Raw genomic sequence first — 115,343 nt, forward strand, 5'->3', positions numbered from 1 at the left:
GTTTTTATAGTGCTCCTGGAGCTGTTTTCCATCTAACTGGAAGAAAAGACCTAATAGATGAGCACTAATGGGATAATTATCCAAATATCCCCTTTAAAAAAAGCCCGAACTCTGTAGTCATTCGAGCCCCTTCACGCACCAAGTTCCAATCTCTAGTAATGATTTTCCCATCAGCTAGAACTGTCCAACGTCGGCGTTTAATATGAAGTGTAACTTTCTGAGTGCGAATAGGAAAATCCTTAATTTCAGCGGATGGCATAAAACCTTTTGATTCTAATTTAGCATTTTCATAACCTGAAGGGGCTATGTTCTTTTCATCGAGATAAATATGAAGTTCGTTGTCTTTTGAGACAACATCCATGATATCAAAATATTCTAATAGCCCTTCGGGCATCAATAAAGTCAGAAGTTTACGTTCAGCGTCTTGTAAAGTATATCTATTTAAAATGCTAAACTAACAATAATTAAATTTACCCCCCAAGAATTCCGTATGATCCTCCTTTAACGCCTTAATGCCACTTATCATTCCCGAAGGTGTCAATGAATATTTTGAATTAAGCCACTTCGCTAAAACAGATAATCGTTTAGATATCTTTTTAGTTGAACGCAACGTTACTCCTGAGGAATATTCTTCCGCTAAATTACTTTCTAAAGGTTTCTACGATCCTATTGAAATACAAGATTTTCCTATTCGTGGACTCGATGTTTATTTAAATATTAAGCGACGTAGGAGGCTTAATACAAACACAAATCAATCTGTTCATCGAAATTGGGAGACTGTAGCTAAAGGAACGCGTATCACAAGTGATTTCGCCGCTTTTTTAAAAGCAATCAGCCGATACCCAAGCACATAGCCTACAGGTTATAGTTTCATTTTATGGTGTAAAAGGCAGAAAGCTACAACGTTACTATCGTGATTCACTGAGTGGATTTCGTAAGTGGTCTGATGAGGTTGATGGGAAACACGGATTAAAATTTCCAGAAAACATAGGTCATAATCTATCAATTGATGAGACTAGTCTATCCCTAGGCGAGCTTTATACAGTAGTGACCAACAAAAATGCTAGAGGTAAAAAGGGAACTATAGTCGCTATTATGAGGTTTTAGAAGACGGAAGTGCAATGGTGGTTGTCAAAGAGTACATAGAAAAACTAATTGAGGTCATCTATCTGATTGACAGCAGCCAGACCGTATTCTGTATTAATAACACCACTATAACAGTAAACTAAACCCATAAATGATAACCGAACTTAATACATAACGTCATGAAAAAGCAAACTAGAAAATACAAGATCGATGAGTATCTATTCAATCTCAATGTATGGCAATACCGTAAGGCGATGCAAATTCTGCCAGACCTTTTAAGTATTTCACTAAATACCTTCCACAATTACCGGAGAATACTGCCGGAAAGCACACAAGATATCCCGTATGAAAAAGTCATTCTGATGGAAAAACTGTTTGACTTTCAACATGGCACGTTAGCCTACCGGCACCCAGAAATTGAAAGTTTAAAAAGTATGCTGATCGATGATTGAACCACTCCCTTTTCTTCAAGCCCACGGTCTTTTCCGTAAACACCCCCACAAAAACTGCGTGGTGGCCTTGGGCTAAGGTATTTTTGCAAGCCGCAAATGCGCGGGGGAAACTCTTTTGCAAAAACACCTTTCTTTATTTCCCTTCTTAAATAAAGTATCCAGAAAGGTAGGATTCCAGCTAGAACCCTATATTCACTATTCTGTAACCTTCTTAAAGACTAAAGAATCCTCGGAGGATTCTTACAACCCCGTTTGCAACGCATACAGGTACAGAATAGGGCTTACTGCCCAATTCCTGCTTGCTCAGGTGATGATATCCGGAGAATCCATAACAAAAATTTTGTCCGCCTATGGGTGTTTTTTTGAATGCTGAAAAATATCAAATTCATTTTGGCTCATCACAAATGTTGTATGCAAAAATAAAAAGTTCTTAATATAAGTAAATTGTTGCTTAGCCTTTGCCCATTATGTTATAAATACAGATTTACTTATTTCAATATTTAGTGCGGTATAAAATCCTCCTTCACAAAACTCCGTGCAATTCATCAATTCTTGGAATAAAACAGTTTTCCAATTGTTGATTCCTGAGTTTTTTAAGTGATAGTGATAGTTTCGTTCTAAACCTGTTTTGACGCCATTGGTTTTGTCCGAATGGTAGTCCTGCTCAATATATACTGCCAGCCCTCCTAAAAAATCATTCACCTGGCGCTTTGCCCGTTTATAAAAATCGACCCTGTTGAGTTGGTAGTTAAGGCTAATCAATAATCCTGAATCTAGGGGGGATGTATCATCAATTTCAAAGTCAATCATCAGTGCGCCTTCTTTCATTGCAACTTTTGCAATTAAAAACTGAACATTATCCGGTAAGTTATCATAATAGGCATGAACAAACCGTTTGCCGGGAATGCTTCCATCAACGGATCTTTTTTTGTTATTGCACTTTTGACAAAGAGGAATAAGATTCGAAGAATAAACTGCGAGGACGGGATAATCCTCCTGGGGCAAATAATGGTCAATGGTATCGCTTCCAACCAAACCACAGCAGGTACAGTCCTGGGTATCTAATAAAATACGAGCTCGCAGTTTTTCCAAACGTTTGCCTTCCGCAACTTGTTTGTAGGCAAGCTGTATCGCATCTCGGAATGAAACATCGAGATGTTCGGCTTTTAGAAAAGTTTGGGTTTGTCCTTTCGATAGTTCGTACTGGTCATATATTTCCTTTACCTGAATTTCTTCATCTAATGTCATGTTGTATTGCTTTCGCTTACCAATGAGCCCCAGCCTTAATTCTTCCACGGCATTCGAAAATATGGGTAAATCAAGTTTAATCATTGAGTTTATTGGCTATTTGTGACATTACATATGACCTTGCTTGCATACTTAAACCTTTATCAAAATGTTTCTCAACGAAAGCCAAGACTTCAGAGAGCGAAGTTTTACCAGGTGGAATAAAAAAGTATTGACCAATCATTTCATCCAAAACATCATGATACTGGGAGATATCAGTAGAAAGTCCAAAGGCTGTTTGGGTAAGAATACCAACATTCTCACCAAAGGTTTCTAGTTTTGGAGGGGAGGCTTTAATTGATTTTCCTTCTCTTCTAACCACAAGCACTTGTCTGGAAATGGTTTCCTGTAACACAACAGGTGAATGAGTTGCCACGATCATAGTGGAGTTTGTACGATCAAGTGTATATCTAATGGCTTTCATTAAAACGGCAAGCATGGGGGGATGTAAATGGGTTTCTGGTTCATCAAAAAGTAAAAGCGAGCGCGGTGCAATGGTTGAGATAATGCTTGACATTGCATGTATGACAAACTTATGCCCGGTACTAAGTTGGTTAAAAAAGTGTTCAAGTTCGGTAGCAGTATTATTTGAATATTTCTCTGCTAATAAATGATTGAGCGTTTGCTCCTGTCTCAAAATTTCAATAACAGGCTGAATTAGCTCAGCATTTCTTGTTTGAGAAATCATTTGTATATTTCTGGAAAATTCTTGGGCAAGTTCCTGATTGGATTTTAAAATTGTCTTTTCAATCCGGTCGGAGATAATATCTTCATCAGCCAACCTTCCAGAAGAATGTGCCCGGGAAGCGATTTGTTCGAAGGAGGATTCCAATTCTTTCACGATATTTCGGGTGCCGCAAAACATGTAGGACCCCAGGCCATGCTTCATTTCATTAATAATTCTTTTTTTATGGTCCAGAGTTAATCCAGGAGTATTGAAAGAATCAAAGGGGCTATACGACAAGAAGATTACCCGTGGGAATCCAACACCCTCTGGTGAGATGGTACCAATTGTATCTTGAAGCGTTTGATCAATTCTATCCTGTGGCATTGAGCTTGCAATTCTAGAGAGCCTGGATAGGATGGTACTTTTACCCGATCCGTTTCTACCAATTAAAACACCTATCCGCTCTGGCAAAATGGATTGATAACCGACTGTAGGATTGCTGAAATCAAACTCAATGGAATGTGTTAAGCCTGGCATATCGAATGAAAGCTTTAAATGCATATCGAACAAGGCCTTGTAATTCCTCTCAATAATGATTTTTCCAAGATCAAAAATATCATCATCCAAATTTCTACCCCTTAAAAGGGAGACCTTAAAACCATCTTCTGCCTCAAAGGTATTTCTGATTTCGACATTATTTACCACATCATTTAATGCATTAAGCACCTTTTTCCGAATGGTAGGTTCTAAATCAGACAAGCGTTGATAATAGTCAAGGTCAGCACCCATTGAACAAAAATCCTCATCCAAATATTCCATAACGCCTTCTTTCAGCAGATCAAACTGATTTTTAGACTGACCACGTTTTAAAATTTTGAGGTGACCAATGAGCTGATCCTTATCGCTACTTGATGAAATTGCTGAATGATAAAGTGTGTATGCGGTGAAAAACCAGTAATCATTCCAATTATTTTTTTCTATGACAAAAACGGATTTTTTACTGGAGCGTTCAAAATATCGTTTGTTTTCAGGGATTACTTCAAACAATGGTAAATTTCGATTGGGCATTTCTTTGAGAGATGAAAATTTAAATTTATGAGCTATTATTGATTGAGACGATAATCAGATAATGTTGAGGAGTAATTTATGAAAAATTTTTAATTCTGAATGGATCTATTATAAAATTTGCTTTCCAGTTGCCATGTCAACTTTGACAATTTCAGGATTCTCTTTTCTTCTTAAAATTAACGTAGCAACTGTCCAGTCTTCACTTTTTGGATTGCCTAGAAACATAGGTTGATTTCCACGATCCGCAAATAACATATACCCACGTTTATCTATTTGCTCTAAAAGCTGCCTAAGGTCATAGGCCATACTAACAGAATCCGGATCCGACATGCCTGTCAAATCCCCGTAATTCCTGATGGTTTCAAGCACATAGGCTATAAAATCCATCTCACTTTGGGTTTCGGATTCATCATAGTCCGTATTGTAACCATATACTCCATTGATGATGTTGTATAAAACTTTACCTGATGTAACCTGGGCAAGGAAGAGTGGTTTTTCGTTTCCACTGATTTCTTCAGATGCATTTTTTAACGTGATTCTTACCCAGTTTTCGTGGTTGGTTTTGAGGTATCGCAAAACCTCCTCATTGTAGGTGTCTTCCAACTCATCAATTTCTTTATGATGATTCCGGCATAACAGCAGCAGGTTTTCATATTGATCGTAGCCAAGCAAACCTTCAACATGCCGTGGGCCAGTCGGTTTTGAACTGATAATGTGACACTCTTCACCAATGTTAAATTCTGCATTATCTTCTTTTTTGGTAACCAATTCTGTTTTGCAGATGGCGCACCTGTTACCGGATTTCCCCCATAATAATTTTCTGGTTTTATCTGAAATTGCCATTCGTTGATTTTAGATGGCTTAAATTACAGAATAATCTTTTATTTCTTTCATACGGAAACTGTGATGCCTCTTTTAGCCGGACCTTTCGTGTTTTTACAAAAATCGGTCTTTTGATAGAAAGTCTAGAAGAATCGTCTTAATTGTAGATATAAACAGACAGGATAGGCCAGGAGATCGTAAGTGACGGGTGCAACATTACGGATGTAAATACGACTATGGGCAAGGTCATTTAACAGAGAAATGTACCTTGGTCCACTTCCCGAATAAATTAATATATTTCTCATAGAGGCTAGTCGATAGGGGTTTGATGTCCGAATTTTTAAACAGATTGATTATATTTACACTATAGCAATTGCAGCAAAAAACGTATTAAAAAAATGGTGAGCGATTCGGTGAGTACCAAATCAAGAACACTCCACATACTGAATAAACCCTCGGGATTCACACTAGGTGTGAATCCCGAGGGTTGAGAACAGAAGCGCAGGGCTGGGTTCGTCCGTAGGAGACTCAGGATAGAGTTTAAGAGAGCCGAGGCTGCTAACCCAGTGGAGTCTAATTTAAAGCCTTAGAAGCAAGAACAACGCCTATTAACAAGGACCACCCCCTATACCGTAATTTCCTTTCTAAACGATCCTTCGACTTGTCATCCTGAGCCTGTTGAAGGGCAGGATGACAATTTGGGAAGGTTGTGGCTGATTAAAGAAGTTAATACATATTGTTCTTATGTTGCAAACGCCGTGTTTAGGTATGCTCGTTACAAGGTTGAATCGTGAGGCTGAGCTAACTTTTTCACTCAGGAAAGCGTTTGGTAGCAGAACTGTGCAAATCCCTGCTGGCCCCAGAAAACCCAATTTAAATAACCTTATAATTGTTTATAGTTGTTGCAAGGCTTGTTTTACCATCTCCTTGTTGGGCTTAGAAATGGGGATTTTTTCTCCAGATAATAAGAGTAAAACACCACCATCTTCCTTTAACCAGCTTTTTACGTATTTAGGGTTTACTAAATGACTTTGGTGCGTTCTTAAAAATCCGTTGGGACGCAGTAAATCTGCATATTCTTTAAGTGATTTAGAAACCAATATTTTTTCATCAGTCGAAAGGAAGAAGTGGGTATACGTATTGTCGGCTTCACAACGTATAATTTCTGATAAAGGAACATACCTTATTTCGGTTTGCATAGGCAAGGCAATTTTGCTGACGTTCGTTTCTGGCTTTTTGAGTTGTTGCAGTAAAAAATCGAGCTGTGAAGTTCGTATTTGTTTGGCGAATTTATGTTCAGCTATAGTTACCGCGTTCATCAACTCTTCTATATCAATAGGTTTTAAAAGATAATCTAAGGCGGCAGATTTTACTGCTTGTACACCATATTGGTCGTAAGCAGTAACAAAAATAACATCGAAATTGCGTGACGGTAGCAGTTTCAGTACATCAAAACCTGTTTTCTCACCCATTTGAATATCTAGAAACACTAAATCCGGCAAATTCCTTTCAATAGCCTTAACGGCATCACTTACATTTTGAGCTGTTGCGATTATAGTTACCTGCGGACAGTGCTTTTCTAATAAAGTCCGTAGGTTTTCTACGTTGGAAATTTCGTCATCTACTAATACTGCTCTGATCATGTTATAGCCAATCGGTTAATTTTAAGCTTATTATAGTTCCATTATTGGTTGGTTGTATAGCTAAGATAAAGCGATTTTCTTTATAAATGCTATTTAATAGTGCTATTCTACTGTTACTTAATTGAAGCCCTAAACCATTATGCTTTTCCCCTACATCAAATCCATTTCCATTATCAGTAACCGTTAATACCAAATCATTTGCTTGTTTAATGAATTTGATTGCGATTTTCCCATCGGCTGCTTTTTGTGATATACCATGCTTCACTGCATTTTCTACAAATGGTTGTAGTAGCATACTTGGTATTTCTACGTTATCTAAGTCTTCGGAGTAGTTAATTTCGTGCGTAAAGCCAAATCGCAATTGCTCCATTTGTAAGTAATCGTCGAGTAAACTTTTTTCTTGTGACAAATTAATCAGTTCTTTATCATCAAGCACATGGCGTGTTAAACGAGCAAATTTAGAAAGGTATTTGTTGGCATTGTCTATTTCGTTCTTGTTCATTAAGTTTTGAATGCCAGCGAGTAAATTAAATAGAAAATGAGGATTTAATTGAGAACGAATAGAGCTAAGTTTGAGCTTTGCCATGTTTTGTTGTTGCTCTTTTTCTGCTAGCTTCTTTTTATTTCTTTTTTTGATGAAGTAAAGAATATTGAGAAAGACTAGCCCAATAGAAAATACCGCAATTAGCGTATAAATTAAAAGCTCTTTTTTTGAGTAGCTCTCTTCATCTAGCGTTAAAGAGAGCGTATATCTGCTTATATATTTCTCTGTTTCTTTTGCTGATATATCGCAATCAAGGCACTTGTTCCAGTTGATTAATGGCTGAATAGTAATTTCATAATCTCCCGATTTTTTGAAAATGCTTTTTTCAACCTTTACATAAGGTAAAGGTGCACCAGCTTTATTAAGATAACCGCCGTATAGCCACGAAGTGGATTCAAATATTGTTTTATCCGTTCTCTTGTCTTTTACGGACATATAATAGAGATAATCAATATCCGTTGCTTCTTTCACAATGGTTAGTTCGTCGTCTTTCTTATTAAAAGTGAGATTTATCTTTTCTTTAGGCTCTAATATATCGTTGTAGTCAACGCCTTTTTCTGTTGCAAAACGCTTTGCTATGACTTCGATTTTTGCTCTCGGAATAGGCTTGCCGTAAAAAACAGATTTCTGTATATCAAGAGGTTTTTCGATGCTGTAGATTAGTATAGTAATAGTTTTTCCTTGTATAGGGAAAATGCCAAGTGTTGTAGTGCTGAGTACTTCGTCTTTGAAGTCGTCATCTTTCCTTACAACATTCTTTAGGTCCTCTTTGTTGATCGATTTATTGATCACAATGGTTTCATTATCGGCTAAAATAGTATATCGAAAATGCTGTACACTTTCCGTCTTTCTAAAATAAATTTGGACACTTATATTGTTTACTTCAGGCAAATAACTAAAAGAAGTATTAGGTTGGTTAGGAAATATTTGGTTATAATAAATGTTTTTAGCTGAGCTATCCACACACATAAGTAGTCTTCCTCCGCCGGGATACGTATGGGAAAAGTTGATGCCTTTTTGTGCATTTACCGCAGACAGGGTGATAATAAAGATGAAAAATGTATAGAAGGTTTTTGTCATGGTGTTGAGTTTAATTTTCATCAAACTTGTCACAATCATAGCAAAGCTGAAACCATAAAATAGCAAAGACAGTGTTTGAAATAGTAAATATAATATTTTGTGCAGTATTTGAATATCAAAACAAGAGAACCCTTTATGGTAATTTACTCCAGCTACGGTATAGAGAAACTTCGGAGGTGGGGCATAGGTCGATCCGGAGGAGGAGCAGGATAGAGTTTAGAGCAGCGAGGTTGCTATAAACCCAGTGGAAGCTAATTTAAAGCCTTACAAGCAAGGATAAAATCTCTTAGCAAGAATCATCCTCTTATCACGTTATCCCTTTCTAAGCAATCCTTTGACTTGTCATCCTGAGCCTGTCGAAGGACAGCATGACAATTTGGAAAGTCTGCACCTGATTTAGCTTTTCTGTGAGCCGCTTTAATTTGTTCTACTGAAAACATTTTTTTTGCTTGTTAAACGATTTGTTGAATTACAAGCAATCATGGTGATAGACGCCGTCAAAATGATTACTGATTTTAGAGTTACTTTTTCCATTGCCTTTTAATTATGATTACAATGCAAAGTTGCAAATGCTAACCCCGCTGTAATTTTAAAAAATCGTTTTTCTTACTTCGATACTTGAATAAGATCATCTGTTAATATAAATTTGTCACACTACGGAGATATTTATAGATATACAAAAAAGTAAAATTATGGATAAGAGAATCACAGAACACGACATACTCGAACAGGAAACCAAACTCTACCAAGCAATCAAAGAAAGCAAAATAACTTTACTTGACGAGTTACTGCACAATGATTTGTTGTTCATCCTCCCTAGCGGTGAGGTAATAACCAAAGCAATCGATCTTAGTACATATCGCGATGGAGCATTAAAGGTTTATGAATTGCTCCCTGAAGTTGAAAATCTGAATATTATCGATGATATGGCAGTCATCACACTAACAATGAGATTGAAAGGGACGTATAACGATTCGCCATTTGAAGCTAATTATCGCTATATAAGGTTCTGGAAAAAATTCGATGATGGAATTAAAGTAGTAGGCGGAAGCGGAACAGCTATTTGATTAGAATAATGTTAATTACAAAAACCGTTTGAAATTTTCAGGGGTGTCTCCAGTAAACTGCTTAAAATCCTTTATAAAATGTGATTATGTCTTTGTTTTGTATTTAAGTGTTCGTGATTCGCTTTGCTTAATTCCTTTTTTATACTTTAGTAGCTAATAAATCGCTTTGGCTAATTTTTGGTGAGAATTGAGTTTTTTCTCAGTTTAAACCTATATTTCGGCAAGCTGAGGTCCGTTAACGATATTTTAGTCTACGATATGAATATTCCAGATAAAAACGATATTTTCCCCATTTCTAATTATAACAAACTGTGTTTTTTGAAAAACATAATTAAAAATCCTAATATTATTGTTGGTGATTATACCTATTATGATGATTTTGAAAACATCGAGAATTTTGAGAAAAATGTAAAATATCATTTTGATTTTATTGGAGACAAGTTAATAATTGGAAAATTTTGCATGATAGCTTCGGATGTGAAATTTATAATGAATGGAGCTAATCACAAAATGGATGGAATTACAGCCTATCCATTTTATATTTTTGGAAAGGATTGGGGTAAATCAGCGCCAAAAAAAGAAGAATTACCTTATAAAGGAGATACTATTATCGAAAATGATGTTTGGATAGGACATAATGTGGTGATTATGCCTGGAGTAAAAATCGGAAACGGAGCAATAATTTCAACAAACTCAACGGTTACTAAAAATGTAGAACCTTACACTATTGTTGGTGGAAATCCAGCAAAAGAAATAAAAAAGAGGTTTTCGGAAGAAAGAATTCAGGAATTATTAGAAATGGAATGGTGGAATTGGGAAATAGAAAAAATAACTGAAAATATTGGATATTTAACCACTAAAATATAATACAAAACATACTATAATAGCAGTTTGGTGAACCAGATGCTGTAAGCTATTTTCCCAAATATAAAAGCGGAGAGAAGTTTTAAATTGAACCTTAACGTTGTGAAAACACAAATTATCAACAAACTGCAACCGCTTATGGGGTGTTTTAAAAAGTTTATACGCACACATACAATATATGGGAACTTGGGGAACAGCTGTTAAAGACAGTGATTACCGTTGCCCGTAATCACTTTTTTTTAAGTTAAAATGAAATCGTACTAAACTTGTATCTCTTCGCATCCGTTCCTTCCATATGTGACAGGATGACAATCCCACCATTCGTTTGGAAAAATATGTTCGGATCTACAGCCATAGCAAATGCATTCTGCTGTTGGATAGTGTTTAATGGTAATGATTTAAACGTTCTGTCATCATAAACAAAATATCCATCCTTATCAATAACGGTCAGCAGGGTAGGGTGTATGGTCTTAACGCCATATAGATTATCAATATTTATTTTACTCTGATTTAGATCTACCCAATAGCGGAATGTTGGCAAAGGCTTAAGGTCTCGCTTTAGTTCCATAAAGTTCCAAATTAAATATAATTTATCTTCTTTTAGCTGGTAGGCATAAGAGCCAAATGCTGTTTTTGGATCCGTAGTCAATTCATTTTGGCGTTTGTCTAACAAGACATTCCACATGCTTTTACCTTGGTGGTCAAGGGACATTATCAGACCTTTACCATAATGCAGTTCATGTTCCTCTGTTATGATAGGGGATCCCGCCTGTTTCTTAGGTCTTATAATATCTAATTGTTCCTCTGCTAGGAGCAGTACACCTCCGGATGGCTTTATGAGTACATCTTTTAAGAAGATGTTCTCTAATACAAAGCCCTCTTTAATGGCTGTTTTTCTGGTTAATATAGCCTGTAACAGCGATTCTTCAAAGATTTCGATGCGATTATGTATTAGTTCTCCCGATGTTCCAATTTCACAATACCATGTCGCTTGGCAGTCTGTATTTTTTTGTTCTAGGGGCCCAAGGATACCCGCGATAATTAATTTTCCAGTCCCGTATTTGTATTTTATTTTGAACGGGTGCATACCCATCCAAATTGATTGGAGATACTTTATAAAGGTCTTTTCCAACAGCTAGTACCTGGTATTGATGTTGTTTTCTCGATATTCTAATATCTTTGAAAAGGTATGTCGTTCCGTTGTTATCAACGACGAGACTATTGTTTGGCCCTCTTTCTGCGGCGTTTTCAAGCGTTAGATCTTTACTCCATAATGGAGATAAGTCAGCACTATTATATACCTTCAAACGTAATTTTTCTTTGCTCTCTTTTTCATAGGTTTTTTCAGTAAGTACAGCTAGTTTACTGCCATCAGGCGAGAAGCTGATCACATAGTTTGGGGCTTTGGATTGGCTGGAGGCACTTTCTGTTTCCAATATTTTTATATCAGTTGCTAGTGTGCCATCGTCTAATACCTGTTGTACATAGCATGAGCTTTCTTGTTTTTCTTTGTTCCAGCCATCCAAAAATATATATACTTTTCCATTGCTTAGTTCTGTGTATTTATGGTATCTCGCATCATTCCATATACCGGTAGTTGCTTCAATATTTTTTGCAAAAAGAAGTTTTAAAGCTGGGGAATATTTCTCGAGAATAATAGTTTTTGTACTTATGGGGCCAGACTCCCGCAATAGGTAGTATCCAGATTCATCATGTCCTAGTACACGCGTCCAATAGGTATTGCTAAATGCGTTTGTATATTCCTCGGTACTGATTACTTGTTGGGAGAATACGAGGGTGCTAAGCATAGTAAACCCTATCGATAGTAGTCTTTTCATTATCTTGATTTTGCCCAAGTATTATATTCGTTTATTACATCAAAGAAATTAAATAAGGTGTAACCTTTAGCCTTCGATTTTATCTTTTCTGCTAACTCAGGATTGTCTTCAACCATGGCCGACATGTTTTTAGAAAAGGAAAGACCTAACATACCATGCTCTATAGGTTTTTTAGGGTCTTTAGCTATTATAGTCTTGCTTTCATATCTTCTTTTATCAAAATCTTGCCAGCTTTCACCACTTTGCTGCTTGATAAAGCCATAATTTTCGGCCGTGGAATACCATAGATAGACACGGATGGCTCCATCTTTAACGACTAGGTTGAAATTAGGCTTTTTAAATAAGCCCCCATTGTAATTAATAGATTCGTAGAGTTTGTCTGCGATTTGGTAACCCTTCAGTTGGTCAGATTTGTATTTCGCGGCAGGTTTTCTATCAGATTTGCTAAGGTAAAATTCAACTGAATTCTGGTTGTTGTTTCCTATACCGCCTATAGCACAGCGTTGTCCAGCTTTTATAAAGCCTTGTACGGTGTCACCCTCCAGCTTGATAATATAACCAGGGTATAACTGACCTACTTGATAGATATCAGAATTCCAATCCACAACGCGGTCTGTTTCCATAGTCTGGGCCAATAAATTTCCAGAAAGTAGTAATGTGGTACATGTGATAAACAGATGTTTCATTTTATAGTTGGTTATTGTTTAATATTTTTCTCACTCTCCATAAAATGCAAGTACATTCATAATGTCTTTTGTATTGATGACTTCTGACGGTATTGGTTAGTGGCATTTAGTGATTTTTTTATCGATATAATATATATGATTATACTATAAAGAAAGTGTGATGCAAAAAAGATGCCAAGGAGCTATGGGTAACAGAATGCATTATTTGTTTTTATAACGTTGATAGTCATTTTTTTTAGTTGTTTTTTTATTGAGATGTATGACCAGGTTTTACATTCTCGAATAAATAGAACCTTAAGCAATCTTTAATCTTTGTATGCTGGAATATCTAGGTCTGATATGTAGATTTTTACCATTTGTATAATGACTATATAACAGCGTGGCTTGCTTATTTGTGCCAACTATAGTTAAGCGGCCTTGTTTTGAGCATGTATGCAAGATAGGTTTCACTCTAATCGTTTGTTGGTCGAAATATATGTTTTGGACGAATGGGAATGCAAGGTTTAATTTACTGACCTTTGCTTTTCAAGAACATGTTGATGAAAGAATATTTTCCTCCTAGGAGGAAGTTTTTAGACTACAATTCCGCTCTGATTCTACTCAGTTGTGTAGGTGTAATCGCTAGATAGGAGGCGATGTGGTGCAGCTTTAGGCGGGAAACAACCGTTGGATATGTTCTCGTAAAATCTAAATAGCGCTGTTTGGCCGTGTCTGCCTTAAGGGTGATTTCACCGAATTCTTTTTCAATGACCCAATGGCGCTCTAAGTAGCTGATGTAAAAATTAGCAATATCGTTATAGGCCATTGTCAAGGCTCTGAAGTCACTAAAGTTGTAGCTTATTAGTTCGGTGTCTTCGAGTGCCTGTATGGAGAAAATACTAGGTTCTTGCGTCAATAGGGCGCTGGTAGATGCTACTAATGAGTTTTCAGCAAAGAACTTCTTAATTATCTTTTCTCCTTTATCATTTTGGTAGCTGTAGGAAAGTAAACCTTTACGGACAAAAGTGATTTTTTTAGGTACCATTCCTTCGTTTAATAGATAATCTCCTTTTTGTAGCTCAGACTTTACCAATAGGGCAGACCATGCCGCTTTTGACTCCTCAGCTAACAATATATACCTGTCTATAAAATCCCAAAATGACGTCATTAGTATAAAGATAATTAAGAATCGGCGAAAATGATTTATTAAATTTATGTTCTCTCAACATATGTAAACGTTTTTAAAAATGACTACGGTTAATTTTGTTTTAACAATTAAAATAAAACAAAATGAGAACATTCTTGCTTACCTTATCTGTAGTACTTATAGGGCTACAGGTATTTTCACAAACAAATACTAATAAAAAAAACATGACAAAGATAACGCATAAAAACCCATCATCAATTTTTGATCCGACCCCATTTGGTTTTGCACATGCGACGAGCGCTACCGGCAATGGGAAATATGTATTTATATCAGGCCAAAGCGGTGGCGAAGATTTAGAGCATAGCCTGTCGCCAGACTTCAGAACGCAAGTTCAATTTACGTTGAAGAACTTGGATACAGTACTTAAAGAATATGATTTAAAGCCGGCTGATGTACTAAAAATCACGGTATTGATTGTCGATCATGATCAAGATAAGCTTAAGATATGGACAGAGGAGATGCATAAGTTGTGGACGAACAATGAATTTCCGGCAAGCACTTTGATTCCTGTTCCGCGTTTAGCGTTGGATGGTATGCTGATAGAAGTCGATGCAACAGCCTTTATGCCCTTATAGTCCGTAAAAGGAGGTTTATACACTTATTATAGCAGACTAGATCCGTTAAGTAAGTCTCTGCGGGAGAAGAATCGAGCTATCTATTTAGAAATTATATAGTAAAGGCCGTCTCTAGAGACGGCCTTTACTATATAATTTTGTGTTCAAATTACTTTTCCCAAACCAAAGCACTTGCTCCTAAGATGGCTGCATCTGCTTCTTCGAGTTCGCTGAAAACTAATTTCACTTTATTTCTAAATAATGGGAAGAGGTTTCTTTCCATATGTAGTTTTGCTGGTTTCAAGATGAAATCGCCCGCCTTAATCACCCCTCCAAAAAGAAGGATAGCTTCTGGCGATGAGAACATCACAAAATTTGCTAGGGCTTCACCTAGTTTTTGTCCTGTATATCTGAATACTTCAATAGCTATAGGGTCACCTTTTAAGGCACATTCATGGACGGTTTTAGAACTGATAGCCTCCTCAGGATATTGGTTCAGCATAGACTCTGGAAATTCAGCTCTCATTTTCTTTGCTGTAATCGTGATTCCTGTTGCCGAAGCGTAGGCCTCTAAGCTTCCTTCGGAACCTGTGCCCCAGTGCTTTCTTCCACCAGGCTTCACGATGGTATGTCCTAACTCGCCAGCAAAACCGTCATGTCCATAGATAAGCTTTCCAGCCGCTACAATTCCGCTTCCTACGCCTGTTCCTAAGGTAATCATGATGAAATCTTTCATGCCTCGTGCTGCTCCGAAAAGCATCTCACCATAAGCTGCAGCATTTGCATCATTTGTAATAGAACATGGTATATTGAATTTAGCCGTTACTAGCTTACTAAAAGGTATGGTCCCTTTCCAAGGAAGGTTAGGAGCGTGCTCTATTGTTCCTGTATAATGATTAGCGTCGGGCGCGCCTACACCGATTCCATCGAAGCTTTTCTCGCCACCGAACATTTCAATCAATGGGTATGCTTTTTCATATAAGGCGTCGATGAACTCTTCGACAGTCTTATAGCTGTCTGTTTTCAAGCTTCCTCTTTCAAGAACTTCGCCGCGATGGTTGACTACTCCGAATTTCGTATTTGTACCACCGATATCGATTCCCAGCGCTACGCGTTTTGATAAATCTATTAATGACATTTCTATTTTTAGTGTTTAAAGTTCTAAAATTTTAAAAATATGATATATTATGGAAGAATAAAATGAAGAAATTCAAATATAAAAATATTCTTTAGATAAAGGTGCAACCTATTTTGTCTTTAACTCAATCTATAAGTTAAAGAAGTTTAATTTAAGCCTCAAGCAATCATTATTTTTCAAAGAGTTGCTGTCTTCATGGTTAAAATCAAGACAATATTCCTGTTGTAAATTCACTGTTTTTCCTGTTTATCGCCTCAAAGAGACCTCTTTTTTGTGATTGAATGCTACAGATGATAAGCTAATATATAAAAATATGGCCATTATGGATTCCCGTAAAGAGCGGGAAAACCATTTGTATAGTTTTGGCAGTACATATTAGTTAATCATCATTTACGTAGCCTTAGGTATGAATAAATACTTTTATTTAATAGAAACGGAACGCTTTGGTCCGGTATCTTACTTTGATCTTCAGCGAGCGAATATTACAGAAGACACGCTTGTTTGGTATGAGGGATTGGAAGATTGGGTAGAAGCTAAAGAATCCCCAGAGTTAGCCATGTTATTTGTGCCTAAGGACACTATGGAAAATAACGAACAGCAGGATAGCCTAGCCGAAGAAGTTAGTCCTACTGCCGTTGTAGAAGAACCTGTAAAGCCCCTTGTAAATCCTCTACAAAAGGAGGCTTTCACGCCTAACGATGGTACTCCAAAACAAGAAGTCAATAGCTATGAAACGACGGAGTCAAAAAGCTTTTTAGCAACCGCATTTAGTTTTGAAGGTAGGATTCGAAGAAGTGAATATTGGTTCTCTCTTTTTATCCTTTTTCTTGCATGGCTTTTGATAACAGCAGTATCCCAAAGTGCGGATGGGGCGATAGCTGGCTTTGTATCGTTGCTTATTTTACCTCTCTTTTGGTTTTCCTTAGCCGTAAATACTAGACGATGCCATGATTTAGGAAATTCAGGATGGTATCAGTTTATCCCGTTTTATGGTTTTTGGATGTGTTTTGCCGATGGTGATGCTTTCACGAATGATTACGGTCCTGACCCAAAAGGAATGAACCGATAATTGATTTTTTAAGATAGCCACACTGATTCATGAAGAGAATTTCATTAATAGCAAACTCTAGTATTCAATATTACAAGTATGAGGTTAATATTGATCTAAATTTCGGTAAGGAGAATCGTTTTTACTATGATCAACCTTTTGATACGAACTATTTCGATTTTATACTTGATCCTGTTTTAAAGGTTAATACCGAGGGAGGTGAGCAATATTATCGTTTGCAAGAGCTTATTGACAAAGATTTTGTAATTAATAAGCGTCTAAAAGAAGAAGCGGACCTAAGCCTTTGTACGGCCGTTACGAATGAGGTATATGAAGAAAGCAATCTTAAGCAGGTGCTGAAGCAATACCAAAACTTGTGGCTTCCTCTTCCATTTTTTAAAGAAAATGCGATTAATAAGGATTTGCTTTTTCCTACAGATTGGGTACGTGTATTTTTCACCTGTGATGATGATTTTACAAAAGCGTCTATTGTTTTCGCTATTGATACATCATTGGCGCGTGGAGAAGACGATCGCACAGGGCCACAGCTGAGTAATAATCCCGATGAGAACGTATTTCGTATACAGTCTGACGAGATTAATTTAAGCAATTTCTTATTTACCCAAGATGGGTCACTGACATGGATTGACAAATACCTTGCAGAAGTATTTTACGGTAAAAATGAGGAAGAGCGTTACAATCACCCCATCAAAAAGTATGTAGCCAAATACATTATGTTGATGAAGTGGCTTGCTAATCAAGTGGAGTCTCCGGAGATACAACTTTTTACAGATAATGTACGTAAAAAAGCAGTCGATTTGGTGATTGATATTGGTAATTCTGCTACCTGTGCCTTATTGTTTGAAAATAGCGATAGCGATAATTTTGAGTTTGATAGCGTTAAAAAGTTGATTATCCAAGATTATACTGATCCACATCAGGAGTATAACAACTCTTTTCCAATGAACTTAGTGTTCAGCGAGTCGAGTTTTGGACATATCAATACAGATAATTACCATAACAACAAGTTTACTGTTCCAAGTTTCGTTCGTATAGGCTTTGAAGCCGAACGATTGATTAACAATGCTAGTACTAATTTAGACTTGGGGTATGAACTTAAGACCTTTAATTCTAGCCCCAAACGGTATTTGTGGGATGATCAATTGAGTGATCGTGAATGGGAGTATCAACCAATAAATTCCAACCGGGTAAAGAAAGTTTACCTCAACGGAATCTCCGAACAGCTTAGTCTACATGGAGACCTATTAAAAGGCAATGATGTTTTTGGTGCCAAATCATTATTTTCTAGAGGCTCTTTGATGAAATTTGTGTTCTTAGAAATGTTGATACACGCACATGTACAGATTAACTCTTACAAATTTAGGGAAGAGCATGGGGACATGACAGTTCCTCGAATTATCAAGAGAATCACGATTTCCTGTCCAACGGGAATGATTCAGCATGAGCAAATTGCACTACGAAAAGCCGCAGAGGAAGCTTGTGCGCTACTGGAGGGATATCAACAGTTTTACTTTGATCAGGAAGAGAATGAAAATTGGTTTAAGAAACCTGAAATTGTACCTAGCATAGGAGATATTTCTAAAAAAATTAGTCAGCAAGAGGATAAAAAGGACTGGATGTACGATGAGGCTACCTGTAGTCAGTTGGTCTTCGTATACAGTTTGTTCGCAAAAAAGCTGAAGGGTAATAATTATGTGATTGAACATTACTTATTTAATAATAAGAATCACCTAAAGATTGCTTCAATTGATATTGGTGCCGGTACTACAGATGTTATTATAAATCAATACGACTTAAAAACAACGAATACGATTCAAGAGGTAACTCCGGTGCCTTTATTTTGGGATAGCTTCAAAGTTGCTGGGGATGATTTGTTGAAAGAGTTGATACAAAAAATCATTATTCGTGGTAATACTGCTGTAGGAGAGGTGAATGATTTTGGAGGACTAGAAAACTATGGTAAAGCCAAGGGAATTAGTGATATTAAAAACCGTATCAATGGTTTTTTTGGTGAAAATTCTAATAATATAGGCTACTTAGCCAAGATGATGCGTAAATCTTTTGTGCATCAAGTTGCTACACCAATCATCCTTAAGTTTTTAGAACAGGCGAATCATACAGCTGTACTTTCGTTAACCTTTGAAGAAATAATAGGGAAGGAATTTGAGAATAAAGAGCTGGTGAAATATTTTGAGAAGTTTTTCGGTTTTAGCTTTTTGGAAATAAAATGGCAAATCTCTGGCAGCCAAGTAAACCAGGTAGTTGGTGCTGTGTTCGAGAGTCTTGTAAAGCAGATTTCTTTAGTTATCAATCAATATGAATGTGATTATGTCGTGCTTTCGGGGAAACCTGCTTCTTTATTAAGTTACGAAGGATTGTTTAAGAAATTTTTGGCAACCTCTCCTAATAATGTTATCAACCTTAATAATTATTGGATAGGCAACTGGTATCCTTTTGCTGACAATATGGGCGTCGTGAATGACCCAAAGACTATTGTTAGTGTTGGTGCTATCGTTGCCTTGATGGCGGGTAAACTTAATAAGATTCAAGATTTTCGATTAAATAGTGCCGTATTGGCAAGAAATCTAAATTCAACAGCCGACTATATTCTTTCTAAAGTAGATAATGTCAAAACTGTTATGCTTACGCCTCAGAATAATGAAGGTAGTATACTCGTGAAGACTATACCCTTTGCTTTTGGATATGCGAAATATACAGCACAAAACTATACCTATTCCGCTCTCTACAAATTTGGCCTGGATATTAAACAAATGGAAGAGGTTTTCAGGATGCGATTTATTGGAAAGGAACCGTCATTTTATGAAGAATTAATTAACAAGGAAAGAGGAGAAATATTAAAACATTTACCCTTAAAAGTGACACTCTCTAGGGATATAGATGAAAGTAAAGAACTATTATCTATTGAGCATATTGAAGATGCCGAAGGGAATGAAAAGCCCTTGAAATTCTTCACGTTACATTATCAAACATTAGATAATGTACAAGGGTACTGGTTAGATACATGTGAGTTTGTTTTATAGCGATAATATGGTGAGCAATTATTCTGAAACTGAGATAAAATCGATTAAGGAATTTATTTCCGATAAGTCTCAATGGATTGAAAAATCTATTCTTTGGGTAGATAAAAATTTAAAGTACGAAGACCGCAATAAGGCTTTACTTACTTTAAAGAATAGTTTAAATACAATTAAAAAAGTAGAAAGTAATATAGGTAACAAACCTGTAATTGCTGTTTTTGGAGCTAGTCAGGTAGGGAAATCGTACTTGATTAAAAACTTGCTGTCAGAAGAAGGGAAGCCTTTTAATATTGAGAATGATGGCAGTTATTTTGATTTTCTAAAAGATATAAATCCTCCAGGAACAGGAGCGGAAAGTACGGGTTTAGTAACTCGTTTTACCATAGATAAGGATCATAAGTTTTCTGATTTTCCAATTAAGGTCAATTTGTTGTCTGTTAAGGATTTACTTCTCGTGTTGTTAGATTCTTTTTTCTTGGATCTAAAGAAGATAACTGCTTTCCCATCTAAGGCTGATTTTGAAAGCCATATTAAGAAGCTAGAGGTTGAAAAACCAGATAGTCAGCAAGACTATATTTCGGAATATGATTTATTGGAAATTAAGGATTATTTTGAGAAGAACCTCTCTCAGCATACTATTCTTTTTGAAGGGCTTTTCGAGTCTCGTTTCTTTGAACGTATTGGTAGCGTGATAGGCAGCTATCGCCCCGAAGATTGGAGCCGTATTTTTTATATACTTTGGAACAAAGAAGTAATACTTACCGAGTTATTTATTCATCTCGTACAAAAGCTTAAACAGGTAGAGTTCTCTAAGATTGGGTACATTAAGTTTAAGAATGTTTTGCGCGAAGGAGGGGCCATTCTTGATGTGAAAAGACTTAGTGAGTTAAGAGAGGAATCGGCTAGTAAGTTAACGATTTTGAAAACCCCTGGAGGACGGGAGATTGAAATTCATGCTCCTGCCTTGACTGCTTTAATTGCGGAGTTGGTTTTTTCAATTCCAGAAAATCTCGTTGAATCAAAACCGTTTTTAGCCTTCAATGATTTGTTGGACTTCCCTGGTGCACGTAGCCGTTTGGCGCTAGATCAGAAGGAGGTATCTGACAAAAATATTGATGGTATGCTACTGCGTGGCAAGGTTTCTTACTTGTTTAATAAGTATTCTTCGGATTTTAATATCAATAACTTACTGTTTTGTACCAATGACAAACAGTTAGAAGTGAACGAGATTTCTTCCTTGCTTTACAATTGGATCGAGAACAATATCGGCGCTACGCCAGAAGAACGTACTAAATCTCTGCAAGGAGCTAGTTTACCTCCTTTGTTTGTTATTTTCACTTTCTTCAATAATCAGATTAAGTTTGATACCACCAATGATATAAAATTCCTTGAGTCTGCAGACAAATTAATGTATAAATGGGATACACGTTTTGAGCGTTTCTTCGAACAAGAGATTGTTACGCAAACCCGAAATTGGCATACCAAATGGACATTAAATCAAGAATTGTTTCAAAATTTCTTTCTGCTTAGGGATTATAAATATTCTAATGATTCTTTTCAAGGCTTTGAGCTCGAAGGAAAAGAAACAGGAGTTAGCCCAGAACGGTCAACCTTTTTAAGCGTGCTAAAGGAGTCTTTTGTAAAGCATGGCTTTGTACAGAAGCACTTTAGCAATGGAGAGCATTCTTGGAATCAAGTGGCATCTTTAAATCAAGATGGTTCGGCTCTTGTTACAGCGTCTTTAACAAAGGTATCCTCCAATCGGACGAAGGTAAATCATAACCTTCAAAAGATTAATGCCTTGATGTTGAAAGTAAAGCAAGAATTAACACATTATATCCATAACGATGATATTTCCGCTATGCGCGAAAGCAAAATGGGAAATGTTAATCAATTTCAGTTGTCTTTTAATAATGCGCTAGTAAAAGACATTACGCTTTTTAATACATTAATGACACGCTTGTCTTTGCATGCTCAGGATGTATATGCGTTGTTGAACGAAAATATGGTGGTCGATACGAGTGCTAAATTACTAGAGGAAACAACGACAGCTTCTATTATGATAACTCAATACCCAGAATTGAAAGATGCAAAATCTAAAGATGAGGTATTGGATATTTTGCAACGCAATCTATGGTTGGCTTCTCATCATGCGGTAATAGATTTCTTAAAACAAAATGGCGTTAAGGTCGAACATCTGCTTATTCAAAATGAGGCTAAATCCACGAAGGCAGAATATTACGTCCATTTGGTCATCGACAATTGGCTAGAAAAGATTAATGATTTTGATCAGTATCAAGATCTTGTAGCCTACGGCTTGAGTCGTAATAATTTGAACTTTGTATTGGATTATTTCAAAGAGATCTTAGAGAAACGTAAGGTAGCAGATAAACTTGTTCGCCTGCTGAATACTGTTATTTCTGAAATTGATGTTAACCACGGGTATGAAGTTTTCTTGGCTGAATCTTTTGCTTTAATCATTAATGAATTGGTGTTCAATTTTGATATCAATTATTTTACGACAGAAGAAAGAGATGAGGCTAGAAATATTACTGCTAGTAATGTCAATCGTTACTATGAGCGTCACTTAGATACTTCTAGTGTGGCTATTTCGTCACTTTTTGATAACGATCGTATCGATATTAGAGCTATTGCCTTGCAAAAATATAATAAATGGATTGAGTTTTTGCGTATTTCTCTGCTTGTCAATGCTGGATATATCAATTATGACGAAGAGGCAAACCGTGAGTTGCAGCATTTGGTACTGCAGTTTTTACCCTTAACCCTTTCTGATGAGGCTCAAAAAGAGACATATCGTTCAACATTAATTCCTAACCTAAGTTCCGATTTAAACTAATACGTTGTTTATGAATAAATTTTATTCCATAGCCACGGATAAGTATGTGCCTTTATCTTATGATAATGCTTATTTATTCAATCAGTATGACCGTATCAGCAATTTTTTAGCTTTTAACGTAGACAAGAAGTATAAAAATATTTTGGGGAAGCCTGTGAAGACCAATTATCAAATTGATTGGTATTCGCCTTTTTCAAATTTGCAACAATTGGAGCAATCAAACTTTAGGCCACAGGGTCTTCAGCAGTATTGGCAACTATATGAAGAGTTGCAAGAGGTTCTCCAACAGATGTCGCAAAGACAAGATTCAAATCTACATAATTGGATTGCTATTATTCAGGATGTTTTTAATCCAGAGAACAATTTGATTTTTACGAATGGTAAGGATATCAGTATTATATGGGGATGGAAGTTCGAAAATAATCAAAACCAAAAGCGTAATATTTTAACAAACGATTTTTCGGCGGTAGAAGAAGTACAGGCTCCTAAAGCGGAAAAACCACCAGTTATCCTTCCGCCTCCTATAATGCCACAAGTGGAGAAACCCGCGGAAGATAAAGACGGAAACGTTAAGATAGACATCTATGTAGACCCTATCGATCCGCTGCTCGAAGATAGGCTTAAAGAGACGGATTCAGCTGCTGTAGCTCACTCACAAAAAAGAGGTTTTTTAGGCTTTTTAAAATATTTTGCAGCCAGATATTGGTGGATATTAGTGGTTTTGCTGGTGTTAATCTGTCTTGTTTTTTTTGTTAAATCTTTATCATTAAACTAATATGGATCGTTTCAATAATACTTTCTTTTATAGAAACTGGGCTTTGTTTTATTTGCTCTTGTTTCTTTTAATAGGTTTGTTGATGTATGCTTTATGGTGGAATCCTAATCGTAAAGTCAGTCTTTTAATGCAGCAATTGGAAAATTGTAAAAACGTAGTACCAGCAGCTACGCCTCCTGCTGCGGCACCTGAAACAGTTCACTGTGATGCTCGTGTAGAATCCGGAGGCCAAGGTACGACGACTACCCAGCACGATTTGGGAAATAAGACAGGAAAGGTAACGTTGCAATTCGATACGGTAAAGATTCCTGATGAGATTAAAGTGTATTATGATGGCCGTATTGTAGCTCAGACTAATGGACTAGTAACGGGAACAGGCATTTTAGAGTGGAATTATACGGCACAGGCTGGAAAACCGGAGTTCTGCGTGGTGGAAGTATCTGCTCCTACGGAAAGCACCGTTTGGGAGTATATTGTCAACTGTCCTGAAGCAAATTAAAAGAGTGAAAGAATATCGCTACCCTGTTTCTTATTACCTAGCTATACTAGGCTTTATACTTTTTAGTCTTGTGTTTTGGTACTTCATTTTGGGTAAGTCATCTGAACCTACTGTTAAAGTTGTGGATTCGCCTCATGCGCAAGCTGGGGCAACGGAACCATCTATTGGTGCGCGTCAAGAGTCATCATTGCTACCTATTACTGCAGATAATATTATTATCGATGAGTCTAGCAAGCGGAAGTTGGTTTCCAACTTGGTAAATATTGCCATTAAGGATACCAGTGCACGGATTGATGAGTTTATTCAAGCGTTTAATACCTCTTTTGATACCAGTCGCTACCATTTACGGTATACAGATACAACGCTAAATTATTTACAAGTGACTGTTCCTGATGTGGAAAGAACACAATTTAAGGAGAGCGTAAAACATGCCGTTAAAAATATGGATTTATTGGTCTGGGATGAGTATTTGTTTACCCGTCAGGTTAGCTTAAATAATAGGGTAGAGGCCTGGCACCAGCAGGAAATAAATATTGATCCTGATCGATATAAAAATCTTGGTGCAGGAGTTACTATTGCCGTAATCGATAATGGGTTTGATTTGAATCACCCGAGCTTAAAGGGTAAATCGGTGGTGCCTTATAATGTGTTTTATGGCAATGCTGATGTCAAGCCAGCTTCCGTCAACCACGGTTCTCATGTAGCTTCTATAGCCTTAGGCAATTCTACGCTAGTTAAAGGTATCTGTGAGAATTGTTCGTTGATGCCTATACAAGTCGAAGATCCAAATGGGTATACGAGCTCCTCATATATTATACGTGGGATTCTTTACGCTATAAAGCATAAAGCAGATGTGATAAATCTTTCCTTGGGATTAGCTTTAGCGGACCAGGAGAACATTCCTTTAGGCCTTCAAGAAGAATTTATAAAAAATGGAGCCAAAGATGAAACGGACTTCTGGAAAGAGCTATTTGCTTATGCTAAAAAAAATAATACGGTCTGCGTTTTAGCGGCCGGAAACAGTAGTATGATGACAGGCTTTGATCCTTTTCAACGATCGGAGTTCACCATAAAAGTCGGTGCTTTAAATAAAGATGGAGCAGTGGCAGACTTCTCTAATTATGGAAGGTATACTACCCTTTTTGCTCCTGGTGTTGGCATACTTGGTGCCAAACCCAACAATCAGTCGGAAGTTTTAGACGGCACAAGTATGGCTGCCCCCGTAGTTGCAGGGTATGTAGCCTTATTAAAAGCTAAATATCCGAAGGCTTCATCGACAGATTTATATAACCTTCTCTTGACTAATACTGTAATAGAAGGCAATCATCGCATATTAAAAAATAAAACATTGAATTAGAATATATGAAACAAGAGAATTTTCTATTTGTAGATGTTATCTCATCTATCTTCCTTTTGGTATTACTGTTATGTAATTTCCTAGGGCTACTTTATATTACTGAAGGTAATATGCTCGTTAGTTTACTGCTTAGTGCATTGGTTGTTATTCTATATTATTTCGTTCTTCGGTTGCTTAAAAGGAATAAAGGGAAGATGGTCAACCAAGGGTATTGGAAAACTCCAGCGACGGCCTTTTTTGCTATTTACATCATCTTTGGACTTGTAAGTTATGGTTTTATGGTGCATTTGGTAAATATTGAAACCAATTGTAAAAAAGCCATTCAAAAAGAAGCTGTCGATAAAATAGATTTGATATATGGCTTAAAAGCACAGTATGAAGGGCGCGCGAAAGATGCTTTGCAGACCTTTGAAGCTCAGTATAAGACTAAATTACAGGCTTACAAAAATCATAAGTCTGCGTCTTTACGTGACGAGCTTAGCCAAGCTCCTTATCTTTTGCCGGAGGCTGTGTTAAACAGTCCTGCGAAAGATATTGATGTAGCGGCTAGCGCCAGTGCTGCGCTTAAAGCATACCAAGTAAAGGTTTCTAATACCCACAAATTGTTGGATAGCGTCATGGTACCTCAAGCGAATTATTATGCTAAGGCTTTTCAAGAGTGGGATCGTTTAAATATTTCAGGCAATTATAATGCTTTAAATAGCTTTGTACAGCAGAGTATAGACCTTATAAATAAGGAAATTAAGACATTGCCTGTCAATAATGAGCCTATAACTGTGGAAGTAAAGACTGGTGAGCTGGCAATATCAAACCCTATTGCTTTGGCGAAAGTCTACAAACCCGATTACATCATTCCTTTCATCATTATTTTGTTGATGCATCTTTTTATTCTAATTCCTTACTTCACCTTTTTTGTACCCGTTTATGCAGAGCCTAAAACCGACGCTATTCCTGGAGAAGTTGTAAAACGTGGTAATACTATTGAAATCTAAATCTTAACCGATTAATCATGGATAAACATAAGAAACAAATTATTCTCGCGAACTGTAATATGGTGCCTGTAGAGGCTTTAGATCAAGCCTTGACAGCAGCGCATATCTCTTTTGATGAATTGAAACAATATAATTTAACAGCTAATAAGTTGAATGAGCTGCAGCTTTTGGATGATCAAAGGAACGGCAAAATTGTTCTTCCTCCACCAATTCCGTTACCTCCACCTATCGGCAATTTAGGAGGAACGAGCAGTGGAGGTGCAATGCCACCGTCTATACCACAGCTAAGGAATGAACAGTCTAGTCAGGTTGAGGAGAATATATTAGAGAAAATCCGCGATCAAGAATGTTCAGCGGAAGATATCAAAAAAGCGCTTACTAACAAGAGAATTGGTTATGCTGATTTAGAAAACATAGGTATTGAAAAGAAGCTTATTCAAGCGTTGAAATTTTATTCTTCAGCTTCTGCGATTACCCTCTTTAAAAAAATTGAAGATCTACCAACGATGGAGTCGGGAAGAACAGATCTTTATATGGTAGGGATGCCCTATTCAGGAAAGTCTACCATACTGGCAAGTCTAATAAAATATGCGAATCAAAAGGGGATACTAATTCATGATAGTTATAATCCCGATGGGAATAAATATTTAGAGACCTTGAAGCGTAATTTAGATTATGGTGTGCTGCCTTTGCGTACAGGTGTAGCAAGTTATAATTACATAGCTACTTCATTGAAAGACGATAACAATACTGGTCATCCTTTTAATATTGTGGAGGTTCCTGGTGAGAATTATGTTAACATTTTTAATCAAGGTTTTGAGAATTCCGAGATTCCACAATTCATAAACTATATAAAGAGTGCCAACAAGAAGATTTTGGTTTTTGTCTTAGATGCACTATCTCATGATAAACGCTTTGAAGAGGAACGATTCTTTGGTGCTTTGGATCAGAGTATTGCCTATTCCAATATCTTGTCCATTTTTAAAGATGCAAAAGTATTGGAGAATACTGATGCTGTCTATTTCGTTGTGAACAAGTTTGACTATATAAAAAATAAAAGGTTCCAACATGACGATCGTCCAGAAGTAGATCTAGCTTTCGATTACATGAATAGTGAGTTTTTAGGCTTATTAGAAAACTGTAAGTCAGCCCGCGATAAATCGCGCAATAAGTTTAAAATTAAAGTGCTACCCTTTTCAATTGGAGATATTGTATATGATAAAATCGTTTCTCGTTTTGCGGAACAGTACCCGGAAGAATTAACAAAGAACTTATTAGAGGATAGTTTCGTCATTAAAGGCGGCGCTTTTTGGAAGAAATTTTTTTAGACATAAATTATGGAAAATATACAGTATAACAATAAAGTACACCTTATAATTGAACGCACATTCAACGGCTTGGATTATGATTTTATTTCTCCAGGACTTAACAAAAATGAATTCGAAAAATTGGAGTTCTCTTTTGATGAAACTAAGCAAGTTGGACAATTTAATAGCGGGTATTGCTATTCTTTAAAACGTACAGCTAAGCATCTTATATATTCAATCATTAACACTGATTATAAGGATAATGCACAACGTATGGGCTTTTGTGCTATTCGTTTGATTGTTGATCATTCAAATATTGTTCAAAATGTTCACAGTCATTTAACGAAAATAGTAACCCTTTATGTGGAGTATTTGCAAGAAAGTACGTTGAACAATCAAAATTATGATCGGGCGTTGGAAGATATTGCAAATGATACAATTCCAAAGCCATGGGTTAACCCTAGAGTAAACTATAACGATATTGTTTCTTATTCTTATTTAGACGTAAATAAAGATTTAAGTGAGGTATTTAATAACCCGAAGCTTATCTATGCCAATAAGGTTTATTTCTTTGCCAATGAATTGTCAAGTACCGAGTCCGTAGCTAGACAGTTTAGCCTCCAGCCTTTAAACAATATTTTGGATACGCTAAGGGAAACGAAATTTATAAATCCCGAAAGATGGGGGTATAGCATTCATGTTAATGATCAGGCTATTCCTGTTTCAAGCGAAGAGGTGTTACTTGTTTGTAAATCTTCGGATAGGGTAAGTTATAAAGTTGTTAGCGATAGACTTTTACAAAATGTTTCTCCACAAGAAACTGATGTACGCATAAAAAAAGAAGAAGTGAAGCCGAAAGAGTATGCTAGAGGTTATGATTCAGGTGCGAACTCCGATGGTGGCAGTAGCTCAGTTTGGCCATGGATTGTCGGCATATTATTAGGGCTGATAGGAGGATACTTTGTAAAGCCATATGTTGATGATCTTGTTTTTTCTGAACCTAGCCCAAAACAAGAAGAATTAGCATCCTTTAAGGTAGATGAAAGCGGTGTCTTTAACCTTAGCATTGATACAACACAAAAAAATATACTTTACATAAAGTCGGACCATCCGTTGATAAAGGACTACAGGTTTGTCTATGATAGCCAAACTAAAGGTTGGAAGTACATCAAGCGAAATGAGAATTCATCAACTGCGCAGAAGCTTTCTGTAATAGAGCTGAAATTGTTGCTTGGTGCTGATAGTCTAAACACGAATGTTTTTACAAAAGAGCTTCGTGAAATTTTTCCTGTAGCGATTCCAGAGGGTAAAAAAGAAGAATCCAAAGTTTCCGCTCCTAAGTCTGAAAGTCCACCTGTATCTACGGCTAAGGGCGCACAAGCACCGGTACCAGCTCAGCAGACAGCTTCCTCTACAAAAGAATCTAATTCTGTCAAAAAAAGTCAGTCTTCACCTAAGGAAAAAGACAAGGATGGAAAAAATATTGCTGATGAAGTAACCAATAAGACGAAATAACCATGAATCCAAAATATAGAAATCTATACTTTTTAGCAGCCACCCTAGGGGTCGGGCTGCTAATTATTGGGGTGATGAAGCTAATCGGGCCACATGGCCCCTCAACAGATAGGTCAAATAGCGGGAGGGTGGCTCAAATTGCTGGACATCAGGACTTGGAGAAGAAAATTGTATCAATGTCTACTCAAGATTTTAGTCCTAAACTATATAATAATCTGTTGATAGAAATTAATGCTGGAGCCACGCAAAACCTCTTTAATCAAGCGATTAAAGATATGCTTATCCAGCAACTGAATGCTAAATATAAAGAAGTATCTACGGCACGTATTCAAATGTTGCTGCGTGCGGACCCTGTAAACCAAGAGGAGATTCAGAATTTGATATCCCATCAAGAAACAACATTTGGTGCTACAGCGCAGCTCAATGCTGTAAAGAACAAATTCAAGGCATTGAATTATTATACGCAAGTATTACCCAATAAAATCCGTGCTTTTACGGATCAAGGTTTTTCAGGCTTTGATGGCAACCAATACCAGGCATTAATGAATGATCTTGAGCGTATGGGAAATATGGATGCTGACTTTAAAAAGAAAAAATCTGTGCAGGCAACAAAAAGTGCTGGTATCAGCAAACTGCGTGGTTTTTATGATAGCTATTTGGATTGGGAACAAAACATGAACTAATGAGGGAGTTAATTTTAATTGTGGCTATCGTATTTAGTGCTTTGTTTTCCCACGGACAAAATAAGGTTGTAGAAACCGATTCCACGGTAAGGCATTTACGGAATGTGATATCCGCCGTAAATACGGTGTTTTTAAAAGATAGCTTCACTAAAAGTGTATACAATGATGTCAACTATTTCCGAGAAAGAGGGCTAGAAAAAGAAGAGGATAAACTCAAAAATGCAATTGTATTGGCGCAGAGCATTGCCGAGGATCCTGCATTGTCAACTGATTTTCGAAATTATGCGCAACGGGTAATATTTCTTAATAAACAGATTTTAAAAGCACAAGAGCTTAGGAAGCAAATCGATGAAAGCGTATTTACTAAAAAGTACGACTCCTTAGTCGTTGCCGAATGGCAGAATAAACTGTATGCCTTGAAGATTGTTGATTGCACGAAGTTGAATACAGATATCGAGGGAATTGTTTTGAAAATAAGCACATATAAGGATCAGTCAACGGCCTTAAATAAGGCTCTTGTAGCCTATGTTAATAGACCGATTGTGGATCCGAAGGTTATACAAGAGCGCTTTCAAAAGCTAAAAAAAGAATACATCTTTCCATATCTTCTAGAAGTAATTTCTTTGACGGAAAAAGACCCTAAGGCCTATGATAGCAGTCTTTTGGTGAATACGAATACATCAACACAAGAGGGAGACCATAAAGTCGAAATTGCGGTGGATAGCATTGTAGAAGACATTAAAAAAACTTCCGAAAAACTTTAGTAGGTCCAGTAGGCTAACATTGAATTAAACTATTTTTATGAAATATATTTTTACCTTATTATTTGTAGGGCTGGTTGCCTATGGTTTTGCTCAAAACCAAAACGATACATTACTGTTGGAGGCCAAAGTGGCGTTAGACAAAAATGACTATGAGGCGTCTTTAAAAGCGCTTAATCGGGTTACTAGAAATAAAAACACAAACGAATTGGTTCAGTACTTTATGGTGCAGAATTATTTTGGCCTTTTGCATGAAGAGCAATATCCATCCTTCTCATTAATCAGTAAAACAAGGGATTTAGCCAGTTCATTTATTTCTAATTATCCGAAATCAAGTAGGATAAAGGAAATTCAGGATATCAACAGGGAGATGAAGGATTTCCCAAAAACAGAAGAAGAGTACATATTTAAAAAGGCTGAAGATGAAGAACGTAAACGGATAGCTAAGCAGAAAAAACTTTTAGACGAAATTGTAATGTTGTATCAAAAGAAAGATTTTGAAGGTTCGTTACGTGCTATTAAGGCTTCTCGTGATGCTGGATATAATGATGAACACGTTAAATATTATGAGGTTCTTATTAAAAACCAACAACTGAATGGTCTTCCCATGCAGACTTATCAAGCTATAGAAGAGGTTCGAAATCTTGCTTTAGTATTAATTAATAATGATCAAAAAAACCTGTCTGAAACAGAGAGTAAGGATTTGGAAAGAATATATGATACTTTACCGAAGTCGTTAAATGCTTTTCAGAAGCAGCAAGAGGAAAAAAGAATAGAACGTGAGAACCAAGAAAGACAGCGGAAATTTGAGGCTATCGCTCGTGACTTCCAACGGGAAAATTTTTATAAGGTCGTTAATATTTACAATGATTTTCCAGATGGTTCTAAAGAAAAGATGCAAGTGGATTATTTTCAAGGGATGTCGCAGTATCTACTCCTAAAGAAATCTTATGAATATTCATTCGAGGATCTTAGTTCAGCGCGCAGTAGTTTGAACTTCTTTTTGAAAAAATACGATAATCAAGACTTTACCCTTAAAACTGTGGTGACAGATGCTGTAACTGATTTGGAGCGAAACTACCCTCGCAATCAGTACAGCTATACCCAAATGCAAAATAAGAAAAAGCGTGAGCAGGAAAGACAAGTGGTTCGCAGTCGCCGGACAAAGTTTGTCAGTATCGGTTACGAATATGGAAAATTAGCACCTTATGGTATGCGTTTCGAGCTTGGTGGAAAAAGCGTAGTTGGTTTTTTTACTGTTCTTCGTTATGGTTTGAAATCCGAGTCTCAGATTAATGACTATTATAGTATGCATAAGGAGTCGGAACCCAATAAAAGTGAAATACTTGTTGGTCCTAATTTCCGACTAACCAATTGGTTATTTTTTAATGTAGGAGCTGGGTATGGTATCTACTCGCACTTTTATCGAAACGATTATGCCAATGACAGTGGTTATAAGACATCAGGCTATTTTGCTGGCTATAGTGGTGTGACATTACGAGCTGGTGAAGCAATAAATTTTGTTGGTGGCGTCTCTTCTATGGCTATTGATAAGCAAATCTCTGATAAGAAATTCATACGTCCTGAATTTACAGTTGGTATTACTTTTAACCTTAAATAATAATGAGCTTTTTTCTAAAATATAGTAAGATTTCCTTTTTTGTGTTTTTTATTTTGCAAATCATCGTTGCCTGTAAAGAAGAGGATAAGTTTGATTTTAACCAACATAATAAAGCGGCTCTGACAACCTTTTCGGCAGAATCGATAACAAAAAATGAAGCGCTATTTGTCGGTAAAGTAAATACCATTAATGGCGCAAAATTATCGGAGATAGGATTTTTATACAGCGCAACTTCCAACCCAAGTAATGGGGGTGGCGATGTCGTTTATCTGAGGGATAATCTGGATACGGGGCGGTTTGTATTGCCAGTTGATAAATTACAACCAGGTACAGTTTATTATTACTGTGCCTATGCTAGAAATAGTCATGGAACAGCTTATGGAGAGCTATTGACTTTACGTACCGAAAGTGCTTACGTAGCGAAATTAGAAACCCGAGAGGCAACAAATGTGACACGTACAACAGCCGATGTTGGAGGGAGTGTTACCGACAGCGGGGGGCATCCGATTTCGCGTCAAGGAATTTGTTTTAGCATGCGCACGAATATGCCTTCTGTTAATGATGCTTTCGTGGAGGTTGATTCCAACAACAAGGAAAGTGTATTTACCTTGAAAATTCCTAAGTTGGCTGCTGGGACGCGATATTATGCACGTGCTTATGCCATAACTAAAGCGGGTACGGGCTATGGACCGATAATAACCTTTACTACTGCTGCACCTATTGTTGCAAGTGAAATTTCAACAAGTGTAGCAACTACTATTACTAATAATTCTGCGCTAGTCGGAGGTACAATAAATGAAGATAATGGTGCACCAATTACTGCTAGGGGCATTGTGTATAGCGAAAGTAGTAACAATCCGCTTATTGGGACTTCCTCTATTTTAAACATAGGTGTGGGAACGGGAGCTTTCTCTTCGTCCATGACCAACTTAAAGGTGAACACGACTTATTATTATAGAGTTTTTGCAACGAATGCGGCAGGAACAAGTTATGGTAATGTGCTATCTTTTAAAACATTGATGCCTAGCTTACCTTCCAGTATGACAACCAATCAACCAACAAATATTATGATGTCTACCGCTACTGTAGGCGGTTCTGTAAGTAATGCTGGAGGTGGTATTATTTTGGAACGTGGCGTTGTGTATAGCGCAACAAGCACGCAGCCGACACTTGAGAATGCAATTATCGCTGCTATGGGGACTGGGACTGGATCTTTTTCAAACGTTATTGCTGGATTAAAAACCAATACACTTTATTATGTGCGTAGCTATGCTCGAAATGAAGCAGGTGTCGCTTACGGAACTGTTACATATTTTACCACAAGACTGCCAAGCTTACCAGGGGGGCTAACGACCTATAATGCTTCGTCAATTACTTCTTCTTCCGCATGGTTAAGCGGCGCCGTAAGTAACGATGGAGGAGGAACGATTAATGCTCGTGGTATTGTTTATAGTAGCCAAACGAGTAGTCCTACAATAGACAATAGTATGGTTGTAAACGTGGGGACAGGAACGGGCTCTATTAGTGCAACTATAAATTCCCTTTCTGGTAACACGACGTATTATGCACGTACATTTGCGACTAATGAGGCAGGTACGGCATATGGCGCCTTAATTTCATTCACGACACAAAGAGGTGCTAGCACGCCAGTTGCGGTAAGTACGTATTCGACTACCAGTATTAGTGGTACTTCTGCGATACTCAATGGAAATGTAGCCGATGATGGCGGTAGTACATTGATAGAAAAGGGTTTTGTGTATAGCAGTACAACTGCGTCGCCCACGGTATCTTCTGGTATTAAAACTGTTGTATCAGGTAGTGGAACAGGAACTATGTATAAAAGCATAACCGGTTTGTCTAGATTTACCAGCTATTATGTACGCGCTTATGCGACAAATGCTTATGGCACGACATACGGCTCGATATCCTCATTTTATATAAATTGATAAGAGATTGCTTCGATACTGATTTTTTTATTGGAATATGTCTGCAAAGAAGTTGGTAGAAATGTATAATTAGGGTGTAACTATCGTTTTAGGTTGGACGAATCAAAGAATACTATTCTCCCTAATAATAAACTATTGCATATACACTATACCGTCATAATAGGTTTTACGGTACAACTAAAAGTCACAAACTTTAGGAGACTTTTGTTTGTACTGTAGAATTTATATGGCTAGCTATTCCTTAGTTAAGCGTGGTCTTGGAAATATAAAAACCGTAAGCTTCAGTATTACCCTCCTTAATTTCATTTAGGCACGTCAATAATTTTGTGCATGATAAACATAAAAGCAAACCCAGAGGTTTGCTTTTATGTTACGTCCTTTATTTACGTAAAATATTTCATTTTTTAATATAATGACCTATGATAGGAGGGCTTTATCTCTCTTTGTTTTCTTTGATAAGTTACGCCATGTGCTTATTGAAAGAGGGGAGGTCGGTAGCTAAGGATGAGAAAAAATCTAAATCAGCTTGCTCTACGACGATGATAGCCTTTTGTAAGACGTTTTCACCCGGAGGAGTTAAGTTAATTGTTTTCGCTCGGGTGTCTGTTTCGTGTTCTTTTCTGCTCACAAACCCTTTATCTACTAAGGTGCGCAACACTTTAGATACCATCATTCTGTCTGTATTACTTTGGTTGGCGATATCAATTTGAGTGACGGCATCACTTTTTTTTGAAAGCCAACCCAAGGCTGCTAATAACACAAATTGTGTTTGAGTCAAATCCAGCGGATCCAAAAACTTTTTTAGCTTATGCTGCCAACGTGTTGTCACCTGCCCAAGCAAATAACGGGACTAATGATTTTTAGTTAAGTATAAATCCTGCTAGGAAGCTTATTTACAGCCAGGTATCAACTAGGTTTTTATGTGTATTAACCCAAGCTTTGGCAGCAACTTGTTTGTCGGAATAATCTTGCATAAATGCCAATAGTTCGGCCATCACTTTATCTTCAAAATGTATTTTTGAAAAGAATAAAGCAAGATCTGGATGAGCCGTTTTGAAGCTTTTGCGCGCGTAGGTTTTGATTTTTTCGGCATCACCATAAGACTTTTTAGGGTCTTTTAAAAACTTCAATTCCATACGACCAAACATCCAGTGTGGTTGCCAGCCCGCTACAGCAATCCAGCGTTCTTCCTTTATTGCATTTTGCAATTCTGTAATCATGGCAATGGTCGAGGAGTTCATCTGATTATAATTCAGTTTATAATTTTCAATAGCTCGATCCGTAGCTACAGTAATCCCAGCACCTTTTTCGATACCGATAATACTTTTACCGAATTTATCTTGATGGGCATTGAGCTCTGCAATGGAATTTATGGTCACATATGCCGGAACGACCATTCCAATTTGTGCATTGTCGTAACTTGTACCTAACTCCATCAAATCGGAGAATTTCTTAATCTTTACACCATGCGTATGGGGTAGCCATACATCCATAAACAAATCAGTATCCTCATTATGCATAGATGCCAGAATCATATCCGTTGATGCTTTTTGGATAATGACGTGATAGCCTTTTTCATCCAAAATAGCTTTTGCTATATGCGTCATGGCTACACCTTCGGCCCAGCCATCTACCATACCAATGGTTATATATTTCGAATTCTTACTGCCCGAACAAGCCATCAAATTGACTATTGTTACGAAGAGTAAAGCTTTGAAAGTTATTTTAATTTTATACATGCTTATTGTTTTTTCTTTACAAATCCCTGGGTGATACGGTCTAAAATAATTGCTAAAATCACCACGGAAAGACCACTTTCGAAGCCTAAGCCGATATCTAGGTTGTTTATTCCTTCCAATACTTTTTCGCCCAAACCTCCTGCAGCAATCATTCCAGCAATAACGACCATCGATAGCGATAGGAGTATGGTTTGGTTAACACCTGCCAAAATGGTTTGCGTAGCTAGAGGTAGCTCTACTTTAAAAAGTATTTGTCTATTCGTTGCTCCATAAGCACGCGCTGCCTCAACAATATCCTTGGGAACAGCGTTAATACCTAAAGTCGTTAGACGAACTGCTGGAGGCATCGCAAAAATTATCGTTGCGAATGCTCCTGGAACTTTACCAATACTGAAAAAAAGTACAGCGGGTATTAAGTATACGAAAGCCGGCATGGTTTGCATCAAATCCAGTAATGGGCGTATAAATTTGCTGGCCATTTTACTTTTTGCAGCCCAGATTCCCAAAGGGATAGACAAAACCAATGCCGTTAGGGTGGATACAAATATCAACGCTAAAGTTTCCATTGTCTCCTTCCAAAATCCCATTAAGTATATTAGGGTTAATCCCAAAATTGTAGCCACAGCAACTCCTTTTCCTGCCTTCCACCACGCTAAAGCGGTAAACAATCCGATGATAACAAAAAATGGAACGGATGTTAACACCCATTCTATACCGAGTACAGATGAGTTTCCTGTATGTTTTATTACGTCGAAAACAGGTTTCATATGAACCGTTAACCAATTTATGGCTACTTCGATATATTGTCCTATATTGATAATTTTTTCCATATTATTGATTATTTGCTTTTTCTTTTAATTCAATGATTTCTTGTTTGTTATATTTCGTAGATTCAATAATCAAAGAAGTCTGCGAAATAATACCTAAAAGTTTGTTTTTATCGTCTACCACTGCAATCGGGGATCGGTTCTCGGAAGTCAACGGAAGCATTTCTTCAACGGTAGTCTCTTTGGCAACTGTTGGTACACTACTGTGAATGATGGCTTCGACGGTAGGTTCTTTACGTTTTGCCGATTGAATAACTTCATTTAGCGTTACAAAGCCTAAGAACGTATGGTTTATATTGACAACAGGCAGTATTTCTATGCCTGTAGCACGCATTTTCCGTAAAGCACCTTCTGGACCATCTTTACGGAACATCACCACCGTTGGTTTCTCAAACATGAGAGAGCCAGCGGTGATAATAGCCTTGCGATCTACTTTTTCCACGAAAGCTTTTACATAATCACTTGCTGGGTTTGTGAGAATCTCTTCAGCGGAGCCTATTTGTTCAATCACACCATCTTTCATAATGACGATGCGGTCACCTAGTTTGATGGCCTCATCCAAGTCGTGCGTAATAAATACAATGGTTTTACGTAAAGAGTCTTGCAATTCCAAAAGCTGATCTTGCATTTCGGACTTGATAAGCGGATCTAATGCTGAAAAGGCTTCGTCCATCAGCAGAATCTCAGGGGCATTGGCTAATGCTCTAGCAAGCCCTACGCGTTGTTGCATACCTCCTGATAGCTGCGATGGATATTGCTGTTCGAAACCATTTAACCCGACAATATTTAAGGCTTCTTGCGCTTTAGTTTCACGGCTTATTTTATCTTCACCACGTATTTCCAAACCAAAAGCAGCATTGCTTAGAACGGTGTGGTGTGGTAGCAGACCAAACTTCTGAAATACCATACTCATCTCTGTACGACGTACTTCGAGCAGCTGTTTATTGTTTTTATCTGTGATGTTATCATCATTAATGAAGACTTTTCCTGCGGTAGGTTCATTCAATCGGTTTAAACATCGCAATAAGGTCGATTTACCTGAACCCGAGAGCCCCATAATGACGAAAAATTCGCCTTCATAAATTTCAAAATTGGCTTTATTGACACCGATTGTAGAGCCTGTTTTTTCCAAGATTTCTTTTTTAGAAAACCCGTCGTCGAGCATCTGTAAGGCTTTTTCTTTCTGTTTACCAAAAACAATGGTCAGATCTTCCACCTTAATTTTCACTTTTCTGTTATTTTCCATATTAAAAATAGTATCCAATATTTATATTAAAACGCATATCCCATTTTGCTTTTTCAGCACCATGCGCAAATGCGTTATTCCATTCTGGACCTAACCAAGGCTGGTTTTTGCCTGCGGCGAAGTCAACATAGGTGACCAAGTTTCCAGAAGTCACCATTACGCCCGTCACATTCATCTGCGAAGCTTTAAAGCCGGTATTTGGCTTATGCATATAACCATAATCATTATAAGCTCGCAGCTCAGTAATTGGTTTCCAACTCACCGGAATTTTATACGAAACACCAAGGGTGTAAACGTCAGATTTTGCAGCAACTAAATAGGGAGCCCCATAGGCTGCTAAGGCAATGACATCTTTGGATTCATCCGTAGGAGACTTTGGATTGTATTTATAGTAGGTGTATTGTGCTTTTACACCAAGACGATCGTACTCCATCGTGTAATGGAGAGCCGCAGCATAGTGATTGCCTGTATTTTGCGTATCTAGGTTATAAAGCCCCCCATATTGTACCGATAGACCTATGTGTTGTTTGAGCCTGTTTTCTTCGAATTTAACGTTAGCTTTTGCATTCACTTGATTTATCTTTTTGTTCCTAAATGATAAATTACCGTCTCCATTGAGGTCAATCGAACCGACATCATAGGCATAACGATTCGGTTATAAATCGCTGTCGTTTCCAAAATCAAGCTCTTCGGCATTTTTGAAAAAAGCGACAGTGTAGTCTATTTTATCACCGATGTGTGTATAGCTAATGCCCATATCGTGGTTATCCTCTAGGCCGAGGTAATAATTCAAACTCATGAAAAAGGAATTTGAATTAAAAGGAGCATTTCCAAAAGGGATTTTTATTAAGCCTATTTGCAGTTTGTCTTTTGGATTTAAGTCATAGCCAATGGCACCATGTTTTAGCATACCTCCTCCAAAGCTATTAGCATAAAAACGATACTCAGCGTCTAAATCAAGCCCTTTATAGGCTGCTTTCGCATTAAGGCGAAAGACGTCATATCCAAAATCGCCACCCCGTTTTTTTTGTTCGGGTTTCCACGACGAATAATTGTAATTAAATCGTAGGGCACCGCCTATATGTAGTTGCGGTTGTTCCTGCGCTTGAACACAAGCGCTTAAAAAAAGGAACAAAATTGACCAAAGAACTGGTTTTTTCTTATTCATTTTTATTTTTTTTAATAAATATTACTCTTGAAAACTGACAGATAAGATGTCAAAAGACTTCACCTAAAATTGGGCGAATGAAAAAAATGCCGATAAGCATTAAAAGAGCATTATTTAATTGAGCTACATTTCAAAAAGGGCTGGTTAAGTACTCTTTTTGTATTTTGTTTAGTAGCTAAATCCGTAAATGATGGTACAAAGATACGAAAAATTAATTAAAGGTAAAAATTTAAGTCTTTTTGATACTAATGAGCTATAAAATTCACCAATAAGTAATGTTTACAGGTTTTACTCCTGTATTTTTTGTTTTTTAATTTGAAAATTGCTTATAGTTAGGGTGTTAATCGTAAGTGATCTCATTTTTTTTATAGTTTGTATTTTTAGCAGTTGATACATAAAAATGAGGTAGTAGTATGTATTCAATACTCGTTCTAAAAGGACAAAGATTTATTAATTATGTATCGACTTGTTGAATGTAAAAGGTAATCAATGACAATTTCGGAGGAAATCATAATTTTCATTGAATTACAAGGCAAATTGACAACAGTGGTTTTGGATTGTCCATTTTTTTAGCCCCTTAAAGGCGTTTTCTATTTAACTGTAAGCGCAAACCGGAAAGGTTTGCACTTATAGTACCTTGCTTTTTAAAAGGCGTATTTATCTGTTTTTTCTATGTACTTGAAGATCATATTTACTTCGTCTTTTAAAACCTTTTGGTTTGCAAAAGAGCGACTTTTATGCTTCTTTGTTTTCTTCGATAAGTTGCGCCATGTGCTTATTGAAAGAGGGGAGGTCGGTAGTTAAGGATGAGAAAAAATCTAAATCAGCTTGCTCTACGACGATGATAGCCTTTTGTAAGACGTTTTCACCCGGAGGAGTTAAGTTAATTGTTTTCGCTCTGGTGTCTGTTTCGTGTTCTTTTCGGCTCACAAACCCTTTATCTACTAAGGTGCGCAACACTTTAGATACCATCATTCTGTCTGTATTACTTTGGTTGGCGATATCAATTTGAGTGACGGCATCACTTTTTTTTGAAAGCCAACCCAAGGCTGCTAATAACACAAATTGTGTTTGTGTCAAATCCAGCGGATCCAAAACCTTTTTTAGTTTACGCTGCCAAAGCATGGTCACCTGCCCAAGCAAATAACCTGGGCTATCCTTTGGGCTTTTAAAATGAAAATTAATCTCTTTAGCCATATCTAACGTTGAAGCATGTGTTGCGCTATTAAATCAAAATCGTGTTTCACAATTTCAAAAAATCCGAAACGAAAGGGGTATCCCCAGCTTTGTTTGTTTTGAATAAAGGCTAAATTACTAATTAATGGTAGAATAGATACGTCGTGAGTATGCAAAAACTCGATTTTTCGCCTTGATGGGCAAAAATCTTCTGAAACCTGAAACGTATATATATCATTATCTACCACTTCCCCCAAAGCTGTAAATTCCTGACATTTTTCAGCCTTGCCCATCGTTTGTTTACCCGAATAGTAAATGATGAAGTCTCCTTTTTTCATTCTCTTTAATGGGGCTACTTTTCCATGACAAGCCTGTGCTATGCCTTCTGCAATACCGGTTTTTACATGGTCTTTTGAGGCTACGATGATCCAATATTTCGTATCGCTGTCTTTCACCATTTTATGCTGTTTCTAAAAATGTAAGCTTATAGCCATCGAGGTCTTTAACATGAAATGCCCTGCCAAAAGGTGTTTCAATAATTGGGCCCGTTGTCGTGACTCCATTAGCGATAAATTTATCTTTTAATACCTCTACATTTTCGTCAACAGCAAACCAAAGGGCCACACCAATCCCGAGCTCTTTACCTTCAATGGGTTCCAAAGGCGTACGAATAGCAAAGCTAGCCTCTCCTTGATTATACTTGAAAATGTAGGCTTGCGGATTACTATTCCCTATTTCAAAGCCTAATTTTTTTTCATAGAAGTCTTTTGATGCTTCTAAGTTTTTTACCTGTAGTGATGCAAATGTCAATGCTCTCATATCGAATATAATTTATTGTTGCTGCAAATATAGTAATCGCGACAACAATATTCAAATTGTTGAATGTTTTTATTTCACCATGCTATTAAAAAGACGCTTATACATCTGATTAATTTTAAGTATCTGACTTCTTTTTTTAGTAGAAGTCCCTTTGTAGTTTGTTTTAATTCATAAAAAAACAAATTAGGTGTAGCATAAAGTGTGGTACGAACGTTCTGAATTTAACTAACACTTATTATCTATATAAATCATGAAGTATATTTATCTATTACTTACATTATGCATGTTTTCTGCTTGTTCGAAGGAGGAAGGTTATGGCCTTTATAAGTTGAAAGACGGGCAGGAGGTAGAGTTGCTAATCAGTCATCGCTATGATGCTATGGGAGATCTTCCTTTGCTAGCAGCCCAAAAAGCATATCCTGGATTGTCTTTAGCAGGATTTGATAGTAGAGAACCAGGCTTTAACTACCTTGTGAAAGCAAAAATGGTGGTATACTCAGGTCCTGTGATGATGGATGGTGGCCCTAGTGATCATCTTAATTTTGTCAAGGTAATTAGTAAAGAAAAGTATGCCGGTAATGAGTCTTTTGAACTTTCGCTTGTTCGTTCCATTGTTCCGGGACCAAATTTTGTAACTCTTTATAAAGAAGGTGATCTTTATTTCTATATAACAGCTTTTGGTTCTAAAATTCAGCTTAGCTACACAGATGTACAAGTAGGAGAGCAGTTGGCGGAAATATGGGAATTTAATAAGAATAATTTCAGTTATAACAATGCGCCAAGTATACCATCTAAATGGAAGTCCATTGTAGCAACTGTCACGCATGACCCAGAAAACTTTGGAAAAGCATATTTGGTATCCCAATTGAAGCTTACTAAATAGAAGAAATCTATGCTATCCGTAAATCATCTTGGTTTCGGTGCTTGCTTGGGTAAAAAGAGAGACGCTAAAGGGAAACCTTTAAGCGTCTTTCTTTTTAGTAAGCTTTTAGAAGACTATACTAAAAGATATTCAAAGTTAATTTCCGTTGGAGGGCCTACGGGTTTTGAATCTCGGATAACTATTTATTTACCATGTGCCGCATCGGATACGGTCTTCCACTCTGTCCAGCTTTGTAAACGAGCTTCATAGCCATCTTTTACCGCTGGGTAAGCAATTTTGCCTAGCAATAAACGCAAAGGAGGGTTTGCTGCATCAATCAACGTCAATACCGCTGCAGCTGTCGCTTGAGGTTCTCCAAACGCCTCTGGCGAAGCGCCTTCAAAAAAAGCTTTCTTAAGCGGATTGTAGATTTCCATCGATTCCGTATGGAAAGAAGAAGCGCCAGCCCAATCGGTCGCATAACCGTTCGGTTCTATCAAAGAGACGTTTATACCAAAGGCTTTGACCTCTGTAGCTAATGTTTCTGACAAACCTTCCACTGCAAATTTTGATGCTGTGTATAAGCCTAATACGGGAAGGGCAACCAATCCGAGGTAGCTAGAAACCTGTATAATATGTCCGCTTTTTTGATTTCTCATAATCGGCAAGACTGCCTGCGTCATCCATAGTAAACCGAAGAAATTAGTCTCAAATTGATCCCTAGCTTCTTGTGCACTCGTCTCCTCGATGGTTCCAAATAAACCATAACCCGCGTTGTTAATGAGCACATCAATTTTTCCAAAATGTTGCGCTACCTGTTGCACCGCTGCAAAACAATCTTCACGATTGTTTACATCGAGTTGTATCGGCAAAACAGCCTCTCCATATTTTTCGACTAAGTCTGTCAAACTTTTTAGGTCACGTGCAGTGGCTGCAACTTTATCGCCACGCTGTAATAAGGCTTCAGCCCAAATTTTTCCAAAACCGCGTGAAGCGCCTGTGATTAATACGATTTTACTCATCTTGATTTTATTTTTTATTGTTGATAGTATTTTTTTGTAATAAGTGCCGCTGGCAATCCGACCAGAAACATGTGCCAAGCGATGCTTGTAAGCGCGAGACCCAAGTTGAATGGGGCTGGAGCTATTAAAGTTGCAGGGATAATGAGCAAATTCATCACAACCCAAAAGGCAAAGCCATAGAGTAAACCTGCTAATGCAGGATATTTACGAAGGAAGCTGACTTTTGGATACGCATAAAAATAGACTAGGGCGATGATGAAGGATGTCAGTAGGTGGATGCCAATGCCAACAACTATTTTGGAAATGCTACTATCGAAAGCCTGTTCTCCATATAGCGAGCTCGCGATAAACTGTATTACCTGCGTAGGTGTCATTTTAAACCAAGCGTAAAATACTGCGGAGGCTGCTATGTTGTCTAAAATAGCGATTACCACCGTAGAAAGCCCGATTGTTTGCAAGGCAGAAAGCCCTGAATTGTTTCTTTGTTTTGTCATGATAGCTAAAATTTTAATTTATGACCTTTCGGTCATTTGTTGTTCAAAATTTTTTACTCCTCGTTTGTTTTGATAAATACAAGCATGCGTGCAATTTTACCATCACGAAATAGAAAAATATCTTCGCCAGCGATGGTGTCGCCCAATTTCCAAACGGCCTTTGCGGCATGTTTAAGTAAAATAATATCTGCTGTAAGGACGAACTTAGCACCTGGTGCTTGTTCGTGAATTTGGTCTATGGTTCTGTTAAAATCAATAATTCCGAAGTTCTCAAAATGAGTATCCGTGATGTGAAAATCTGTCGTGTAGGTTTTCTTCATCTGGATTAGGCGTGCTTGCGAATTGTCGGTATTGAGTATTTCAAAGTGGTTTTAACGAGTTCAGTTATCTGCTGTGTTAGTTCTTGGTCTACTTCTTTGGTTTGTGCAAAAGACGCTGATGTTATGAATCCGCATAAAACGGTCCAAAGAGCGACTCCTTTTTTTAGTTTACTGATTGTATTTAATGTTTTCATATAATGACTTATTGAATCAATTATCTTTTTATTAAAATGACCGAAAGGTCATTTTTTGGCTAAAAAAAATTAGACGAGCTGTGCTGTTATCATTTTTTTTAGCGCCTTTGAAACCAAATTAACTTTCGTATTGTTACCGGCCACCCGACTAATAATAATTCCCCCTTCAAGCATCGCAAACATAATGGTCGCAAACTCTTTATAATTCAAAGAAGCTTTAAATTCACCCTTCTGAATACCCTCTTGTAGGAGTTCGGCAAGAAGCTGTTGGGCATATTCAATCCTGCTGTGTACCTTCTTCTTAATAACAGGGTTGGTATCGTCGGCCTCCATCCCAAAATTAATCATGGGGCAGCCTCCTTCTACAGGGGGATTGATGACATCGGCAAAAACATCAATAAATGCAAATAACTTGCCTTTCATCGTTTTGTGAGTGCTTAGTTTCGCTAGAACTTTTTTTCCTAGCATATCCATATTGTAATCTATGGCCGCTAATGCCAGCACTTCTTTATTTTCAAAATGCACATACAAGCTTCCTTTAGACAGTTTTGTAGCCTGCATAATATCGCTCATTGCAGTTGCCTCTACTCCTTTTATATTGAAAATAGGTGCTGCTTTCTCGATTATAAACTGTCTTGTTTGTTCGCCTTTAGACATCTCTAAAATTAATTACGCAACAAATATATGACCGATTGGTCAGCTATGCAAGGAGCTATTCGGAAATTAACATTTTTCAGACAAATAGCAGGGTAATGATTCAACCTTTACAGGACGATAATTAGCTAACAGGAATAAAGGAGGATACATGCGGAATAGGAAGCTTAAACTTTACACTTTAACAATCAGTTTGCGCAATAAGGTTATTTGCTCTAGATGATACTAGCTATGCTTGACCACAACTTGCAGATTACTGCCAGTAATCACCGTATTGGACATCGACAAAAGTTTCATCAAAAATTGTGTCAGGAAGGTTTTCTACATGCTGGATGAATGCTGTCGCGTTATCTAGAAAAGTGGCTACCAGTGCTTGCCAATCGGCTTCCGAATGGATGGGAGGGCTATCAAAGCTGTATTTATCTGAAATACATCGTTTTTTATTGTCCTAAACAATAAAATGGAACTGTCTTATTTCGGAAAGAAATCATTAAAATGACCTTATAAGATTATGCTTGTTTATGTTCCTTCGTTTTACTTATTTACTGTTTTTATGAGGATTGATACCTGTTTGATTTCAATTTTTATATTGCAAACTAGTAAGTTTCGTTAGCTAAAAGAGTAATCATACAGTCGGATAAGGAACTACTTTGGCAAAGTGCTGCTATTGCGGGCATCTAAAGCTATTCCTGCTGGCGTTTGTTCGGTAAGGATTATCTGGTCAGGAATGACATCTCCCACATCTGTCAACTTAAAGCGTAATATCTTTTTGGAATGGTCTGCTACATAAAAATACTGTGCTGATGAACGTGTATCTAAGGCTATAGCGATGGGGCGTGTTAAGCCTGTTGCAGGCCCTGTGATAATGCGCGTAGGCGTCAATTTCCGCTGCTGAAGCTGCTGTGAGAAAGCATCGAAAATAAGGATACGTCCGGTGCCTAAAATTTTTCCATCGGTATAGTCTGTAATGGCCAATTGGTTGTGCAAGCTATCGTAAGCGACAGCGTGTACCTGATTGGCTCCTTCAATGGGGATGATGAAGGATGGTGATATGGTGGTTGATGAATCTATCGTACTTACAGTCCTCGTTAAAACCCCATCAAATACATATAAACCAAAACTATCATTCGTTTTCAATACGAAAAGCTTATCGGCAGCAAAAAAAGTAGCACCCATAACCAACCCTGATGTATATAGCTTTCGGTAGGGGCGATATTGTGGAGACATGTTGCGCGGTCGATAAACGATATGAATACCCGAATTATTTCCATCTTGGTTGACAAGCATTAGGCTTTCGCTTGAGCTGTGGTGAGCGATGCCTTTAATCGTCGAAAACAAAGGACTGCGCATACTTGCCGAATTGTTCAGTTCTCCCTTAGTTCCAATTCCCAGTAAATAGATGGTTTGGTCATTAATGGCTTCAGTTTCCTTTGTTGAATGAATCAAGGCCCGTAGAAAAGGATTGAAGTATATAAGTCCACCGCCTTTGGCTGTGGAAACATGCGCTTGGTCAAAAGCAAAGACTGTAGAGTCTGCTCGACTGATAATCCTAATATTTGAATCTGGAACTCCTGCATTCGAAGTATTGTATTCTTCAAAAGAAACATATAATCGGGAAAAGTCAGCCTTTGCAACTTCGTCTGGTAACGAATCTTTATCCGAACAAGATATTCCAATCCATGCTAAAAATAAAAGGTAGAAACACGGTCTCATAGTAGAAAAGTTAAAGTGCAATTAATGTTAGTCGATAGCTGTTCATTGATATATTGAACGTAAAAAACGATTAAGGATAATTTTTGGTAAACGGTGATTTATCTTAGTCCTTATTGCTTGAGTAGACCAGAAATTACACCTAAAATATTCTTCATGATTTTTGGGGTACACTAAAAATTATATTGTAAGCCTATAGTTTGTTTAAGCATCTTTTGATGTGCTCCATTAAACATTGTTTCCGATAACAAGCCTGTATTTAGGTAGGCAATATCCTTTCCTTTATTAATCTTTTCAAATAGATAATTGAAGGTGTAGTGAACTTTCATTTTATCAGATAGCGTGTAGAAAATGGCAGTACCAGTATTGATTTTAAAGCCATTGGCCTTTTGTTTAAAGCTCAGTGGACTCTGTAAGTTAGGGTTTAGGTTCCAGTTTGCTTTAGCTCTATATATACTGCTTGTAAAAGTTTCACTCACCTCTATTTGTACTCTTTTTGTAAGATTAATTTGCATATTAATTGTCGGACCTATTCCATATGTTTTTGTAGTATATTTTGAAGCTAATGCTACTATTTCGGGCGATTCAATAGCTAGTGTTTGGTTGAATATTTCTGTCTGAATCCCTACATGAATTTTAGAAAAACCATAGTCTCTAGCTTTTACAACAAAAGACAATCTTCCATTTAGCGCATTTCCCGCTTTACTATCGAATTCTAACCTATAAGCTGGTTGAGTTTTGTAATTACCTTGGTAGTCTACATCTGTACCTTTTCCCCTTGTAGTATAGCTTTTATCAATTGTTGCATTAATTTCAAACAAATCCTTAATTTCATAATTTGCAGCAATAAAAAAACCGATACGTTGAATTTTTGTGTACGTTAAATCGGATAAAACTGTCGGATTTCGACCATTAATATCACCAGCAATAGACCATTTAAAATTGCTAAAACTCAATGATGGACCAGCAGTAATAGAAAATCTAGATTGCCCAAAAGATAAGACGGAAGAAATACATAAGATTATAATAGTGAAGCAATTTTTGTAATTCAACATGTACTCATCCAATTATGTAAAGTATAAGCTTTTCGTAGAAAGCTTATACAGCATTTAATATTACAAGAAATAGGTTCCATTTGTGAGGTAGATAATAGCGCGTTGGTCATTTTCTGTAAAACCAGTAAATTCAAGACCACATTTAGCACCATTAAATACCGAGCCTGGGTCTGGGTCTAAGTCTGTATTGTTAGTTCCTGGTACTCGGTAGGCGCCAATCTGTTGACCAAAGTTGTTTGTCGAGAATTCTGATTCATTCGCTAATAAACGCCAATTGGTATGACGAAGACCAATCATATGTCCAAATTCATGGGTAATGAGTAGTTTTTTCTGTGCTGTATTTAAGGTTTTAAATGTCGCATGATTTATCTGCATGCTTTTACCCAACTTAAGCAATGGAGAGATAGTCCCATTATAAATTTCTGGAAATTCAGCCATTCCGCATGAGTTTGATGATAAGTTTCCTGCTTGAATAGAACAATCACTTACACTTATAGCGGAAGTATAGGTTATGCTGGCAAGTCCGCTAATACCAATATTTGGGCCTATTGCATTCTTTATAAAAGCGTTTAAACTCGTTTTAATGACCTCTTGTTCACTGTTTGTGAAGTTATTCGAAATCCAAATTTTAATATTCGACTTTTCTAGTGTTGCGTTCTTGATTACAGCCTGCCGAGGGATGGTATTATTTTTAGATTTACGTAGTAGTTTCGATTTAAGAAGCAGGATATCACCTTCAACGATAATGGTATCTCCAGAAATATAAAGGTCTTTTGTGCTAAACCCCAAGTTATGAATCGCTTTAGTAACTTCATCTTTAGGTATGGTGTTCCCATCATTTTTTATGGTCTGCTTAGTGTCTTTTGAGCAAGAGATTAATAGTATCATGGCTAATGCTAGGTATAAGTAATTTTTCATAATGCTTAATTTTTGAACTAGGCAGGATTTTACATTATGAAAATCGCTGTTTGTGTTCTGGTTAAAACGCATGATAAGTTCCGTGCTTCAATTTTTATGCTGTGTAGTGTCTTATTTATAGGTAAACTGGCCATGTCAGCTAGGCTTTTAAGTATTTCCTGCGACATTAAATCTGAGTACAAGTTCGGTGTTTTAAGGCTCATGTAGGCTATATTGTCCTTTTGTAGCTGTTTAGGTCTGTTTTCCTTAAAATATAGGTTTAATTGGTCTTAAATAGGGTTTTTCTGTTGTGGATTCTATGGTCTAAGAAAGTGAAAACTCACTTTTATCAGCCAATCAGTTTACTTTCACTCACCTTATTCTTATAAAAGCTAAATTCTATTTATTTAGTAAATATGCTATTCGTATTTTGTCAATGTTCATAGCAGAAGCCATAGGTAATTTGAAACGAAGTATACAAAATATGCACATACGTAAGCTAACAGCGCAGGATATTCCTGATTTATTAAATACCCTTAACGGAGCTTTTGCCGACTACATCGTGCCTTATAAGCTCAATGCAGCGCAGCTGCATGCAAAAATGGAATCAGAAGGTATTCTGCCCGAATGGTCTGTAGGCGTGTTTGAAGATGGTCAACTTGTTGCCTTTATGATGCATGGCGTACGAGAGACAGCAGCTGGTATTGTTGTGTATAATGGCGGAACCGGTGTTCTTCCTAGGTATCGAGGGCAAGGTTTGGTCGGTAAAATGTACCAACATATACAACCCTTTTTTGAAGAAATGCAGGTACAACAAATTATATTGGAAGTTATCGGGAGTAATCATGCTGCTATACGTGCCTATGAAAAAGAAGGATTCGCTGTCCAGCGTAAATTGTTGTGCTTTGGTGGCGAGCTACAGGCAAAATCTATTTCAGATACTGCATCGATAAAAATTTTGCCTGGATTTTTGTGGGAAGAGTTTCAGTCTTTTTGGGATATATCACCAAGCTGGCAAAGCGCCATCCCAAGTATGGATAGTGCACAGCCTAATGTTTTAGGTGCTTTCATTAATGATGAGTTGATGGGCTATGTATTATTCAATCAGACTAACAAACGTTTTTACCACATCGCAGTAGCAGGAGAGCATCGTAGAAAAGGAATTGGAACGCAGCTTTTAGAAGCTGTACAGCAGCAGCTTTCAGGCGAAAAAATCCGTATTATCAACGTAGATGAGTCCGCAGATAACCTTAAGCTATTTTTAGAAAAGCAAGGTTTATCCATCGATGTTGTACAGTTGGAAATGGTGAAAAACATTATATAATGCTAAGCGTATAGTTGCCTATTTGAAACAGTCATACTTATTTTTTAAGGTTGAAATACATCATGAAATACGGTGTTTAAATGCCTGTAGTTATGATTTTGACTATTGGTGTCAGCGCATTAATTTCTCATAAAAACGGAGTATACATTTCTGAAATTTAATGAATTAGAAATGATTTTATGTCCCACTAATTTTATGTGGCATCGTAACTTGAATATTTAGTTCATATAAACATAGGTGTCTACATATTTACGATATGCTTCTAAAAGAAAAGCCCATGCTTCCTTGCTGATTTCCAATTGCGGTAACATCATATCAAAAGCATGGAAGCAACCTTCAAATAATCTAAATTCTACCGCTAAACCTGCCTTTTTGAGATTTTCAATATAGGCGATAGTTTCATCACGGAATGGCTCTAGGTCGCCAACAAATGAAATGGTAGGCGGTAATATTGAAAAATTAACTGTTCGCGCAGCTGCGGCATATGCAGGGATTTCTGCATCTTTCTTTACCAAATCGCTTAAATATGCTGACCAACCTATTTCATTAGTTCTTGAATTCCAAATAGGAGCATCATTGTTGACTGCTGAAGGGGTGTTTTGCCTATCGTCAAGCATAGGGTAAACAGGAATTTGAAAAGCAATCTTTACATCTTGCGTTTCCATTGCTTTCAAAGTTACTGCGGCTGCCAAGCCACCACCAGCGCTGTGGCCAGCAACAATCAGCTTATCTTTGATTCCGCCTAGTTTGTCGATGTTGTCATGCATCCATAGTAAGGTATCGTAACAGTCATTAAAGGCCGCTGGATAAGGCTGGTCAAATGCCTTGCGGTAATCAGGAGCAACGATGATACAAGGTTTTGTTTTTATGTAGTTTTCTATGACGGGGAGAAAGCCTTCTGGTGTTCCCATAACCAATCCTCCACCGTGTAAATATAACATAGCTGGCAAGTTCTCAGACTCGTCCAATGGTTTGAAAATTCGCATACGAATAGGTGCGCCACCATGACTGCTGGAAATGTATATTTCCTCATTATGTATATTTTTTATTTTTTTGCTTTGTGTCAGCTTGCCAACTCTATTCAGGATTTTCATTCCCTTTTTGTTAAAAAGGAGCTTTGACATACCTTTTAGCATCCATACATATGGTTGTATTTCCCGGTGATATTGTTCTTTCTTGAAAGTCATAATGTGCATTTTAAAAGTAAGCGGAAGCATTTGAACTTGCGCCTTAAGCAACCTTATTATTTAGCTGATATATTTGATGGACCGTAGTAAGCCTTCATTTCTGTAATCAATCCCTTTTCATCAAACTGCATCACATCAATAGAGTGGATAGTAAGCTGTTTACCTTCATGATTTAAGATGACAGTCATTGCAAATGCAGCACCCGAACCATCATGAGATGTGCGAATAGGTGTATCTAGCGTAAACGTCGCGTCTACTGGTAATGCACCCACAAGCCTAGTCAGTCCGGCAGATGCTCCTTCTATTGTGGAGCCTACAGGGTCTTCAATAGTTCCGCCGTCGGCAAATAGACTAATGATTTGTTGAATATCTTTTTTATTGAGTGCATCAATATACGTTTGCATAGCAATATGTAATTGTTCCTCAGTAGGTCTTTTACGTGTAGAATCTTTTAAATTTTTCATCTTAAAAATAATTATACACAAAGATTGATGGTTTATTTTTTTAAGACAAGTACGCATAAATTTATGCGTATATAAAAAACGTTAAATAGGTATCTTTGTGATAAAATAGAAATATAATGGTTGCATATGAGAAGAAACTACCAACAGTTCTAAACAATGGTTTAGGTTTGTTTTTCGAAGTAATGAGCGGAAAGTGGAAGGCAATGATTCTGTTTTACATCGAACTGGGAAATACGAGGCCCAGCGAGTTGCAAAGGAAAATACCTGATGCAGACCGTAGGGTATTGGACCAGCAACTTATGGAGCTTGTCAATCACGGACTACTAAACAAAATAGACTTTAAAACAAAACCACCCAAAGTAGTCTATGAACTTACCGAACTCGGAAAGACTATACTGCCCATTTTATGTCATATCAATGATTGGGGCGATGAATATAATGATAAGTTGGATGCATACAAATCCAAATAAAATTTAAGCATTGACGATAGTTTGTAAACCTTATTTTTAGGAGACCTTGCTTATGACGACGATTTGTGCCTATCTCTCCACAATCAGTTTGCGCAATAAAGTAAGCTGCCCGAGATGGTAATAGCTATGCTCGACCACAACCTGCAGATTCTGCCAGTAATCACCGTATTGGACATCGACAAAAGTTTCATCAAAAATTGTGTCCGGAAGGTTTTCTACATGCTGAATGAATGCTGTCGCATTATCTAGAAAAGTGGCTACCAGCGCTTGCCAATCGGCTTCTGAAAGGATGGGAGGGCTGTCAAAGCTGTATTGGTCTGATATGGTCAGTGGGCCACCTCGAAATACCTGTAGCAAGCCGTCTAAATAATAGTTAACATGGAAAGTTAAGGCTGCAATAGTGTTTAGCGATGCTACTTTATGTGTTGCTTGCTTCCAATTCACGCTTTCAAGCTGCTCTTTATAGTTGGTGTTCGCAATCCATTTTCCATCCAAAAATAACTCTCGCAATCGCTTAGCCATAAATTGGTTTCTTTTCATAGTCGTTCTTTTATAGACTTAAAAATATAAATTATTTCTTGGAACTATTATCTTTAGGAATGCCAAAAAAATGGTTGTAATACTATTTCAGTGAGGACTTTAGCTTTCTTTTGCTACTAATAATGTAATTTATCAATAATAGTATTAATGCTAATATGAAAATTATACCAGAGTAAAACAATACAACTAAAGAACCTCCCTGACTAAAGTCTTCTGGATTGTAGTACAAAGAGATATTTAGTCCAAGCCAAAATGCGAATATAACTGATAATCTTATTCTATTCGTTTTATTACTATTTACAAATTGATAAGACATAATGCAAAGCAATACAAAATAGAGCAGATATAAGATTAGGAAGTCGGGCGTTAAAGGTAACATGTTTATAGTTTTTGTTAGTTGCTTTGAACCTTGATAGTGATTTTAGGTGAAGTTCGTGTAATAGTTTCGACAATATAGATCTATTTATTAAATCTTTTTTTGCTATAAATATTCCTTTGATTTTGTTTCAAAATTTAATAGACCGATTCTATTTTTTTACCAGCTCAATATTCGGATGGTCTCCGATGATTTCTTCCACTATCTCAAAGTAGGTTTTCCCTTTGCTGGCTTCCAAATCTGCTATAATAGTTTGGATAGTTTCTGTAGTAAACACCACGAAATACCTGTAGCAAGCCGTCTAAATAATAGTTAACATGAAAAGTTAGGGCAGCAATGGTGTTGAGTGATGCAACTTTATGTGTTGCTTGCTGCCAATTCACGCTTTCGAGCTGCTCTTTATAGTTCGTGTTAGCAATCCATTTTCCATCCAAAAATAACTCACGTAATCGCTTAGCTATAAATTGGTTTCTTTTCATATTCCTTCTTTTTATAGACTTAAAAATAGAAATTATTTTTTGAAAAATTGGATGGCTATTATGGATCCAATCATAACGATAATCCCCGTAATTTGTAATATACTGACGGCTTCGTGAAGGATAATATGTGCACAGAAAACAACAGCAGGCAATTCTAGCGTTAACAATACCGCACTAAGTCCAGCACCAATTTTAGGCATACCTGTTGTAAAGCATATCGGAGGAATAACGGTGCCAAAAACAGCTAGAAAACACCCCCATTTTAGTAGGCCAAGATCTAGATGAGTGCTGCTGGTGAAGGCGGAAACATTGATGAGCAAGATAATTATTGCCGATCCAGTTGTCATTAAGGCACTTTTTTCAAGCATAGGTGTATCCTCTCCAATTCTGCTGGTGAGCAAAATATAGGCTGTATACATAATGGCAGCGAATAATGCTAGCAAAATTCCTAAAGCCGAAAAAGTATGTACATTGTTTTCCAATAGTTTGCTAGCCATGATGGTCCCCAAAGCCATACATATGACAGCGATAAGCTGGCCTGTTGAAAGTCGTTTCTTATAAAGTAACCATTCTGTTAAAGGACTTAGCCAAGAAATCTGCATCAGTAGCACAATTGCGAGTGACACCGGAATATAGTTCACCGAAAGGTAGAAGCAAAAGACAGATATACCCATAGTGGTTCCATAAGCGATTAGTCTCCAAGCATCTTTCCATCGGGATACGCCTGTTTTTTGAGACCTAAAAAGGACAAGAACCCATAGCATTATCGCTCCAATGGCTGCTTGTGCAAAGGTAATTTCCCCTGCACTATAACCTTCTTTGTAGGCTATTTTAGCAAATGATGTTAGGGCGCCATAACTGATAGCTCCTAGCGCTACGAGGAGTATGTATTTAATCATTTTTATTATGTTTTGTCCGCTTAAAATTATAAATAGTTGTCTTTAATTATGTTTGTTGATGCTATTTGCGTAAATAATCCTTGTTAATTATTTTTTTTGTGATTTTTGTTCATAATCAATGTTGTTTTGTTAGCTTTATAGGAAAAAGTCCGATGGAAGAACTAAGCAAACAGGAACTTGCGCTTTTGCGTTTGTTGCAAAAGAATGCAAGATTTGATATTACAGACCTTACCGAGCGACTTGGGATGTCGCGTACTTCTGTTTATGATCGCATTAAGAAATTGGAAAGTGAAGGTTATATCAAAGGGATAGTTGCTTTAGTAGATCAGAAAAAAGTAGGCTTGCATTTTACGGTTATTGTGAATATCTCTTTAAATAGCCAGCGTATCGAATACGTAGATGAGTTTTTGGCGCAGATTGCAGATCTGGAGGAGGTAATGGAAGCCTTCGTTATTGGTGGTGCCTTTGATGTGGTATTGAAGGTCGTGGTTAACAATCCGGATGCTTACAATGATTTTGTTATGCAGAAGCTATCTGCTATTCCGCATATTAGTAAAATACAGAGCTCTTTCGTGATGCGGTATATTAAACAAACGTCTGCCTTACCTTTTTAAAGTTTTTAAAGGAGAAATTATTTTTTTACCAGCTCAATATTCGGATGGTCTCCGATGATTTCTTCCACTATCTCAAAGTAGGTTTTTCCTTTGCCGGCTTCCAAATCTGCTATAGTTTCTTGGATAAATTCTGTATTAAACACCTCCGGATGCTTGAGCTTTTGACGATAAAAATCGAGGGTTAAATCCAAACCGAAAGTCTTTTTATTCGCTTCATAATTCTTCCATACAAGCTGTATTGGTTCATTACCCTTTATATTGCCAAAGCCACCATAAAAAAGGTCATTCAAGGCATCCAAGCTCTCACCGAGTTTCCAGTCTTCATCTTGCATAAATACCCGGTTAATCTCTTCGTAGAGACTTGGAATATCTCTGATATTGAATCCGTCTATCGTTAGTGTTTTCATATAAAGCTAAAGTACAGAAAAGGGTTAAAAGTTTTAAATATTGAGTGCTAGGTTTTTGTGAAAATCTTGATTAAAATGTTTTAAAAATACGGTTTTCCGTATTTTTAATTAAAGCTAAAAGTTGACTTTAGCGGCAAAAATTATGAGTTTAATGAATCTAAGTTAAGAATTTTGTTGGTTGCCAAAAGCTGTATGTTTTTTACGCTCGTAGAAATTGAAAAAATCTACACTAGTAAATATATATTCTAACGAACCTTAAGAAACTTAAGGAAGGTGAGAAAATATTATGTATAGAGTACGCACTCAAGTCTGAGGTGATAAAACAGAAAAATCACGAGTGAGGACCTTTTATATAAACTGTTATATTCAGTTTGGCTTGAGTATTTTTTATAAAATAAGAATACTACGAGTTAGTAATTGCATTGTTAATAAAAGGGAAAGTAAGTTAAGTTGTGAGTTATTTTCTTTTGATTAAATAAAGATTTCATTATCACAGGAATTAATATATTATTAGATAATAAAAAGTTTGAATAGGATTAATTTGGAATTATTACAACAAAAGTTTTTCGGTATAACATTTTTTCTAGTTGATGCGTGCACAGTTTTAAACAGTAATACGCATACTTTATTACTGTTGCTTATCATTCTTATTTTTGGTGCCTTTGGAGGTTATCTTAATTACCTACATAATTTCGATATAGCTGAAAGTAAACGGGATGAAAGTAAACGGGATAAAAGTAAACAGGATAAAAGGAAGTATGTTTTATTAGGTGTAGGTTCGGCTATTCTAGTTCCAGCTTTTTTTAGAATGATAGCTAGTGATTTAGTGAAATTTGTTGAACCATTTGATACTAATAATTATTTAATATTTGCAGGATTTTGTCTTGTAGCAGCTATTTTCTCTAGACGTTTTATTAAAACAATTGGAGATAAAATTCTTGATACAGTTAAGAAAGCGGAAATTAATTCTAAGGAGGTCAGAGAAGAAATAAAAACTACTAAGCTTGAGCTCCATTCAACACAAGAGCGTATTGAGGATGTTAAAGCCTCTGTGAATTTACATGGAATACATCAAGTATCTGCTGAGTCTTTTACTTCCACAAATGATGATGAATTACTTGAGCTTGTTGATTCGTTTATCGAAAGAACTAGTCTGCCAGACTATTCCGACAGATTAAAAATGAAAGCCGAACTTGGTCGTAAAATGGGACAATTAATTGTTAGAAACAAATTATCAAAAAATGAACTCCTTAGTAAACATCCAAAAGAAGGGATGTACTTAGCATTAGCATATGCAATAGAGTTAAGCCCTGAGGCAGATAGCTTAGATTTGTTGGGCAAAATAGCGAATAGAGCAAATCAGCTTTATACAAAGTATGTAATTTTAATTGCTTACCGAACTTTAGCAAGTAGTGGATTTATTCCTCAAGATATGGTGAGAGAAGTTGTATCAATAGTTGAGAGATTTAGAGAGAAAGCTGACAGACCACTTACTAGAAACATTGATGATACCTTAAATGTTCTTCGATTTATTGATTCAACAATTTGATTATCTGTAAATAGAACTTTTTAATTTTACAGTTCTTAGTAGATAGGAGGTACTATCGAGTGGGAAGGAACTTTGTTTCCAAGGTAAAAAGCCCTCTTTTTAGTCTGTTGAACGTGGTCAATCCCCCAAGCCCCGCTAATAACTAGCGGCGGCTTCGATAAGTTCGCTTACCTCTTTAGGCCTTGAAGTATAGATAGAGTGGCTACCACCTTTAATTTCTACCACTTTTTTTGCGGCGATACGTTTCGCGTAAAATCGTTCGAGGTCGGGGTTAATGATGCGGTCCGATTGAGCAACCATATACCAGGACGGTTTTGTCTTCCATGCCGGATTTTCCACCAAACCTTGGAAGCATACATCTGCGGTAGGCACCTGTGCATTCGCCATAAAGGAGGCTATCGCCTTAGGTAAGTCAGCCGCGAAGTCGGCCTGAAAATGTTGAGGGTCTATATAGTCATAACCATCCGTGCCTTTGATAAGGGAAGTATAGGCCGAAGGATATTTTTTGAATATTTCGGCACGTTTCTCATTCGATTCAGGAGCATGAGCAGCAATATAAACTAAGCCTACAACTTTCGGGTCATTACCCGCCTCAGTGATGATGACACCACCATAGCTATGGCCAACCAAGATGCAAGGGCCATCCTGCTGACTGATGATACGTTTTACAGCGGCTACATCCGATGCTAGGCTCTGCAAAGTATGCTGCGTTACGCTGACATGATATCCCTTTTTTACAAGTTCATCATAGACACCTTTCCATCCCGAACCATCCACAAAAGCCCCGTGAACCAAAACAATGATTTTAACCTTGGGTACCTGTTTGTTTGCTGTTTGAGGTCTGAAAGAGAGCGAAATGCTGGCAAGTAAAACTAAAACGATGGGTACTAATCTGCTGAAATTTTTCATGATTATACGTTTTTAAAAATTATCTGATGTTCTTGGTACTATTTAAGGGCGTGCACGTTTTTTAATATCAGGCACCTCCAAAATAGGCTTCTCATAGCCTTTATCTACGCAATGTAGCATCGCATCGCCCACCTCTTGCATATGACAAATCCAATTCGGTAAGATTAAATACCAAATAGGGGCTAAGAAGTCGATAATGCGGAATATAGGCCGAACGTTAGTCTGGCTTTTTAGTGGGCGCATAAAGCTTGGACGAAAGCAGTAGGCCGCTTTAAAAGGCATATTTAAGACTGTATTTTCTGTTTTTCCTTTGACCCTTGCCCACATTACTTTGCCTTGCTCTGTGCTATCCGTTCCACTGCCCGACACATAGATGAAGGTGAGGGTAGGAATGGCATTAGCGAGCGATTGTGCAAAAGGAACGACAAAATCATAGGTTTTTCTGGTGAAGGACTCTTCGTTTTCACCAATGGAGCTAACACCAGCGCAAAAGAAGCAAGCATCAAAATCTTTCAAGGCATCGATATGGGTATCGATGGTAGAAAAATCGGACAAGATTAATTCCTTCAATTTAGCATGTTGAAAGGAGAGTGGTTTTCGCGAAATACTGACTACATCGGTCACCAATGGGTTTTCTAAGCAAACTCGCAATACACCTTCACCGACTAATCCTGTTGCTCCGGTAATTATTATTTTCATCTAATAGCGTATTTAATGAATCCCCTAGTTTAGACTTCAACCATCAATAATCGAGCCTATTTCTTATCAAGCAGCTTCTCTAAATAAGCGATTTTCTCTTTCTCCGCAAGGAGTAATCTTTCGTATAGGTTCGCCATATTTTCAACTGTACTAAAGTTAGGCTGATAGTTTACAGAACTAGCATTAAGTATTGAGTTATCATTACTTGTGTTATAGTATGTGTTGTTGATAATACTAAACACGGTTTCGTCATCAAGGTTTTTCGTGGTTTCTGGATTTACATTGAAAACAGTATAAATTTGTTCTAAAATGTCTTTTTGTATGATTTCTGAATTAACATTGAGAAGTCTAGCAACTTGTTCCAAAATATCTAGCTCTATTTTTTCTTTAGCTTCCAATTGAGACACTTTCTTTTGTGTCCATTTTTCGCCTAGTTCATAGGCCAGCGTTTCCTGCTTAATACCCAACATCTCTCTCAGTCGTTTGATATTTCTTCCTTCGTGTACTCTTTGCTTATCGTCCATGGCTATTCGATAACTTTTTTAATGTATTATCTCTAATTTACAAATTGTTCGAACAATAAGCATTATCCTTCATTAGAATAATTTATGCATGATATGGCATTGCCTAGGCGCTTGTAAATGGCTTAATTTGAGTATTAACCAAAAATAAGCGTTATGAGAAATAACCACGAAAAAAAAGACCTTGGCCTAAATGGTGCTAAGGTTTGGGAGTCCGAGAACAACTACGGAGATAAAACGTTCTCAGGAAGTCTTATTGTTCCCGCCAATTTTAGACTGTTGTGTGCCATTTGGAAGGTGACGCCCGAGGTGGTGTTAGCCAATTTTATGGATTTATCATCTTTTGCACCCAAAGAAGGAGCCACAAGTAAAGAACGTCGCCTCGCCAAAGATTACCTCTTGGCATGCAAATACGGGCAGTCGGAGTATACCCGCAATCAGGTCAAGCAGATGTTTGCCGAGCTCAAAGCCAATCGACTTACCCAAGACTCTATAGAAGACGAAATACTCGAGGCCGACAAATTGGGCATGAGGGCAACCGACATGAAGTACAAAGAGTTTTGGTTTAAAAAATGGTTCTTAAAGCACAACTCAATCGGCAAAACTAGTATTCTAGATAAATTTTAGGCCAATGAAGCTACACTCGCTGTTAGTATAGATGCTTTAGAAGAAGTCTTGTTGGCTTTCACCGTAGGTTAACAATTCTTTTTTGAGTTCCTCTTTAGATAGTCCATCTTTTGATTCCACCTCCAAATTGAGCAATTGGTCTTCAGCCTTTCTCTCGTGTTGAAAGAGGGAGTCCAGCACATGGTTCAAGGAATATTCTTTTATGGAAGCCTTATAGACCTTTCCCGAATCGGCTTCAACGGCAAACTTCTGTCCGCTCTTGGTATTGAATGCTAGTGATTCAATTTTTAGCGTATAGTTAGCCTCTTCCTTTACATAAGGTTTATCAAAATAAGTGCCTAGGAGCACGAGAGATATCATTAATCCATTCCAGCAGATATGTAATAAGACCGATGAGCCAAAATTAAATTTAACACGTAGAAAGGTCAATACGATGCCTGCCACCAATTGAGGGCCCAGGATAAAAGGAATCATAAAATAGAAAAATAACGAATCGTTTATGTAGTTGCTGCTGTGTACCAAGGCAAACACAGTAATCGATGTGTATACTAAATATTTGAAGATTTTATCCCATGTTTTTTCCTTCATCAGGAAGGAGATGAAGCGGTTATAACGTAAAAAATACCGAAAGAAATATTCTTCTAAAATAGGGGCGAATATGATGGCAATGAAGGCTTTTTGGAGTAGGCTGTTATTCTTATAGTCTATTCTCAAATCATGAATAAGCAGTTCTGTTTTGGAGATTAAGTACGAACTCGGAATAAAAAATAGGACGCAGGTAATAAATGTTATACCCAAAAACGCAAAGAAGTATTTTGCGTTTTTTTGAAGGCTCCAATTTTCAATTCGAGTATCTGTTGGATTTTTAATAAAGTTAAATAGCTCGCGAAGGATTTCTATCATTAAGCTTGCGTGTTTTTTTAGTATCTGGTTAATGCGATGGCCTAATGTACAAAGTTTTGACTGTAAATACTGAGCGGATGCGAAAAAGGCCGCTTCGTTTAATTTTAAAACCAACCGACAGTGCATTATATTTAGCATCATTTTTGATATTACGTTTTACAACATGAAAATATACCTAAAAGTCCTCCTCTTTGCGCCCTTGTTGGCGCTTCTTTCCTGTGGGAATAATACACCGAACAGCAATGCTGATATAGCGGATAGCACTATCGTAAATAGCGATACGACGACTTATACCAGCCGATTACGACCAAACGAAAAGTTGCAGCTTGGCAAGGTATACACCGACACCGTCATCTTTGATAATGTCGATGAGCATGGCGACTATACTTGGGTTGCGGTGCGTAAAGGAAAAGATACGGTAGGCTTAGTGGTTTATGAGGAACCCGTTCCTTTTGTCAAAGGAGAAGAAATAGAACTGAAATGGAAGGTAGATAGCATACGCTATGCGGGCGACGAGTCCTACTTAGAGCATGTGGATTATTTTGTCGCTGCCAAGCGGCTAAAGCCCTTGAAGCTGAAGGATAAAAAGGTTAAAATTCTCGGTAGAGAAACACGCTATGATGAAAAGCTAAAGACCGATATCAATGCGATTGTGCTAAATGAGAAGTTTCTCCGCACAATAGCTGACCCCGAGAAGGCGGCTTTAGCCTATGTGGCTACCTTTATAGGTAATGAATGCGAATGGGATGGACCGGCTACCGACGACCGAAGCAACCTGAAATGTAAGCTACTAACGGCCTTAAACCTCGGTTACCAATGCTCAACGGAGCATCTTGGTTTTCTGGAGCGCTGGTTTCGCAGCAATAAAGAAATCTTGAAAGAGCTCGAAGGATGCCCCACTATACCCGATGGCGCGACGGTACAAAATACCTTTGATACTATTGACCTCGAGGTTAAGAACAACCGAATTATAGTATCCTTCAATGTGCAGGCGATAAATGTGCGCGAAGGGAAGAGCTGGACTTGGACAGAGAAGAACGTATTTGATTTTAAAGACAATGAGCTTCTCTTAATCAAGAAAGATAAAACGCCTGCCGTAGCACATACTTTTAACGTTGGCGAGTAGCGAATAAAAACAAAAAAGCCGTAAGCACAACAGTGCTTACGGCTTCCATATGAATAATCGGGCGATTAAGGCAATTTAATACCCACACCAAGATTTAAGAAGATATTATGAAGGCCGAAAGAGATAGTCTCGAAGCCATTTTTCATAATATTACTGAAACCATAGTCAAACTGACCCAATGCATAGTAGCGTGATGAAATCGCATAGCGCGCACCTACAGTAGCACCGTAGTCAACATTGCGAATAGAGTTGTCAAAGCGGTATGCCGCATCTTCAATGATAACCTTCTCGCCAGTAGGCGTAATATTACGCAGGTAACCCTTTTGAGCCTCGCCAAAGAAGCGCTTCTGCACCGCAAAGGCAATATAAGGACCCGCTTGGAAATCCCATTTAGGCGACAATTTATAGTTCGCCAAGATAGGAACCGTCACATACAAGTTCTGTACATTCGTAGATATATCCCCGTAGTAGTAACCCGAAATATTGTTCGACTCGTCCGAGTTATCGTTAAATGTTGTTTGGTAGCCCTTTACATTCGCTTTCGTGTTCATCCCTTTACCTTCGAAAGTAACGCCCACACTCATGCCCCATTTTTGGGAGAAGGTATATTCCGCTTTCGCCTGCACAAAGAAAGGAACAGCTGGCGAGAAACTATTTATTTTACGTATTTCCGCAGGGAAGCCCAGTGGAGAAGCACCCCCAATTTTGCTACCAATAGCGAAGCTATAACTAATTTTGTTGGATACGCTATCCGCAGGGTTCGTTTCCGTCTCCGTGTGTGCAAATCCTTTATTGACACCTGCTACAAGTAATGCAGCGGCTAAAATTACAATCGACTTTTTCATTACTTAACTTCTATTTTTAGGTTGTCAACAATCATTCTACTACCCACAGCACCTTTAAACAAGTCACCTTCCTTGCTTGAAGAAGCCACGATTACTAGGCTATACACATTGGCATCAACTTCTCCTTTTACCAAGGGCTTCTTAAACTCAAACGGAGCCTCAAAACGTGCAAATGTAGTACCTGGAGTTCTCTTCGCCGATGCGATTCTAGCGATAGCCACAATGCTCGGGTCCGTGAAAACATTACGTCCATCCAACCACGATACCTTCGGATTGTTGGCCATAACTTCCGCCTTATTAAAAAGAACCGCGTAGATATCGCCCTCATCCTCACCTTCAATAGGCTTATTATCAGAATTGGTCATCTGCTTGCCCGGTGTATACTTGAAGTAACCCGTTAGTTTTACCGGTACTTGGTTAAACGGAAGACCGAAGTGCGTAGCCTCCAAAGGTTTGATAACACCATTTTCAACATCAAAACTACCGATAAACATATTACCAGCCGCGATAGGTTTCTTTAAAAGCTGACCGAAAAATCCAGTAGATTTAGTCTCTAAAGCAAGCGCATATTTACCCGATTGTGCATCTTCAGTATAGGAAGTAGGGTAGGCGTCAGGTGCCTTAGAACCCGAGATAGAAATCGCATAAATTCTATTTCCAGAAGCCCATAAGTTTTGACGTACGCCACCGATAAGCTCGAAAAAATCAACAAACTTATCCGTTTTCTCAATTTCAAAGTTTTCGAAATCAAACGACAATGGAACTAAATATTTAAGGAAAGAAACACGGTATTTCTTTTCAAATCGGCCATCCTCAGATTTAACCGTATAAACCACCGATTTATTAAAGTTTTGTCTTGTTTTTGGTGAAGGAGAGACCGTAGCACCTGGGGTGATTTCAAAATCGAAATCAATGCTGTCCAATTTAACGCCTTCTTTAACATAAACGACGATATTATCGTTATTAATAACAGGTTGACCGTTGATTATTGTTTCCGGCACATTGATAGATACGATATCCGCCTCCATATTGAGTGCCTCATTTTTAATACAACTTGACAGAAACGTACAAATTGCTAAACTGAGTACCAGTTTTAATTTCATAATGTAGTATAAAGAATAAAATGGAGCTACTCACAGTCCTTTTTTGAAGTAGCTAGCCCCAAAGTTACGAAACCCATGCCCAGTATTAGTCATCCTTAAGAAATAAAAGAACCTTTGTTGCATCACTGATATATTTATTTTTCTTCTATTTTTAGCCCTTGGGCGTGCCCTCGGCTGGGCTTCAGCAGTTAGCAATATCCTGCAATACAATAGCCGAGGTCGGGCTTTCCGCTCTATCTTTTGTGGCTTTAAGATAGCCACAAAAGGATGCCGCTCCAATCCCTCACGCGAAGAGAATGACCCCAAGAAAGAAAAAAGACTGCTGCAAAAGGCAGTGTAATATTTTCTAAATACTGAAAATTTACTTTCCTTTCGAAGGAGATTTAGTCCGTTATGAAAACCACAAGAGGTAGAATTCTGTTGATTTCATGAAAAGCTATGTAAAGGCGCGTGGATAAGGAGGAGGTTTTGGTATCACTGTTTTCGCGTATACTTTTAAACGATGTATAAAATGAACATCCCCGACACGGTGGCTGCAAAATTGTTTTGTCTCCACTACCGCTGCTACCACAAAAACGACACGAATACGCCACCGTGGCGACGATGAAACCACTACAATTTCTTAAAATAATTTATTTTTATTGTCCTCATCTTTAAGGGAGGGAGCTACTCAACGATGCTGTGCGTAAGCTATTCTCCAGATAGACTAGTATAGACATTTTTTTACCCAGCCCAACGGATAAACAGAATCGAATTTTACACGAATAAGAAGAAAGCTATACGCAATTTAATAGGCTGCATTGTTTTTGTCGCCCTAGGCATTTATCTCCTGCTAAATGCAGAAGCTATTCAAGGACCGCAAAGCAGTAATTCCCTTTTCATACAAAGTTTAGCCTTGCTATGCATCGCGTTTTCTTTTGTTTATGCCGTTGTGTAAGATGATTTGACATTAAAAGTAGGGTGGCTCCAAATGTACAGTACGGTAATAGCAGAACAAGGTAAAGGATTGTATGAGTAGGTTCAAACACCGAAAAATAACTAAAATAATCCGCTAGTAGAACTAAATAGCTTATAGCTTTAGCGAATAGTAAAAAGAAACCAAGTCTCACCTTTGTTAAAATGAAAGAGGTTGCGAGTAATAGTAAAGGATAAAGCAATAGAATCGGCAGCACTTAAGAACCTATTCCCTTAAAGAATGTTGCTAAGATGAGCGGAGTAATGCTTAAAAGAGCAATAATGCTGCCCGCTATCGTAATAAATCATAAGCGATTTTCTTATTGATTTTTGGCTTGTTTAATCTCTATCAATCTACCGTCAAAGTCTATTGTGTATTTGTTTCCCGAAAAGTCTGTTAATAAAATTTCATGATTTTCTACAATGAAACTAGGAGTTTTATCCATCGTGATAAAAATATCTGCGCCAAAAAACTCCCATATTTTTGCGCCTCTTTTGTCTAATTTCGTTATTTGAACTTCTCCATGTATAAGGTAATTATCCGCTTGTTGAATAATCTGAAAACAGGTTACAGGGTCAGCTTTAGTTTTCCACTGTAGATTCAAATGGGGTAAGTTAAAACAAAATATCGTATCAGAACAGCATAATAATAGTACATCTCCATCGACAAGAGCCGCGGTTTTATGGATACCCGTTCCTCCATCAAAACCGATTACTATGCAGCTTGCTATAAGCTTTCCGTCCTCATATATTTTTACATCATGTTGAGACGTCGGGCGATATGTTGAATCCGCTGTGCAATACGTTTTTGCATAATTAAAGATATTATCTGTAGCATCAAATGCATAAATAGGTTGGTTAGCAATTTCAATAATCAGCTGTTTGTGTAGTAATGTTAGCATGTATTAATAATTACTTAAATAAGGGTTGAGAATTTAAATATATTTTTCATTTATCATCTTGTCGAAAAAAACTTTTCAGCTAGTGTTAAAGAGAAGCTTTTGTTTCGTGAAGGGAAGCATTAATTTTCAACCTTGGCTAAAAAATCTGCTTTCGGCAATACGTTGAATAGCTTGTTGTAGGCCGATGCAAAATGTCCAGGCTTGCTGTAGCCGAGCTCATAAGCCACCTCATTAATACGTGCATATTGGCCACTTTGAAGTAGCTTTTTTGCAAGACGCAGCTTCTCGCGCAAGAAAAAGTTGTTTGCACTTTCTCCAAATAGCTTCCGGAAAAGCTTTTGATATTTTGTAGCCGACATCTGCGCCATCGTAGATAGCTGCTCCAAGCCCATAAAAGATTCACGCAAGTGCTCCATAAGGTACTGCTGCGTGTGCAATACATGTTCAGCATCCTGCTCTGACAGTAAGCCCGGTTGCGGTTCCTTTTCGGCCATCCTTTCTACCAAATTGCCAAAGGCCGTTAGCGCAACCCCTTTTACCGTGAGGTAGAAAGAAGTCTCCCCGAAGTTGCGGGTTTTCAAGTCCAGCAAAGCAATGCGCGTGCGGCTATCGATATGGTCATAAAAGCAGATGGTATCTTTAGCATCTTCCAAGGGCGAAGCTAAGTCTAGATGCTTGTATAGTAGTTTCTTGGCAATCAGCAGACGGAAAGAGTACATACGCTCGCCTATTGGTGGCGTATAGCTGCTCTCTAGTACACCATCTACCACCCCCATACCCAATTGAGATTGATAGCCCACTTTATATTTCTCGCCATTCACATGGTGCAAACTTATCTCTTCGCTAAGGTCGTAGTAGGCAATACAATAATCAGCCTCGCTCGCCGCTTTAACAAATTCAATAGACTTATGGAACGTGTAATCCGCAATCAAAGCCGTTAAGCCAGGAATAATTTCTAGAAAGTAAGAATCGCCATGTGCAATTTCTGGAGGAAAGGTAAGCTTGCAGCCTGCCGTCCACTGTGCGCCCAAACCAGCCACAAAGTCTTGCTGCCAGTGGCTGTGTAGCCCCATGAGGTACACAAATTTTTGAGTAGTAGTAGAGAGTGCAGGCTTCATCAGAGTAGGAGGCTATATTCTTTGGGTTGCATCCCAAAGTGGCTTTTAAATTGCGCCGAAAGGTGAGAGGGGCTCGTAAACTTCAACTTCTCCGTTACCTCCAAAATATTGTATTTTCCTGTATGCAGCAAGGCACGTGCACGTTCTATCTTGTTCGTCATAAAAAATACGCTGGGCGTCAATCCTGTAATTTTCACATACAGCTTCTTAAATTTCGTGGTCGACATGCAGGCTGTCCTAGCGAGCGTGTCAATGCCAGGAAAGGGCTCTTCAAGCAGCTCCAGTAGCTGCTGCTGTGCAGCAATAATACCCGATAAGTCGCCGTTGTCAAGCTTCTCGATGACGATGGTATCTTCATTCATTTTGTCTAGGTAGTCGCCTAGTAAGCGATACACCGTGGCCGCAAGAAAAATAGGAAAGGCTTTGCTCGTCCGATTACGCTCGCGGAGTTCCTCCAGTAGGCGCCATGCGCTCGTACTCATACGGCTGTAGCGGACAATCGTATTCTGGTTGATATCAAAAATTTGGTTCAGCAAATCGTCCGATATATTTGCTTCCGCAAGAAAAGAACGTAACGTCTCCCTTTTAATGAAGATACAAAGGTTGAAGGTTGCTGCCCCTGCCTTGACGTGGTAATCCAAGTTAAGACGGCTATCCACCACGGCGAGATTGAAATTCCACCGACCCATAGGGCGAGCACCATTCTCCAAGAGATGCTGCGATTCGCCTTCGGTAAGGTTGTAGTAGATGCCTACGAAGTCGCTGCTTTTATTACGTAGCTGAAAGAGAACATCCTGATGGTAACACACATCGGCCAGCATTACCGTGATATCACTATTTACAGAATAGATTAAATGGGTGCCTGTGTATACCGACGGCGGAATAACCAAGCGGTCGCGCTGAAAAGTTCCCCCTAAGCCGGAGGCCATTTGTGCAGCCCAGTCTGTGCCTAATCCAAAAGCATGTTCAACCGTAATCATTGACTTAAATAAGGTTCCTAAGCTAAATATAGTATTAAAAACTTGTATTTAATAGCTAAGTTATCGATGATTTTAATGCCTTCAGCATTGTTTTTTAACGAAATGTCTTTAGCTGTTAGTTGAAAACCGGATGATGGCCTTTCTTCCTGGAGACGCACTATACCTTTGTATTGTTAATTCAAATAAAGGTTAAATACTTAAAACAATTAATTATGAAAATGAACATTAAAAAAATACTTTTCTTTTTAGCTCTAGTAGCACCAGCATTATTCATGGCTTGTAAAAAGGACGATGCTCCTTCAATAGACGAAGAAAGAGCTGCCGTGAAATTATCTTTTACAAATTCTTTATCCACACCAAAAGTGGCTGCAACAGGAGGTACGGTTGATTTGCTTAAAGTTAAAACCGTAAAAGTCAAATACATCGTTGAAGATGGTGGCATCCATCCTCATCAGGTAAAAGAGATTTCTTTAAACGTAAAAGGTGACGATAAAAAAATTAGTACCACAAATCACGAAAATGGCTTCACTTTTGTTATAGGTAGCACCGTTAAGATTGATGATATATTATTGCTCGACGATAACGCAAATATTATTGGAACAGCACCAGCCGACTCATTCAATGTAGTACGCCCCGATGAAACGGAAGTAATGGAGCGTAGCTACCGTGCGAGCGGCTTGGAAAGATAAACTCTACATCGGTTACCTATGAAAAACAACGTTCTAAACTAACAAAAAAATGGTAACGTAGGGTTGATATGAGACCGTGGTAAGCGTAAGCTTACCGCGGTTATTTTTGTATAAGCTTTTCCCTCATCTACATTATTCGACTGCCGTCGGATGTCTTTCTAATCTTTAGATAATAAGTTGTCCATACGCTTCAGCTAAGCAACAAACAGTAGCGGAAAAAGATGAGCAACTAAGGTTATCTCCTTGTTTTACTTTTTTTAACGTACGCTTACTTGGAAAAGAGGTTGTTAGGTCTTATTTTTAGGTTCTATTCAAAAGCTTATGCCACCTAAATACTATTGCTTGTCGCTTACCTTCTTGTTGTTCACGTTAAGTATCCATGCGCAGGTTACGAGTTTTAATTTTGACCCCAATAAGGTAAACCTAGCATGGAGTACGAAAATGGATTCCCTTTTTCAAGAAGACCAACAAGCTCGACTCGTTATGATGCGTCTAAAAAAAGAAGGAGCAAACAAACAGCAGCTCGACAGCGTCCAAGCTGTTATCCGAAAAAAAGATGAAGCCAACTTACGGTTTGTGACATCCTTAATCGAGGAACGCGGCTGGCTAGGGCCGGAGGAAGTAGGGTTTCAAGGAGCACAAGCTCTTTTTCTCGTTATCCAACATGCCGACTTAAAAACACAGAAAAAATACTATCCCCTAATTGTGGAGGCAGAAAAGGAAGGTAAGATTTTATCAAGCAATGTCGCAATCCTTGAAGACCGAATAGCGGTGAGAGAAGGCAGGCTACAGACGTATGGTAGCCAAGGTTTTTATGATGAAGAGCAAAAGAAAACACTCGTCTATCCTTTAGTAGATGCAGAAAAGATTGATGAGCTACGCAAGGCTAGAGGGTTATCCACCATGGAGGCTTACTTCCCCAATTGGAACCTCCAAGATTATAGTAAGCAACTTCCATATCTGCAAGAGCGCTTGAAAGCAGATAAAATTAGCAGGTAGGCAAATGTATGGCTATATGCCTGCTTTCTTCAATGCTTCATTCTTGAAAGAGTTTACACTCGAAATCCTTTAGGAATGGTAGCTATGCTTAGGTCTTCTGGATTTGCCCCGTGGAGCAATGCTTTAATGACCTCATCTTGTTTGATTTCTTCAAACTGGTCGTAGCTTAAGTTGAACAAAGCTTGTAAATTCACCTTTTCGAGCTCTTCTTTTTGGTCTACAAAATTATCGGAATAGATACGTATAAACTCCTTCTTTAAAATTTCGTTAACCTGAAAACTGCGGTGTTGTAAAAACTCGCCTTCACGAATGCGGAATACCTTTTTTAGTATTTCAAAATCAAGAGCCTCTTGGTCGCAGATGACGGAGTCCTCGAGAATATAGTTTGCATAGTCGATAAGAAGGTCTATAGATTCTATCTTTATGGTGTCAAAATCTTGAATCGCATATCTGCCAAGTACCTTATCGATATCTTGCACCACGGTTCCTTCAACGACCAGCAGATCTACGATATCCTGTAAATAGTGGGCGATTCCTTGTTTCGATTTTAATTCATTTAAGTACTCTGAAAAATGGGCAGATAGCGTATACATATGTTTTGTGATTACGGATTTATCGTATCAGCCAGCTTCCTGTGAATTCTGTGAACGATTACCAAAAATCTGCTGGAAAAAAATATGAAGCAGCAATGGTGATTTTTCGTTATAATCAAACTAATCAATTTTGATTATCAATTAGTTTTGTGGAATTCTATCTTATAATCTCAAAATTAGGACGTTTCCAAAGAAAAAACGAATACAAAAGTCGCAAGTGCTTCCGCGATTTTACAAAAGGGTATATACTTCCTATATCCTCAAATTGAAAATCGGAGTGGTAGTCGGAAAATTTACTATAAGAAATCTAAAAAACAGATGGCTAGTTCAGGTGCTGCTTTTTGTACTGAACGGGGCTTACGCCAACTTCACGTTTGAAGAGCCTTGAAAAATAAGGAGAGTTCTCAAACCCGAGCTTATACGCTATCTCGTTTACGTTGCTGTCTGTACTTCTTAGAAGGTTCTTTGCTTCGGAAATCAAGAAGATATGTATGAGCTCTATTGCCGTTTTACCTGTCTCCTGTTTTAAAAGGTCACTCAGGTAACGGGTTGACATGTTCAGATTTGCCGCCAGATCTTTTACCTTTGGAAGGCCTTTTCCCTGCAACTGGTTGCCAGAAAACTGTGACACCAGGATGTCGTTAAATTTGGTACTGGTCTTACCGTTGGTTTCGTAACGGTTGACGAACTGTCTTTTGTAAAAGCGTTCTGAATACTTCAGCATCGTATCAATATTGGCCAGCATAATCTCTCTGCTGAACTCATCAGGATTGTTATTGTACTCCTGCGCTATCTGTCTGTAAAGTTCCCAGATGGTTTCCTCTTCACGTGGTGAAAGATGCAAGGCCTCATTGGAATCATATTCGAAGAAACTGTAGCTTTTGATTTTGTTGTGAAGGGGATGTCCGGTAAGAAAATCTTCGTGGAAATACATGGCAAAGCCATCTTCTTCCATTTCGACATCCCTCACTTCGATGACCTGACGGGGGCTTGCAAAGGAAAGCGTACCGTTGTCATGGTCATAATCTGTCCTCCCATATTTAAATACACCTGAAACCATTTTCTTGAAACTGATCATGTAGAATTCACTGGTGAATTCACTCGCGGCTATCGTGCATGATGTACGCTTATCACAATTGATAAGGCTCATCATCGGATGCGCCGGTTTTGGGTAATTATTAGCTTTGTGTAACTGGTTTATTGTACTGTAATGTATCATTGCCGAAATTTTAAATTAATAAAAAGGATGCCTGTATTATCTTGTTTACAAGATATGATACAAGGACGTCCTTTTTTTAACATTAAATCCTATAACAATCAATCTATCGAATGAACGTTGTTTTAATGTCTTTTTCTTAGAGCCTCAAGTAGTTTTTCACCAACTAGCTGCGCTGATTGTGGATTTTGACCAGTAATCAATAGTCCGTCCTGAACTACATTAGGTGCCCAATCTGCTGCTTTTTCGTATTTACCACCAAGGCTTTTCAAAAGGTCTTCCGTTAGGAAAGGAACCACTTTTGTCAATTGTACCGCATCTTCCTCGCCGTTTGTAAAACCGGTAACTTTTTTACCTTTCACAATTGGTGTACCATTTTTGTCAACTGCATTTTTAAGTGCAACAGGACCGTGGCATACGAAGGCGATTAATTTATCGCTGGTATAAAACTTTTGAATAAGACTGGCTGAAGTTTTATCTTCTGCAAGGTCCCAGATCGGTCCATGACCACCCGGATAGAAAACTGCGTCAAAATCCTTTTCTTTTACAGTGCTCAGTTTAGCTGTTTTTGCAAGTTTTGCTTGAAGAGACTTGTCGCTGTCGTAACGTTTTGTTCCTGCAGTTACAAAAGAAGAATCCAAGCTGAAGGGGTCTACCGGAGCCTGACCACCTTTAGGAGAGGCGATGGTAATTTCTATACCTGCATCTGCGAGCACATAGTAAGGGTCGGTGAATTCGCCCAACCAAAGACCTGTTTTACGGTCGATTTCACCCATTTTATCATGGGATGTTACCACGAACAGAACTTTTTTGTTTTTTATTTTTTTATGTACCTGTGCTGACAGACCCGTTGCTGCTGTCAATGCTATCGTGAATATTACTATTAACTTTTTCATTTTGAAATTGTTGTCATTAAGTTCTATTAATTATTTGTTTTTTTCTTCTTTTGGGAAATCTGCTCCTATTGTTGTTTCTGCCCATTCGTCAATCTCGGCTTTCATGGCAACTAATTTACCGTTTGCTCCTTTGAACGCGGCTTCTCCCAATAATAAACGTAGCGGTGCTTTATCGCTTTCCACAACCTTGATGATAGCTTTTGAGGCACGAGCAGGATCACCGGCTTGTTTCCCGCTGTTATTACGGATGCTCGTTTTATTAGCGTCCGCTGTTCCCTTGTAGTCTTCGATGGTGTTAGGCGCCTCATTTGCAGAACGTCCTGCCCAATCTGTCCGGAAACTGCTTGGAGCAATCGCCGTAACCTTAATGCCAAGCGGCGCAACTTCTTTTGATAATGACTCCGTGTAACCGTCTAATGCAAATTTGGTAGCGCTATAGAAACCTACCGCAGGGTAGCTTACCAGGCTCAGGATAGAGGTTACATTCAGGATATGGCCACTTTTTTGTCTGCGCATGATTGGCAGTACCTGATTGGTCAATTTTGCCAGACCGAAGAAGTTGATTTCGAACATATGTCTAACTTCAGTCTCTTCGCTTTCCTCAATAGAACCAAAATATCCGATACCGGCGTTGTTTACTAGAATATAGATACGTCCGAATTTCTGTTCAATATCCTTAACGGAAGAAACAATCTGGTCTTCTTTGGTAACATCCAAAGTTACGGCGATTGCCGTGTCAGGGTATGCTGCAACGATGTCTTTCACGTCATCTGTTTTACGTGCACCCAATGCCGCATTATAGCCAGCTGCCAATACTTGCTTTGCAAGTTCTTTTCCTATACCGGATGATGTTCCGGTGATAAACCATACTTTACTCATCTTGTTTTATTTTTTAATAATTTGATGATACAAAGGTATGAGGAGGGGAGCCTTGGCAGTTTATACAAAAGTAGGTAATGTATGCACGATTTGTCAGAGAGAGCCTGATACGGAGTGGTTACCCTTGCGTGGAGGCTGATTTTATAAAAAAAAGATTTAAATTTGTCAGATTATCAGTTAAATAGAGGTGTTCAATGCTTCTTTCAATCATGAACAAACAAAAATTAGAGTATGCCATATATACAGATAGAAGTAAACAAAAGTTATAGTACAGCTGTAAAAAAGCAACTTGCTAAAAGCATTGGTGAGTCTTATGCCGATATTATGCAAGCAGATGTCAAAAGAATTACGGTAACCATTCGAGAGCTGGGGGAAGGAAGCGTGTGGCGCTGTGGTGAAGGCGATCCTGAACCGACCGCTATCATGATGTGTGATATACGTGCAGGCAGACCAAGGGAAACTCGCGAAAAGCTGTCTAAAAGACTCATTGAAATCTGTAACGATATTTTGGAACTTGAGGTCAACCAGCTCAATATAGAATTTACCCAGCATACAGGTGATGAAATGTACCACCAGTGGATGGGGCATCTTAGCGAAGAATGGTCGCCAGATGAAGTGAAACCGAAAGGATAAACTTAACGCTGTAATATGTAATAAAAGGTGCTATTGCAGATAAATAGCTTAAAGATTTGTCTACAAAATGGAAAGAGAGGTTTTTGTTAACAAATTCATAAACTGGTCTTAAAGGGAGAGATTATTTAAATGGTTTGAAGAAAATAACGAAAAGAAAATTAAGCAAAAATATTGAGCTACGGTTTAATGTTTTTCACCCGAGGTGTAAATTTTTAGCATAGCTTTTCAAAAGACAAGTAATCCTTCTTTCTTCAATGCTTCATTCTTGAAAGAGCTTACACTCGGAATCCTTTAGGAATGGTAGCTATGCTTAGGTCTTCTGGATTTGCCCCGTGGAGCAATGCTTTAATGACCTCATCTTGTTTGATTTCTTCAAACTGGTCGTAGCTTAAGTTGAACAAAGCTTGTAAATTCACCTTTTCGAGCTCTTCTTTTTGGTCTACAAAATTATCAGAATAGATACGTATAAACTCCTTCTTTAAAATTTCGTTTACCTGAAAACTGCGGTGTTGTAAAAACTCGCCTTCACGAATGCGGAATACCTTTTTTAGTATTTCAAAATCAAGTGCCTCCTGGTCGCAGATGACGGAGTCCTCGAGAATATAGTTTGCATAGTCTATAAGAAGGTCTATAGATTCTATCTTTATGGTGTCAAAATCTTGAATCGCATATCTGCCAAGTACCTTATCAATATCTTGAACTACGGTTCCTTCGACCACCAGCAGGTCTACGATATCCTGTAAATAGTGGGCAATTCCTTGTTTCGATTTTAATTCATTTAAGTACTCTGAAAAATGGGCAGATAGCGTATACATATGTTTTGTGATTACGGATTTACGTGCTTCGTGTTCAGTTGATTAGGGCGTGTTAATCAGTCGTTTTACTAAAGCTCTGCATTTTTTTTGACAATACGATACGGGAAACCGTATAATTTCATGATTTTCAATAGATAAAGTCCTTGGTTGGGCTACGTATTTGGACCTATTGTTTATCATTTATCGGTCTAGCGTATAGTTAGCACGGTAAATAGTGTATTTTGTTGATTATGAAAGGAAAAGTAATAGGAGAGAAGGTAGATTTAAAATATTTTCCTGAAGAAAAAACAAAATAGGCCAGTTGCCTCGGTTTTGATGAGTCGGTAGCCCACACCGCGATTTTAGCTATGGACGAAATCTATAGAACTCGCGCATAAAAGGAAGCGCGAGTTTATAACGACGATGGCTTACTTAGCCTTTAATGCTTCACCTTCAAAAGTGATGCCTGCCCAGCCATGTTGAATAAAGTTACGTATGTTTTGATGGTCTGTTCCTGTTGGATTTTGAAGGACATCTTCACGGTAGAAAGCACCAAATAGGGCTAATACCTCTTCTTTTTCCAATCCTTGAAGCTTAGCAAAGCTAAATACTTTGCATGAACCATTATTTTGGTTGGCTTCATTTACTGTATCGCCATTGGTAAATTTCGTTGGCGTAAAATCATAATGTGCATCGATGTAAGCAATAACATCATTAAATGCTATCGTTTGTGGGGAGTCTTTAAGTTGTTCTAAAAGCATCGTTAAATTATTAGGATTGATATTAGCCTGCAAAAGACAGGCTCCCAAAAATAAAAAATAAATCCATGAGATTGGTGTAAGTCCTCAAATGTAGTCCCTTTAATAATCTCATTAATGCCATATTAGGAGTGCTATTCTTTGAAAAATATCTTATCTTTAAGGATAGACAACTGAAAACCAATATTTATTCATCTTTTTATTCCTATGAAAACTATCGTTGCATTATATAGCATCTGCCTACTTTTTTTTGTGTCGCCCATGGCGCAGGCTCAAGAGAAGCCAACAAAAGAAGATGCTCTGAAATGGCTATACAACGAAGGGAAGTTTGATACTATCATTGAAGAGTATACTGCCGATGCGCAGTTGCTTGATGTCCCATCTCTCTATTATTTGGCATTCGCCAATATGGAGAAAAAGAATTTTGCAACCAGTTTGGAGTTTATCGATATGGCCTTGAAAAAGGATGATACCCTATCCGATAGTTACCGCATAAAAGGAGATATCCTAAAATCATTGCAACGATACGGAGAGGCCATTATTGCTTATTGTAAAGCCAAGGAGCTTGACCCTAAAGATTTCGATAATGCTTTTGCTTTAGGACAAGCCTATGGACAAATGGGAGACTATAAAAATGGTATTTTAGTGTTTAAAGAGGCCTTGGCAAACTTGGAACCAGAAACGGAAAGCTATATGGTTTCCTTCTATAATTTAGGTTTATTGGAGAGCTTTTTAGGTAATTATAAAGCAGCTATTCCTTATTTTGATTACCTATTACAGATGAATCCTACTGATTACTTCACCCAATCGAAGTTAATTCAAGCCTATTATCAATTGGGAGATTATAAGGCTGTAGAGCCGCTAAAGAAGGGGCTGTATAAAGCACATGCTGATAGCTTGTTGAATGATACGGATATGGAAGACATGTTTTGTATTGAGCAGTTTGAGGTAAAGGGTAATAAGGTTTTAGCATTTGAGCGTTATGAAGATGGGCCAAGCACAAATATCTATAATAAGCACTGCTTTTACGTCCTTAAGACAGATGGCGACCTTAGGTTTCGAGTGCAAACGGAGTACTCGCCATTTTCAAAATCTGACGACATGCTTTATTTCTTATGCGTTACTTTCTCGGAGAAAAGAAGAGCTAACTCAGGTATCACTTTTGAAAAGAACTACGATTATCGAGCCGTGAAACCCAAGGCTATAAAATATATTAAGCAAATATTGAAAAATCAGAAATAAAGATACCTTGGCAGGAGGAAATGGTAACCTGTTCAAGGTCTCGGATTTCGTTGCTTTCCTTTTGACAGCATAAGCACGGATATGTATATTTGAAGGATTTTAAAGCTTTTAAGTACGATGATTAATCATATCGCCTTTAAAAATACCCTTATTCAAGCGCTTGGCGTGGAGGAGTCCCGTATGGATACATTCTATGCCCTGTTAGAATTTAAAGAGCTTAAAAGACGCGAATTTTTACTCCAAGAAGGGGAATACTGCAATTTTATAGGCTTTACCATCGATGGGACATTGCGTACTTTTTACATCAATGAAGAAGGAGATGAGGTGAACTTCCTCTTTCATTTTCATAAACGTCTCGAAGAGATGGGTTTTACTGATTTTGAGAGCTTTCTACTAGAGAGCAAAGCGAAGTTGAATATACAGGCTTTGGAAACGTCGCATGTGGCATTGATATCACGTAAAAACTGGATGGAGCTTACCCATAGCGATGATTACTGGCGCTCCTTTGCCCGTCGCATGACGGAAATAGTATACTTAGCAGCCAAGCATCGCATCGAAGAACTGCTTTACTATACCCCAGAAAATAGATACTTAAAGCTTCTAGAGGATTACCCTGAAATTGTACTTCAGTTTCCACAAAAATATATAGCCAGTTATTTAGGTATCCAGCCGCAATCGTTGAGCCGCATCCGCAAAAGGCTTATGCGCTAAGCTTAAAGAGGGCAGTTTACGATAAACTCCTTTTTCGACTCCTACTAATACCTGCATTTATTAACTTAAGTGAACGTTTTTGCTAGGTGTAGCCCATTACATTTGTGGTATCAAAACATATATGTTATGAAAGATACAATCACAATTATTGGGGCCGGAATTGGAGGACTGGTAACGGCACTAACCTTAAAACAGCAGGGCTATCCCGTGCATATTTACGAAGGAGCCACCGAGATAAAACCTATAGGAGCAGGCATTATTATGGCCAACAATGCGATGCAGGTATTTCAATCTTTAGGCATCCACGAGCAGGTGGCACAGGCCGGCAACCGTATTTCAACGATGAAGATTACCGACGCACAGCTGAATAACCTGTCTGTGGTCGACCTCAGTAGCTTCGAACAGCAATATGGAGTGGCCAACACGGCTATCCATCGGGGAGTTTTGCAGCAACTGCTGCTGGAAGCAGTAGGAATGGAACATATAAGCCTAGGAAAGCGATTGGTTAAGATTGAAAAAAAAGGAAATTACCAGCTTCATTTTGAGGATGGTGCTGTGACGTCTACACGCTGGCTGATTGGTGCCGATGGGATAAACTCCGTGGTACGGAAACTGTTGTTTCCAGCGAGTAAACTACGTGATGCAGCACAGCTTTGCTGGCGTGGCGTTAGCGAAATGGAGTTGCCCGACGACTATCAGCATGAGCTCAACGAGGCATGGGGAAGAGGTAAGCGTTTTGGTTTTGTGAAGTTAAGTGCCAATAAGGTGTATTGGTATGCGCTGGTAAATCAACATGCTAAAGACAAGAATCTGCAACGTAGCTTTCATGATTTCCATCCCGATGTGCAGGCTATCATAGCCGCAGGAATAAACACCCCTATTTTTACGAGCGATATTGTTGATTTGAAACCTATAGACCATTGGCAGCAGGAGCAGGTGTGTTTAGTTGGTGATGCAGCACATGCTACAACGCCCAACTTAGGACAGGGGGCGTGTCAAGCCATAGAGGATGCCTATATTTTGGGTAGGCTACTGGCTAAGGGAGAGGCTATCCAAGTTGCCTTTCAGCAGTATGAGCAGCTACGGAAGCCCAAAGCCTTGCAGATAGTCAACAGCAGCCGAGCAATTGGTAGAATCGCCCATGTAGATAACCGATTTGGCGTATGGCTACGCAATGCTATCATGCGCGCAACACCTTCTTACGCCAACAAGAAGCAACTCGACAAGGTGTTTAAATTGCAACTGGACTAATCGATAAACAACGAAATAGGAATAGGGCCCTAACTATTTTGTTGTCTTCTGGATTAATTTCATCTTTCTTAGGTAGCGATTTCTGTGAAACCAGCTATGAGTAGCTACCTCCATGAAATCTTTCTTTTACCGGCATTACCTAGCTCTACTATGGTAGTGTAGCTTTGGTATGTTATGTCATTTTGGATTCTGCTTATTTTTTGTTATATTTATAATAGGTTGTTTTATAAGGGTTAATGGAAGTTTTGGCTTTTTTAAATACAGTTAGCTATGAAGAGTCAAGTTAAAGATTTTGAGATTTTATACGAGGTTATGGATTCTCGGCATGCTACTTTTGCAGATAAGTTAGCTGATGGCAAATTAATATTAGAAGCCCGAAAGAAACAAATGGCTCAACTCTCTCCTGAGCTTATTTTGGACGCACGGTTAATTCAGTTGAAATTGCAAATGGAAGAGTCTTTGAAGCCAGAACAAACAACGAATAGCTATTCGTTTATCAACTTCCTTCAAGAGTATAGCTCTATTTTATATTCAGATACAGACATCTTCGCTAAGGACTTATCCATAGATTCTACATTTTTAAATAAGGTACTGGAAGGAGAAGAGGAACCTAATGATGAGCTGTTGACTAAGTTGATTGCTCATACGGAACATACTTTTAAAAATCTAATAAACTTCAAAGCAGCCATATGGTATGATATCTATACTCAAGAAAAGACGAGGAAAGTATAGAGTATATCCTGAAGAACCATTCACAACCCAAAATGTTAAAAATGTTGGCTGAGGAATCCGCTATAGTTTATCATTTCCTTTTCTCGATGAGCTTTTTAGCAAAGTAAAATTGAGCTGTACAGCAAAACACTCCCTTTAAAAATAGCTGAACTTTGTCTTATCAAATTAAAATAATAAGACAATGAAAAGAATAGATAAAGCGTATATCAATGGCGAGTTCGTCACCCTTCATGGAAATGACGTATTTGATTTAATCAATCCGAGTAATCATCAGAAAATCGCAGAAGTAGTCCTGGGAACGGAGCAGGATACTATAGCTGCCATTGCTGCGGCGAAAGCAGCTTTCAAAACATTCTCTAAAACAACGGTCGAAGAGCGAATCGCTATTTTGGAACGTTTGAAAGCTGAAGTTAGCAAAAGACAAGAAGACCTTATCGAAGTCATGATACAAGAGTATGGCGGTACCCGTAAGTTTTGCGAGATGAGTATGCAGTTTACGGTTTCAGCTTTTGATAGCACCATCGCAACCTTACGTAGCTACGATTTTCAGCGTATAGCTGGAGAGACGCTTGTGCAGATGACACCCGTTGGTGTTGTGGGTATCATTACGCCTTGGAATGCAAGCAACAGTTTTATTTGTGGCAAGTTTGCAACAGCTATTGCTGCCGGATGTACAGTTGTGGTGAAACCTAGCGAGATGAGTGCTTCACAAACGGAAATTTTATTGGAATGTTTCCATGCGGCAGACCTACCTAAAGGCTTATTCAACTTGGTGAATGGATTAGGAAGCACGGTAGGGGCAACGATAACAGCACATCCTGCTATTGCTAAAATATCCTTTACAGGGTCTACTATCACCGGCAAACTAATAGCTAAAGGTGCTGTAGATAGCATGAAGCGTGTAACTTTGGAGTTGGGTGGTAAATCGCCTAATATCATCCTAGAGGATGCAGACCTTGAGAAGGTAATTCCAATGGCTGTTTTCGGTGCTTATATGAATAGCGGTCAGGCTTGTGTGGCGCCCACACGTTTATTAGTGCCTAAATCAAAATTAGCAGAAGTAAATGCTATCGCAAAGGCTGCTGCAGCACAAGTGCAAGTTGGATTGCCAACCGATACAGCCTCCCATGTAGGGCCAATGGTTTCAGAGAAGCAATATGAGCGTGTACAGCGTTATATCCAGTTAGGATTGGATGAAGGTGCCGAATTACTCGCTGGAGGGTTAGGTAAGCCTGAAGGATTGGAAGATGGTAATTTTGTGAAAGCGACGATCTTTACAGGGGTAAATAACGCGATGCGTATTGCGCAAGAAGAGATATTCGGCCCTGTATTGTCCATTATCCCATTTGAGGATGAAGACGATGCTATTGCTATCGCTAATGATACCAACTATGGATTAGCGGCATACATCAGTTCTGGCGATGAGGAGCGTGCGTTGCGTGTAGCTGCTCAGATTGATGCCGGCCGTGTGAATATTAACGGGTTTAAACATGACCCACTGGCACCTTTCGGCGGATTTAAACAGTCGGGTATTGGTCGTGAATATGGAACCTACGGACTAGAGGCTTATTTGGAGCCTAAAGCGATTTTAATTTAAATAGAAAAAGTTAATTTTATAATCCTATTGGGCGGTGCTGTCCGATAGGATTTTTTAGGTTTATGATTATGGCTACAGCAGACGAAATACCTTACATCAATTACTCGTGTTACCTAAATACCTATCGGGAAGGAGAACAGTTTGTTCCGCATCATTTTTTGTCTATGGTTATCGATGGTGAAATGGAGTTGAATGATGGAACGCAACGCTATCTTTTCAGAAAAGGACAGGTTTATTTTGCGTGTAAAAACCAGCTCTTAAAGTTTACAAAAAGACCAACAGACGAACAAGGCTTTAAGTCGTTGTCCATACGTTTTAGCGATGAACTCCTGCAGGAGTTGGCTAGGGCAGAAGGCTATCATCCTCCGCAGGAGCATAAAAAAGTAAGCGCTTTCACTGATTTGTCGGAAGCAAAGTATTTGCCCTTTTTTATGGAGTCGTTGCTTCAATATCAGGATTTACTCGAAAATAAGGCACCGGATTTATTGATCTTGAAGCAGAAGGAAGCTTTAATGTTGTTGTTTAAAGAGGCACCACAGCTGCGTGATGCTTTACTGGATTTCTCTGCGCCTTATAAAATTAATCTGGAAGCCTTCATGCAGCAGAATTTTCATTTCAATGTGGGACTAGAGCGTTTCGCTTACCTCACGGGAAGGAGTCTAGCTACCTTTAAGCGTGATTTTCAGAAGATTTTTCAAACATCACCGCGCAGCTGGTTACAGCATAAACGATTGCAAGAAGCCTACTACCTGATTAAGGAAAAGCAACAACGCCCGAGCAGCGTTTACCTTGATTTGGGCTTTGAAGACCTCTCTCATTTCTCATTCGCTTTCAAAAAAGAATTTGGATTAGCGCCCACAGAATTACTGAAAATTACGTAACTTCCTGATTAAATAAAATTAAGCAAGGATATGAAGAAGATTATTGAAACGGAAAGACTTTATTTTAGAGAGTTAGCGGAAAGTGATGACGTTGGTATGTTTAGTTTAGATTCGGACCCAGAAGTGCACGAATTCTTAGGTAAAAAACCAATTCAATCTATCGAGGAAGCGCGGGAAGTCATCCGTTTTATTCGTCAACAATATACCGATAATGGCATCGCCCGTTGGGCAATTGTAGAAAAGGAAAGCAATAGTTTTATTGGTTGGGGAGCTTTTAAATTTGTAAAAGAGCCAACCAATGGACATGTCGATTTTTATGATTTAGGCTACCGTTTTATAAAATCGGCTTGGGGGAAAGGTTATGCAACAGAGTCGTCTAAAGCTGCTATAGCGTATGCTTTTGAGGAGCTGAAATTGACTGTAATTTATGCCTATGCAGATCATCGAAATTTAGGCTCTCAGAGCGTCCTGAAAAAATGTGGATTTATTGAAAAGGGAATTTTTGATGATGAAGGAGATCCTCATCTCTGGTTTGAACTGCGTAATCCTAAACTTTAAGGACCTTAACATCATATAAATAGATTAATGCCTCACTGCGCATTAATCTATTTCCCCCCCTATCGGGGCACCATTTAAAATCTCTTTATAGTTTTCTGCCCAGTACACCAGTTTCTCTAGTACTGAACGAAGTCTTTTCCTACATTATTTAATAGGTCTGTTACTTTTTGTGATTTAACCACATAAGGCTTAAGCAAAACAAAGCCATTCGTGGTCAGTTCATATGTAGCATTTCGAGGGTATCGACCCCTTTTCTGTCGTATTCCTACTACTTTTTTACTTAGCAAAACGTTTACCCTGATTTTGGATGATAAGTGCCTCGTTTTGGTTTATTTCAGGTTTAAATTTCCTAAGATATTTGTCTTGTTAAATGATAAATATAAAAGTAACAAAATGAAAAATACCGTATTAATCACAGGAAGTTCTACCGGATTTGGAGCTGCAGCAGCCAACTATTTCGCAGCTAAAGGTTGGAACGTTATCGCCTCCATGCGTGATACGAGCAAAGACAAACAGCTTAATAAACAGGAAAATATTTTTGTAACTCATCTCGATGTTGAAGATACAGCATCAATAGATGCGGCCATCACGGCTGGACTTGCTCGGTTTGGAAAAATAGATGTCGTCATCAATAATGCTGGTTATGGTCTTTTTGGCATTTTTGAAAGCTTCACGAAGGAAGCTATTCAGCAGCAATTTGCCGTCAATCTATTTGGCGCTATGGACGTAGCAAAGGCTATTCTGCCACATTTTAGAGCGCAACAATCTGGGGTGTTGATTAATGTGAGCTCCGGAGCAGGAGTTGTAGGCTTTCCCAATGCATCGATTTATAATGCCTCTAAGTTTGCGCTAGAAGGCTGGTCTGAAGGTCTACGCTATGAGCTTGCCGCTATTGGCATCAAGGTGCGTATTGTGGAGCCTGGCGGTGCGACGCAAACGGATTTTTTACAACGTGTATGGGGAGAGGGAAAGAACGCATCCATCATTCCTGACTATATTCCTTTTTTGCAGAAAAGTGAGGAGATGTATGCAAATCTAGGAGCCAATTCCGATGAGGATGCGGTGGAAAAGATAGTCGCTGCTTTGTATGCTGCAGCTACGGCTGATGATGATCAGCTGCGTTATGCGCCAACAAGCGATATTCAACCCTTGCTAAACGTTAGACGCAGCAGCTCGGAGGAGGAATTCAACAGTTTTACGAACGGACTTTTTTTAGGTAAATAAGCGAGATAAACATGAAAACAATCTTTATTACTGGCGCTTCCTCAGGTTTAGGGAAAGCTGCCGCCAAGTTATTTGTAGCGAAAGGCTGGCGTGTAATCGCTACGATGCGTCAACCTGCTGAAGAAACAGAGTTGACTAAGCTCGACAATGTATATGTACTACCCTTGGATGTAACCGACCAAAAGTCGATAGCAGCAACAGTGGATGCTGCGGTTAAAATTGCACCCATAGATTTGCTCTTCAACAATGCCGGATACGGGTTGACAGGCCCTTTAGAAGGCTATAGCGATGCACAAATTGCGCGTCAGTTTGATACCAATGTGCTAGGTGTCATCCGTGTGACGCAAGCATTCTTACCACATATGCGCCAAAATGGGAGCGGATTGATTATTAATACAAGTTCTATTGCTGGGCACATAGCTTTTCCTTTTTCATCCATCTACCATGCTACAAAATGGGCATTGGAAGGATGGAGCGAAAGTCTTTCCATCGAGCTAGCTCCTTTTCATATCGGTGTGAAAACAGTAGCACCAGGAGGTATTGCTACCGACTTTATGGCGCGCTCACTTGATGTAGCGCAGCATACTGATTATGCTGAACGCTTTACGCAGTTTATGGCTAGTTTCCAGCAAGAAGATAGCCCAATGGTATTTTCAACGCCGGAATCCATTGCCGATATTGTGTATGAAGCGGCAACGGATGGAAAAGCACAACTACGCTATTTCGCGGGTCCAGATGCGGTGGATAGCTACAAACGACGCCTAGAAATTGGCGCTGAGGCTTTTCGCAAAGAGTTGGCTGCAGGTTTAGGCATTCACTTTGAATCTTAAGATGTATTCTCCTATACTGTACAAGGCTATTTCCTATAGCCTTGTATTTTATCAAATGACAGACCAATAAAATTGGCTAGATTTATGTGTTAGCTTTTTCCAGTATACTTTATGACGAAAGAGAATGATCGACAAGTCTATATCCAATAAAGAATTAAAATATTTTAAATCGATTTCAGAGCTATGCACAGCCTTGGGAGCACCAAAGCCTAAACATCCTTTGATTGCCTTTTTTGATCATGATAATCTTTCGCCCGAACCAGGGCTTAGTCATGTGGTACATGATTTATACATGATCTCTTATAAGAGTAATTTGAGTGGTAAAATTAAGTACGGGCAAGGGTATTACGACTTTGATGAAGGCGGGTTGTTGTTCGTCGCACCCAATCAAGCGATAGCAGTAATGGACGCACAGGATGAATGTACAGGCTTTAGTTTGTTTTTTCATCCCGACCTTTTGGCAGGTAGCCCTTTGGCAAAAGAGATTTTACAATATGGGTTCTTCTCTTACCATATTGATGAGGCCCTGCACTTATCAGAACAAGAAAAAGCCAAGCTTATCCAGCTTTTTGAAGAGATCAGAGACGAGTTAGAGACCGCTATTGATGAGACGAGTCAAGCTTTAATTGTTTCTTATATTGCTGTAATTTTGAATTATAGTAATCGGTATTATAAACGACAGTTTATTACGCGTAAGGCTGCTGGAAGCCCCATCATTGCACGGTTTGAAGAAAACTTGCAGCGTTACTTTGAGGAAACGAATGGTTTAAAGCAGGGGATACCTTCGGTCAAGCAACTATCGGAACAACTACATGTGTCGTCCGGCTACCTCAGTGATTTGTTACGTAGCTTAACGGGGATGAATACCCAGCAACATATACATGCTAAATTAATCGACTTGGCTAAACAAAAGCTATCCAGTAGCCAACTGACCGCTGCTGAAATTGCTTATGAATTGGGATTCGAATACCCACAGTCGTTTAATAAATTATTTAAAAGTAAGACAGGTTTGACACCGCTAGAATTTCGAGAGCAGCTGAACTAGATTTGTGTAGAAATTTATAAGACTAGTTGTATGGAGAGTCGCTCTATACGCTAAAGTCGGACTGATTAATATTCCCGGTTCTATATGCCAAAGGCCTGTTTGTACAATAAACTGAATGGTTGGTATAATGTTTCCCAATGCTGTGTGAAATCTAATTATCTTCGAGATTACACGAGTACTTGTTTGAGAAAACAAGTAACCTAAAGAATAGATGGTACCCATGGATATATTGATTTTTGAGACGAATGTTGATACCCTAAAAGATGAAAAGAAGGTCAAAGCACTTTTTAATGGAACTACAGGGATTAAAAGTTGGTCTATTGATCGTCAAGATGAAGATAAAATACTACGTATAGAAGCTTCAGAGACCTCACCTAAGCTTATCGAAGGTTTGCTACGTAATGCTGGGTATCACTGTTTGCAGTTGTATTATTAGTGGTTTTGATTATATCATTGTAATTGAGTCTTTTAGCGACCCTTACTAGCAGAAAAACTTTCGTTGCTAGGCAGAAGTGGCAAGGTTGTGTAATGGCTACGGGAATCCGTAAGATAAATTACAGGTTTGGTTTATATTTGTTTGAATAACAATCTATTAAATAAATACAGAAATCATGGCTTGGAGTTTCAGAAAACGCGTTAAAATTATTCCAGGGGTATACTTGAATTTAAGTAAAAGTGGTATTTCAACGACCATAGGCCCCAAAGGGGCACGAGTAACCTTCAATAAAAAAGGAACCTATTTAAACGCGAGCATACCTCAACTCGGACTTTATAATCGTCAAAGGTTGGGTAGTGGAAAGCTACCTAGCAAACCTGCCAATATTTATCCGCGTGCTATTTTTGAAACAAATAAAACAATTATTTCAAGTGCTGAAATTAATCGGATAACGAGCCCAGATATGCGGGAAATTAAGGATATTATCCTTTTAGCGCGTGAGACAAGGTTATCTTTACAACAAGATTTGCGGCAACAAGACGATCTTTTAAGGAGAAGTCGATGGAAGTTAAAGTTTAGTCACTTGTTTCTATATGGATTTATTAATAAGTCTATTTCTCAAAAATATAAGACTAATATCTTAGGTAAAGAACAAGCAATTGAAAAACTTAAGGAAGAGATTGATACTTCATACATTCAGTTGAAAATCGATTTTGTGCCAGAAATTAAAACTTTATATAACAAATTAACACTTGCTTTTGAAGATCTTATAAATTGTCATAAAATATGGGATATTACAAGCACGCGTTTTGAAGATAGAGCAATTACACGTTCTTCGGCAAGTACGATGGTAGAAAGACATCAGGTATCTTTTTCTTTCAATTCAATAACCGAATTAAAATCGGATTTCAACGTGCTATACTTTCAAAATGCTAATGGTGCTGATTTGTACATCTATCCTTCTTTTGTAGTTATGTATAGAAGTAATGGAGATTTTGCTATTATTAGTATTGCAGACTTAGAACTAACGTTTAGCCAAGTTCGGTTTACAGAGCAAGAATCTGTTCCTCGGGATGCAAATATTATGGAGTATACTTGGGCAAAGGTGAATAAAAATGGTAGCCCAGATAGACGCTTTAAAGGAAATTATCAAATTCCTGTTGTGCAATATGGCGAGATTTGTTTACAAACAAAAACGGGGCTTAATGAAGGATATAAATTTAGCAACTTTGAGTCTGCTAAGTCTTTTGCTACAGTATTTCATGCTTTTCAGAAAGTTGCTCGTATGCAGCGAGTATAAAGTAAGTGTTTATATGGCGATTAACTTTAACCCCATTATCCTAGGGGGCAACAATACATCTATTTTATGGTGTTTGTAAAGTTGGGTAAACAAATTGCAAATTTTAGTTAACATTCCGTAATGTACCATCGAAATAAGCTTTTCTTAGCGAGCAGACAGCAAATGTTTGCTTCCTTACTGTTACGAATAAAATAAAAATCAGAAAGCTCCCTTGTTTTATTTTGATACAGAAATAATAAATGGAAACTGGCATCTATGTAATACCTCTATCAAATATCCATTTTATACTTTCGAAGCTTCTCTTTTCCTTTGTTATTGTGATCTTTTAGGTCAGATAAGAGAGTATGTTTAACATAAGATACTATCTATAGATACATTGTTAGAAATATGCCGGATATAATAAAAAATGTTCTTAATGCTTGCTTTAACGTAAATGAATATGTTTGAATTACTTGTGTAGGAGGCTCTAAATCCCATTAAAATAATCTTAAGATTTTCATTAGCTAAGTAATATGTCACCATCTCGATGGAAATATACCATAAACTTAGTGTGACGCCTACTTCGATTAGGCAAAACTGATTTGTTAAATCTATTAAGAGATTAATTATGAGAAATATTTTATTGAGTACACTATTATTATTTCTTCTTTCGGGGTGCTTGAAAGATAAAGCTCCAGACTATATCAACCCTCCTCCAGAATTACTTAGTTTCGGATTGGTATGGAAAGAAATAGAAAAAAAAGAAAATAATGGTGCTTGGACGAAAATTGATACAGGTAACGTTGTTGTATTCGCTGTTCGTAATTTTCCAAGCTTAAGCAATGGATTGTTTGGTGAGTATTTTTATGAAAAAATAGCTGTCAATACACCCTTGAAAATTGCAAAGTCGGGAAGTTTTATCATTAAGGATAGCATTATTATTTTTAGACAGTTGAGCAATACTCAAGCAACCGATTATCGTGCTGAGGTTCCTTTTTCATTGGATAAAGATGAGCAAGAGCTTATTATGTATTATACTCAAGAAGGACTGGGGGTTAAGGTGAAATATCAAAGGGTTAAAAAATAGGTTCCTTTGCTTATGGCAGTGGGGGTAAGCAATTGAAGGTAAAAGGTTGGATTTTTTCCAACCTTTTACCTTCAATTGCTAGCTAATTTCTTATCGTTTTCTTTTTTTAAAGATTTGTGTGGCTGTTTGGTATTCTACAGCAGTTTGGGGGATAAGGATTGCCATTATTTAATCGTGCTTGAAGGTTTAGGCGTTCATTCGGTGTTAATACATTGTTATTAGCGTCATAAACAACAGGAGCCAATTCAGCATAAATATCAGATCGAGCAATGTAGGGTAGATAAAATCTATTTATGTATGCTCTATCTGAGGTAGATAATTTTTCAGCATTATTGCTATATGTCTGCTCACTTCCTTTTAAAGTAATTACAGGAATATTTTTGTTTTTTGCAAAATCAAAAGCACCATACATCATAATTGAATTGAAGTCTAAGTTGCCAATCATGTAGTAATTGCCTTTAATAGGTTCATAGTTAGCTTTTATTCCAGCGTCATCTAATAAGTCTCGGTTAATTCTATCTTGATGTACTGTTATAAAATTGTCTCTGTCAGGTCTTGTATGTTCGTGATACAAACCTATCGCATGCCCAACCTCATGTATTACGATACTTTTTGGAACCGAAAAATTAAAGTAATCTTGTTGTAAACTCAACCACTGTCCAGCATCATTCCTTCCGTGATCTCTATAATTCTTGATGGCATCAGATCGGCCTACAGCAGATCTGTTTCCGGCTTTGTTCCAGCCAGTTGTTCCTGTTGCGTGAAAAAACTCAATGTAAGGGTAGTAAAAGTTGTATTGACTGTCATATACCGGTTTGCCCGTCGCATTGTAAAAGCGAATATTTGTCGTCGCTTCAATTTCTAATAAAGCTTCTGATAAGCTTTGTCTTGCTCCCCAACTTAAATTAGGGTTGACAACATATCTGACCATCGCCCACATTCTATTTTCATAAGGGTGAACTCCTACACTCTTATTTTGACTTCTTGGTATTGAGGAGGTTCCTGATATTCCAGCAACTTGAATTTGATTATGAAAAGTGCTGTTGTTTTCATTAGGTCGTTCTAAAATGCCTTCCGTATCAAGAAGCCTGAACTGATCGTCTGTCAGCAGAATATCGCCCTGTAATAAATAATCTGAGCCACTTTTTTCAACTACGACACCTGATTTTAAGGTTACATAGTTTGTCTCATTAATGGAGGGGACTTCTACCTTGTGTTCAATTACATCTTTTTTACAAGATGCTATTGCAATGCTAACTGTTAGGATTGCAATGCTAATTTTATATTTCATAAGATTTGTATTTATGTTTTAAGTATCCTACTTAAAACAAGTAGTTTAAATTTTGTTTATTTTTTTGTATCTTTAAGTAAATAAGCTCGTTGAGGATTCTCTTTCTGATGGAGATTCTTTTATGTGATACGCTTATTCTTTCAATATCGTAACCGTTAAGCCCATAACTGGTGACATAAAGGAAAGATTTATTAAAAAAATAGCTAATTAAAATCTTGCATTCTTTCTTCTATTATTATATAGAATCTTACTGATCCCTAGAGTTATTATTCCCTCCAAAAAAATAGCATGGTACGAAAAGTTGTAGACGGTCCGTTACGTAATAAAATACGAACACAGCAAAGGTTAATTGCTGCGGTAGGGGAGATTATACATACGAAGGGCTATATGTTCTTAGGGGTAAATAGCATCGCTAGACAGGCAGATCTTGATAAAAAATTGATTTATCGTTATTTTGGATCCTTTGATGGTTTGATTGTAGAATACCTGCTAGATCAAGATTATTGGTTGAATATCTTACAAGATATCGATACGGTTATGCTGAGCGATAGTGGAGAAGTCGTAGCACTGCTCAAAGCGCTTCTGAATAGTTTTTTTGATAGGTTTATTGTTAATTCCGAATATTCGACAATGATGATGTTAGAATTAGTAGGCAATTATAAAGTTTTGAGAAATTTAAATACCATTCGTGAGGAGGCAATTTCTGTTTTCTTTGAACGTTTAGAACCATTTTTGAAAAAACAAACCATCCCTTTATGCTCCGTTTTTTCTTTGCTTATAGGCGCTATAAATTTTCAATTTTTATACACTCATGGTATGGGACGACCTTTCTTTGGGCTTAGCGTTAAAACAACACAGACCCAACAATCTTTTAAGGAACTTTTAGAGGGGATGGTAAACCAATGCCTTATCGTAGATGAAAAGGCTCAGATATAGCATTCATGTAATACCTCTATCAAATATCCATTTTATACTTTCGAAGCTCCCATTTTGCCCTTATCTTTGTCTTCTTTAAGCGAGACATCAATGATTATACAAGACGATAAAGAATTGGCGGGCATGCGCGCCATTAGTACGGCGGTAGCACAAACTTTAAAACAAATGTTGGCCTATGCTGCTCCAGGTATGAGCACCAAAGAGTTGGATGATTTTGGCGGTAGTATTCTAGCGCAGTATGGCGCACGTTCGGCACCCGCTTTGGTGTATAAATTTCCAGGTCATGCCTGTATTTCTGTGAATAATGAGGTATGTCACGGTATTCCATCCGATACGCGTATTCTTCAGGAAGGCGATGTATTGAATATCGACGTATCGGCCGAACTGAACGGTTTCTATTCCGATAACGGATGCTCCATAATCGTTGGAGAAGATATAAATCAACAACAAAAGTTAGTAGAAGCTTCCAAAGATATCCTCAAAAAGGCTATTTACGCGATTAAAGGTGGTGTTCTTATTAGTGATATTGGAGCAATGATTGAGCGTGAAGCGAAGAAGCAAGGGTATAAAGTAATCAAAAATTTGGGTGGTCATGGCATTGGCCGTGGTCTACACGAACAGCCAGAGGCTATCCTAAACTGTAAAGAACCGGGAGATAAAAGACGTTTTCGTAAAGGCTCTGTGGTCGCTATCGAGACATTTATCAATACTCATTCTTCATGGGCTGAAGATTTAACAGACGGCTTTACCATGGTGGGCGATAAAGGCGGTTTTGCTGTTCAACACGAGCATACCATTATCGTTACCGACGGCATTCCAGAAATTCTGACCCTTGGTAATGGCGTTTGGGACTAAAAACAAAGGAGAAGTATTTGCTTCTCCTTTGTTTTTTATAGTATTTATGAAACCGTAAATCCGCCATCTAAAACGATGGATTGTCCATGGATTAAAGAAGAACGGTCGGAAAGTAACCAAGCAACTGCTTCACCAATCTCCTCAGTCGTGCCTAAGCGTCCAATCGGCTGTATAGCATTCCAATCGGCTTCGGATCCTACTTTCCCACTTTTAATTAAACTATCCAGCATAGGGGTACGAATGACACCGGGACATACAGCATTGACCCGCACACCAAACTTTCCGTATTCCAACGCTGCATTTTTTGTTAAACCTGATACAGCATGCTTGGAAGCGATATAGGCTGAAATACCAGGTTTACCTACGATAGCACCAACACTAGCCGTGTTCACAATAGCGCCTTTAGTTTCTTGTCCCATCATCACATTAATTTGACTTTTCAGGCTCCACCAGATAGATCTTAGGTTGGTATCCATCACACGCTCGAAATCTTCATCAGGATATTCATCAAGAGGAGCTGTTGCACCCGAGATACCCGCATTATTGAAAGCGCCATCTAAGGAACCAAATAGCTCAACGGCTTTGGCGACCATGTTTTCAATATTTTCTTTCTTAGAAACATCCACCTGTAGACAGTGATAATGCCCGCCATAAGGCTGTACAAGAGCTAGTGTTTCCGCCATTGCTTCGACGCTGAGGTCGCACAATAATAGATTTGCACCCTCTCTTGCCAGTACCAAAGCTGTGCCCTGCCCGATACCTGTCGCTACGCCCGTAGCCACAATGTTTTTACCTTTTAATAACATAATAAATCTTGTTTTATGTAGCAACAAGGTATTGAAAAGCAAAGCCGTAAAAAAGGATAGATGATAAGCTGAAAAGTTTATATTTGTAAATTTTTTGTATAAGCAATTAGCTACGCTTTTTACGCAAACGGAAATATGTTTCTTCACTAATGCCAAGAAAAGAAGCGACTACATAAGCAGGAATACGTTCAATGAGTTGAGGATAGAGTTCTTCAAAATAGTCCAGCCGCTGAGAAGCCGTATAGCTTATGTTATTTACATGTAGCATGCGATGCAGGAGGTTGTTATATTTTTCCTCTGCATTGAGCCTGCTGAAGTTGACTAGAGCCGGAATCTGCTTATGTAAGAATTGTACATCGTCTGGATGTAAAACAAAGATCTCTGAATCTTCTAGTGCTTCAATGGATACCTGTGATGTGGAGCGGGAATATACAGACTTTAAATCTGCCATCCAGTTGTCTTCGGAGGCAAATTCCAGTGTGAAAATCTTGTCATCTGCACCAGTAACATACATGCGCAATAAACCTTTTAAGACGTAGATTACCTGTTGTGGTATGCTTCCTTCTACAAATAGTTCTTTACGTTTTTTTACTTTTTTGAACTGGCCCCGTTCTAAAATCAAATCCAATTCTTCGGGTAAAAAAAAGGCTTTCCCTAGAAAATTATTACGTAATAGATCGGCAGATTTTATCCCCATAAGGCGATTGTTTGTACAAAGCTTTGGTTACAGCTTTAAAGATACAAAAAAGAATCATCCTCTTCTAGTTGACTGTTTTGCCAGAAGCTACGATGCTAACATTCAAAAGTTACTGTCCAAACAGTTAAGAACAACTTTTCTTCCTAAGATAAAAGGTCGTTGTATTTTTTATTTTGAAACTATTGGTTTGGAATTTATCTGAAGGATGGCCTTTATCTACCTTATATTATTTTAGCTATATTTTTTTAGATTTGCAGTCTAATATATATAACATCTACCCTAAAAATACCCGTTAATTTAAACCAAACACCGTTAATACATGAGATATTTACTTTCAATCTTGTTGATTTTAGTTTTCAATTTATCCTTTTCTCAAAGTGTCGATAAAACAAAACTGTATATTATCGGAACAGTGCACGATTCTTCTTCCGTACTAACTCCGAGAATGCTTTTTGAAATATTAGACCAAATAAAACCTGATATTTTATTGCAAGAAAACGATAGCGAACAAATAGCAAATTACTTTAAGGACATCAGACCTAATTCTAATGAGCATAATGCTACCGCGATGTATCTGAAAAAGTATCCAAAAACATTGAACTTACCATTTGAGTTTGAAGGGAGAAATTCATATCGAAAAAGTAATGGTATGACACCTACAGACAATTTAACAATCAAACTTCTAGATTCTTTATACCAAGAAAAACTACTTAGTGAACCTAATGCCAAAATTTACGCAAAGTATAAAGAGGCTAATGAGGCATTACTTCGTTTTTCAGAAAAAGATTTTAAAGACTTGAACTCGATAGAGTTTGAAACGTTAAATAGATACCGTCAACATGTGCAGCACCAGGAGTTGCCAAAAATTACAAACTCTGAAGATGTTTTTGCAAAACGATTTCTGGTGAAGCCCAATGGCGAAAAAATCTCGTACAGAGAAGGTTATCAACTATGGTGTAACTTCTGGGATGTAAGGAATAACACAATGGCATTAAATATTATTAAAAAATCATTTGAACATAAGGGGGCGAAAATCGTAGTGCTAACCGGAGTTCAGCATAAATATTACATTAAAGAGTTGCTGGAAAAATATTATGATGGAAACTATGAAGTTGTAGATTTTCTGAATTAGCAGTTTTCTTTTAAGTGCTGATTAATAGCGATATTTTATAATCCATTTTATACTTAATAGTCGTATAAATTGTTGGGGAGGACAAAATCGTTCTACCTGTATTTTAGGCAGGTAGAAGATAGACGAAATAGAATAGAAATTAAACAAATATTTGAGGATAAACTGTTATGAAGGACAATAATAAAGCTATTTTGATAAAAGCAAATGCTGCAGTTACAGCTGGTGATTACGAGGGTTTTCTATCTTTTTGTAGTGAAGATACGGTTTGGACATTTGTAGGCGATGAGACCTTGGTTGGAAAAGAGGCTGTGAGAGCGTATATGGCAAAAGCATATGTTAAACCGCCAGTTTTTCAGGTAGATACCTTCATTTCTGAAGATGATTTTGTAACTGCTGTAGGTAAAATAAGCCTGATGAATAAAGGTGGAGAAATGGAATCTTTTGACTATTGCGACGTTTGGCAATTCCGCGATGGTAAACTATTTAAATTAAATGCTTTTGTAATTGCATCTAAATAGGTTTCACTAATGGGTATCATCTAGAATGGCGAAAAGATGATGCCGTTTTTTCGTCACGTATTTCCTGTCACCAACAATCTTGATTTTACAGGAATATTACATAAAATAATTTTGAAACGATTGGTTTAGAATATATCTTTGTGCCATGGCAAGGAATGTAGAATTTGATTACACCGAAAAACTAGAAGCTGCACGAAATCTTTTTTGGGAAAAAGGATATCATGCAACCTCCGTGCACGATATCGTGGCGGCCATGAATTTGAATAGGAGTAGCATCTACAATAGCTACGGTAGCAAGCAAGATTTATTTTTAAAATGCTTAGACAATTATGCAGATTTCAAAAAAGATCAATATTATAAAGCGTCCTTGGTAAAGTCCAGAGCTATCGATGCCTTAGTGTATATTGTGCGTGATGTCGTTCATCAAACTTTGACTGATAACAAAGCCTGCTTGATTGTCAACACTATTTTTGAGTTGGCGGCTAGCGATAAAGCTGTCAAACAGCTGCTGCTGACAAGGGGAGCAGACCTACTACGTATTTTAGAAAAAACAATTGCCCAAGCGCAAGCAGATGGCGATATTAAAAGTACCAGCTCATCTGCGGTGATTGCCCGCTATGTGCTTTCTAACTTTAGCAGCTTCTGGAGCCACTATATCTTGAATCAAAGTAAAGCTGAAGTCAATGAGATGGTTGATTTTTTTATAGAACAACTACGTAAATAAAATTTTTTATCTAATTCTGGAACAATTGGTTTAAAATAAAAATGAATATTAAAATAATAGGAATCCTGTGCTGCTTATTCCTTAATAGCATGGTTTATGGACAGCAAAAATTAAAACAAAACACAATGGAACAGACAAATTTAAAGGAACAACGAAAAGAACAAGTGCATACTTATTTCGCAAAGGTACAAGAGGGAGCCTTCGATGTAGCCTACTTTAACCTCTTTACGGAAGATGTGGAGCTGTACTTTCCGAAATTCGGGTTCGAAAATGGGAAAGAGGGAATTCGTAATCTTGGAAAAGTAATTGGAAAGAATTTACAGCGTTTATCTTTCGATACCGCAAAGTTTAACTACCATATTTCTGATGATGCTATAATCGTTGAAGGTATAGAAAATGGACGCACCCAAACGGGAGAAGAGTGGCCCGATGGCACCATCGCTTTTGGGAAGTTTAGCAGTGTATTTGAATTTGAAGGTAATTTGATTAAGCGTATGCATGTGTATGTAGACCCTGATTTCACCTCCGCAGATAGTGAAAGGGTAGCAAGCTTTAGAAATGTATACAAACCGGCTGATGAGACCCCTGTACCTTCTACACGTGAGGTTGTTGACAATCTTTACGCAGTACAGTTTGGCAAAAAAGAAGGTGTGTTGAGTGATTTCTTTGCGGAACAAGTAGACTGGGACTTACCAGGGAATACAAGCAAATTCCCTTGGGTAGGTAAGCGCCAGACAAAAGTAGAAATAGAAGGCTTCTTTAAAGTGCTTCATGAAAATGTAGCCTCCGAAAAATTTGAAATAGATTTTATAGCCGTCCAAGGTGAAAATGCAACCGTAGTAGGCAATTTGGCATCCAAAATTTTGAAGTACGATAAGGTATTTGAAACCGAGTTTATCGTCATCATTAAAGTTGTTGATGGCAAGATTGTGAAGTATCATTTTTTAGAGGATAGCTATAAGCTTGATAAAGAGATGCACTAAATTTGCGAACCACTTTTGTTTAAATATCTATTAAATTGGTAGAACAGCTAGATGTCATATTTTTGTTATGCCTAGCATCCTTTTCAAACAAATTCCTACCTTGCTCGGGTTATTTAAGAGCAGGATAAGATGCATTCCATCATTCGAAGTCTACGCTTAATAAATGACTCGTTTAAAAAACGCAATACTTAATGATTTAGTAAGACATCATGAAAAAACAATATGGACTTTTAGGGGTAGGGCTCTTGTTTTCGCTATTGGCATCGGCGCAAGTGCAGCAAGGGAAATGGAATGCTAAGTTATTACGCGCAGATGGCCATCATATTCCTTTTGAACTGGATGTGAAAACCCAAAAGGGAAAAACAGATTTTTATGTGGTTAATGGTACTGAGCGTCTAAAAACAGAGACCACAGCATTAGGAAAAGACTCTTTATTGATTCGTATGCCTGTCTTTGAGTCTTCTTTTCGGGTCAAATTGATAGGGAAAGATAGTTTAAGCGGCGTGTGGGTAAAAGGGGGGACAGAAAAAGATGCCGTCATTCCTTTTGTTGCTGTAGCAGGTAAAAATCGTTTTCCAATAGCGAAAGGAACAAAACCTGCCAATGCGCAAGGAAGATGGAAAATAGACTTTACAAGAGCTAATGGTTCCAAAAGAGCTGCCTTAGGCGAGTTCACCCAAAAGGGACAAGTGTTGCGTGGTTCGGTGCTTACCCCATCAGGAGATTATCGCTACCTAGATGGTATCGTAAATGGTGATTCCTTAGCTTTCTCTACGTTTGATGGTATTCATGCCCTGCTATTTACCGCTAAAGTTCAAAACGGACAGCTAAATGGTAATTTCTACAGTGGTGGGACATCGACAGAGAGTTGGACAGCGGTACAGGACGCTAAAGCCAAGTTGGAAGCTCCTATTACCCAAGTAAAGGAAGATAGCGATGGCCGACTCAATTTTAGTTTTAAAGACCTCGATGGAAAGACCGTTTCTTTTCCTAGCGACCGCTATAAAGACAAAGTGGTTATCATTCAACTGATGGGCTCATGGTGCCCCAACTGTATGGATGAGATGGCTTTCTTAAGTGAATATTACCACAAAAATAAAGCACGTGGCATAGAAGTGATTGCCCTAGCCTACGAATTGACGACCGACGAGGAACGCTCAAGAAAGAGCCTTGCTCGCTTTCAGGAGCAGTTTAAGGTAGAATATCCGATGCTTAACACCGGAGTAGCCGTTGGCGACCCGAAACGTACGGAGAAAACATTGCCACAGATTACTGATGTTAAAGTATTCCCGACGAGTATCATTATCGATAAAAAAGGTGTCATCAATGAGATAAATACCGCTTTCTCAGGCCCAGCAACAGGTGAACATTTCACACACTATAAAGCTGAATTTGAACAAAAGATTAATAGCTTACTAAGCGCGAAATAGAACTCTTGAACGCCTAAATATAGAGGGTGAAAGAAAAAAATAATCCAGTATGCATACCGTATCAACGACAGTATGTATACTGGATTTTTGATTTTATGCGTATCGCGAAAGGTCGATTATTTCGAGTCTAAAGGCACGTAAAAGAATACCGTTGTAGGTGTATAAATACCAAAAGTGATAACGCCTAATAAACCGTCAACGAAAGTCATTTGGTGCTTAGTGATGTAGTTTTCTTTGTTACCAACAAAGTCAGTCGCTTTGTAGCCTGGTTTCAACGGAATTAAACCACTGATAAGTGCATGTTGTTTTTTGCTGTTTACTTCCACTACTGGTGATTCTACTGTCAAGTTGCCGTGAGCAATTTTAGACGTGTAGCATGAAGTGAATAAAGTTGTTGTCGCTAGAGTAGCGATAGTTAATAATTTAATGGTGTTTTTTTTCATAAAAATAATTAATAATAATGTTTCTGTTGTGTTAAAAAAGCAAAATGAGCTTAGCACTATAGGAGATAGCGAAAGACAAACCTTTTTTAATAATTTAAGCTTAATCGAAAGTAGCTCAGCGAGCTACGTTATAGTAAGGGAATACAAGCGTGTTGTATATACGGTTAAAAATCGCACAAAAGTAACCTTTAAATCTATAAGTAGCTACGGGAAACCGTAATATGCAGCGTTTTTATAGCAATTACTGCTGTAGAAGCGAAGCGCTTTTTTTACAACTATGACTCGCAGATTGTAGGTGATTTAGCTCCTTCTCAAAACCAAAGTATTGAAATTTATGATTTTAAAAGTGTAGGTATTGCCTTTTTAATCTATTTGAGATATACCTTTCGTTACCAATAGAAAATCATTTTAGTATACAATTTATTATAATCTACGGGCAATGTTTTCAGCTATAGCACTAGGGGAGATGAAGCATAGTTGAAGCACAGATGAAGCATACATATAGTATGCAATAATTAAGAGCCATATCTCAAAAAAGAGTCGTAGATGAACAACCTTACCTACGATTTTTCAGACGGTATAACACGAATATGATTAATAGCTCGTATTTTAGTATAAATAAAGCAATAGTCTATGATTAAACTGAAATCCTTAGCCAATGTTTCATCGCCAGAAATACAACGTCTAGCAGATAATTATGCTGTTGCTCGCAACTTAAGAGATTCCTTTCCGCATCCGTACACCTTGGCCGATGCGCAATATTTTAAAGATTTGGTCACCACAGGCGATTTAGGTACCGTATTTGCCCTTTTTGACGATGATACCTTTATAGGCGTAGGCAGTATTATTCCCCATGAAGGAGAAGGAGCCGCCGAATTAGGATATTGGCTAGGAGAGCCCTTTTGGGGCAAAGGATTCGCAACGGCGGCGGCGCAGCAGCTGCTAGCATATGCTTTCCAAGAGCTCAATTTCCAGAAAGTATATGCCTATGTATTCGCCTATAATCCAGCATCCATGCGGGTTTTGGAAAAAGTAGGCTTTACCGAAGAAGCAATTCTTGCACAGTCCACGCTCAAAGAAGGAGAGTACTATGATGAGTACCGATTCAGCATCAACCGACCATAAGAGATAGGTGCTAAGGAACCAATCGTTTTCCTAAGATAGACAGACTTCGCTCTTGTTCATCAAGCACCGCAATGTCGGGAAGGTGAGCCCACTCTGTAAACCCAAAATGTTGAAATAGTTTTATGCTCGGCAGATTGTGCGAAAAGATAAAACCCAACAATGTTTTAATCTCGTGTTTCGGAGCCTCGTTCAAGCAATGCGCAAGAACAGCCTTGCCATAACCCTTGCCACGGCAGCTTTCATCCAGGTAGATGCTTATTTCAGCCGTGCCACGATAAGCAGGGCGACCATAGAAATCCTGAAAACTTACCCAGCCCACAATCCGATTGTCAGCATCAGAAATCATCCATAGCGGACGAAGGGTAGGGTTGTGCTCCGAAAACCATTTCTGGCGGCTAGCAACAGTCACCGGCTCCGTGTCGGCCGTCACCATGCGCGAGGCAATGGTCGAATTATAAATCGCCACGATTTTTTCTAAATCCTGCTCTACAGCATCTCTATAACGTAAATCTTGCATAACACCTTCTTTAGGAGGATGCTAATTTATCAAAAATAGCCCAAAGAAAAACACAAGAATGCATTTAGTTTTGAACCCCATTTTTCAAAAAATAAATAAGCAGTTTCTGAAAAATAAACTATCTTGTATCGAGAGATTCACTAGATTTTAATCCCTAAACCATTATTTCTATGTATGTGCCGCGCAGTTTTATATTCGACAATCAGCCCGAGCAGGTAGCTTTTATGAAGCAGTATAGTTTTGCGACGATAGTTACCATTAAAGGAAACATGCCCATCGCCACCCAGTTGCCCTTTTTCGTTGATGATAGTGGCGATAAGCTCCTTCTGCGCTCCCATTTCGCGGTAGCCAATGAGCAAGTAAAATACCTTTCCGAGAAGCCGTCTTTGGTCATCTTTACAGAGCCGCACGCCTATATTTCGCCCAGTCATTATGATAAGGAAGAGTCCGTGCCAACCTGGGATTATGTCGCCATACACGCCTATGGCACCGCCACGCTCATCCAAGAAGAGGAGGCAAAACTAAAAGTGTTGGAAGAAGCTATACAGTTTTACGAACCAGCCTATTTGGCCCAGTGGAATAGCCTTTCCGACAAATATCGCTTAGGCATGCTACGAGGTATGGTGGCCTTCGAAATCGAGGTAACCGACCTGCAAGGGCAAAAGAAGGTCAGTCAAAATAAAAATGCCGAGGAGCGTAAGCGCATCGCCGAAGCCTTAGCGCATAGCGATGTTGGTGTCGAACGCGACCTTGCTACCTATATCCCACGCGGATAAAGCATATCTTTTGGGCGCTCCGCTCGGGGTGTTTTTTAGAGACACCCCGAGTGGCGGGCTTTACGCACTCGCTTTTTGTTTAGTGCATCAGTCCGCCGAAGGCTCCCTTCCGCCCAAAAACAAAAGAGCTCAGACAGTTGCTCCAATCCCTAGCGCAACCACTCCAACAAAGCACAGCAAGTCATCTAAGCAACAATAAAAAGCTGAGTGATTCCACACAAGCTTAAATTCTATATTCGACCCCGCCGGGGTCGGTTTTACAATCAATATGTTTGCTATAAATATGTTACCCCGCCGGGGTAATTTAGAAGGCAAGTGACGACTCCGGCGGAGTCGTATATGTATAGATGTGTATAGAAGGTTTATAATCTTCGATAAAAGGAATATCCAACAAAATAAAGGATTTCATTAGCTTAAATTCTATATGCGACCCCGCTGGGGGCGGTTTCACAACCAATATGGTTGCTATAAATATGTTACCTCGTTGGGGTAATTTAGAAGGCAAGTGACGACTCCAGTGGAGTCGTATATGTATAGATGTGTATAGAAGTTTTATAATTTTCGATAAACGGGATATACAACAAATTAAAGGATTCTTCCAGCTTAAATTTTATATGCGACCCCGCTGGGGGCGGTTTCACAACCAATATGGTTGCTATAAATATGTTACCTCGTTGGGGTAATTTAGAAGGCAAGTGTCGACTCCAGCGGAGTCGTATGTGTATAGATGTGTATAGAAGAGGTTGTCGACTCCAGTGGAGTCGTATGTTTAAGAGGCTTTATTAATGTTTAATTTCTCCATATAGTCCGTTAAAATTTCGAGGAAAAGATTCATGGCAGGGCTTAACCATTTATGTTGATGGTAGGCTACGATAGCCGTAATCGTATGCTTAAAATCTTGCACCGGAATCTCCATAATTTCTGCATTGTCGAGCTCCTCTTGCACCACAAAATGAGGTATGCAGGCAATACCAAGGTTGTTAGCAATACTTTTCTTTATGGCTTCGATGCTCCATAATTCAATGCGTTGTTCGGTTTTTATATTTTTCTTCTTTAGGTAGCTATCGAAAAAACCTTGATAGATACCATTCGGGTCGTTGTTGATGATAGAGAAATTCTTGCTTTGATTTTCGCTATCGAAGTCGCGGTCCTGCTCTGGGAAATTGGGCGAAGCCATCAATCCGACCGAAAATTGAGCAAGCTCTTGAATATGTATTTTAGCATCATAACCTTCCACTTGATAATGGATACCGAGGTCAATATCATTACGTATGATATCTTTTTGTACCTCATAGCAGTTCTTTACTTTAAGTTTCAGTTTTACGTCAGGTGCACGCTCAACAAATTCTTTGAGCACGGGCTGAATCACGTAGGTCAGCAGACTGTCGGAAACAGAAATATTAAGGCTACCATCTACCTCGTCCGTTTTGGAGTTAAGTAGATAAATCTGTTTGATTTCTTCCTCAATTTTCTTGATATGAGGGATAAGCTTCAAAGCCTGTTCAGTAGGAAACATCCGTCGGCCAATCTTTTCGAAAAGTGGAAATTTGAGCTCATTCTCCAGCTGCTGCATCTGATAGCTGATTGCCGAAAGCGAATAGTTAAGTTCCGTTGCTGCATCTTGGAAGTTCCCTTTATCGACTATTGTTTTAAAGCTTTTGAGTTGATAGATATCCATACTTTAATTTTTTCGAAGTAAAACTACTAAAAGTTCCGATTGTACTGAAGTATCAAATGCATTACTTTTGAGCAAAAAAATATGTGGTTTTCCTTTTTTATCTATAGTGTCTTGACAGCCTTATTGCCAGGACCCAACAATATATTAGCCTTAAATAGCAGCATGAAAGTCGGTTATAAGCAAAGCCGGCCTTTGCTTTACGGCGTCTATGGGGGCTTTACACTGATTATGTTTCTGTCGGCTATTTTTTCAGAAGTCATACTACATACCTTCAAAGACCTCTTGTTATACTTGAAATATTTTGGTGCTTTATATTTGGTTTACCTAGCCTGGAGTGTAGGAAGTAGCAAGGCTATCGACATGAAGGAGATACAGTCAGGTGAGCTAGAAAATAGAAGCCGTAAATCAGACTTCTGGAAAGGTTTTCTGTTGCAGTTGGTTAATGTGAAAATTATCATTTACGGAATAACAGCATTTAGTAGCTTTATCTTTCCGCATTTTAATAACTGGTCTATTACCGTTGTATTTGCACTATTTCTTTCTGTTGTAGGTAGTGGGGCAACCTGGATTTGGGCTATCGCAGGGGAGAAGCTATCGACCTTTTTAAATCATCATTATAAGGTGGTTAATACCATTATGGCACTTTTACTAGTGTACTGTGCGGTAAGTTTATTTTTGTAAACCTAAATGAGGCGATAAAACAAAAGGCCTTTATCCATATGGATAAAGGCCTTTTGTTTGGCCGTAGGCTATAGCTAGTCAAAGCTAAAGGAGAACTCATTTCTTTCGTCCTTTTTCCATGCAAATTTTAGCGTCGTGGGCGAAGAGCCAAATAGAGGAGAGTAGGTTTTCACGATGACCGTTTTGCCGTCGGGTAAGAATTCTAAGATACGTAACCAACCGTCGCCACCATTGCCATTGCGATGTCCACCACCTTCATTTTGCATATCAAAAAGCATCTGATGTGTTTTCTTTCCGCTGCTATTTTTATCTGCTCGATATCCTTCCCCGTTGATATGTCCGGAGAGTACCAGCTCAATATTTGACGAGGGTTGTATTAGTTTTTCCCATAGCTGTTGTCCATTATTGGCTCGAGGGAGATTTACTTTAGCCGATTTCTGAATCTCGTTATTTATGGCGTAAGGCTCATAGGTAAACCATTGTGGAATCCCTGTGGTACGCTTATCTTTCGTATTCAAATACTCATGCGTCAGCAATACCACACGATGTTTTTTGTACTGCTCGAGGTTTACTATTCGCGATGCCCAAGAGACCATGGTGTCGCGAGGAGCATACTCCATCGTTAAGAAGAGATAATCCTGGCCATGTAGCTGTTTTAACTCTAGAGCGCTATTTTCTAATGTTGCTTGTCCCTGCTCGTTGGTTGCATGCTGTACGATAGCTTTGCGGTTTAGCGCATTTGACTCGATATGTACATATTTAGCATAGTTACTGCTGCGGTTGCCTTGGCGGTCAACACTGTAGTCATGGTTTCCCGAAGCCAGTATATAAGGAGTCTTCCCATTTAGCTTAGCAAAGGAACTAACTGCTGCCGTCCACTGCTGATGGCTCGTTTGGTTGCCATCATGTCCATTATTGATGATCTCATTCTGTTCTACCAAGTCGCCTGTACACATGACCATCTTAATATTTAACGAATCCACCTGATCTGAAATCCAAGCACACATCAAGTCTAAGATAGGTTGATTGCGTTCATACTTCACATAGTTTTGAATGTCGGGAACTAAAATTAAAGACCATGATTTAGCATCTTTTAGTTTCGGTTTTTCAGAAGCAGACTGTGCGCTTATCGATGTGCAAGCAACTAAAGAGCAGAGTAGGGCTAAGGTTAATTTTTTCATTCGGTTATGGATATTTTAATACCGTATGTTTCGGGTATTGTTTACGACCTTGTTTAGCGGCAAATGTAGCTTTCTACTATTAAGATAACGTTAACATGCCAATAGCCCCGTTTGAAACCATTGCGAAGTCCATTGCTCAAAATGCCTTTCGAATCTACGCGAACTAATGAAAAGATAGACAAACTGCTAAGTCAATTGACAATTGGGCTTAGTAGTTTGTCTAAGTAATAATTATTTTTTTTACAAAATATACCATTTGGTATATTTTTATTTACCTTTGTTTCTACAAGGAGCAAACGACATGAGTAAAGCAGAGAAAACCCGACAATTGATTATTGAGAAAACAGCCTCTATATTTAATACTAAAGGCTATTCGGCTACCTCATTGTCAGATATCACCGAAGCCACAGGTCTTACGAAAGGAAGTATCTATGGTAATTTTAAAGATAAAGATGAGGTCGTGGTTGCTGCATTTAAGCATAATGCAGGCCTTCGCAGTGCAGGCTTGAAAGCCATTGTACAACAAGGTAATAATCCATTGGTGACCATTAAAGCCATGATTGAATACTACAGACATTCATTGCCTAGCGTATTACTTCAAGGTGGCTGTCCAATGTTGAATGCTGCCACGGAGGCCGATGACCACCTGCTCTTCTTGCAGGAGCCTGTGAAACAGCAATTTTTGGGTTGGCAACATCAGTTTAGTCAGGTCATCAAAGCGGGGCAAGTACAAGGATTGTTGAAAGCCGAACTGGATGCTGAAAGCTATGCCTTACAATTTATTATGCTGATTGAAGGTGGTATTTTGATCTCACGAACTTTCGAAGATCGTAAGCATATGAACTTAGCGCTTGATCGTATCCTTTTGATTTTATCGACCGAAATGCAGCTCTAAAAAAATTTGTTCCAAAATATACCGATTGGTATATAATATGTTTTTACGCGTATGATTTCTTTACTATTTTAATGTATATATGAAAACAACAGCCAACAAATGGTTGCAGCATGCGATTTTACTCGCAGCCCCTTTACTAACGGTAATCGATGTCTTTATTGTGAATATTGCGATACCTTCTATCAAAGAAAATATTCATGCCTCGGATGCGCAGATCGAATTGATTATAGCGGCATATCTAGTTGGTTATGCTTCCTTTATGATTACGGGAAGTCGTGCTGGTGATTTTTGGGGACGTAAAAAAGTATTTATGTGGGGGATGCTCTTCTTCGTGTTGAGCTCCTGCGTTTGTGGTCTTGCACAAAGTCCGATGCTCCTGATTATTGCTCGGTTTTTCCAGGGTGTTAGTGGTGCTTTTATGACCCCTCAGGCATTATCCTATGTACAGATTTTGTTTCCAGAGCCTAAGGAACGCACGAAGGCTATCGGTTGGGTAGGTATCACGTTGGGGATAGCCTCTTTACTTGGTCAATTTCTAGGTGGTTATTTTGCTGGATTGGATAGCTTTATGGCAGGTTGGCGTTTTATCTTCTTTATCAATTTACCTTTAGGTGTATTAGCTCTTTTGGCGACCTACAAATTTGTACAAGAAACAAAAATGCAGCAAACACACCGTTTTGACTATCAGGGTGTAGCCCTACTGGCGCTGAGCCTTTCGGCTATCATTTTTCCACTAACAGAAGGTAGAGAGCTAGGCTGGCCTTTATGGAGTATCGTTTTGTTACTTGTCGGTCTTTGTTTGATTGTTTTATTCTGGCAGCATCAACGCCGACTTACACAGCGTGATTTGGAGCCTCTTGTCAATAACAACCTCTTTAAGATTAAGACGTTTAATATTGGCATTTTGATGGCTACTTTCTACTTCATGATGCATACCTCATTTTATTTAATATCAACGATCTATTTACAAAATGGCTTGCATATGCCGGCCTATGATACGGGAGTATTATTTGTATATTCTGGAGTCCTTTTTATGTTGGCCTCTTTAGCTTCCATCCGTTTGGTGGCAAAGTTTGGAAAACGTCCGGTACAGGTTGGTATTTTGTTGATGATGCTTTCTTTTGGATTGCAGGGTTATTACTTCGGGGAAGACGTGTCTTACACAACCTTGCTGCTTATTATTCCATTGACCGGCTTGGCTGGCGGATTGGTACTTCCTTCGTTAATCAATTTTGCGTTAAAAGGAATTCCACAACAGTTTGTGGGAGCTGCCTCCGGCGTATATAATACAACACAGCAGATAGCATCTTCATTTGGAATATGCTTGGTAGCGGGATTTTTCTTTTATTTAATTGCTGCTGGCCATAGTATTCCGGCGGCCTATCATCAAGCTTTATTTGTGATGGAAGGCTGTTTAGCAGTGGTCTTTTTGCTATCCATGCGCTATAAAACGCAAATTAATGCCTAAGAAAGTTAGGTTACTAAAAGCAATTAGCGCTTACGCTTGAGCACTAGACGTCTAAGCTGTAAAAAGCCAACTGTAAGGTGTCTTTTTGATTTAAAATAAGGAATAGCTAATACGACTAATATGGAGATACAAGCTGAAGTACCGAGTGCACCGCCGTAGCCATTAAAAAATAGGCTGGTGTTGAGGTAGATAACACAGAAAATAATACCTGCAATGGCAATACCTAGGTAATTGTTAATCTGCTGTGCTGAAACCATCCCGATAAAGGAAGAACCGATGAAGACAACGGGTATATTCTGAGTCAAGTGGGGAGATAGTAGATGAGGGAATAGGTGAAAGAAACCGGCAACGAGTAAGGTCAACAGTGCTGACGAACGAACAGGACCTTGACCTAGCTTAACATTAACGAAGTATGTGGTGCAGGCTCCAATGATACTGGTAAGCAGGAGTATGAAGGTGGAGATAATCATGATACGAGGTATAGGATAAAATAGGTTAAAGCAACGCCCAAGAAGGCGAGGGTACCTAGTTTTCCGCCTACTCCTTGTAATAGGCTCTTTGATATAATTAATAGGACGGCTGTAAAAAAGCTCGCGATAAGTACAAAAGCAAAGTTGGAGGCTACGCGTGTGCTCGACATACCGATAAAGGCACCACAATAGGCAGCCGTTGGAATGCCGAGGTAGTAGGTGGAGCTAGGTTTTATTTGTGGCGCTAAGGAAGCGATACTTCCGATGATAGCCGCCGCTAAAACAGGCCCCAAACCGATACGATGGTTTAGGTAATAGGAGCAGGCAGCGCCAATGGGTACCCATACCGCAATACGATAGGATTCAACCTCGTGTTCGGGATGATGGATGTCTACTTTTCGGTATACATAAAGCATCAATATGGATAAAGAAGCAATGAAGAGAAGGATAAGGTAGGAATGGATTTTTTCGCGAAAGATAGCCAACAGAAATAAGGTCTGTATCAGGAACAATAAGAAGATAATGCTATAGCGTAAAATCCGTGTACTTTTCATGAATCATTAAATCCTTACAAAACTAAAGTTTTTGTGGGACCTAGCCACACATTATTTGTATTTTTTAAAATTTTTAAACAACTGACAGTCTGCTGTTTATCTTCGAGTGGTGAATGGGGCGAAAATGTATATGCATATTGAAAAACGTATATGCTAGTTTTTATATACCTTTGCGTGCTTAATGGAAATAGTAGTAAGTCGCCTATTGAAATTTTGTTGAGCAACGTTAATCGTTCAACCGAAGCTACTGAGGTCTAGTGACGTTAAGGTTTTAGGACCAAAATGGATATTCAAGGTAGTTCAGTATGTTTAGCAAACCAGCTTGTCTAGGGAGATTGTTATAGGCAGTTTGGTAGATTTATTTATGCCCGGAGGGGCCTCAATATTTTTGATGTTGAGGAGTGCCAAGCGGGTGATTTCATCCTTTCTAAAAAGAAGTAAAAAATGAAACGAGTAGTAGTAACAGGATTAGGTACAGTCAATCCATTAGGTAATGATGTGACGACCTTTTGGAACAACATTAAAGCTGGAAAAAATGCAGGACAAAAGATCACGCGTTTTGACGCTTCGAAATTTCGTTCGCAGGTAGCTTGTCAGGTGCAAGAGTTTGATCCATCTGGCGTGTTAGATCGTAACGAGATTAAACGTACCGATTTGTTTACACAATATGCATTAGTGAGTGCCGTACAAGCGATGGAAGATTCAAACTTAGATTTGACAGCTATCGATCCTTTTGATATCGGCGTGATTTGGGGAGTAGGACAAGGAGGGATGCAAACTTTTGAATCGGAAGTAGAAAACTATGTAAATGGTGATTATACGCCACGCTTCAACCCATTCTTCATTCCGAAGTTATTGGTGAATATGGCGGCAGGTATGATTTCTATGAAATACGGTCTTCAAGGTATTAACTATACACCAGTGTCTGCTTGTGCTACAGGTAACACAGCGATTATGGATGCTTTCAACTATATCCGTTTGGGTAAAGCTAAGGTGTTTGTTACAGGTGGCTCGGAGGCAGGTATCACATCCGCTTCTTTCGGTGGTTTCTCGGCCATGAAAGCGATGAGTACACGTAACGATGATCCACAAACTGCAAGCCGTCCTTTCGATAAAGAGCGTGATGGTTTTGTGATGGGTGAAGGTGGTGCTGCTTTAATCTTGGAAGAGTATGAGCATGCTAAAGCACGTGGTGCGAAGATTTATGCTGAATTGGTTGGTGCAGCGATGACAGCTGATGCTTACCACATGACTTCTCCACATCCTGAAGGCTTAGGTGCTGCGAAAGCGATGCAGTTGGCTATTGAGGAAGCTGGCTTAACACCAAAAGATGTAGATTACTTGAATTTACACGCTACTTCTACACCAGTAGGTGATATCGCCGAGTTGAATGCTGTTCAGAAAGTATTCGGTGCGGATAGCAACTTACATGTAAGTTCTACAAAGTCAATGACTGGACACTTGTTAGGTGCAGCAGCAGCAATCGAAGCGATTATTGCGATTAAGAGTATTAATGATAATGTCGTTCCGGCAACAACTAATGTAACGGAATTGGACGAAAATATTCCTGCGGATATCCGTGTAGTAACCAACCAATCTTTAGAAAAAGAGGTTAAAGTTGCGATGAGCAATGCCTTTGGTTTTGGTGGACATAACGCAACAGTGGTTTTCAAAAAATATGAAGGCTAATCGTTGTGATTAAACATATAAAAAAACCGAACAGTTACTGTTCGGTTTTTTTATGCACTTATGTTGAGCGGGTACTAGGCTATTACTTTTCGATGAGCGAACTTTTTAGATCCTGCTACACATAGAATAACCGCCAGCATCGTTGCAACGAGCCATATGTTTACATGTTCGTGTAAGATGCTTGCAGCAAGGCCCAAACCGAAGAAAGGCTGTAGCAACTGTAGCTGTCCGACAGCGGCAATTCCGCCTTGTGCTAAACCACGATACCAAAAGATAAAACCAACAAGCATACTGAATACCGAAATATAAGCTAATCCCATCCAAGCTTTACTTGGCACAAGTTCCAGATGTGCTGGCATCAAATAGTACATTAAGGGTAGCATAAAAGGAAGAGCTATCACTAAAGCCCATGAGATGACCTGCCATCCCCCAAGGCTGGTGGACAGTTTAGCTCCTTCGGCATAGCCAAGACCACAGAAGATGACGGCTACAATCATCAGGATATCTCCTTCCCAAGAGGAGCTACCTCCCTTGGACAGGGCAAATACCATAACGAAGAGTGCTCCTAATAGTGAAAATACCCAAAACAATGGTTGTGGACGCTCGCCACCACGAATTACGGCAAACAAGGCTGTACTTAGCGGAAGCAGTCCTACAAAAATTAAAGAATGGGCGGATGTCATATACTTTAAGGCTAGCGCGCTCAGTAAGGGGAAGGCGATAACCACGCTGATGGCAATCAATAGTAGGGAACCCATCTGTGCTTTTGATGGTCTTTTCTCTTTGAAGATGATAAGTGCAGACAGGGCTAGCAATCCAGCAATACCGGCACGTGTCACCGTGACAAAGGTCGGTGATAAATCCATAACGGCAAGTTTGGTTGCGGGCATAGAGCCACTGAAGAGTATCACGCCTATCAATCCATTGATCCAGCCGATACGTTGATTATTTTCCTGCATGAGCGATTTTTATTTTAAACTTTAGTATATCTGCCAAATTTAGGGAGTGCAAATGAATAAGCACAGTCTCACTTTTTGAATATTTGATGGATACAGTTATATTTGTTTATGGCGGGAGAATATTTGTATCATAAAATAGCGAATAGTTTGGAGCATCAAATTCGCTCGGGACTATTGAAAGAAGGAGATAAGCTACCTTCTTTACGTACGTTGTGTCAACAGCACCAAATCAGTATGAATACCGCGAAGCGGATTTTCTTGGAGCTAGAAGCATTGTCATTGATTGCGCCACGACCACAGTCGGGCTATTTTGTGAGTACGCTGCCTGCACGTCAGCTTCCTTTGCCGGCGGTGAGTCGTCCCGACAATATCGCTAATGTGCGTACCCCCGATTTATTGCTTTCAAAGATTTATGCGAGTATGGGACGTGAGGATTTAACCTTATTATCTTTTGCGGCGCCTGCGGCGGAATTATTGCCGATGGCGAAGTTAAAGAAGGAGTTACTCCATGCCACAAAGACATTGCATCAAGGAGGAATAAAGTATGAGCTGGCGCAAGGAAATGTCAATCTACGGCGCATGGTAGCTATTCGCTCTATTGGTTGGGGAGGGTCGCTACATGAAGATGACCTTGTAACTACGAGCGGTGGGATGGAGGCCTTATCTTTTGCGATGATGGCTTTAGGGAAGGCTGGCGACACTATTGCGGTGGAGAGCCCCTGTTATCCCGGTATCTTGGAGTTGGCGGTAAGCCTTGGTTTCAAAGTGCTTGAGCTACCTACCCATCCCATTACAGGAATAGAATTGGAGGGGTTGAAACAGGCCATTCCACATATAGATTTTTGTTTGCTGATTCCGAATTTTAATACCCCGTTGGGAAGCTGTATGCCCGATGCGCATAAAAAAGAAATTGTAGAACTTCTCGCTAAGCATCAAATCCCACTGATTGAAGACGATGTATATGGCGATTTATATTTTGGGAAGCAACGTCCGCGTTGTTGTAAATCTTTTGATAAGGAGGGCAATGTGCTTTGGTGTAGTTCAGTATCTAAGAATCTTGCCCCAGGCTATCGCGTGGGGTGGATTGCTCCTGGCCGCTTTAAGGAGCAGGTGCTAAAGCTAAAGTTACGTCATGTGATTGCTTCAACCTCCATCACGCAGGAGGCAGTAGCTAATTTTCTGCGTAGCGGTAAGTACGATACCCATTTACGTGAGTTTCGTAAAACATTAGAGCAGAACTATCATCATTTTGCACGTGCAGTTGCTGATTATTTCCCCGAAGGGACAAAAGTAAGCCGTCCGCAAGGCGGCTTGACGTTATGGATAGAGCTGCATCCAACTGTCGACACGCTTAAACTACATGATATACTATTGGAGCAAGGCATCAGTGTGGCACCAGGGCGTATGTTTACTTTACAAGACCAGTTTGAGCATTGTCTTCGTCTGTGTATCGCTGTGCCATGGACAGCCGCTATTGAAGCGATCTTGAAGAAAATTGGCGCACTTGTGCGCAGTCCTCGGGTGCTAAAAAGCTAAGATTTTTTTTCGAGATCTATTTTTTTGTAGAATAAATAAAGGCTTATCGGTTAAGATAAGCCTTTAATATACATAGATTATTATTCGCTAATACTTGTTGCTGTAATGTGGATTGTTCCTTGTTGATCAGTCCAACTAGAGCCTGTAGCGCGAATTGTTTGGCCAACTTCATAGCGCTTGAACGTACCTCCGCTATGCTGCAAATTAATCATGCTTACCGTGACGGCATAGCTTTTATTTTTGTTCTTTTCAAGGGTGGCTGTGTAGCCATCTTTCCCATTTTCAATTTTGGTAATCTTACCTTTTACAGTGATTACTTTATTCGTCTCTTGACTTGTATTAGTCGTACTTTGGGCCGATTTACAACCTGCAAGGCTTCCTAAGCTTAAAAGCAAGGCGCTGCTTGCGATGAACATTTTCATGGTGTTATAGTATTAATTTAAATCCTTCATGTGAATCTTGAAAGCCTAATCTCTTATAGAAGCGATGTGCGTCAGTACGTCTTTTGTCGGACGTAAGCTGTATGATGGTCGCTCCATTATCTTTGGCCCGTTCTATGGCTAGCTGCATCATCTTATTTCCAAGTCCCTTTCCGCGTTGGTCAGCACGTACGTGTACCGATTCAATAAGGGCACGTTTACTCCCTTTGCGGTTTAGGTATTGTATATACGTGAGCTGTAAGGTTCCCCAGATATGGTCTTGTTCATCAACTAAGACACATAAATCTTGATTTGGGTCTGCTTGTATGGCTTCAAAGGCCTTTTGATAGACAGGGTTGAGTTGTTTTTCTTGGCCAGGTTCGTCGCTATAAACCTCTTCGCGACTTTGACCATAGGTATCATCCGCAAGGATGGTGATAATAGTAAGAATGTCTTCTTGTTTAGCGCTTCTTAGCTGTAGTGCACTCATGATTGATTAGCTTGTTTTTTTACGTCCGTACAGTAAAATGCGCTTAAAAGCATAGATGGCAGGAAGCTGCGTGAAGTTTTCCGCAATGCGACTTTTGAAAGCCGTGGTAAAAGCTTCCTGTTGTTCGGTATCTAATTTTTCCAAATACGGAATCAAGGCTGAGCCAGATATAAAATTGAATAGTGTGTCATGATCATCGGCGATGATTGGGTAAACACGTTGAGATATCTGTAGTTCCTCGATGCCATGATCGAATAGTATTTGCGCATAAGCATCAAGTGTCAACACTTGAGATGGTCTATTCCAGCCACCAAGCTGACTGCGAAAAGGCTCTTCATTTGCCAAGCTGTTCAGGAGTTGGTTAAGAATATTCTCGGGTTGGTAAGGCATTTGCACCGCAAACTGTCCGTTTGGATTTAGACGGCTTAATATTTTAGGAAATAACTCCTGGTGGTTATCTGACCATTGTAAAGCAGCGTTGCTGAAAATTAAATCCCAACTGTCGCCTGTTGCGAGGATAGCTTCGGTTGTTGACTGCTTAAAATGCAGTTTCTCTGTTTCTAACTCCTTAGACTGTGCGAGCATCTCTGCAGAGCTGTCGATACCTAGAAATTCAGCATCTGGAAATTTTTCCGACAGCAAGGCGGTCTGCTCGCCAGTTCCACATCCTAAGTCGATGGCTTTCATCGTCTGTTCAGGCTGAATAAGGGCCTGTAGGTCAAAAAAAGGTTTAAAACGTATGTTTTTAAACTGATTGTATACTTCTGGGTTCCAAGGCATGTTTTTTTAATTTTATGTGAGTACCAGATTAGGAGGGAGGATTTGCTCCTTCCTTTTAAATTAACGTTTAAAAAGAGAAATAGTTACACCAATGGCTAGTTTTATTACCTATAAATACCGTCTTTTATCCTTACTGTTTGCTGTCAAGGAGTTTAGCAAACGTCTTTTTACAGGCAAATGCCCCTTCAAAATACTTTATTGAAGGGGCATGGGTAGCTGTAGGGGTAACATTAATATTGTTGCAATAGGTATTTTAATAAATCAGTACTCGTCACTATACCCACCAAGTTTCCTTCTTCAACGACAGGTAGCGAGTGGAAGCTCTCTTTTGTCAATAGCTCAACCACCTCTTTAATACTGGTTGTTGGAGATACCACAATAGGTTTTTTAACCATGACATCTTGTAGATTATAGCTATCATAGATGGCGTATATAGCCTCAGGGTTTGTTTCCAAAAAGCTGTATCCAATTTTCAGGATATCATTTTTACTGATAATACCGAGTAGATGGGTTCCATCAGTCACAGGGATATGTCGAATATTATGATCGATAAATAGTTGATAGATTTCACTAATCTTACTTGTGCTAGGAACGGTGATTAGCTTTTTAGCCATAATCTCCGATACGGGTACGCGTTGTTTCATGGTATTTGTGTTAAGGGGTATGTGTTAATCTTGCTTAAAGGTAAACCTTTGTCATTCAGTGTGCAATGATGTTGGTCATTGCTAAAGTGCTTTGTTTTTTCTAATTTTAAAAGTTGGGGCTTTTACGACCTAACACTGATTCCGTAACATATAGCAATAGATAAACCATATTTATAGCGCCTGTCAACTCGCTAGCGACATGAACGGTAAGAAAATAATACAATTGGTGAACTCTTTTTATGGATTATTTTGAAAGAAGATGCGTGAATACGAAATTATATATACCCGAGAGCTAGCTCATCTGTTAACCAGCAGCCCACAAAAAAACAGCTATTATACAATTCTACTGTGCCTAGCAGGTTCGCTTGTTCTAAAAGTTGGTTACCATAGTTTTAAACTAGAATCGGGCATGATTTCCATTATACCTGCTGATACCATGTATACAACGGAAGAGCCTTCCACCGACCTTACTGTTCTTCAGCTATCGTTTTCGAAGTCTTTTTTGCAAAAAATGTTTTTCAAAGACGATATTGTTGATGAATTATTGGACTTGAATGTCAACTATCCACCGGTTTTCACTTTAATAGATGACGACTTTGGATTTCTGCAAACACGGCTTGAGCATATAGGCCGGGAGCTCGAGCGGAAAGCGGCTTACCATTTGGATATCATACGCTTGGTGTTGACGGAGATTCTTTATGGCTATAATCGTGCTTGTGAATACTGCTTGCTAGGTTTCCAAAAAAATATGAACCGTAATTATCAGCTTACGTATCAATTTAAGCGATTGGTTGATACCCATTTTTTGGAGTGGCGAACATTGACCAGCTATGCTGAGCAGCTAGGTATTACGGCTAAACATTTGACAGAGGTGGTGAAGGAGGAGACCGGACAAACAGCCCTACAGGTGTTACATGAGCGCCTCTTGCGTGAAAGTCAATACCTCCTAAAGCATAGTAATCATAGTGTTAAAGAATGTGGCTACCTTTTAGGCTTTGATGATCCATCCTATTTCAACCGCTTTTTTAAAAGCCATTTAGGCATCTCACCGAATAATTACCGAGAGGACAATTAATTTTTTTTAATGTGTAGAAAATCTTAAAAAAAACCTGTACGTTTGCAAACATCAGATGATATGACGAATAGAAGCATGAAACCTATTGTTAGAAAATCCCTGGCGGAGGAAGTCGCCTAAAATATAAAGCACCAGATAAAGAAGGGGGCCCTGCCTTTAAACGAGAAGCTTCCTGCGGAGCCTGAGTTGATGATTTTTTATGGTGTTGGCCGTTCCTCCATCCGCGAAGCGATAAAAATTTTGTCGCAATCAGGATTTGTCAGCGTACAGCAGGGTTTAGGAACTTTCGTGATTAGCCGTTCTGGCAATGATGAGTTGAGTAACAAACTGCAGGAGGCTGATTTTGCCGAGGTATATCAGGTACGTAAAGTTTTGGAGTTTGAGATTATTGCCAAAGCTTGTCAGTTTAGAACGGCCAAAGATATTACTTTACTGCGCGAAAGGGTAGCCGAGCGTGGTTTATATGCGCAGGAGGGCGAACTACGAAAATGTATTCATTCGGATATTGCTTACCATACGCTTATTGCGGAGAGCTGTGGCAATAGCATCCTTGCACAGCTGTATAAAACCCTATCGGTTTATGTAGAGAAATTTTTCGATGACGTCTATACCGATACCATTCCGTTTATTGATTCACAAGATTTGCATATCGAGCTTATTGACCAAATTGAAGCTCAAGA

At 38.5% G+C, this 115,343-nt stretch carries 119 protein-coding genes (1 of these 119 running past the window's edge); 57 read left to right on the forward strand and 62 right to left on the reverse strand.

Annotated features, from left to right (window positions below; translation table 11 throughout):
- Positions 1-76: 76 nt before the first annotated feature.
- Positions 77-448, reverse strand: coding sequence for an ISAon1 family transposase N-terminal region protein (locus WH223_RS16000; RefSeq protein WP_445265625.1), 372 nt, complete (start codon positions 446-448; stop codon positions 77-79).
- A 64-nt stretch (positions 449-512) separates the two neighbouring features.
- Between WH223_RS16000 and WH223_RS16005 the strand changes: the two genes are divergently transcribed.
- Both WH223_RS16005 and WH223_RS16010 read left to right on the forward strand, forming a co-directional pair.
- Entirely contained in the window at positions 513-854 is a 342-nt protein-coding gene (locus tag WH223_RS16005; protein ID WP_340048769.1) for an ISAon1 family transposase N-terminal region protein, read from the forward strand.
- Between the two features lie 411 nt (positions 855-1,265).
- On the forward strand, positions 1,266-1,538 hold the full coding sequence (locus WH223_RS16010) for a hypothetical protein (RefSeq protein ID WP_340048770.1): 273 nt from the start codon (positions 1,266-1,268) through the stop codon (positions 1,536-1,538).
- 465 nt (positions 1,539-2,003) lie between these two features.
- On the opposite strand, the gene WH223_RS16015 is transcribed toward WH223_RS16010, so the two are convergent.
- From WH223_RS16015 to WH223_RS16035, 5 genes are all read right to left on the reverse strand, one after another.
- Positions 2,004-2,870, reverse strand: a complete 867-nt coding sequence (locus tag WH223_RS16015) for an HNH endonuclease (protein ID WP_340048771.1) — start codon at positions 2,868-2,870, stop codon at positions 2,004-2,006.
- A complete protein-coding gene (locus WH223_RS16020; RefSeq protein WP_340048772.1) occupies positions 2,863-4,560 on the reverse strand; it encodes an ATP-binding protein in 1,698 nt (565 codons plus the stop codon). Before WH223_RS16020 ends, WH223_RS16015 begins: the two co-directional genes overlap by 8 nt.
- Before the next feature lie 108 nt (positions 4,561-4,668).
- On the reverse strand, positions 4,669-5,403 hold the full coding sequence (locus WH223_RS16025) for an HNH endonuclease (RefSeq protein ID WP_340048773.1): 735 nt from the start codon (positions 5,401-5,403) through the stop codon (positions 4,669-4,671).
- A gap of 872 nt (positions 5,404-6,275) precedes the next feature.
- The gene (locus WH223_RS16030; protein WP_340048774.1) at positions 6,276-7,025 is read right to left on the reverse strand and encodes a LytR/AlgR family response regulator transcription factor; all 750 of its coding nucleotides are present in this window, start codon (positions 7,023-7,025) and stop codon (positions 6,276-6,278) included.
- A 1-nt stretch (position 7,026) separates the two neighbouring features.
- Positions 7,027-8,649, reverse strand: a complete 1,623-nt coding sequence (locus WH223_RS16035; protein ID WP_340048775.1) for a sensor histidine kinase — start codon at positions 8,647-8,649, stop codon at positions 7,027-7,029.
- Between the two features lie 692 nt (positions 8,650-9,341).
- Between WH223_RS16035 and WH223_RS16040 the strand changes: the two genes are divergently transcribed.
- Positions 9,342-9,716: a nuclear transport factor 2 family protein gene (locus tag WH223_RS16040; RefSeq protein WP_340048776.1), complete on the forward strand. Its 375-nt coding sequence runs from the start codon at positions 9,342-9,344 to the stop codon at positions 9,714-9,716.
- 258 nt (positions 9,717-9,974) lie between these two features.
- Positions 9,975-10,583: a Vat family streptogramin A O-acetyltransferase gene (locus tag WH223_RS16045; protein ID WP_340048777.1), complete on the forward strand. Its 609-nt coding sequence runs from the start codon at positions 9,975-9,977 to the stop codon at positions 10,581-10,583.
- 241 nt (positions 10,584-10,824) lie between these two features.
- On the opposite strand, the gene WH223_RS16050 is transcribed toward WH223_RS16045, so the two are convergent.
- The 4 genes from WH223_RS16050 to WH223_RS16065 form a co-directional block, all read right to left on the reverse strand.
- On the reverse strand, positions 10,825-11,667 hold the full coding sequence (locus WH223_RS16050) for a hypothetical protein (protein ID WP_340048778.1): 843 nt from the start codon (positions 11,665-11,667) through the stop codon (positions 10,825-10,827).
- Positions 11,555-12,418 (reverse strand): hypothetical protein, encoded by an 864-nt coding sequence (locus WH223_RS16055; protein ID WP_340048779.1) that lies wholly within the window; start codon positions 12,416-12,418, stop codon positions 11,555-11,557. Before WH223_RS16055 ends, WH223_RS16050 begins: the two co-directional genes overlap by 113 nt.
- On the reverse strand, positions 12,418-13,104 hold the full coding sequence (locus WH223_RS16060) for a hypothetical protein (RefSeq protein WP_340048780.1): 687 nt from the start codon (positions 13,102-13,104) through the stop codon (positions 12,418-12,420). The genes WH223_RS16055 and WH223_RS16060 overlap by 1 nt, the downstream gene beginning before the upstream one ends.
- A gap of 577 nt (positions 13,105-13,681) precedes the next feature.
- Positions 13,682-14,251, reverse strand: a complete 570-nt coding sequence (locus WH223_RS16065; protein ID WP_340048781.1) for a Crp/Fnr family transcriptional regulator — start codon at positions 14,249-14,251, stop codon at positions 13,682-13,684.
- 203 nt (positions 14,252-14,454) lie between these two features.
- Between WH223_RS16065 and WH223_RS16070 the strand changes: the two genes are divergently transcribed.
- Positions 14,455-14,865 carry a RidA family protein gene (locus tag WH223_RS16070; RefSeq protein ID WP_340048782.1) on the forward strand — a complete coding sequence of 137 codons (411 nt, stop codon included), beginning with the start codon at positions 14,455-14,457 and terminating at the stop codon, positions 14,863-14,865.
- A 148-nt stretch (positions 14,866-15,013) separates the two neighbouring features.
- Here the strand turns inward: WH223_RS16070 and WH223_RS16075 are convergent, their stop codons facing one another.
- A complete protein-coding gene (locus WH223_RS16075) occupies positions 15,014-15,982 on the reverse strand; it encodes an ROK family protein (RefSeq protein WP_340048783.1) in 969 nt (322 codons plus the stop codon).
- 406 nt (positions 15,983-16,388) lie between these two features.
- Between WH223_RS16075 and WH223_RS16080 the strand changes: the two genes are divergently transcribed.
- Genes WH223_RS16080 through WH223_RS16140 form a run of 13 tightly spaced genes read left to right on the forward strand, consistent with a single transcriptional unit; the run spans position 16,389 to position 34,402 of the window.
- Positions 16,389-17,051: a DUF805 domain-containing protein gene (locus WH223_RS16080; RefSeq protein ID WP_340048784.1), complete on the forward strand. Its 663-nt coding sequence runs from the start codon at positions 16,389-16,391 to the stop codon at positions 17,049-17,051.
- A 29-nt stretch (positions 17,052-17,080) separates the two neighbouring features.
- Positions 17,081-20,092 carry a virulence factor SrfB gene (locus WH223_RS16085; protein ID WP_340048785.1) on the forward strand — a complete coding sequence of 1,004 codons (3,012 nt, stop codon included), beginning with the start codon at positions 17,081-17,083 and terminating at the stop codon, positions 20,090-20,092.
- Positions 20,093-20,099: 7 nt separating this feature from the next.
- Positions 20,100-22,946 carry a virulence factor SrfC family protein gene (locus tag WH223_RS16090; protein WP_340048786.1) on the forward strand — a complete coding sequence of 949 codons (2,847 nt, stop codon included), beginning with the start codon at positions 20,100-20,102 and terminating at the stop codon, positions 22,944-22,946.
- A gap of 10 nt (positions 22,947-22,956) precedes the next feature.
- On the forward strand, positions 22,957-23,721 hold the full coding sequence (locus WH223_RS16095; RefSeq protein WP_340048787.1) for a hypothetical protein: 765 nt from the start codon (positions 22,957-22,959) through the stop codon (positions 23,719-23,721).
- A 1-nt stretch (position 23,722) separates the two neighbouring features.
- A complete protein-coding gene (locus WH223_RS16100) occupies positions 23,723-24,220 on the forward strand; it encodes a hypothetical protein (RefSeq protein WP_340048788.1) in 498 nt (165 codons plus the stop codon).
- 4 nt (positions 24,221-24,224) lie between these two features.
- Positions 24,225-25,577: a S8 family peptidase gene (locus WH223_RS16105; protein ID WP_340048789.1), complete on the forward strand. Its 1,353-nt coding sequence runs from the start codon at positions 24,225-24,227 to the stop codon at positions 25,575-25,577.
- 5 nt (positions 25,578-25,582) lie between these two features.
- Positions 25,583-26,569, forward strand: coding sequence for a hypothetical protein (locus WH223_RS16110; RefSeq protein ID WP_340048790.1), 987 nt, complete (start codon positions 25,583-25,585; stop codon positions 26,567-26,569).
- A gap of 17 nt (positions 26,570-26,586) precedes the next feature.
- Positions 26,587-27,897 (forward strand): TRAFAC clade GTPase domain-containing protein, encoded by a 1,311-nt coding sequence (locus WH223_RS16115; protein WP_340048791.1) that lies wholly within the window; start codon positions 26,587-26,589, stop codon positions 27,895-27,897.
- Positions 27,898-27,906: 9 nt separating this feature from the next.
- Positions 27,907-29,391 carry a hypothetical protein gene (locus WH223_RS16120; RefSeq protein ID WP_340048792.1) on the forward strand — a complete coding sequence of 495 codons (1,485 nt, stop codon included), beginning with the start codon at positions 27,907-27,909 and terminating at the stop codon, positions 29,389-29,391.
- Positions 29,392-29,393: 2 nt separating this feature from the next.
- On the forward strand, positions 29,394-30,074 hold the full coding sequence (locus WH223_RS16125) for a hypothetical protein (RefSeq protein ID WP_340048793.1): 681 nt from the start codon (positions 29,394-29,396) through the stop codon (positions 30,072-30,074).
- The gene (locus WH223_RS16130; RefSeq protein ID WP_340048794.1) at positions 30,074-30,838 is read left to right on the forward strand and encodes a hypothetical protein; all 765 of its coding nucleotides are present in this window, start codon (positions 30,074-30,076) and stop codon (positions 30,836-30,838) included. Before WH223_RS16125 ends, WH223_RS16130 begins: the two co-directional genes overlap by 1 nt.
- A gap of 37 nt (positions 30,839-30,875) precedes the next feature.
- Complete coding sequence (locus WH223_RS16135; protein WP_340048795.1) at positions 30,876-32,456, forward strand: hypothetical protein; 1,581 nt, start codon at positions 30,876-30,878, stop codon at positions 32,454-32,456.
- A gap of 2 nt (positions 32,457-32,458) precedes the next feature.
- Positions 32,459-34,402 (forward strand): hypothetical protein, encoded by a 1,944-nt coding sequence (locus tag WH223_RS16140; RefSeq protein WP_340048796.1) that lies wholly within the window; start codon positions 32,459-32,461, stop codon positions 34,400-34,402.
- A 460-nt stretch (positions 34,403-34,862) separates the two neighbouring features.
- Here WH223_RS16140 and WH223_RS16145 read toward each other — a convergent pair whose 3' ends face one another.
- From WH223_RS16145 to WH223_RS16185, 9 genes are all read right to left on the reverse strand, one after another.
- Entirely contained in the window at positions 34,863-35,231 is a 369-nt protein-coding gene (locus WH223_RS16145) for a MarR family winged helix-turn-helix transcriptional regulator (RefSeq protein WP_340048798.1), read from the reverse strand.
- Between the two features lie 64 nt (positions 35,232-35,295).
- Entirely contained in the window at positions 35,296-36,141 is an 846-nt protein-coding gene (locus WH223_RS16150; protein WP_340048800.1) for a glycine betaine ABC transporter substrate-binding protein, read from the reverse strand.
- A gap of 2 nt (positions 36,142-36,143) precedes the next feature.
- Positions 36,144-36,971 carry an ABC transporter permease gene (locus tag WH223_RS16155; RefSeq protein ID WP_340048802.1) on the reverse strand — a complete coding sequence of 276 codons (828 nt, stop codon included), beginning with the start codon at positions 36,969-36,971 and terminating at the stop codon, positions 36,144-36,146.
- Between the two features lies 1 nt (position 36,972).
- Positions 36,973-38,214, reverse strand: a complete 1,242-nt coding sequence (locus WH223_RS16160) for a quaternary amine ABC transporter ATP-binding protein (RefSeq protein ID WP_340048804.1) — start codon at positions 38,212-38,214, stop codon at positions 36,973-36,975.
- A gap of 1 nt (position 38,215) precedes the next feature.
- Positions 38,216-38,785 (reverse strand): hypothetical protein, encoded by a 570-nt coding sequence (locus tag WH223_RS16165; protein WP_340048806.1) that lies wholly within the window; start codon positions 38,783-38,785, stop codon positions 38,216-38,218.
- An 84-nt stretch (positions 38,786-38,869) separates the two neighbouring features.
- Positions 38,870-39,382 carry a hypothetical protein gene (locus WH223_RS16170; RefSeq protein ID WP_340048807.1) on the reverse strand — a complete coding sequence of 171 codons (513 nt, stop codon included), beginning with the start codon at positions 39,380-39,382 and terminating at the stop codon, positions 38,870-38,872.
- 735 nt (positions 39,383-40,117) lie between these two features.
- Complete coding sequence (locus tag WH223_RS16175) at positions 40,118-40,579, reverse strand: MarR family winged helix-turn-helix transcriptional regulator (protein WP_340048808.1); 462 nt, start codon at positions 40,577-40,579, stop codon at positions 40,118-40,120.
- A gap of 2 nt (positions 40,580-40,581) precedes the next feature.
- On the reverse strand, positions 40,582-41,016 hold the full coding sequence (locus tag WH223_RS16180) for an EVE domain-containing protein (RefSeq protein WP_340048809.1): 435 nt from the start codon (positions 41,014-41,016) through the stop codon (positions 40,582-40,584).
- A 1-nt stretch (position 41,017) separates the two neighbouring features.
- Positions 41,018-41,377, reverse strand: a complete 360-nt coding sequence (locus tag WH223_RS16185) for a VOC family protein (RefSeq protein ID WP_340048810.1) — start codon at positions 41,375-41,377, stop codon at positions 41,018-41,020.
- A 250-nt stretch (positions 41,378-41,627) separates the two neighbouring features.
- Here WH223_RS16185 and WH223_RS16190 point away from each other — a divergent pair, with 250 nt between their 5' ends.
- Positions 41,628-42,260 (forward strand): hypothetical protein, encoded by a 633-nt coding sequence (locus WH223_RS16190; protein WP_340048811.1) that lies wholly within the window; start codon positions 41,628-41,630, stop codon positions 42,258-42,260.
- Between the two features lie 182 nt (positions 42,261-42,442).
- Here the strand turns inward: WH223_RS16190 and WH223_RS16195 are convergent, their stop codons facing one another.
- The 7 genes from WH223_RS16195 to WH223_RS16225 form a co-directional block, all read right to left on the reverse strand.
- The gene (locus tag WH223_RS16195) at positions 42,443-43,261 is read right to left on the reverse strand and encodes an SDR family NAD(P)-dependent oxidoreductase (RefSeq protein ID WP_340048812.1); all 819 of its coding nucleotides are present in this window, start codon (positions 43,259-43,261) and stop codon (positions 42,443-42,445) included.
- A gap of 14 nt (positions 43,262-43,275) precedes the next feature.
- On the reverse strand, positions 43,276-43,755 hold the full coding sequence (locus WH223_RS16200; RefSeq protein WP_340048813.1) for a hypothetical protein: 480 nt from the start codon (positions 43,753-43,755) through the stop codon (positions 43,276-43,278).
- A gap of 53 nt (positions 43,756-43,808) precedes the next feature.
- Positions 43,809-44,075, reverse strand: coding sequence for a hypothetical protein (locus WH223_RS16205; RefSeq protein ID WP_340048814.1), 267 nt, complete (start codon positions 44,073-44,075; stop codon positions 43,809-43,811).
- Between the two features lie 263 nt (positions 44,076-44,338).
- On the reverse strand, positions 44,339-44,926 hold the full coding sequence (locus WH223_RS16210; RefSeq protein ID WP_340048815.1) for a TetR/AcrR family transcriptional regulator: 588 nt from the start codon (positions 44,924-44,926) through the stop codon (positions 44,339-44,341).
- Between the two features lie 642 nt (positions 44,927-45,568).
- Positions 45,569-46,636, reverse strand: a complete 1,068-nt coding sequence (locus WH223_RS16215; RefSeq protein WP_340048816.1) for a hypothetical protein — start codon at positions 46,634-46,636, stop codon at positions 45,569-45,571.
- A gap of 170 nt (positions 46,637-46,806) precedes the next feature.
- A complete protein-coding gene (locus WH223_RS16220; protein WP_340048817.1) occupies positions 46,807-47,688 on the reverse strand; it encodes a hypothetical protein in 882 nt (293 codons plus the stop codon).
- A 60-nt stretch (positions 47,689-47,748) separates the two neighbouring features.
- Positions 47,749-48,606, reverse strand: coding sequence for a M57 family metalloprotease (locus WH223_RS16225; protein WP_340048818.1), 858 nt, complete (start codon positions 48,604-48,606; stop codon positions 47,749-47,751).
- A gap of 463 nt (positions 48,607-49,069) precedes the next feature.
- On the opposite strand from WH223_RS16225, the gene WH223_RS16230 reads away from it, so the two are divergent.
- On the forward strand, positions 49,070-49,909 hold the full coding sequence (locus WH223_RS16230) for a GNAT family N-acetyltransferase (RefSeq protein WP_340048819.1): 840 nt from the start codon (positions 49,070-49,072) through the stop codon (positions 49,907-49,909).
- 218 nt (positions 49,910-50,127) lie between these two features.
- On the opposite strand, the gene WH223_RS16235 is transcribed toward WH223_RS16230, so the two are convergent.
- Both WH223_RS16235 and WH223_RS16240 read right to left on the reverse strand, forming a co-directional pair.
- The gene (locus WH223_RS16235; protein ID WP_340048821.1) at positions 50,128-51,096 is read right to left on the reverse strand and encodes an alpha/beta hydrolase; all 969 of its coding nucleotides are present in this window, start codon (positions 51,094-51,096) and stop codon (positions 50,128-50,130) included.
- A gap of 56 nt (positions 51,097-51,152) precedes the next feature.
- Entirely contained in the window at positions 51,153-51,560 is a 408-nt protein-coding gene (locus tag WH223_RS16240; RefSeq protein WP_340048823.1) for a nuclear transport factor 2 family protein, read from the reverse strand.
- Positions 51,561-51,676: 116 nt separating this feature from the next.
- Here WH223_RS16240 and WH223_RS16245 point away from each other — a divergent pair, with 116 nt between their 5' ends.
- Positions 51,677-52,030 carry a winged helix-turn-helix transcriptional regulator gene (locus WH223_RS16245; protein WP_340048824.1) on the forward strand — a complete coding sequence of 118 codons (354 nt, stop codon included), beginning with the start codon at positions 51,677-51,679 and terminating at the stop codon, positions 52,028-52,030.
- 69 nt (positions 52,031-52,099) lie between these two features.
- Here WH223_RS16245 and WH223_RS16250 read toward each other — a convergent pair whose 3' ends face one another.
- The 3 genes from WH223_RS16250 to WH223_RS16260 form a co-directional block, all read right to left on the reverse strand.
- Positions 52,100-52,570, reverse strand: a complete 471-nt coding sequence (locus WH223_RS16250) for a DinB family protein (RefSeq protein ID WP_340048825.1) — start codon at positions 52,568-52,570, stop codon at positions 52,100-52,102.
- A gap of 582 nt (positions 52,571-53,152) precedes the next feature.
- Positions 53,153-53,425, reverse strand: a complete 273-nt coding sequence (locus WH223_RS16255; RefSeq protein WP_340048826.1) for a hypothetical protein — start codon at positions 53,423-53,425, stop codon at positions 53,153-53,155.
- Between the two features lie 32 nt (positions 53,426-53,457).
- The gene (locus WH223_RS16260; RefSeq protein WP_340048827.1) at positions 53,458-54,324 is read right to left on the reverse strand and encodes an EamA family transporter; all 867 of its coding nucleotides are present in this window, start codon (positions 54,322-54,324) and stop codon (positions 53,458-53,460) included.
- 152 nt (positions 54,325-54,476) lie between these two features.
- On the opposite strand from WH223_RS16260, the gene WH223_RS16265 reads away from it, so the two are divergent.
- Positions 54,477-54,938 carry an Lrp/AsnC family transcriptional regulator gene (locus WH223_RS16265; protein ID WP_340048828.1) on the forward strand — a complete coding sequence of 154 codons (462 nt, stop codon included), beginning with the start codon at positions 54,477-54,479 and terminating at the stop codon, positions 54,936-54,938.
- Between the two features lie 17 nt (positions 54,939-54,955).
- Here WH223_RS16265 and WH223_RS16270 read toward each other — a convergent pair whose 3' ends face one another.
- Positions 54,956-55,345, reverse strand: coding sequence for a barstar family protein (locus WH223_RS16270; protein ID WP_340048829.1), 390 nt, complete (start codon positions 55,343-55,345; stop codon positions 54,956-54,958).
- A gap of 541 nt (positions 55,346-55,886) precedes the next feature.
- Between WH223_RS16270 and WH223_RS16275 the strand changes: the two genes are divergently transcribed.
- On the forward strand, positions 55,887-56,894 hold the full coding sequence (locus tag WH223_RS16275) for a YEATS-associated helix-containing protein (RefSeq protein ID WP_340048830.1): 1,008 nt from the start codon (positions 55,887-55,889) through the stop codon (positions 56,892-56,894).
- A gap of 135 nt (positions 56,895-57,029) precedes the next feature.
- On the opposite strand, the gene WH223_RS16280 is transcribed toward WH223_RS16275, so the two are convergent.
- From WH223_RS16280 to WH223_RS16290, 3 genes are read right to left on the reverse strand one after another with little or no spacing between them, the layout of a single operon-like run.
- Positions 57,030-57,803, reverse strand: coding sequence for an alpha/beta fold hydrolase (locus WH223_RS16280; RefSeq protein ID WP_340048831.1), 774 nt, complete (start codon positions 57,801-57,803; stop codon positions 57,030-57,032).
- A gap of 42 nt (positions 57,804-57,845) precedes the next feature.
- Entirely contained in the window at positions 57,846-58,502 is a 657-nt protein-coding gene (locus WH223_RS16285) for an NAD-dependent epimerase/dehydratase family protein (RefSeq protein ID WP_340048832.1), read from the reverse strand.
- Between the two features lie 56 nt (positions 58,503-58,558).
- The gene (locus WH223_RS16290) at positions 58,559-59,026 is read right to left on the reverse strand and encodes a helix-turn-helix domain-containing protein (protein WP_340048833.1); all 468 of its coding nucleotides are present in this window, start codon (positions 59,024-59,026) and stop codon (positions 58,559-58,561) included.
- Between the two features lie 153 nt (positions 59,027-59,179).
- On the opposite strand from WH223_RS16290, the gene WH223_RS16295 reads away from it, so the two are divergent.
- A complete protein-coding gene (locus WH223_RS16295) occupies positions 59,180-59,650 on the forward strand; it encodes a hypothetical protein (RefSeq protein WP_340048834.1) in 471 nt (156 codons plus the stop codon).
- Positions 59,651-59,686: 36 nt separating this feature from the next.
- Here the strand turns inward: WH223_RS16295 and WH223_RS16300 are convergent, their stop codons facing one another.
- On the reverse strand, positions 59,687-60,553 hold the full coding sequence (locus WH223_RS16300) for a CPBP family intramembrane glutamic endopeptidase (protein ID WP_340048835.1): 867 nt from the start codon (positions 60,551-60,553) through the stop codon (positions 59,687-59,689).
- Positions 60,554-60,716: 163 nt separating this feature from the next.
- On the opposite strand from WH223_RS16300, the gene WH223_RS16305 reads away from it, so the two are divergent.
- Positions 60,717-61,679 (forward strand): hypothetical protein, encoded by a 963-nt coding sequence (locus WH223_RS16305; protein ID WP_340048836.1) that lies wholly within the window; start codon positions 60,717-60,719, stop codon positions 61,677-61,679.
- 65 nt (positions 61,680-61,744) lie between these two features.
- Here the strand turns inward: WH223_RS16305 and WH223_RS16310 are convergent, their stop codons facing one another.
- From WH223_RS16310 to WH223_RS16330, 5 genes are all read right to left on the reverse strand, one after another.
- Positions 61,745-62,524: a porin family protein gene (locus WH223_RS16310; RefSeq protein WP_340048837.1), complete on the reverse strand. Its 780-nt coding sequence runs from the start codon at positions 62,522-62,524 to the stop codon at positions 61,745-61,747.
- The gene (locus WH223_RS16315; protein WP_340048838.1) at positions 62,524-63,627 is read right to left on the reverse strand and encodes a PCMD domain-containing protein; all 1,104 of its coding nucleotides are present in this window, start codon (positions 63,625-63,627) and stop codon (positions 62,524-62,526) included. The genes WH223_RS16310 and WH223_RS16315 overlap by 1 nt, the downstream gene beginning before the upstream one ends.
- A gap of 1,274 nt (positions 63,628-64,901) precedes the next feature.
- Entirely contained in the window at positions 64,902-65,483 is a 582-nt protein-coding gene (locus tag WH223_RS16320) for a hypothetical protein (protein ID WP_340048839.1), read from the reverse strand.
- Positions 65,484-65,602: 119 nt separating this feature from the next.
- Positions 65,603-66,601: a helix-turn-helix transcriptional regulator gene (locus WH223_RS16325; RefSeq protein ID WP_340048840.1), complete on the reverse strand. Its 999-nt coding sequence runs from the start codon at positions 66,599-66,601 to the stop codon at positions 65,603-65,605.
- Entirely contained in the window at positions 66,601-67,581 is a 981-nt protein-coding gene (locus tag WH223_RS16330) for a helix-turn-helix domain-containing protein (RefSeq protein ID WP_340048841.1), read from the reverse strand. Before WH223_RS16330 ends, WH223_RS16325 begins: the two co-directional genes overlap by 1 nt.
- A 212-nt stretch (positions 67,582-67,793) precedes the next feature.
- Here WH223_RS16330 and WH223_RS16335 point away from each other — a divergent pair, with 212 nt between their 5' ends.
- Both WH223_RS16335 and WH223_RS16340 read left to right on the forward strand, forming a co-directional pair.
- Entirely contained in the window at positions 67,794-68,270 is a 477-nt protein-coding gene (locus tag WH223_RS16335; protein ID WP_340048843.1) for a hypothetical protein, read from the forward strand.
- Positions 68,271-68,591: 321 nt separating this feature from the next.
- Entirely contained in the window at positions 68,592-69,269 is a 678-nt protein-coding gene (locus WH223_RS16340; RefSeq protein WP_340048844.1) for a DUF6624 domain-containing protein, read from the forward strand.
- A gap of 53 nt (positions 69,270-69,322) precedes the next feature.
- Here the strand turns inward: WH223_RS16340 and WH223_RS16345 are convergent, their stop codons facing one another.
- The 4 genes from WH223_RS16345 to WH223_RS16360 all read right to left on the reverse strand — a co-directional run bounded on the left by WH223_RS16345 (position 69,323) and on the right by WH223_RS16360 (position 72,853).
- A complete protein-coding gene (locus tag WH223_RS16345; RefSeq protein ID WP_340048846.1) occupies positions 69,323-69,862 on the reverse strand; it encodes a hypothetical protein in 540 nt (179 codons plus the stop codon).
- 322 nt (positions 69,863-70,184) lie between these two features.
- Positions 70,185-71,081 carry a helix-turn-helix domain-containing protein gene (locus WH223_RS16350; protein WP_340048847.1) on the reverse strand — a complete coding sequence of 299 codons (897 nt, stop codon included), beginning with the start codon at positions 71,079-71,081 and terminating at the stop codon, positions 70,185-70,187.
- Positions 71,082-71,203: 122 nt separating this feature from the next.
- Complete coding sequence (locus tag WH223_RS16355) at positions 71,204-71,974, reverse strand: type 1 glutamine amidotransferase domain-containing protein (protein WP_340048848.1); 771 nt, start codon at positions 71,972-71,974, stop codon at positions 71,204-71,206.
- A gap of 30 nt (positions 71,975-72,004) precedes the next feature.
- Positions 72,005-72,853: an oxidoreductase gene (locus WH223_RS16360; protein ID WP_340048849.1), complete on the reverse strand. Its 849-nt coding sequence runs from the start codon at positions 72,851-72,853 to the stop codon at positions 72,005-72,007.
- Between the two features lie 231 nt (positions 72,854-73,084).
- Here WH223_RS16360 and WH223_RS16365 point away from each other — a divergent pair, with 231 nt between their 5' ends.
- Positions 73,085-73,486, forward strand: coding sequence for a tautomerase family protein (locus WH223_RS16365; protein ID WP_340048850.1), 402 nt, complete (start codon positions 73,085-73,087; stop codon positions 73,484-73,486).
- 275 nt (positions 73,487-73,761) lie between these two features.
- On the opposite strand, the gene WH223_RS16370 is transcribed toward WH223_RS16365, so the two are convergent.
- Entirely contained in the window at positions 73,762-74,301 is a 540-nt protein-coding gene (locus WH223_RS16370) for a hypothetical protein (protein WP_340048846.1), read from the reverse strand.
- A gap of 407 nt (positions 74,302-74,708) precedes the next feature.
- On the reverse strand, positions 74,709-75,041 hold the full coding sequence (locus WH223_RS16375; RefSeq protein WP_340048852.1) for a HopJ type III effector protein: 333 nt from the start codon (positions 75,039-75,041) through the stop codon (positions 74,709-74,711).
- A 204-nt stretch (positions 75,042-75,245) separates the two neighbouring features.
- On the opposite strand from WH223_RS16375, the gene WH223_RS16380 reads away from it, so the two are divergent.
- From WH223_RS16380 to WH223_RS16440, 13 genes are all read left to right on the forward strand, one after another.
- The gene (locus WH223_RS16380; RefSeq protein ID WP_340048853.1) at positions 75,246-76,280 is read left to right on the forward strand and encodes a tetratricopeptide repeat protein; all 1,035 of its coding nucleotides are present in this window, start codon (positions 75,246-75,248) and stop codon (positions 76,278-76,280) included.
- A gap of 117 nt (positions 76,281-76,397) precedes the next feature.
- Positions 76,398-76,991 (forward strand): Crp/Fnr family transcriptional regulator, encoded by a 594-nt coding sequence (locus WH223_RS16385; RefSeq protein WP_340048855.1) that lies wholly within the window; start codon positions 76,398-76,400, stop codon positions 76,989-76,991.
- Positions 76,992-77,117: 126 nt separating this feature from the next.
- The gene (locus WH223_RS16390; protein ID WP_340048857.1) at positions 77,118-78,242 is read left to right on the forward strand and encodes an FAD-dependent monooxygenase; all 1,125 of its coding nucleotides are present in this window, start codon (positions 77,118-77,120) and stop codon (positions 78,240-78,242) included.
- Between the two features lie 270 nt (positions 78,243-78,512).
- Positions 78,513-78,974, forward strand: a complete 462-nt coding sequence (locus tag WH223_RS16395; RefSeq protein WP_340048858.1) for a hypothetical protein — start codon at positions 78,513-78,515, stop codon at positions 78,972-78,974.
- A 181-nt stretch (positions 78,975-79,155) separates the two neighbouring features.
- Positions 79,156-80,571, forward strand: coding sequence for an aldehyde dehydrogenase family protein (locus WH223_RS16400; protein ID WP_340048859.1), 1,416 nt, complete (start codon positions 79,156-79,158; stop codon positions 80,569-80,571).
- Between the two features lie 68 nt (positions 80,572-80,639).
- Complete coding sequence (locus WH223_RS16405; protein ID WP_340048860.1) at positions 80,640-81,452, forward strand: helix-turn-helix domain-containing protein; 813 nt, start codon at positions 80,640-80,642, stop codon at positions 81,450-81,452.
- 30 nt (positions 81,453-81,482) lie between these two features.
- Positions 81,483-82,010, forward strand: a complete 528-nt coding sequence (locus tag WH223_RS16410; protein WP_340048861.1) for a GNAT family N-acetyltransferase — start codon at positions 81,483-81,485, stop codon at positions 82,008-82,010.
- Between the two features lie 393 nt (positions 82,011-82,403).
- Positions 82,404-83,234, forward strand: a complete 831-nt coding sequence (locus tag WH223_RS16415; protein ID WP_340048862.1) for an SDR family oxidoreductase — start codon at positions 82,404-82,406, stop codon at positions 83,232-83,234.
- Positions 83,235-83,245: 11 nt separating this feature from the next.
- Entirely contained in the window at positions 83,246-84,064 is an 819-nt protein-coding gene (locus tag WH223_RS16420; RefSeq protein WP_340048863.1) for an SDR family oxidoreductase, read from the forward strand.
- Between the two features lie 124 nt (positions 84,065-84,188).
- Positions 84,189-85,109 (forward strand): helix-turn-helix domain-containing protein, encoded by a 921-nt coding sequence (locus tag WH223_RS16425; protein ID WP_340048864.1) that lies wholly within the window; start codon positions 84,189-84,191, stop codon positions 85,107-85,109.
- Positions 85,110-85,329: 220 nt separating this feature from the next.
- The gene (locus WH223_RS16430; protein WP_340048865.1) at positions 85,330-85,545 is read left to right on the forward strand and encodes a hypothetical protein; all 216 of its coding nucleotides are present in this window, start codon (positions 85,330-85,332) and stop codon (positions 85,543-85,545) included.
- A 175-nt stretch (positions 85,546-85,720) separates the two neighbouring features.
- The gene (locus WH223_RS16435; protein WP_340048866.1) at positions 85,721-86,845 is read left to right on the forward strand and encodes a DUF4236 domain-containing protein; all 1,125 of its coding nucleotides are present in this window, start codon (positions 85,721-85,723) and stop codon (positions 86,843-86,845) included.
- A gap of 607 nt (positions 86,846-87,452) precedes the next feature.
- Positions 87,453-87,911 carry a hypothetical protein gene (locus WH223_RS16440; protein ID WP_340048867.1) on the forward strand — a complete coding sequence of 153 codons (459 nt, stop codon included), beginning with the start codon at positions 87,453-87,455 and terminating at the stop codon, positions 87,909-87,911.
- 106 nt (positions 87,912-88,017) lie between these two features.
- Here WH223_RS16440 and WH223_RS16445 read toward each other — a convergent pair whose 3' ends face one another.
- Positions 88,018-89,202: a M12 family metallopeptidase gene (locus tag WH223_RS16445; RefSeq protein ID WP_340048868.1), complete on the reverse strand. Its 1,185-nt coding sequence runs from the start codon at positions 89,200-89,202 to the stop codon at positions 88,018-88,020.
- Between the two features lie 288 nt (positions 89,203-89,490).
- Between WH223_RS16445 and WH223_RS16450 the strand changes: the two genes are divergently transcribed.
- Both WH223_RS16450 and map read left to right on the forward strand, forming a co-directional pair.
- Positions 89,491-90,138, forward strand: coding sequence for a TetR/AcrR family transcriptional regulator (locus WH223_RS16450; RefSeq protein ID WP_340048869.1), 648 nt, complete (start codon positions 89,491-89,493; stop codon positions 90,136-90,138).
- A gap of 90 nt (positions 90,139-90,228) precedes the next feature.
- Entirely contained in the window at positions 90,229-90,993 is a 765-nt protein-coding gene (gene map, locus WH223_RS16455; RefSeq protein ID WP_340048870.1) for a type I methionyl aminopeptidase, read from the forward strand.
- Positions 90,994-91,037: 44 nt separating this feature from the next.
- Here map and WH223_RS16460 read toward each other — a convergent pair whose 3' ends face one another.
- Complete coding sequence (locus WH223_RS16460) at positions 91,038-91,799, reverse strand: SDR family NAD(P)-dependent oxidoreductase (RefSeq protein ID WP_340048871.1); 762 nt, start codon at positions 91,797-91,799, stop codon at positions 91,038-91,040.
- 106 nt (positions 91,800-91,905) lie between these two features.
- The gene (locus WH223_RS16465) at positions 91,906-92,496 is read right to left on the reverse strand and encodes a Crp/Fnr family transcriptional regulator (RefSeq protein ID WP_340048872.1); all 591 of its coding nucleotides are present in this window, start codon (positions 92,494-92,496) and stop codon (positions 91,906-91,908) included.
- Between the two features lie 319 nt (positions 92,497-92,815).
- Between WH223_RS16465 and WH223_RS16470 the strand changes: the two genes are divergently transcribed.
- The 5 genes from WH223_RS16470 (at position 92,816) to WH223_RS16490 (ending at position 97,283) form a co-directional block, all read left to right on the forward strand.
- Positions 92,816-93,628 (forward strand): hypothetical protein, encoded by an 813-nt coding sequence (locus tag WH223_RS16470; RefSeq protein ID WP_340048873.1) that lies wholly within the window; start codon positions 92,816-92,818, stop codon positions 93,626-93,628.
- A 167-nt stretch (positions 93,629-93,795) separates the two neighbouring features.
- Positions 93,796-94,146: a nuclear transport factor 2 family protein gene (locus WH223_RS16475; protein ID WP_340048874.1), complete on the forward strand. Its 351-nt coding sequence runs from the start codon at positions 93,796-93,798 to the stop codon at positions 94,144-94,146.
- Between the two features lie 145 nt (positions 94,147-94,291).
- The gene (locus WH223_RS16480) at positions 94,292-94,870 is read left to right on the forward strand and encodes a TetR/AcrR family transcriptional regulator (protein WP_340048876.1); all 579 of its coding nucleotides are present in this window, start codon (positions 94,292-94,294) and stop codon (positions 94,868-94,870) included.
- A 125-nt stretch (positions 94,871-94,995) separates the two neighbouring features.
- Positions 94,996-95,853 carry a nuclear transport factor 2 family protein gene (locus WH223_RS16485; RefSeq protein WP_340048878.1) on the forward strand — a complete coding sequence of 286 codons (858 nt, stop codon included), beginning with the start codon at positions 94,996-94,998 and terminating at the stop codon, positions 95,851-95,853.
- Positions 95,854-96,062: 209 nt separating this feature from the next.
- Positions 96,063-97,283, forward strand: a complete 1,221-nt coding sequence (locus WH223_RS16490; protein WP_340048880.1) for a peroxiredoxin family protein — start codon at positions 96,063-96,065, stop codon at positions 97,281-97,283.
- A gap of 116 nt (positions 97,284-97,399) precedes the next feature.
- On the opposite strand, the gene WH223_RS16495 is transcribed toward WH223_RS16490, so the two are convergent.
- A complete protein-coding gene (locus WH223_RS16495; RefSeq protein WP_340048881.1) occupies positions 97,400-97,726 on the reverse strand; it encodes a Bor family protein in 327 nt (108 codons plus the stop codon).
- Between the two features lie 633 nt (positions 97,727-98,359).
- Between WH223_RS16495 and WH223_RS16500 the strand changes: the two genes are divergently transcribed.
- Entirely contained in the window at positions 98,360-98,851 is a 492-nt protein-coding gene (locus WH223_RS16500; protein WP_340048882.1) for a GNAT family N-acetyltransferase, read from the forward strand.
- A 10-nt stretch (positions 98,852-98,861) separates the two neighbouring features.
- Here the strand turns inward: WH223_RS16500 and WH223_RS16505 are convergent, their stop codons facing one another.
- Complete coding sequence (locus WH223_RS16505) at positions 98,862-99,368, reverse strand: GNAT family N-acetyltransferase (RefSeq protein WP_340048883.1); 507 nt, start codon at positions 99,366-99,368, stop codon at positions 98,862-98,864.
- A gap of 170 nt (positions 99,369-99,538) precedes the next feature.
- Between WH223_RS16505 and WH223_RS16510 the strand changes: the two genes are divergently transcribed.
- Positions 99,539-100,144 (forward strand): FMN-binding negative transcriptional regulator, encoded by a 606-nt coding sequence (locus WH223_RS16510; protein WP_340048884.1) that lies wholly within the window; start codon positions 99,539-99,541, stop codon positions 100,142-100,144.
- Positions 100,145-100,913: 769 nt separating this feature from the next.
- Here the strand turns inward: WH223_RS16510 and WH223_RS16515 are convergent.
- Positions 100,914-101,822: a LysR family transcriptional regulator gene (locus WH223_RS16515; RefSeq protein WP_340048885.1), complete on the reverse strand. Its 909-nt coding sequence runs from the start codon at positions 101,820-101,822 to the stop codon at positions 100,914-100,916.
- 81 nt (positions 101,823-101,903) lie between these two features.
- Here WH223_RS16515 and WH223_RS16520 point away from each other — a divergent pair, with 81 nt between their 5' ends.
- The gene (locus WH223_RS16520; protein WP_340048886.1) at positions 101,904-102,503 is read left to right on the forward strand and encodes a LysE family transporter; all 600 of its coding nucleotides are present in this window, start codon (positions 101,904-101,906) and stop codon (positions 102,501-102,503) included.
- A 74-nt stretch (positions 102,504-102,577) separates the two neighbouring features.
- Here the strand turns inward: WH223_RS16520 and WH223_RS16525 are convergent, their stop codons facing one another.
- A complete protein-coding gene (locus tag WH223_RS16525; RefSeq protein ID WP_340048887.1) occupies positions 102,578-103,684 on the reverse strand; it encodes a metallophosphoesterase in 1,107 nt (368 codons plus the stop codon).
- Positions 103,685-103,985: 301 nt separating this feature from the next.
- On the opposite strand from WH223_RS16525, the gene WH223_RS16530 reads away from it, so the two are divergent.
- On the forward strand, positions 103,986-104,579 hold the full coding sequence (locus tag WH223_RS16530; RefSeq protein ID WP_340048888.1) for a TetR/AcrR family transcriptional regulator: 594 nt from the start codon (positions 103,986-103,988) through the stop codon (positions 104,577-104,579).
- A gap of 79 nt (positions 104,580-104,658) precedes the next feature.
- A complete protein-coding gene (locus WH223_RS16535; protein WP_340048889.1) occupies positions 104,659-106,047 on the forward strand; it encodes an MFS transporter in 1,389 nt (462 codons plus the stop codon).
- A gap of 23 nt (positions 106,048-106,070) precedes the next feature.
- Here the strand turns inward: WH223_RS16535 and WH223_RS16540 are convergent, their stop codons facing one another.
- Together WH223_RS16540 and WH223_RS16545 are read right to left on the reverse strand one after the other, a co-directional pair.
- Positions 106,071-106,517 carry a hypothetical protein gene (locus WH223_RS16540; protein WP_340048890.1) on the reverse strand — a complete coding sequence of 149 codons (447 nt, stop codon included), beginning with the start codon at positions 106,515-106,517 and terminating at the stop codon, positions 106,071-106,073.
- Positions 106,514-107,071: a hypothetical protein gene (locus WH223_RS16545; protein ID WP_340048891.1), complete on the reverse strand. Its 558-nt coding sequence runs from the start codon at positions 107,069-107,071 to the stop codon at positions 106,514-106,516. The genes WH223_RS16540 and WH223_RS16545 overlap by 4 nt, the downstream gene beginning before the upstream one ends.
- Positions 107,072-107,515: 444 nt before the next feature.
- Here WH223_RS16545 and fabF point away from each other — a divergent pair, with 444 nt between their 5' ends.
- On the forward strand, positions 107,516-108,760 hold the full coding sequence (gene fabF / locus WH223_RS16550) for a beta-ketoacyl-ACP synthase II (RefSeq protein ID WP_340048892.1): 1,245 nt from the start codon (positions 107,516-107,518) through the stop codon (positions 108,758-108,760).
- 74 nt (positions 108,761-108,834) lie between these two features.
- Here the strand turns inward: fabF and WH223_RS16555 are convergent, their stop codons facing one another.
- Positions 108,835-109,719, reverse strand: a complete 885-nt coding sequence (locus tag WH223_RS16555) for a DMT family transporter (RefSeq protein WP_340048893.1) — start codon at positions 109,717-109,719, stop codon at positions 108,835-108,837.
- Positions 109,720-109,827: 108 nt separating this feature from the next.
- On the opposite strand from WH223_RS16555, the gene WH223_RS16560 reads away from it, so the two are divergent.
- A complete protein-coding gene (locus tag WH223_RS16560) occupies positions 109,828-111,255 on the forward strand; it encodes an aminotransferase-like domain-containing protein (RefSeq protein WP_340048895.1) in 1,428 nt (475 codons plus the stop codon).
- Between the two features lie 80 nt (positions 111,256-111,335).
- Here the strand turns inward: WH223_RS16560 and WH223_RS16565 are convergent, their stop codons facing one another.
- The 4 genes from WH223_RS16565 to WH223_RS16580 form a co-directional block, all read right to left on the reverse strand.
- Positions 111,336-111,677 (reverse strand): hypothetical protein, encoded by a 342-nt coding sequence (locus WH223_RS16565; protein WP_340048897.1) that lies wholly within the window; start codon positions 111,675-111,677, stop codon positions 111,336-111,338.
- A gap of 4 nt (positions 111,678-111,681) precedes the next feature.
- On the reverse strand, positions 111,682-112,164 hold the full coding sequence (locus WH223_RS16570; RefSeq protein ID WP_340048898.1) for a GNAT family N-acetyltransferase: 483 nt from the start codon (positions 112,162-112,164) through the stop codon (positions 111,682-111,684).
- 6 nt (positions 112,165-112,170) lie between these two features.
- Positions 112,171-112,944 (reverse strand): methyltransferase domain-containing protein, encoded by a 774-nt coding sequence (locus tag WH223_RS16575; protein WP_340048900.1) that lies wholly within the window; start codon positions 112,942-112,944, stop codon positions 112,171-112,173.
- Between the two features lie 230 nt (positions 112,945-113,174).
- Complete coding sequence (locus WH223_RS16580; RefSeq protein ID WP_340048901.1) at positions 113,175-113,588, reverse strand: CBS domain-containing protein; 414 nt, start codon at positions 113,586-113,588, stop codon at positions 113,175-113,177.
- Positions 113,589-113,997: 409 nt separating this feature from the next.
- Between WH223_RS16580 and WH223_RS16585 the strand changes: the two genes are divergently transcribed.
- Together WH223_RS16585 and WH223_RS16590 are read left to right on the forward strand one after the other, a co-directional pair.
- Complete coding sequence (locus WH223_RS16585) at positions 113,998-114,663, forward strand: helix-turn-helix domain-containing protein (protein WP_340048903.1); 666 nt, start codon at positions 113,998-114,000, stop codon at positions 114,661-114,663.
- Between the two features lie 135 nt (positions 114,664-114,798).
- Positions 114,799-115,343 carry the 5' portion of a FadR/GntR family transcriptional regulator gene (locus WH223_RS16590; RefSeq protein WP_340049202.1) on the forward strand. The gene runs 49 nt beyond the window's last position, so only the first 545 of its 594 coding nucleotides appear in the window; the start codon lies at positions 114,799-114,801; the stop codon falls past the right edge of the window.

Origin of the sequence: Sphingobacterium sp. MYb382 (genome assembly GCF_037572665.1) — a bacterium.
GTDB lineage: Bacteria > Bacteroidota > Bacteroidia > Sphingobacteriales > Sphingobacteriaceae > Sphingobacterium.

Coding starts and splice junctions, on each gene's coding strand:
- WH223_RS16340 (WP_340048844.1), top strand. CDS start 68,592: ATGCCACCTAAATACTATTGCTTGTCGCTTACCTTCTTGTTGTTCACG.
- WH223_RS16530 (WP_340048888.1), top strand. CDS start 103,986: ATGAGTAAAGCAGAGAAAACCCGACAATTGATTATTGAGAAAACAGCC.
- WH223_RS16245 (WP_340048824.1), top strand. CDS start 51,677: ATGGTTGCATATGAGAAGAAACTACCAACAGTTCTAAACAATGGTTTA.
- WH223_RS16135 (WP_340048795.1), top strand. CDS start 30,876: ATGAAATATATTTTTACCTTATTATTTGTAGGGCTGGTTGCCTATGGT.
- WH223_RS16035 (WP_340048775.1), bottom strand. CDS start 8,649: ATGACAAAAACCTTCTATACATTTTTCATCTTTATTATCACCCTGTCT.
- WH223_RS16410 (WP_340048861.1), top strand. CDS start 81,483: ATGAAGAAGATTATTGAAACGGAAAGACTTTATTTTAGAGAGTTAGCG.
- WH223_RS16540 (WP_340048890.1), bottom strand. CDS start 106,517: ATGATTATCTCCACCTTCATACTCCTGCTTACCAGTATCATTGGAGCC.
- WH223_RS16200 (WP_340048813.1), bottom strand. CDS start 43,755: ATGACAAAACAAAGAAACAATTCAGGGCTTTCTGCCTTGCAAACAATC.
- WH223_RS16280 (WP_340048831.1), bottom strand. CDS start 57,803: ATGAAAAATTTCAGCAGATTAGTACCCATCGTTTTAGTTTTACTTGCC.
- WH223_RS16085 (WP_340048785.1), top strand. CDS start 17,081: ATGAAGAGAATTTCATTAATAGCAAACTCTAGTATTCAATATTACAAG.
- WH223_RS16260 (WP_340048827.1), bottom strand. CDS start 54,324: ATGATTAAATACATACTCCTCGTAGCGCTAGGAGCTATCAGTTATGGC.
- WH223_RS16555 (WP_340048893.1), bottom strand. CDS start 109,719: ATGCAGGAAAATAATCAACGTATCGGCTGGATCAATGGATTGATAGGC.
- WH223_RS16430 (WP_340048865.1), top strand. CDS start 85,330: ATGGATATATTGATTTTTGAGACGAATGTTGATACCCTAAAAGATGAA.
- WH223_RS16300 (WP_340048835.1), bottom strand. CDS start 60,553: ATGATAGAAATCCTTCGCGAGCTATTTAACTTTATTAAAAATCCAACA.
- WH223_RS16515 (WP_340048885.1), bottom strand. CDS start 101,822: ATGGATATCTATCAACTCAAAAGCTTTAAAACAATAGTCGATAAAGGG.
- WH223_RS16055 (WP_340048779.1), bottom strand. CDS start 12,418: ATGAAAAGACTACTATCGATAGGGTTTACTATGCTTAGCACCCTCGTA.
- WH223_RS16095 (WP_340048787.1), top strand. CDS start 22,957: ATGAATAAATTTTATTCCATAGCCACGGATAAGTATGTGCCTTTATCT.
- WH223_RS16195 (WP_340048812.1), bottom strand. CDS start 43,261: ATGAGTAAAATCGTATTAATCACAGGCGCTTCACGCGGTTTTGGAAAA.
- WH223_RS16230 (WP_340048819.1), top strand. CDS start 49,070: ATGCACATACGTAAGCTAACAGCGCAGGATATTCCTGATTTATTAAAT.
- WH223_RS16270 (WP_340048829.1), bottom strand. CDS start 55,345: ATGAAAACACTAACGATAGACGGATTCAATATCAGAGATATTCCAAGT.
- WH223_RS16510 (WP_340048884.1), top strand. CDS start 99,539: ATGTATGTGCCGCGCAGTTTTATATTCGACAATCAGCCCGAGCAGGTA.
- WH223_RS16240 (WP_340048823.1), bottom strand. CDS start 51,560: ATGAAAAATTTAAAAGATTCTACACGTAAAAGACCTACTGAGGAACAA.
- WH223_RS16215 (WP_340048816.1), bottom strand. CDS start 46,636: ATGAGACCGTGTTTCTACCTTTTATTTTTAGCATGGATTGGAATATCT.
- WH223_RS16545 (WP_340048891.1), bottom strand. CDS start 107,071: ATGAAAAGTACACGGATTTTACGCTATAGCATTATCTTCTTATTGTTC.
- WH223_RS16100 (WP_340048788.1), top strand. CDS start 23,723: ATGGATCGTTTCAATAATACTTTCTTTTATAGAAACTGGGCTTTGTTT.
- WH223_RS16580 (WP_340048901.1), bottom strand. CDS start 113,588: ATGAAACAACGCGTACCCGTATCGGAGATTATGGCTAAAAAGCTAATC.
- WH223_RS16050 (WP_340048778.1), bottom strand. CDS start 11,667: ATGCACCCGTTCAAAATAAAATACAAATACGGGACTGGAAAATTAATT.
- WH223_RS16015 (WP_340048771.1), bottom strand. CDS start 2,870: ATGATTAAACTTGATTTACCCATATTTTCGAATGCCGTGGAAGAATTA.
- WH223_RS16395 (WP_340048858.1), top strand. CDS start 78,513: ATGAAGAGTCAAGTTAAAGATTTTGAGATTTTATACGAGGTTATGGAT.
- WH223_RS16190 (WP_340048811.1), top strand. CDS start 41,628: ATGAAGTATATTTATCTATTACTTACATTATGCATGTTTTCTGCTTGT.
- WH223_RS16140 (WP_340048796.1), top strand. CDS start 32,459: ATGAGCTTTTTTCTAAAATATAGTAAGATTTCCTTTTTTGTGTTTTTT.
- WH223_RS16210 (WP_340048815.1), bottom strand. CDS start 44,926: ATGTCTAAAGGCGAACAAACAAGACAGTTTATAATCGAGAAAGCAGCA.
- WH223_RS16125 (WP_340048793.1), top strand. CDS start 29,394: ATGAATCCAAAATATAGAAATCTATACTTTTTAGCAGCCACCCTAGGG.
- WH223_RS16490 (WP_340048880.1), top strand. CDS start 96,063: ATGAAAAAACAATATGGACTTTTAGGGGTAGGGCTCTTGTTTTCGCTA.
- WH223_RS16390 (WP_340048857.1), top strand. CDS start 77,118: ATGAAAGATACAATCACAATTATTGGGGCCGGAATTGGAGGACTGGTA.
- WH223_RS16130 (WP_340048794.1), top strand. CDS start 30,074: ATGAGGGAGTTAATTTTAATTGTGGCTATCGTATTTAGTGCTTTGTTT.
- WH223_RS16330 (WP_340048841.1), bottom strand. CDS start 67,581: ATGATTACGGTTGAACATGCTTTTGGATTAGGCACAGACTGGGCTGCA.
- WH223_RS16350 (WP_340048847.1), bottom strand. CDS start 71,081: ATGATACATTACAGTACAATAAACCAGTTACACAAAGCTAATAATTAC.
- WH223_RS16290 (WP_340048833.1), bottom strand. CDS start 59,026: ATGGACGATAAGCAAAGAGTACACGAAGGAAGAAATATCAAACGACTG.
- WH223_RS16560 (WP_340048895.1), top strand. CDS start 109,828: ATGGCGGGAGAATATTTGTATCATAAAATAGCGAATAGTTTGGAGCAT.
- WH223_RS16485 (WP_340048878.1), top strand. CDS start 94,996: ATGGAACAGACAAATTTAAAGGAACAACGAAAAGAACAAGTGCATACT.
- WH223_RS16250 (WP_340048825.1), bottom strand. CDS start 52,570: ATGAAAAGAAACCAATTTATGGCTAAGCGATTGCGAGAGTTATTTTTG.
- WH223_RS16420 (WP_340048863.1), top strand. CDS start 83,246: ATGAAAACAATCTTTATTACTGGCGCTTCCTCAGGTTTAGGGAAAGCT.
- WH223_RS16470 (WP_340048873.1), top strand. CDS start 92,816: ATGAGATATTTACTTTCAATCTTGTTGATTTTAGTTTTCAATTTATCC.
- WH223_RS16090 (WP_340048786.1), top strand. CDS start 20,100: ATGGTGAGCAATTATTCTGAAACTGAGATAAAATCGATTAAGGAATTT.
- WH223_RS16415 (WP_340048862.1), top strand. CDS start 82,404: ATGAAAAATACCGTATTAATCACAGGAAGTTCTACCGGATTTGGAGCT.
- WH223_RS16040 (WP_340048776.1), top strand. CDS start 9,342: ATGGATAAGAGAATCACAGAACACGACATACTCGAACAGGAAACCAAA.
- WH223_RS16460 (WP_340048871.1), bottom strand. CDS start 91,799: ATGTTATTAAAAGGTAAAAACATTGTGGCTACGGGCGTAGCGACAGGT.
- WH223_RS16370 (WP_340048846.1), bottom strand. CDS start 74,301: ATGTATACGCTATCTGCCCATTTTTCAGAGTACTTAAATGAATTAAAA.
- WH223_RS16575 (WP_340048900.1), bottom strand. CDS start 112,944: ATGCCTTGGAACCCAGAAGTATACAATCAGTTTAAAAACATACGTTTT.
- WH223_RS16495 (WP_340048881.1), bottom strand. CDS start 97,726: ATGAAAAAAAACACCATTAAATTATTAACTATCGCTACTCTAGCGACA.
- WH223_RS16525 (WP_340048887.1), bottom strand. CDS start 103,684: ATGAAAAAATTAACCTTAGCCCTACTCTGCTCTTTAGTTGCTTGCACA.
- WH223_RS16375 (WP_340048852.1), bottom strand. CDS start 75,041: ATGCTTTTAGAACAACTTAAAGACTCCCCACAAACGATAGCATTTAAT.
- WH223_RS16150 (WP_340048800.1), bottom strand. CDS start 36,141: ATGTATAAAATTAAAATAACTTTCAAAGCTTTACTCTTCGTAACAATA.
- WH223_RS16355 (WP_340048848.1), bottom strand. CDS start 71,974: ATGAAAAAGTTAATAGTAATATTCACGATAGCATTGACAGCAGCAACG.
- WH223_RS16285 (WP_340048832.1), bottom strand. CDS start 58,502: ATGAAAATAATAATTACCGGAGCAACAGGATTAGTCGGTGAAGGTGTA.
- WH223_RS16465 (WP_340048872.1), bottom strand. CDS start 92,496: ATGGGGATAAAATCTGCCGATCTATTACGTAATAATTTTCTAGGGAAA.
- WH223_RS16235 (WP_340048821.1), bottom strand. CDS start 51,096: ATGACTTTCAAGAAAGAACAATATCACCGGGAAATACAACCATATGTA.
- WH223_RS16315 (WP_340048838.1), bottom strand. CDS start 63,627: ATGAAATTAAAACTGGTACTCAGTTTAGCAATTTGTACGTTTCTGTCA.
- WH223_RS16060 (WP_340048780.1), bottom strand. CDS start 13,104: ATGAAACATCTGTTTATCACATGTACCACATTACTACTTTCTGGAAAT.
- WH223_RS16305 (WP_340048836.1), top strand. CDS start 60,717: ATGAAAATATACCTAAAAGTCCTCCTCTTTGCGCCCTTGTTGGCGCTT.
- WH223_RS16380 (WP_340048853.1), top strand. CDS start 75,246: ATGAAAACTATCGTTGCATTATATAGCATCTGCCTACTTTTTTTTGTG.
- WH223_RS16570 (WP_340048898.1), bottom strand. CDS start 112,164: ATGAGTGCACTACAGCTAAGAAGCGCTAAACAAGAAGACATTCTTACT.
- WH223_RS16155 (WP_340048802.1), bottom strand. CDS start 36,971: ATGGAAAAAATTATCAATATAGGACAATATATCGAAGTAGCCATAAAT.
- WH223_RS16435 (WP_340048866.1), top strand. CDS start 85,721: ATGGCTTGGAGTTTCAGAAAACGCGTTAAAATTATTCCAGGGGTATAC.
- WH223_RS16220 (WP_340048817.1), bottom strand. CDS start 47,688: ATGTTGAATTACAAAAATTGCTTCACTATTATAATCTTATGTATTTCT.
- WH223_RS16520 (WP_340048886.1), top strand. CDS start 101,904: ATGTGGTTTTCCTTTTTTATCTATAGTGTCTTGACAGCCTTATTGCCA.
- WH223_RS16425 (WP_340048864.1), top strand. CDS start 84,189: ATGATCGACAAGTCTATATCCAATAAAGAATTAAAATATTTTAAATCG.
- WH223_RS16160 (WP_340048804.1), bottom strand. CDS start 38,214: ATGGAAAATAACAGAAAAGTGAAAATTAAGGTGGAAGATCTGACCATT.
- WH223_RS16535 (WP_340048889.1), top strand. CDS start 104,659: ATGAAAACAACAGCCAACAAATGGTTGCAGCATGCGATTTTACTCGCA.
- WH223_RS16225 (WP_340048818.1), bottom strand. CDS start 48,606: ATGAAAAATTACTTATACCTAGCATTAGCCATGATACTATTAATCTCT.
- WH223_RS16180 (WP_340048809.1), bottom strand. CDS start 41,016: ATGGTGAAAGACAGCGATACGAAATATTGGATCATCGTAGCCTCAAAA.
- WH223_RS16440 (WP_340048867.1), top strand. CDS start 87,453: ATGAGAAATATTTTATTGAGTACACTATTATTATTTCTTCTTTCGGGG.
- WH223_RS16385 (WP_340048855.1), top strand. CDS start 76,398: ATGATTAATCATATCGCCTTTAAAAATACCCTTATTCAAGCGCTTGGC.
- WH223_RS16360 (WP_340048849.1), bottom strand. CDS start 72,853: ATGAGTAAAGTATGGTTTATCACCGGAACATCATCCGGTATAGGAAAA.
- WH223_RS16030 (WP_340048774.1), bottom strand. CDS start 7,025: ATGATCAGAGCAGTATTAGTAGATGACGAAATTTCCAACGTAGAAAAC.
- WH223_RS16080 (WP_340048784.1), top strand. CDS start 16,389: ATGAATAAATACTTTTATTTAATAGAAACGGAACGCTTTGGTCCGGTA.
- WH223_RS16400 (WP_340048859.1), top strand. CDS start 79,156: ATGAAAAGAATAGATAAAGCGTATATCAATGGCGAGTTCGTCACCCTT.
- WH223_RS16205 (WP_340048814.1), bottom strand. CDS start 44,075: ATGAAGAAAACCTACACGACAGATTTTCACATCACGGATACTCATTTT.
- WH223_RS16475 (WP_340048874.1), top strand. CDS start 93,796: ATGAAGGACAATAATAAAGCTATTTTGATAAAAGCAAATGCTGCAGTT.
- map (WP_340048870.1), top strand. CDS start 90,229: ATGATTATACAAGACGATAAAGAATTGGCGGGCATGCGCGCCATTAGT.
- WH223_RS16265 (WP_340048828.1), top strand. CDS start 54,477: ATGGAAGAACTAAGCAAACAGGAACTTGCGCTTTTGCGTTTGTTGCAA.
- WH223_RS16120 (WP_340048792.1), top strand. CDS start 27,907: ATGGAAAATATACAGTATAACAATAAAGTACACCTTATAATTGAACGC.
- WH223_RS16025 (WP_340048773.1), bottom strand. CDS start 5,403: ATGGCAATTTCAGATAAAACCAGAAAATTATTATGGGGGAAATCCGGT.
- WH223_RS16500 (WP_340048882.1), top strand. CDS start 98,360: ATGATTAAACTGAAATCCTTAGCCAATGTTTCATCGCCAGAAATACAA.
- WH223_RS16320 (WP_340048839.1), bottom strand. CDS start 65,483: ATGCTAACATTACTACACAAACAGCTGATTATTGAAATTGCTAACCAA.
- WH223_RS16110 (WP_340048790.1), top strand. CDS start 25,583: ATGAAACAAGAGAATTTTCTATTTGTAGATGTTATCTCATCTATCTTC.
- WH223_RS16065 (WP_340048781.1), bottom strand. CDS start 14,251: ATGACGTCATTTTGGGATTTTATAGACAGGTATATATTGTTAGCTGAG.
- WH223_RS16405 (WP_340048860.1), top strand. CDS start 80,640: ATGGCTACAGCAGACGAAATACCTTACATCAATTACTCGTGTTACCTA.
- WH223_RS16585 (WP_340048903.1), top strand. CDS start 113,998: ATGATTTCCATTATACCTGCTGATACCATGTATACAACGGAAGAGCCT.
- WH223_RS16045 (WP_340048777.1), top strand. CDS start 9,975: ATGAATATTCCAGATAAAAACGATATTTTCCCCATTTCTAATTATAAC.
- WH223_RS16565 (WP_340048897.1), bottom strand. CDS start 111,677: ATGAAAATGTTCATCGCAAGCAGCGCCTTGCTTTTAAGCTTAGGAAGC.
- WH223_RS16480 (WP_340048876.1), top strand. CDS start 94,292: ATGGCAAGGAATGTAGAATTTGATTACACCGAAAAACTAGAAGCTGCA.
- WH223_RS16005 (WP_340048769.1), top strand. CDS start 513: ATGCCACTTATCATTCCCGAAGGTGTCAATGAATATTTTGAATTAAGC.
- fabF (WP_340048892.1), top strand. CDS start 107,516: ATGAAACGAGTAGTAGTAACAGGATTAGGTACAGTCAATCCATTAGGT.
- WH223_RS16505 (WP_340048883.1), bottom strand. CDS start 99,368: ATGCAAGATTTACGTTATAGAGATGCTGTAGAGCAGGATTTAGAAAAA.
- WH223_RS16445 (WP_340048868.1), bottom strand. CDS start 89,202: ATGAAATATAAAATTAGCATTGCAATCCTAACAGTTAGCATTGCAATA.
- WH223_RS16070 (WP_340048782.1), top strand. CDS start 14,455: ATGACAAAGATAACGCATAAAAACCCATCATCAATTTTTGATCCGACC.
- WH223_RS16175 (WP_340048808.1), bottom strand. CDS start 40,579: ATGGCTAAAGAGATTAATTTTCATTTTAAAAGCCCAAAGGATAGCCCA.
- WH223_RS16020 (WP_340048772.1), bottom strand. CDS start 4,560: ATGCCCAATCGAAATTTACCATTGTTTGAAGTAATCCCTGAAAACAAA.
- WH223_RS16325 (WP_340048840.1), bottom strand. CDS start 66,601: ATGAAGCCTGCACTCTCTACTACTACTCAAAAATTTGTGTACCTCATG.
- WH223_RS16115 (WP_340048791.1), top strand. CDS start 26,587: ATGGATAAACATAAGAAACAAATTATTCTCGCGAACTGTAATATGGTG.
- WH223_RS16170 (WP_340048807.1), bottom strand. CDS start 39,382: ATGAATAAGAAAAAACCAGTTCTTTGGTCAATTTTGTTCCTTTTTTTA.
- WH223_RS16075 (WP_340048783.1), bottom strand. CDS start 15,982: ATGTCATTAATAGATTTATCAAAACGCGTAGCGCTGGGAATCGATATC.
- WH223_RS16010 (WP_340048770.1), top strand. CDS start 1,266: ATGAAAAAGCAAACTAGAAAATACAAGATCGATGAGTATCTATTCAAT.
- WH223_RS16335 (WP_340048843.1), top strand. CDS start 67,794: ATGAAAATGAACATTAAAAAAATACTTTTCTTTTTAGCTCTAGTAGCA.
- WH223_RS16295 (WP_340048834.1), top strand. CDS start 59,180: ATGAGAAATAACCACGAAAAAAAAGACCTTGGCCTAAATGGTGCTAAG.
- WH223_RS16310 (WP_340048837.1), bottom strand. CDS start 62,524: ATGAAAAAGTCGATTGTAATTTTAGCCGCTGCATTACTTGTAGCAGGT.
- WH223_RS16185 (WP_340048810.1), bottom strand. CDS start 41,377: ATGAGAGCATTGACATTTGCATCACTACAGGTAAAAAACTTAGAAGCA.
- WH223_RS16365 (WP_340048850.1), top strand. CDS start 73,085: ATGCCATATATACAGATAGAAGTAAACAAAAGTTATAGTACAGCTGTA.
- WH223_RS16345 (WP_340048846.1), bottom strand. CDS start 69,862: ATGTATACGCTATCTGCCCATTTTTCAGAGTACTTAAATGAATTAAAA.
- WH223_RS16450 (WP_340048869.1), top strand. CDS start 89,491: ATGGTACGAAAAGTTGTAGACGGTCCGTTACGTAATAAAATACGAACA.
- WH223_RS16255 (WP_340048826.1), bottom strand. CDS start 53,425: ATGAAAAGAAACCAATTTATAGCTAAGCGATTACGTGAGTTATTTTTG.